Consider the following 113563-nt stretch of genomic DNA (forward strand, 5'->3'; position numbering starts at 1 on the left):
AGTTCTTCCGCGAGGAGTTCGAGGCCGGCATGCACACCCCGGCGCACGAGCTGTTCCCGCCGGAGCACTCGGTGCTCTTCCCCGTCGCCCCGGCCGGCAGCGCCCCGGCAGCCAACCAGTCCAAGGAGTCCAGCGGGATGGTGTCCGCATGACGACGACCGCCTCCACCCCCACGGAGACCAAGCCCGACCAGGTGAGCCTGACGATCGACGGCGTGCCCGTCAGCGTCCCCAAGGGCACGCTCGTCATCCGGGCCGCAGAGCAGGTCGGCATCGAGATCCCGCGGTTCTGCGACCACCCGCTGCTCGACCCGGTCGGCGCCTGCCGCCAGTGCCTCGTCGACGTCGCGATGCCCGACCGCGAGGGCAACGTCCGACCGATGCCGAAGCCGCAGGCCTCGTGCACGATGACGGTGTCCGAGGGCATGGTCGTCAACACGCAGAACACCTCGCCGGTCGCCGACAAGGCGCAGCAGGGTGTCATGGAGCTGCTGCTCATCAACCACCCGCTCGACTGCCCGGTCTGCGACAAGGGCGGCGAGTGCCCCCTTCAGAACCAAGCGATGAGCGCCGGCCGCCCGGTCTCGCGCTTCGAGGACGTCAAGCGCACCTACCCCAAGCCGGTCAACATCTCCTCGCAGGTGCTGCTCGACCGTGAGCGCTGCGTGCTGTGCGCCCGCTGCACCCGCTTCTCCGACCAGGTCGCCGGTGACCCGTTCATCGCCCTCGTCGAGCGCGGTGCGCTCCAGCAGATCGGCATCTACGAGGAGCAGCCCTTCGAGAGCTACTTCTCCGGCAACACCGTCCAGATCTGCCCGGTCGGTGCCCTGACCGGCGCGGCCTACCGCTTCCGCAGCCGCCCGTTCGACCTCGTGTCGACGCCGTCGGTCTGCGAGCACTGCGCGAGCGGCTGCGCCACGCGCACCGACCACCGCCGCGGGGTCGTGCTGCGCCGCATGGCCGCCGAGGACCAGGCGGTCAACGAGGAGTGGAACTGCGACAAGGGTCGCTGGGCCTTCACGTACGCCACGCTGCCCGACCGCATCGAGCTGCCGATGGTGCGCGACGCCGACGGTGAGCTCCGGGTCGTCAGCTGGCCCGAGGCCCTCGCCGCCGCGGCGGCCGGTCTCGCCGGCAAGAAGGCAGGCGTGCTCGTCGGAGGTCGCGTGAGCACCGAGGACGCCTACGCGTACGGCAAGTTCGCCCGCGTCGTGCTCGACACGAACGACATCGACTTCCGCTCGCGGCCGCACTCGGCCGAGGAGGTCGCCTTCCTCGCAGAGCACGTCGCCGCGACCGGCCCGGAGGGTGGGGCGGTGACCTACGCCGACCTCGAGGCCGCCGGGGCCGTCCTGCTCGTGGGCTTCGAGCCCGAGGACGAGAGCCCGATCGTCTTCCTGCGCCTGCGCAAGGCGTTCCGCAAGCACCGGACCCAGGTGTATGCCGTCGCGTCGCACGCGACGCGCGGGCTCACCAAGGTCGGCGGCAGCCTGATCCCGACCGTGCCCGGCCAGGAGGCCGCCGTCCTCGGCGACCTCGGCTCGACCGACACCGGCGCGAAGGCGCGTGAGGCTCTCGGCGCCGGTGGGGTCGTGCTCGTCGGTGAGCGCCTCGCCACCTCACCCGGTGCGCTGCGCGCCGCAGCCGACCTCGCGGCCGCCACCGGTGCCCGCCTGGCGTGGGTGCCGCGTCGTGCGGGGGAGCGAGGTGCGCTCGAGTCCGGTGCGCTCGGTGCGCTGCTGCCCGGTGGACGTCCGGTGTCCGACGCCTCGGCCGTGGCCGAGGTTGCCCGGGTCTGGGACGTCGACCACCTGCCGCAGGCATCCGCCCGCGACACGGCCGGCATCCTCGCCTCGGCCGCCGCCGGTGACCTGCAGGCACTCGTGGTCGGTGGTGTCGATCCCGCCGACATCGGCGAGCCCGCCGCTGCCGCGGCCCTCGAGAAGGCCTTCGTCGTCTCCCTCGAGCTGCGCGAGTCGGCCGTCACCGCCGTCGCCGACGTCGTGCTGCCCGTCGCCGCCCAGGCCGAGAAGTCGGGCAGCTACGTCAACTGGGAGGGCCGCGTCCGCGCGTTCGAGGAGGCCCTGACGAGCAACGCCGTCAGCGACCACCGCGCGCTCGACATGCTCGCCAGCGAGATGGGCTTCTTCCTCGAGACCCGCACCCAGCGCGAGATCCGCGACCAGTTCGTGGCGCTCGGCCCGTGGACGGGTGCTCGCACCACGAGCGCACCCGCCGGCCAGCGCGCCGCCGGGGCGCCCTGGTCCGAGGGCAGCTTCGTGCTGTCCACGTGGGCCACGCTCCTCGACGCCGGACGCATGCAGGACGGCGAGCCGTTCCTGGCCGGCACCGCTCCGCTCGCGGTCGCCCGCCTGTCCGAGGGCTCCGCCGCGGGTCTCGGCGTCGTCGATGGCGACGCGGTCACGGTCACCGGCCCCGGGGGCAGCGTCACGCTGCCCGCGGTCGTCACCGCCGGCATGGTCGACGGTGTCGTGTGGCTGCCGACCAACTCGCGTGGCGCCGACCAGACCTGTTCCGTCCGCGCGGGCCTCGGCACCGATGCCGGCGGCCGCGTCAACGTCACGAAGGGTGGTGCCGCATGAGCTTCGTGACGGCATACGGGGTGGCCGCTGCGCTGCCCATGACCGAGAACCCCTCGGCCGACTTCAGCGACACCCCCTGGTGGGTCGCGCTGATCAAGGCCGTCGGCATCTTCGTCTACCTGCTCCTGTCGACGCTGCTCGTCATCTGGTTCGAGCGCCGGGTCATCGGCCGCATGCAGCAGCGGCCCGGCCCGAACCGCAACGGCCCCTTCGGCCTGCTCCAGACGCTCGCCGACGGCATGAAGGCGATGCTCAAGGAAGACATCACGCCGGCCAACGCCGAGAAGCTCATCTACACGCTCGCGCCGCTCATCGCCGCGACGATGGCCTTCGTGTCGTTCGCGATCATCCCGCTCGGCGGCACGGTGTCGATGTTCGGCCACCACACGCCGCTGCAGGTCACCGACGTGCCCATCGCCGTGCTGCTCGTGCTCGCCGTCGCCTCGGTCGGCGTCTACGGCATCATCCTCGCGGGGTGGAGCTCCGGCTCGACCTACCCGCTCCTGGGTGGCCTGCGCTCGACCGCCCAGGTCATCAGCTACGAGATCGCCATGGGCCTCTCGCTCGTCGCGATCTTCCTCTACAGCGGCTCGATGTCGACCTCGTCGATCGTCTCGGCGCAGAGCTCGCTCTGGTACATCCTGCCGGCCTTCTTCAGCTTCGCCGTCTACCTCGTGACGATGGTCGGCGAGACGAACCGTCTGCCCTTCGACCTCGCCGAGGGTGAGGGCGAGCTCACCGGTGGCTTCCACACCGAGTACTCCTCGATGCGCTTCGCGATGTTCTTCCTCGGCGAGTACGTCAACATGTTCACCGTCTCGGCCCTGGCCACCACGCTGTTCCTCGGTGGCTGGCAGGCCCCGCCGATCATCTCGGCGATCAACGACAACATGTTCGGCGGCGGCTGGTGGGGCCTGCTGTGGTTCACCCTCAAGCTGTGGACGTTCATGTTCATCTTCGTCTGGCTGCGAGGCTCGCTGCCGCGCGTGCGCTACGACCAGTTCATGCGCTTCGGCTGGAAGTTCCTCATCCCGATCACGCTCGCCTGGGTCGTCGCCGTCGCGTTCATCCGCGGCGCGCAGCTCGGCTTCCTCGGTGACAGCAAGCTGACGTTCGCCGGCCGGGAGCTCTCCGTGGCGACGGTCGTCATCGTCAGCATCGTCGCCGTGATCGCGCTCGCCGCGGCCTGGATCTGGGACGACAAGCGCGCCGCCAAGGCCGCCGCCGAGGACGAGGCGCCGCCGGAGGAGATCGACCCGTTCGAGGGTGGCTACCCGGTGCCGCCCCTGCCGGGTCAGCGCCTCGCCGAACCCGGACCTCGCATCAGCGCCGCACGCGAGCCGGTCCTCTCGACCGCCAGCTCGACCTCCGCCAGCTCGACTTCCGCCACCTCGACCTTCACCAAGGAGGAGGACCATGGCTGACGACACCGTCGGCAACGACGTCACCCCCACCGGACCCGCCCGCTCCAAGGGCTCCGAGGTCGGCGCGCCGCGTTCGCAGCGCTCCGGCAGCGACGACCGCCAGAAGGGCTTCCTCTCCGAGCTCTTCGCACCGGTCGCCGGCTTCGGCGTGTCCTTCGGCACGATGTTCCGCAAGGTCGCCACCGAGGAGTACCCCGAGAAGCCGCGTCCCACGGCGCCGCGCTTCCACGGCCGCCACCAGCTCAACCGCTACCCCGACGGCCTCGAGAAGTGCATCGGCTGCGAGCTGTGCGCGTGGGCCTGCCCGGCCGACGCGATCCTCGTCGAGGGCGCCGACAACGACGACACCCCTGGTGGCACCGGTCGGTTCAGCCCCGGTGAGCGCTATGGGCGCGTCTACCAGATCAACTACCTGCGCTGCATCTTCTGCGGCCTGTGCATCGAGGCCTGCCCGACGCGCGCCCTGACGATGACGAACTTCTACGAGCTCGCCGACAACGACCGCGGCAAGCTGATCTTCACCAAGGACCAGCTGCTCGCGCCGCTCCAGGGCGGCATGCTCACGACGCCGTTCCCCATGTCGGACGGGCTCGAGGAGCGCGACTACTACCAGGGCAAGGTCAGCGGTCCGAGCGACGGGCAGAAGGCGTACGTCGCCGAGCGTGACGCGCGCGACGACACGGACACCGGCGACGAGCCCGGTCTGCCGACCGCGCCGGGCAACGTCGGGGCCTCGGTTCCCGGTGCCCACGACCTGGTGCACTCGTCCAACCCGACCGCGCCGCAGACCCGGGAAGGGGCCAACCCGTGACCTCCACCGCCGAAGCCGTCGGCTTCTGGCTGCTCGCCCCGATCGCGGTCCTCGCCGCGTTGGGCCTGCTCTTCGCCAAGAAGGCCGTCCACGCCGCCCTCGGCATGGCCCTCGTCATGTGCATCCTGGGCATCTTCTACATCATGCAGAAGGCCGACTTCCTCGGGGTCGTGCAGGTGTTCGTCTACACCGGCGCCGTGATGATGCTCTTCCTCTTCGTGCTCATGCTCGTCGGTGTCGACTCGTCCGACTCCGTCGTCGAGACGATCAAGGGCCACCGCTGGGCGTCGTTCCTGCTCGTCGTGGGCCTCGCCGGAGTCCTCTTCTTCGCCATCGGCGCCGCCGTCATCGACCAGGCCACCGTGCAGACCGGCATGGACAAGCTCGTCGCGAGCAACACCGAGACCGGCAACGTCACCGGCCTGGCCGAGCTGATCTTCGGCCAGTACGTCTGGATCTTCGAGGTCACGTCCGCGCTGCTCATCACCGCCGCCCTCGGCGCGATGGTGCTCGCCCACCGCGAGCGGCTCAGCCCGCGCATCACGCAGGCCGAGTGGGCCGCCAAGCGTGTGCGCGACAACGCCCACGTCGCGGGGCTGCCCGTGCCCGGTGTCTACGCCCGTCACAACGCGGTCGACACCCCGGCCCTGCTGCCCGACGGCACGCCGAGCGACCTGTCCGTCTCGCGCGTGCTCGTGGCGCGTGACCAGGTCGCCACCACCGACGGCATCAGGGACGTCGAGCGCCACATGCAGCGCGAGATCGAGGAGGGTGGTTCCAAGTGAGCCCCATGCACTACGTCTACCTCGCGGTGCTGCTGTTCGCGATCGGTGCGGCCGCCGTGCTGCTGCGACGCAACGCGATCATCGTCTTCATGGGCGTCGAGCTCATGCTCAACGCGACGAACCTCGCGCTCGTCACCTTCTCCCGGATGCACGGCGCCCTCGACGGGCAGGTCATGGCCCTGTTCGTCATGGTCGTCGCCGCCGCGGAGGTCGTCGTGGGCCTCGCCATCATCATGGCGATCTTCCGCGCCCGCCGGTCGGCCTCGGTCGACGACGCCAACCTGCTGAAGCTGTAAGGAGCGCCGTCCAGAATGGGAACTCTCGTCCAGACGCTCGCGAGCTCGCCGAGCACGCTGAGCACGTATGCCGCGGGGCTCGCCGCGCACGAAGGTGAGGCGCACGCCGCGACCGGGGTGACGGCATACGCGTGGCTGCTCGTCGCGCTGCCGCTGCTCGGCGCCGCGATCCTCCTCCTCGGCGGCCGCCGCACCGACCGGTTCGGGCCCGTGCTCGCGACCTGCCTCTCCTGGGGTGCCTTCGTCGTCGGCGCGGTCGTCTTCCTCTCGATGCTCGGCCGTGGTGCCGAGGACCGCGCCGTCGGCATCGACATGTTCGACTGGGTCGCTGCCGGCGCGTTCAAGGTGAGCGCGGGGCTGCTCGTCGACCAGCTGTCGATGACCTTCGTGCTGCTCATCACCTTCGTCGGCTCGCTGATCCACGTGTACTCCCTCGGGTACATGGAGCACGACCCCGACAAGCGGCGCTTCTTCGCCTACCTCAACCTCTTCGTCGCGGCGATGCTCCTGCTCGTCCTGGCCAACTCCTACCTGCTGCTCTACGTCGGCTGGGAGGGCGTCGGTCTCGCGTCGTACCTGCTCATCGGCTTCTGGAACTGGAACCCGGCCTACGCGACCGCCGCCAACAAGGCCTTCGTCGCCAACCGGGTCGGTGACTTCGGCCTGTCGATCGCGATCATGGTGATGTTCTTCCACTTCGGCGCGGTCGACTTCGCCACCGTGCTCGGTGCGGCCGGCAGCAACGCCAACCAGGGTTTCATGACGGCCATCGGGCTGATGCTGCTGCTCGGTGCGTGCGGCAAGTCCGCCCAGTTCCCGCTGCAGAGCTGGCTCGGTGACGCCATGGCCGGCCCGACGCCGGTGTCGGCGCTGATCCACGCCGCAACCATGGTCACCGCGGGCGTCTACCTCGTCGTGCGTTCCGCGCCGATCTTCGAGTCCGCCCCGACCGCCCAGCTCGTCGTCGTCATCGTCGGCGCCATCACGCTGCTCTTCGGGGCGGTCGTCGGCTGCGCCAAGGACGACATCAAGAAGGCCCTCGCCGCCTCGACGATGAGCCAGATCGGCTACATGATGCTGGCCGCCGGTCTCGGCCCGGTCGGCTACGTGTTCGCGATCTTCCACCTGCTCACGCACGGCTTCTTCAAGGCCGGGATGTTCCTCGGGGCCGGCTCGGTCATGCACGGCATGAACGACCAGGTCGACATGCGCCGCTTCGGTGGCCTGTCGGGCGCCATGAAGATCACGTGGGCGACCTTCGCCCTCGGCTGGCTCGCCATCCTCGGCGTGCCCCCGTTCTCCGGCTTCTGGTCCAAGGACAAGATCATCGAGGCCGCGTTCATCGGCGAGGGCTGGCGGCCGTGGGTCTTCGGCCTCGCGACGCTCATCGGCGCCGGCATCACCGCGTTCTACATGTCGCGCCTGTTCTTCATGACCTTCCACGGCAAGAAGCGCTGGACCGACGACGTCCACCCGCACGAGTCGGGCAAGCTCATGACCGTCCCGATGATGGTGCTCGCCGTCGGCTCGGCCTTCCTCGGCCTCATCATCGGCCCGACGGGCCTGTTCACCTCCTGGCTCGAGCCGGTCACCGGCGCCGAGCCCGAGGGTGCCCACCCGGTCATCGCGGTGCCGGTGCTGATGGCACTGACGCTCATCCTCGTCGCCGGCGGTGTCGCGTTCGCGTGGCTGCGCTACTGGCGCGACGAGGTGGCGGTGACGGTCCCCGCCGGCAACCTGCTGACGCAGGCGGCGCGCCGCGACCTCTACCAGGACCAGGTCAACGAGGCCCTCCTCATGCGACCCGGCATCCACCTCACGCGCTCGCTCGTCTTCGCCGACAGCAAGGGCGTCGACGGTGCGGCCGGTGGGCTCGCCGCCCTCGTGGGCGGCACGAGCTCACGCCTGCGCAAGCTGCAGAACGGCTTCGCGCGTTCCTATGCCCTGACGATGCTCGCCGGTGTCGTCGCCATCCTCGGTGCACTGTGGGTGATCTCCTGATGACGACCATGTCCAGCGTCCCGTGGCTGACGATCGTGGGGCTGATCCCGCTCGTCGGCGCGCTCCTCGTCGCCTTCGTGCCGGGCAGCGCCGAGAACGCCAAGCGGATGGCGCTCGGGTTCTCCCTCGTCACGCTCGTCGTGGGCATCGTCGCCGCGACGCAGTTCGACCGCGGCGCGAAGACCCAGTTCCAGCTCGGTGAGCAGCACTCGTGGATCCCGCAGTTCGGCGTCAGCTACTCGCTCGGCGTCGACGGCATCGCGCTCGTGCTCATCCTGATGGCGCTCGTCCTCACGCCGATCTGCCTGCTGGCGGCCTGGCGCGACGTGCCCGAGGAGGCCGGTCCGCGCGGCGCCCAGCGAACCAAGACCTACTTCGCGCTGCTGCTCGTGCTCGAGACGTTCATGGTCGGGGTCTTCGCAGCCACCGACGTGTTCCTCTTCTACGTCTTCTTCGAGGCCATGCTCATCCCGGTCTACTTCCTCATCGGCCGCTTCGGCGGTGCGCGGAGGCAGTACGCCGCGATGAAGTTCCTGCTCTTCTCGCTGGCCGGCGGCCTGATCATGCTCGTCGCCGTCATCGCCCTCTACCTGCAGGGCCCGGGCGGCAGCGACGGCTTCCTCATCGAGCGCCTCACCGGTCTCTCGCTCGACCCGACCACCGAGCGGCTGCTCTTCGTCGGCTTCTTCTTCGCCTTCGCGGTGAAGGCGCCGATGGTGCCGTTCCACACGTGGCTGCCCGACGCCGCCACCGAGTCGTCGCCGGCCACGGCGACCCTGCTCGTCGGCGTGCTCGACAAGGTCGGCACGTTCGGGATGATCCGGTTCTGCCTCCAGCTCTTCCCCGAGGCGAGCCAGTGGGCGACCCCCGTCGTGGTCGTGCTCGCGGTCGTGTCAGTCATCTACGGCGCGCTGCTCGCGATCGGCCAGACCGACATGATGCGCCTGGTCTCCTACACGTCGGTGAGCCACTTCGGCTTCATCGTCCTGGGCATCTTCGCGTTCACCAACGTGGGCCACGCGGGCTCGACGCTCTACATGGTCAACCACGGCTTCTCGACGGCGGCCCTGTTCCTCTTCGCGGCGATGCTCGTACGCCGTCGGGGCAGCAAGCGCATCCCGGACTTCGGCGGCTGGCAGCGCATCACCCCGGCACTCGCGGGCATCTTCCTCGTCGCGGGCCTCTCGGGCCTGGGGCTGCCGGGTCTGGCGAGCTTCGTCTCCGAGTTCACGGTGCTCGTGGGCAGCTTCCCGACCCAGCCGGTGGCCGCCGTCATCTCGACGGCCGGCATCATCCTCGCGGCGCTCTACATCCTGCTCATGGTCAAGAAGGTCATGACCGGCCCGAAGCCCGAGGGTCTCGTGGGCACCCGCGAGCACGACCGTCTCGACGAGCCGGCCCGCCGCGGCCTCACCGCCGTGCGTGACCTGACGACGCGCGAGAAGGTCGTCGCCGCGCCCCTGATCGCCGCGTTCCTGGTGCTCGGCTTCCTGCCGAACATCGCGCTCAACGTGATCAACCCGGCGGTCAACCAGACCCTGTCGCACGTCCAGAAAGCCATTCCGAACCTCAACCCGGCCGGCACCCTGGCCGAAGGGAGCTCGAAGTGACTGCCGTCGCTCCGCTGGCGCTGCCCGCAGCGTTCCAGCCGTCGAACGTCGACTACCTCGCGATCCTGCCGCTGCTCATCGTCTTCGGCGTCGCGTTGGTGGGCGTGCTCGTCGAGGCGTTCGCGCCGCGCGAGCGGCGTCACACGATCCAGGTCGGGCTCGCCGTCGTCGGACTGCTCGCGGCCGCCGCGTCGATCATCCCCGCGTCCGGGCACCAGGGCGTCACCATGGGCCTGGGCGACGGCGCCACCAGCCGCCAGATGTTCGCCTTGGCCGTCGACGGCCCGGCCCTGTTCATGCAGGGCACGATCCTGCTCATGGGTGTGCTGGGTGTCCTGACGATGGCCGAGCGCTTCGGTGGCACCGGTCCCGACGCCTTCACACCGAGCGGCGCGTCGACGCCGGGCTCGGCCAACGAGACGGCCGCGGCTCGCGCCGGCGCGCTGACCTCCGAGGTCTTCCCGCTGACCATGTTCGCGATCTTCGGCATGATGCTCTTCCCGACGACGAACGACCTCATCGGCATGTTCGTCGCGCTCGAGGTGCTCTCGCTGCCGCTCTACATCCTCTCGGGCCTCGCCCGTCGGCGCCGGCTCCTCTCGCAGGAGGCCTCGCTCAAGTACTTCCTCCTCGGCGCGTTCAGCTCGGCCTTCTTCCTCTTCGGCACCGCCCTGCTCTACGGCTACGCCGGCTCGGTCTACTTCGGTGACCTGTCCAAGGCCATCGCGAGCGGTCCGCTGGCGATGAACGGCCTGCTCGTGCCCGGCGCCTTCCTCGTCTTCGTCGGCCTGCTCTTCAAGGTCGGTGCGGTGCCGTTCCACGCGTGGACGCCCGACGTCTACCAGGGTGCGCCCACCCCGGTCACCGGCTTCATGGCCGCGTGCACCAAGGCGGCGGCGTTCGGCGCGATCCTGCGCCTCGCGTACGTCGGCCTCGACACCGGCCGCTGGGAGTGGACCAACGCCCTCGTGCTCGTCGCCCTGCTGACGATGGTCGTCGGCGCCGTCCTGTCGGTCACCCAGACCGACATGAAGCGCCTGCTCGCGTACTCCTCGATCGCCCACGCGGGCTTCATCCTCGTCGGCGTGCTCGCCTTCGACCGCAAGGCCGTCGGTGCCGTGCTCTTCTACCTCGTCGCCTACGGCTTCTCCACGATCGCGGCCTTCGCCATCGTCTCCCTCGTGCGCCAGAACGGCGCCGAGGCGACGCACCTGTCGCAGTGGGCGGGGCTCGGCAAGCGCTACCCGGTCGTGGCCGGCGCGTTCGCGTTCCTCATGCTCGCGTTCGCCGGCATCCCGCTGACCTCGGGCTTCGTCTCGAAGTTCGCGGTGTTCTCGGCCGCGATCGGCACGGGCGGCGCCACCGGCACCGTCCTGGCCGTCGTCGGCGTCGTCTGCAGCGCGATCACGGTCTTCGTCTACGCGCGCGTCATCGTGCTGATGTTCTTCAGCGACGCGCCCGACGACGCCGTCGAGGTCGTGACGCCGTCGGTGTCGACGACCTTCTCGATCGCCATCGGCACGCTCGTCACGCTCGCGCTCGGCATCCTGCCGTCGGCGCTGCTCGACCTGGCCGACCGGGCCTCGCAGTTCGTCCGATGACGGCCGCTACGCCCGTGCGTGCCCTCGAGGTGCGATGACGACGCACGCCACCCCGCCCGTCCTCGGGATCCCCGGGGCCACCGACGAGCTGTCGGCCCGCCTGCGTGACGGACTCGCTCGCGTCGACGCGCTGCTGACGCAGGTCGTCGACCACGACGACCCCTTCATCGCCGGCGCCTCCGGGCACCTGGTCGAGGCGGGCGGCAAGAGGTTCCGGCCGCTGCTGACGCTGCTCGCCGCCGAGCTCGGCGACGGCATCAACGACGACGTCGTCGCGGCCGCTGCGGGTGTCGAGCTCACGCACCTCGCGTCGCTCTACCACGACGACGTCATGGACGAGGCTGCCGTGCGCCGAGGGGTCGCCTCGGTCAACGCGGCCTACGACAACTCGACGGCGATCCTCGTCGGCGACCTGCTCTTCGGCAAGGCGTCCGAGCTCGTCGCCGGACTCGGCGCCGAGGCGGTCCTCATCCAGGCCCAGACGTTCGTGCGGCTGTGCTCGGGGCAGATCCGCGACGACCGGGCCTGTCCTGAGGGCGTCGACCCGGTCGACTACTACCTCGGCGTGCTGGCCGACAAGACCGGCGTGCTCATCGCCACCGCGGGCCGCTACGGAGTGATGTTCAGCGGCGGCTCGCCTGAGTCGGTCGAGACCATGCGGGCCTACGGCGAGAAGGTCGGCGTCGCCTTCCAGCTCGCCGACGACCTGATCGACATCGCGTCCGACTCCGACGCGAGCGGCAAGGTGCCGGGCACCGACCTGCGCGAAGGCGTCGACACACTGGCCGTGCTTCGCTTCCGCGCCATGGCCGACCCGTCCGACACGACCGACGCCCGGCTGCTCGCACTGCTCGACAGCGACCTGTCGGCCGACGAGGCCGCCGTGGCCCAGGCCCTGGACCTGCTGCGCGCGCACCCCGCGCTCGAGCGGGCCCGCGAGGAGACGTACGCCGTCGCTCGCGAGGCGCAGGCACTCCTCGACCCGCTGCCCGACAGCGACGCCAAGGCGGCCCTGCAGGCCCTGGCCCTCAGCGTCGTCGACCGCGTCGGCTGACCAACGCACCCCGCGGTGTGAGCTCTGCATCGAGTGCCCACTTCCCGACGCGTGACATCGTCGGAAGCTGGGCACTCGACCAGACCTGGGCGTCGAGTGCTTAGTTTCCTACGTGTGTCGTCGTCGGAAGATGGGCACTCGACCAGACCTTGGCGTCGAGTGCTCACTTCCCCACGCAGGTGCGTTCGTGAGACGGGGGCGCCCGAGCGGCTGTACGGGAGGTGACGCTCGGTAGGGTGCGGGGATGCCCCGTCGCACCCCTCCGACGCGGACGGCAGCCAGTCTGTCCGCGGCGACCGCAGACCTGCCCGCTCCGCTCGCCGTCGTCGACCTCGACGCGTTCGACGCCAACGCGACGACCCTCGTGTCGCTGGCGGGCGGACTACCGATCCGCATCGCCACCAAGTCGTTGCGCTCCCGGACGCTCATCGAGCGCGCCCTCGGGCACGACGGCTTTGCAGGCCTGATGTGCTACGCCGTGCGTGAGGCCCTGTGGTGGGCCCGCGACGGGCACGACGACCTGCTCGTGGCCTACCCGAGCGTCGACGTTCCGGCGCTCACCGATCTCGCCTCCGACCCCGCACTCAAGCGCGCCGTGGTCCTGATGATCGACAGCGTCGAGCACGTCGACTTCTTGGCCCGCGAGGTGGCGGGTCACGAGGGCCTGCGCGTGGCTGTCGACGTCGACGCGTCGCTGCGGGTCGGGCCGGCACACATGGGGGTGCGCCGCTCGCCGACCCGCACCCCGGACGACGTCGAGACCGTCATCCGCCGAGCCCAGGAGCGCGGACTCGTCGTCGCCGGCCTGATGTTCTACGACGCCCAGATTGCCGGGTTGCCGGACTCATCGCCTGCAGTGCGCCGGATGAAGAAGGTCTCGGCCAACGAGCTCCTCTCGCGCCGCAGCGACGTCGTCGCTGCGGCCAAGGCTCTCGCCGACCTCGAGGTCGTCAACGGCGGAGGCACCGGCAGCCTGCACGTCACGCACCTCGACCCCGCCCTCACCGAGCTCGCTGCAGGCTCCGGCCTCTACGCCCCGACCCTCTTCGACGGCTACGACGACCTCGCCCTGCGCCCCGCGGCGTACTTCGCGGCGCCGGTGGTGCGTCGGCCCTCCGACGGGATCGTGACGGCATACGGCGGCGGTTACATCGCCTCGGGCCAACCCGGCTGGTCGCGGGTGCCGAGCCCTCTGCCCGACCAGGGCCTGTCGCTCGTGCGCCGCGAGGGCGCCGGCGAGGTGCAGACCCCGCTGACCGGACCGGGGGCCGACCGGCTTTCACTGGGAGATCGGATATGGTTCCGGCACGCCAAGGCAGGGGAGCTGGCCGAGCGGTTCATGGAGTTCGCGCTCGTCAGCAGCGACGGAGGCGACCGTGTCGTCGGACGAGCGGCGACCTACCGTGGTGAAGGACAGTGTTTTGGCTGAGAGCGTGAGCGTGGCGAAGGGCGGCGTCGTCGGCAGCATCGAGTGGACCAACTGGTCGGGCACCGAGACCTCGAGGCTGGCGAGGGTGGCGACGCCGCGCAGTGAGGCCGAGGTCGTCGACGAGTTGTCCCGGGCACGCGTGAACGGCTTGCGAGTCAAGGCGATCGGGGCCGGGCACTCCTTCACCGGTGTGGGCGTCACCGACGGTGTGCAGCTTCGACTCGGCGCGCTCACCGGGGTCACGTCGATCGACTCGACCCGCGGCGAGGCCACCGTCCGGGCCGGCACCCCGCTGCACGTCCTCAACGACGAGCTGGCTGCCTTCGGCTACGCGTTGCCCAACCTCGGCGACATCGACCGACAGAGCCTCGCCGGCGCGATCGCCACCGGCACGCACGGCACGGGCCTGCGCCTCACCGGGCTCTCGGCCGGCATCCGTGCGCTGCGACTCGTCCTCGCCGACGGGTCCGTCGTCGAGTGCTCACCGTCGCACGAGCCGGAGCTCTTCCAGGCGGCCAGGCTCGGGCTCGGCGCCCTGGGCATCGTCACCGAGATCACCGTGGCCGTCGTGCCGGCGTTCCTGCTCCACGCCGTCGAGCGCCCTGAGTCGCTTCTCGACGTGCTCGAGCACGCGGACGTCTCGGCCGAGGCCAACGACCACTTCGAGTTCTACTGGTTCCCGCACACCGACCGCACGCTGACCAAGCGCAACAACCGCGTGCCCGAGGGCACGGCCAGGCGACCGCTCCCGGCTTGGCGCGAGAGGCTCGACGACGACCTGCTCAGCAACCGGTTCTTCGAGCTGACCAACCGCGTGGCGACCCGGCTGCCCCGATCGACGCGCGGCATCAACGCGATCGCGTCGCGAGCCCTCAGCGAGCGTCAGTTCACCGACAGCTCGCACAAGGTCTTCGTGACGGCGCGCGAGGTCCGCTTCATGGAGTCCGAGTGGGCCTTCCCGCGGGCCGCCCTGCGCGACGTGCTGCTCGAGCTGCGCGCCTGGGTCGACTCCCACGACGAGCAGATCTCGTTCCCGGTGGAGTGCCGCGTCGCCGCCGCCGACGACGTGTGGCTCTCGACCGCGTACGAGCGCCACAGCTGCTACATCGCGATCCACAAGTACCACCGGCAGGGCAGGGGCGCCTACTTCGACGCCTTCGAGGCGATCGCCACCGAGCACGGTGGGCGTCCGCACTGGGGCAAGCTGCACACCCGCGACGCCGACTACCTGCGCTCTGTCTACCCCCGCTTCGACGACTTCGTCGCCGTGCGCGACCGCGTCGATCCCGACCGGCTCTTCGGCAACCCCTACCTCGAGCGCGCGCTCGGCGCCTGAGTCACGCGCTGACTCAGGCGCGGGCCGCGCGCTGTCCCTGCCACGCCCGGTGCAGGGCGTCGCGGACGGCGTCGGCGTCGCCCGAGAGGTCGGCCTGCACCTTGGCGTGCGCCTCCCAGCCGGGCGGGACGCCGAAGGTGCCGGGGTATGCCGTCACGAGACGCTCGCGCTCGGCCCCGCCGAGTCGGACCAGCAGGGTTCCCGGCGCGTCCGCTCGCGCGACGAGAAGGCCGTCGACGTACCACGCACGGCGCCCGTCGACCGTGCGCGCCCGGCACCCCTCGAGGGTGTCGAGGTACGCGTCCACGTCGTCCAGCGTCATCGTGCGAGCGTAGCCCGGGCCGGTGTCGGCGGGGCTGCCTCTACGGTGGACAGGGAGCGAGCTCGGCTACGCGCGGCCTGCGCGGCCTCTCGACGTCAGACGCTGCTGTCGGGGCGGGTCATCGAGAGCACGTCGAGCGCCTCATCGAGCTGTTGTTCAGTGAGCTTGCCCTCCGCGACGTGGCCCTGGTCGATGACGACCTCGCGGATCGTGCGGCGCTCCTTGACCGCCCGCTTGACGACTGCGGCTGCCGCTTCGTAGCCGATGTAGCGGTTGAGGGGGGTGACGATCGAGGGGGAGCCCTCTGCGAGCGCACGGGCGTGCTCGACCTCGGCCGTGATGCCGTCGACGCACCGGTCGGCGAGCAGACGTGACGTCGCTGCGAGCAGGCCGATCGACTCGAGCGCGTTCTTGGCCATGACCGGCAGCATGACGTTGAGCTCGAAGTTGCCGGCGGCCCCGGCCGTCGTGATGGCGACGTCGTTGCCGATGACCTGCGCGCACACCATGAGGGTCGCTTCGGGGACGACCGGGTTGACCTTGCCGGGCATGATGCTCGACCCCGGCTGCAGGTCGGGCAGGTGGATCTCGCCGAGGCCGGTGCGCGGGCCGGAGCTCATCCACCGCAGGTCGTTGCAGATCTTCGTCAGGCTGACCGCGACGACCTTGAGCGCCCCCGACAGCTCGACGACCGCGTCCTGTGCGGACTGGGCCTCGAAGTGGTCGACGGCCTCGCGGAACGGGATCCCGGTGACCGCCGCGACACGCTCGATGACCTTGCGGGCGAAGCCCGGGGCCGCGTTGAGCCCGGTCCCCGCAGCCGTGCCGCCGAGCGGGAGCTCGCTCGTCGCGTCGGCCGCGGTGCGCACGCGGCTGGCGCCGAGCTCGACCTGCCGCACGTAGCCGCCGAACTCCTGGCCGAGGGTGACCGGCACGGCGTCCATGAGGTGGGTGCGACCTGCCTTGACGACGTCGGCGAACTCGGCACTCTTGCGGCCCAGCGCCGTTGCGAGGTGCTCGAGTGCAGGCACGAGGTCCGAGACGGCGGCCGTCGTGGCGGCGATGCGCAGGGCGCTCGGGAAGGTGTCGTTGCTCGACTGGCCCGCGTTGACGTGGTCGTTCGGGTGGATGTCGAGGCCGCTGGACAGGTGCGCGATGCGCGCGACGACCTCGTTGACGTTCATGTTCGTCGAGGTGCCCGAACCGGTCTGGAAGACGTCGACCGGGAACTCGTCGTCGTGGTCGCCGGCCGCGACCTCGCCAGCGGCAGCGGCGATGGCGGCAGCACGTTCGCCGTCGAGCACACCAAGGTCGGCATTGACCTCAGCCGCGGCGGCCTTGAGCTGGGCGAGTGCATGGACCACCCCGGCCGGCACCGGCTGACCGCTGATCGGGAAGTTCTCGACGGCCCGCGCCGTCTGGGCGCCCCAGAGGGCGTCGACGGGCACCTGGACCTCGCCCATCGAGTCGTGCTCGGTCCGGAAGCCTGTCGCTGCGACGTCGCTCATGCCCCCATCATGCGCGCCCGGCGGCGGGTGTTGTCGCTCGGCGCCCGAGGGTGAGGTCGGGAGAGGGCACACCACGCTGGCGAGCACCACGTCAGTGTTGCGCGGGGTGCAACAGTGACGAAGGCGCGGTGTGTGGTCACCTGGCGTGCGGTGCTTCCCGGCGGCTACGTCAGTGGTGCGTGGGGTGGAACAGTGACGTAGGCGGGGCGTCTGGTCACCCGGCGGGCGGTGCTTCCCGGCGGCTACGTCAGTGTTGCGTGGGGTGCAACAGTGACGCGGCGGTCGTCGACAAGCTGGGTGGAGGCGCGGGTCGCGTTGCCACGGTTGCCGTGTACGGGACTCAGGGTCGGTGGGTCGAGGCGAGGTCGTCGTGGCGATGGCTCGTTCCCGGGCAGCCTTCCGACCCGGCGCACGACCAGCCCGACTGCACCGGTCGCGTATGCCGTCCGGCGGGCCCCGCGACCTGCGCCCCCGCGGGTCCCTCCTGGGCAGGGGCCGGCCGGCGGGCGGGCTCGGCCGGCGCGGCCACCGGATTGCGGATGAGCAGCCACGAGACGATTCCGCCGGCAACGAGCAGCACCGCGCAGAGCAGCATCGCCGCGCGGTAGGCCGACGAGAACGCCCGCGGGTCGGCGTAGTCGGTGCCGCTCAGCCCGACCGCGGCCGGCAGGGCAGCGACGGCGAGGAGGCTCCCGGCGCGTGCCACCGCGTTGTTGACGCCACTGGCGACGCCGGCATACCGGTCGGGAGCGGCGGCGAGGACAGTGGCGGTGAGAGGCGCGACGAGCAGCACGAGGCCGAGCCCGAAGACGGTGATGCCCGGCAGCACGCCCAGCCAGTAGCTCGACCCCGACCCGACCCCGGCCAGGAGCACCGTGCCGACGCCGCACACGACCGGGCCGAGCGTCATCGGCAGCCTCGGGCCGATGCGAGACGCGAGCTCGCCCCCACGCGAGGCGAGGAAGAGCATGAGGATCGTGACGGGCAGTGACGCCATCCCGGCGAGCATCGGCCCGTAGCCGAGCACCGTCTGCAGCTGGAGGGTCAGGAAGAAGAAGACAGCGCCCAGGGCGGCATACACGAGCAGGGTCATCGCGTTCGCGGCGCTGAACTGGCGTGAGGCGAAGAGGGACGGCTGCACCATCGGGTGCGGTCGCCGCTGCTCCACCACGACGAAGGCCGCCCCGACGGCGAGCCCGAGCGCCAGGACGCCGATCGTGGCCGCTACCCCGAGCGCCTCGTGCTGGATGAGGGCGAAGGTCGTGACGCCGAGGGCGAGCGTGGCGAGAACGGCGCCGAGCACGTCGAAGTGGTGGTCGGCGCGCTCGTCGCGGGTCTCCGGAACGTGCAGCTGGGCGATCCACACGGTCGCGATGCCGAGCGGGACGTTGACGAGGAAGGCCCACCGCCAGCTGGCGTACTGGACCAGCCACCCACCGACGAAGGGTCCAGCGGCAGAGGCGATCCCGCCGAGACCCGACCACGCTCCGATCGCCTTGCCGCGGTCGCCGGGCCGGAACGACGACTGGATCATGGCGAGGCTGCCGGGGGTCAGCAGTGCACCGCCCACACCTTGGAGAACGCGCGCGACGACGAGCTGGCCCGGAGAATGGGCGACCCCGCACGCCGCCGAGGCGAGGGTGAACCACGTGACGCCGATGACGAACACCCGGCGCCGGCCGAAGCGGTCGCCGAGCGAGCCGCCGAGCAGGATGAGTGAGGCGAGGGCGAGCAGGTAGCCGTTGGTGATCCACTGCAGGTCGCTCATGCCGGCGCCGAGCTCCTCGCCGATGCGCACGAGCGCCACGTTGACGACGGTGCCGTCGAGCAGGGCCATTCCTGACCCGAGCACGGCGGCTGCGATGACGAACCGTCCGGTGCGGGAGCCGAGGGCGAGGTCGCTCACGTCAGCAGTCTGTCACCGCCGGCGCCCGCATGAGCCCGGAGGACAGCCTCAACGCGGGCAGTCGTCCACCGGCAGGTCGCGCCGCGCGGCCCGTGCACCCCGGAGGCTCACGAGGGAGTCGACGGTGAGTACCGCGAGCGCGAGCCAGACGATGCCGAAGCCGATCCACCGCTCGCGCGGCAGGTGCTCGCCGAGCAGCAGCACCGCGCACAGCAGCTGCATCACGGGCGTGAAGAACTGGATGAGGCCGATCGTGACCAGGGGGATGCGTCGCGCGGCCGCCGCGAAGCACAGCAGCGGCACGGCGGTGACGACACCGGAGAGCACGAGCAGGGAGGTGTGCACACCGCCGTGGCGGCCGAACTCCAGACCGCCCTGCGCCGACACGACGAGCAGCAGCACGACGGCGACGGGGGCGAGCACCACCGTCTCGACGGTCAGGCCGTGCAGGGCGTCGAGGCTGACGCCGACCTTCTTCTTGGTGAGGCTGTACAGCGCGAACGAGCACGCGAGCGTGAGCGCGACCCACGGCACGCGCCCACCGACGATGCCGAGGAAGGCCGCCGCGACGAAACCGATGCCAACTGCGACCCACTGCATCCAGCGAAGCCGTTCGCCGAGGACGACCACCCCGAGCGCGACGGTGACGAGCGGGTTGAGGAAGTAGCCGAGCGCGGCCTCGGAGGTGTTGCCCGACGTCACGGCCCCGACGTAGACCACCCAGTTGACGGCGATGAGCACGGCCGCGACCGCCGTGCCGGCGAGCAGGCGTGGCCGCCGCAGGAGCGGCCGCACCCAGTCGACGTCGCGCCCGACGAGCAGCAGCACGACGCAGAAGAGCAGGGTCCAGAGGATGCGGTGGGCGAGGATCTCCCACGCCCCCGCGGGCTTGAGGGCGTCGAAGTAGAGCGGGAAGACCCCCCAGATGCCGTATGCCGCGAAGCCGAGCAGGGTGCCGCGTCTGACCTCGCCGTGGGGCGTGCGCCCGGGCGAGCCAGGTGCTGCAGATCGGGTGGAGAACTGGTCGGTGGAGGTCACGAACCCGCCGGGATGCCGACGGTCCACGTGTCGCGCCCCGCGAGCAGGGCGTCGATGTCGGCGTCGGTGATCTCGTTGGTGCGGGCCGAGGCGATCTGCTCGCGCAGTGCGTCGTCGTAGGTGGGGCGCTGCACGTTGCGGAAGATGCCCATCGGCACGTGCCCGAGGTCGGGGCTGTCGAGACGCGAGAGGGCGAACGCGGCGGAGGGGTCCTGCGCGGACACGTCGTGACGCACGATGCGGGCAGGGTCGGCGTCGGCGCGGGCCACGACGGCGAGCGCGCCGCGGTCGTCACGGACCACGACGTTGTCGCCGGCCGCGACCTCCTCGCCGTCGGCGAGGTGCAGGATGCGCGCGGCGGCCTCAGTGCGGTCCTTGAGCACGTCGAAGACGCCGTCGTTGAAGATCGGGCAGTTCTGGTAGATCTCGACGAGGGCAGCGCCGCGGTGCTCGGCGGCGGCACGGAGCACGCCGGTGAGGTGCTGGCGGTCGGAGTCCATGGTGCGCGCGACGAAGCTGGCCTCGGCGCCGAGCGCGAGGGACACGGGGTTGAAGGGCGTGTCGAGCGAGCCCAGCGGCGTCGACTTCGTGACCTGCCCGACGTGCGACGTGGGGGAGTACTGCCCCTTGGTCAGGCCGTAGATCTCGTTGTTGAAGAGCAGGATCTTGAGGTTGACGTTGCGCCGCAGCGCGTGGATGAGGTGGTTGCCGCCGATCGACAGGGCGTCGCCGTCACCGGTCACGACCCAGACCGAGAGGTCCTCGCGCGTCGCTGCCAGGCCGGTCGCGATGGCCGGGGCGCGCCCGTGGATCGAGTGCATGCCGTAGGTGTCGAGGTAGTACGGGAAGCGCGAGCTGCACCCGATGCCCGAGACGAAGACGATGTTCTCGCGCTTGAGCCCGAGCTCGGGCAGGAAGCCCTGGACGGCGGCGAGGATCGCGTAGTCGCCGCACCCGGGGCACCAGCGCACCTCCTGGTCGGAGGTGAAGTCCTTCTTCGTCAGGGCGGTGCCGTCCGCGAGGCGCGGCACGCCGGCGGTGCCGTTGACGCCCGGGGCAGCAAGGGCACCCGCAGCACCCGACGAGCTGAGCGGCATACCGAGTTCGACGGGCAGGTCGGTGGTCACTGGGCGGTCTCCTTCAGGTGCGCGTCGCTGAGGGAGGCGACGGCGGCCGAGATGACGCCGGCGAGCTCGCCCGCCTGGAAGGGCAGGCCCCTGACGGACGTGTGCGACTCGACGTCGACGAGGTACTTGGCGCGGAGCAGCAGCGCGAGCTGGCCGAGGTTCATCTCGGGCACGATGACGCGCTCGTAGCGGCGCAGCACCTCGCCGGTGTTGGCGGGGAACGGGTTGAGGTGGCGCAGGTGCGCCTGCGCGACGCGGGCGCCGGCGTCGCGGGCGAGGCGCACCGCGGCGGCGATCGGGCCGAACGTCGAGCCCCAGCCGAGCACGAGCACGTCGGCGTCGCCGGTGGGGTCGTCGGCCTCGAGCGGGGCGATCGTGTCGGCGACGCCGTCGATCTTCGCCTGGCGCAGCCGCGTCATGTGGTCGTGGTTGTCGGGGTCGTAGGAGATGTTGCCCGTGACGTCGGCCTTCTCGATGCCGCCGACGCGGTGCTCGAGGCCGGGCGTGCCGGGGATCGCCCACGGCCGCGCGAGCGTCTCCGGGTCGCGCAGGTACGGGTGGAAGACGGGCTGGCCCTTCTCGTCGGTCGCGTTGGGCTCGGTCGCGAACTCCACTGCGATGTCGGGCAGCTCGCCCGTGCGCGGCAGCCGCCACGGCTCGGAACCGTTGGCGAGGTAGCCGTCGGACAGGACGATGACGGGTGTGCGGTAGGTCGTCGCGATGCGGACGGCCTCGACCGCGATGTCGAAGCAGTCGGCGGGCGTCGACGGTGCGACGACCGCGACCGGAGACTCGCCGTTGCGGCCGAAGAGGGCCTGGAGCAGGTCGGCCTGCTCGGTCTTGGTGGGCAGCCCGGTGGACGGGCCACCGCGCTGGATGTCGCAGACGATGAGCGGCAGCTCGAGCGACACGGCCAGGCCGATCGTCTCGGCCTTGAGCGCGAGGCCGGGGCCCGAGGTCGTGGTGACGCCGAGCGCGCCGCCGAAGCTGGCACCGAGCGCCGCGCCCACGCCGGCGATCTCGTCCTCGGCCTGCATCGTCGCGACGCCGTAGCGCTTCAGCCCGGCCAGCGTGTGCAGGATGTCGGAGGCCGGCGTGATCGGGTAGCTGCCGAGGAAGAGCGGCAGGTGCGCCCGGTGGGCCGCCGCGACGAGCCCGAGCGACAGCGCGACGTTGCCCGTGACGTTGCGGTAGGTGCCGGCGGGCATCGTGGCCGGGGCGACCTCGTAGGCGACAGCGAAGTCCTCGGTGGTCTCGCCGTAGTTGAACCCGGCGCGCAGCGCGGCGAGGTTGGCCTCGAGGATCTCCGGCTTGTCGGCGAACTTGGCCTTGAGGAACGCCTCGGTGCCGTCCATGGGTCGCGTGTAGAGCCACGACAGGAGGCCGAGCGCGAACATGTTCTTGGCGCGCTCCTTCTCCTTGCGGGTCAGGTCGGTGAACGCCGCGAGCGCCTCGACCGCGATCGAGGTGAGCGCCACCGGGTGCACGTGGTAGCTCTCGAGCGAGCCGTCGTCGACCGGGCTCTCGGCGTAGCCGACCTTGGACAGGTTTCGCTTGGTGAACTCGTCGGTGTTGACGATGATCGTCGCGCCGCGGGGCAGGTCACGCAGGTTGGCCTTGAGCGCCGCCGGGTTCATCGCGACGAGCACGTCGGGGGCATCGCCCGGCGTGAGCACGTTGTGGTCGGCGAAGTGCAGCTGGAAGCTCGACACGCCCGGCAGGGTGCCTTGGGGTGCGCGGATCTCGGCGGGGAAGTTCGGCAGCGTCGACAGGTCGTTGCCCAGCAGGGCGGTCTGTGACGTGAAGCGGTCACCGGTCAGCTGCATGCCGTCACCGGAGTCGCCGGCGAATCGGATGACCACGCGATCGAGCTTCTGGACCAGTTTGGTGCTCATGCTCTGAGTCGTCCTCGAACTTCCCTACGGATTGCCTGCCCGGAGCCCTTTGCGGCGGGCAATTTCCATGCTAGTTCGTGCCTTGTTCAACTTTGCGCACTTGTCATCACGTGGACATCACGGAGTCTCGACACCCGCCCGCCTCGTCACGGCCCGTGGACCGCGCCGCGACCACACGGCATACGGGGACCGGGCATGGATAGGCTGGCCGACATGTCCGGGTACCTCGCCGTCGCAGCGGTGCTGGGGGCAGGCGTCCTGCTCGTCACGGCCGCGATGGTCGCCCGGCGCCTGCTGGCTCCGCGCGCCCCGCACGCGGCCAAGCTGACCACGTACGAGTCGGGCGTCGACCCCGTCGGCGAGGGCTGGGCGCAGACGAAGGTTCGCTACTTCGTCTTCTCCTTCCTCTACGTCGTCTTCGCGGTCGACGCCGTCTACCTCTTCCCGTGGGCGACGGTGATCCGCGACGCCGACCTCGGCCGGGCCAGCCTCGTCGAGATGGCCGTCTTCATCGGCGTCATCGTGCTGGGCCTGGCCCACGCCGCCCGCCGCGGACTGCTGAGGTGGGTGTGATGGCGAGCGACCCCAGCAGCGCCGGCCACCCCAGCAGTGCCGGCCACCCCAGCCGGCCCGTCGACCTCCCGATGCCGACCGTCGGTCCGGCGTCGATGGGCGTGCTCGGCGCTCACGCACCCAAGCCGGTCAAGGTCGTGCTCAACTGGGGGCGGCGCTACTCCCTGTGGGTCTTCAACTTCGGGCTCGCCTGCTGCGCCATCGAGTTCATCGCCGCGTCGATGGGCCGCCACGACTTCATCCGGCTCGGCGTCATCCCGTTCGCGCCCGGCCCGCGCCAGGCCGACCTCATGGTCGTGTCGGGCACCGTCACCGACAAGATGGCGCCGGCCATCCGCCGCCTCTACGACCAGATGCCCGAGCCGAAGTACGTCATCTCCTTCGGCGCCTGCTCCAACTCCGGCGGTCCCTACTGGGACTCCTACTCGGTGACCAAGGGCGTCGACCAGATCGTGCCCGTCGACGTCTACGTGCCCGGCTGCCCGCCGCGCCCCGAGGCCCTGCTGCACGGCATCATCCGCCTCCAGGAGCAGATCGCGAGCGAGCGCCTGTCCACGCAGAAGCTCAAGGGCAGGTATGCCGGCACGCGGGTCGGGAGCGCCGGCGACGTCCGTCGTCCGTTGCTGCAGCGTGGTGCCGTGGCCGGGAGCGGTGACCGGTGAAGGTCACCGGCGTGCGTGACGTCCCGTTCGGTGAGTGGTCGAGCACCGTGCTCGCGCTCCGCGAGGAGGGCTACCGCTACTTCGACTGGCTGACCGCCGTCGACGAGACCGACCGCGGCAGCGAGGGCGGCGGGGGTGGCGACTCGGCCGACGAGCGCGACACGCCCGGCTTCGACGTCGTGTGCCACCTCGTCGACACCCGCGAGCGGGGCCGGCTGCCGTCGGTGATCGTGCGCACCCGTGCCCCCGAGGGCCTGCCGGTGCCGTCGCTGACCGCGATCTTCCGGGGTGCGGCCTGGCACGAGCGCGAGACGCACGAGATGTTCGGCATCGACTTCGACGGCTTCGACGACGGCACCGGTCTGGGGCTGCGACCGCTCCTGCTGCCCGAGGGCTTCGAGGGCACTCCGCTGCGCAAGTCGTTCGTGCTCGCCGCTCGCGCCTCGAAGGCCTGGCCGGGGGCCAAGGAGCCCGGCGAGGGGCACGACTCCGCGCGGGCCCCCGGCCGGCGCCGGGTCCAGGCGCCCGGGGTGCCTGGGCCCGAGTGGGGCCCGAGATGAACCTTGTGCTCGCACCGTGGCTCGAGGTCGTGCTGCGCGCCGCGGCAGTGCTCGTGGCCTTCCTCGTGCTGCCGCTCCTCGTGGGCCAGACCGAGCACAAGGTGATGGCCCACATGCAGGGACGCCTCGGGCCGATGTATGCCGGTGGCTTCCACGGCTGGGCGCAGCTCGTGGCCGACGGGGTGAAGTTCGTCCAGAAGGAGGACATCACGCCCGCCCGGGCCGACCGCCGGGTCTTCCGGCTCGCGCCCTTCGTGGCGCTCATCCCGTACCTCGTGGCGCTCGCGGTCATCCCGCTCTCGCCGAGGGTCGTCGGGGCATCGGTCGAGGCCAGCGTCGTGCTCGTCCTCGCCGTGATCGGCGTCGGCATCATCGGCACGCTCATGGCGGGGTGGGCCTCGGCCAACAAGTACTCCCTCCTCGGCGCGATGCGAGCCGCCGCCCAGCTGGTGTCCTACGAGCTGCCGATGGTCCTCGCCGTCGCGTCGGTGGCGCTCGCGGCAGGCACCCTCTCGCTCGTCGGCATCGGCAACGCCTGGAACCCGTGGTGGCTGCTGTGGCAGCTGCCCGGTGCCGTTGTCTTCCTCGTGGCTGCCCTCGCCGAGCTGCAACGGCCGCCGTTCGACATGCCACTCGCCGACTCCGAGATCGTCTTCGGGGCCTTCACCGAGTACACCGGGCTGCGCTTCGCCTTCTTCCTGCTGGCCGAGTACGCCGGCATCGTCGTCATGTCGCTGCTCTTCGCGGTGCTCTACCTCGGTGGCTGGCACGGCCCCTTCGAGCAGTGGGTCGGCTGGGTGTGGACCCTGCTCAAGGGCTTCCTCGTCGCCGTCGTCGTGATCTGGCTCCGCGTCTCGTGGCCGCGCATGCGCGAGGACCAGCTGCAGCGACTCGCCTGGGTCTGGCTGGTCCCGCTGGCGCTCTTCCAGCTCGCCCTCACCGCCGTCGGCGTGGTGGTGTTCCCCCGATGAGCACGAGGACGGTGAACGCACGTGGGTGACGGCATCCTGCCCGGGCTGGTCAAGGGCCTGGCCACGACGGCGAGGTCGCTGACGCGGCACACGCACACGGCCGAGTACCCCGACGTCGCGCCGGCCCTGCCGCCGCGCTCGCGCGGGGTCATCGCGCTGACGGAGGAGAACTGCACCTCCTGCATGCTGTGCGCGCGTGAATGCCCCGACTGGTGCATCTACATCGACTCCCACAAGGAGGAGCTGCCGCCGACGACGCCCGGTGGCCGCGCGCGACAGCGCAACGTGCTCGACCGGTTCGCCATCGACTTCTCACTGTGCATGTACTGCGGCATCTGCATCGAGGTCTGCCCGTTCGACGCCCTGCACTGGAGCCCCGAGTTCGAGTACGCCGAGGTCGACATCCGCGACCTGCTCCACGAGAAGGGCCGGCTCGGCGCCTGGATGGCCACCGTGCCCCCGCCCCCGGCCCTCGACCCCGGCAGCGTCGACCCGGCCGAGGTGACGGCCGCGGCCAAGCCCCCACGCGGCGCGGCCGGTGCAGCTGCAGGTGCACCCAGCACACCCGCCCGTACGCGTGCCGAGCGCCCCGCGACCCGGCCCGCACGCGTACGCCCCGAGGAGACTGGCGAGTGACGACCCGCGACATCGTCTTCGTCGCCGTCGGCGCCGTGACCGCCCTCTCTGCCCTGCTCTCGGTGACCACGAAGCACGTCGTGCACGCCGCCCTGTGGCTGCTCGTGTCGCTCGGCTCGCTGGCCGGCGCCTACCTCGTGCTCGGCCAGGAGCTCGTCGGTCTCGTGCAGCTGCTCGTCTACGTCGGCGCGATCGTCGTGCTCGTGCTCTTCGCCCTGATGCTCACCCGCGCCCCCATCGGCCCGCACGCCGAGATCGACACGCCTCGGTGGCAGCGTGCGGCCGGCGCGCTGCTCGGGGCGGCGACCACCGTCCTGCTCGCGTCCCTCCTGCTCCCACTCCTCTCTGGCGCGACCGCCGACCTCGACGCCCCGTCGGCCACGACGCCACGCATCGCCCAAGCGGTCTTCGGCACCTGGGTCTGGCCCTTCGAGCTGCTCTCGGTGCTGCTCCTCGTCGCGCTCGTCGGCGCGTTCGCCGTGTCCCGGCTCGTGCTGGACCGCGAGGACCCGGCCGCCGCCTCCCGCCGAGGCGAAGGCGCCCGCCGGTGATCCACCTCGCGCTCCCGGGCGCCCTCGTGGCCCTGCTCGCCGGCATCGGCGTCTACGGCGTGCTCGCGCGTCGCAACGCGGTGCTCGTGCTGATCGGCGTCGAGCTGATCCTCAACGCCGCGAACCTGCTTCTCGTCACGGCCGGCTCGCGTCCCGGCGCGCCCTTCTCGGCCGGTGCGGTGCTCACCCTCTTCGTCATCACCATCGCGGCCGCCGAGATCACCGTGGCCCTCGCCATCATCCTGGTGCTGTTCCGTCGGGCCGGGCACATCGACCTCACGGCCGTGCCCGACCTCACCGAAGACCCCGGCGAGCCCCACGACCCCGACTACGGCAGCGACATCGACGACGCCACGACGGCCGACGAGCCGGAGCACGACAACGAAGACGCACCCGCCGACGCCCCCGAGGGCGAGGACGAGCGGGCCGGCGCAACGCCCCAACCGGCCCGGTCGGGGGAGGGGGCCTCGTGAGCTGGATCGTGCGGATGATCGTCGTGCTCCCCGCCCTGGCCGGCCTGGTGGGGCTGCTGGCCCACCGCCGGCGTGCGGTGTCCGCGGCGGTCGCGGTCTCGGTGTCGGCGTACGTCATGGTGCTCGGCCTCATCCAGTGGGTCGCTCCGGCGCGCACCGCCGACATCGAAACGCTCGGCAGCCTCCCGCTCGGCGGCGGCCTGGCCGTGCCGCTGCACCTGCTGTCCGACCGCGTCTCGGGCCTCGTCTCCTTCGTCGTGGCCCTCGTCGTGCTCGCGATCCAGGTCTTCACCGTCTGGTACCTCCGCGACGATCCGCGCTACGGCCGCTTCGCCGCCACCGTGTCGCTCTTCGCCGCCGGCATGCTGCTGCTCGTCCAGGCGGGCGACCTCGTGCTCATGCTCGTCGGCTGGGAGATCATGGGCTGGTGCTCGTGGCTGCTCATCGGCCACGACAGCGAGCGACCCGCAGCCCGTCGCGCCGCCTACAAGGCGTTCCTCGTCACGCGCGTCGCCGACATCGGCATGGTGGTCGGTCTCGTGGCTCTCTCCGTGCGCGCCGGCAGCACCCACCTGATGGCCGTGCTCACGGCGTCGGGGCACGACACGGCCCTGACCATCGGGCTCGTCGGCGTCGCCGTCGGCGTGGCGGGCAAGTCTGGCCTCGTCCCCTTCCACGACTGGCTTCCCGACGCCATGGAGGGCCCCACCCCGGCCTCGGCCCTGATCCACGCGGCCACCATGGTCGCGGCCGGCACCTACCTCGTCGCCAGGCTCTTCACGCTGTACGCCCAGCACGACGGCGCCCGGTTGCTGCTGGCGGTGCTCGCCGCCGTGACGATGGTGTATGCAGCCCTGCTCGCCCTCGTGCAGACCGATCTCAAGCGGATGCTGGCGTACTCCACGCTGAGCCAGATCGCGATCATGCTGTCGGCTCTGGCCGCCGCGCCTGCCGAGCTCGGACCGGGTGCCGGCATCTCGCACCTCCTCGGCCATGCCTTCTTCAAGGCGCTGCTCTTCCTCGCTGCGGGCTGGCTGTCGGTCCTCGGAGGGGCCACGGCCCTGGCCGCGCTGCGCGGTCGGCTGCGTCCCACCGGGGCCCTGCGCTGGGCGACCGGGATCGGCCTGGCAGCACTGGCCGGGGTGCCTCCGCTGGTTGGCTTCTTCACCAAGGACACCGTCATCGACGCTGCACTCGAGGGCAGCGGCGCGGGGGCACTCGTCGTGACCATCGCGCTCTTCGTCACGGTGGCCCTCACCGCCGCCTACTGCGCCCGCGCCTGGCTGCTGCTCGACACGCCCCTGGCCGTCGACCCGCCGGACGTCCCGGACGCCCCGGTCATCGCCGAGGAGCAGGTCGCCGTCGTCACCGTCGCCGACAGCGCCGACGACGCCGAGGTCGAGCGCGTCCACGCGCACGGCCACTCACCGATCACCTTCCCGGCGGCCCTCGTCGTCGTGGTGCTGGCAGCCCTCACCGTGGTCGCCACCCTGTTCCTGGCGAGCCTGCGCGGCGGGGTGCACGTGGGTCTGCTCAGCGCCCTGCTCTCCCTGCTTCTCGTCGTGGGCGCTGCGGCCGCCGTCTGGGTCGCGAGCGACCGCGGCCGGTCCGACGTCGCCGACCGCGTTCCCGGGCTGCTGCGCGACCGGGCGGTGCGGGGCTTCGGTGCCGACACGGCATACGTCGGCGTCGGACGCGCCGTCACGGCGCTGGCCCGTCTGGTCGTGGCGCTCGACCGCGACGTCGTCGACGCCTACCCCCGCGCCACCGCAGCGGTCGCCCGCGCGGCCGGGCGCGCAGGGGAGCGCAGCCACCGCGCCGTGCCGTCCCTGTCGCTGCTCGGGCTGCTCGGCGGCGTCGTCGTCATCGCGATCCTGGGGGTGACCGCATGGCGCTGACGCTCATGCTCCTGCTGCCGCTGCTCGGGGCCGTCGCCCTCATCGCGATCCCCGGCGAGACGCGCGTCGAGCGCGGCATCGCCCTCGGCGCCACGGTCGTCACCGCGGTGCTCGCCGTCGTCGTCGTGTGGGGGCGCCACGAGATCGACGTCCCGTGGATCCGGGCGCTGGGCGTGCGCTGGCACTTCGGGGTCGACGGCATCTCGGCCGCGCTGGTGCTGATGACCGCCCTGCTCACCGTGGCCGTCGTCGCGCACGCGCTCTCTGGCCCCATCCCCAAGGGCGGCAGCGGCTCGACGTTCCTCGGCTGCATCCTGCTCGTCGAGACCGGCGCGCTCGCGACGTTCCTCGCCCGCGACGCGATCCTATTCTTCATCGCCTTCGAGGTCGTCCTCGTGCCGATGTGGGTGCTCGTGCGGCGCTTCGGCGACGACCACGTGCCCGACGAGGCGCGAGCGGACGCGGCCGGTCGCTTCGTGCTCTTCACCGTGCTCGGCTCGACCCTGATGCTCGTCGGCATCCTGCTGCTCGTGCACCACCAGGGCACGAGCGACCTCGCCGTCCTCGCCGCCCGACACGGCACCGGCCTGTCGCGGTCGTTGCAGGTGGTCATCGCGGCCGTGCTGCTGCTCGGTCTCGGGATCAAGGTGCCGCTGTGGCCGCTGCACACCTGGCTGCCGTCCGCGCACACCATCGCGCCGACCGCGGGCTCGGTGCTGCTCGCCGCGGTGCTGCTCAAGATGGGCACCTACGGCATCGTGCGGCTCGCCGTCGCGACGGTTCCCAGAGGGGTCGCCGAGCTGAGCCCGCTGCTCGCGCTGCTGGGCGTCGTCGGCATCCTGTGGGGAGGCCTCGCGTGCCTCGTGGAACGCGACCTCAAGCGCCTCATCGCCTACAGCTCGGTCGCGCACATGGGCTTCGTGGCGCTCGCCATCGCGTCGGGAAGCGAGACCGGGCTGCAGGCAGCCCTCTTCGGCAACATCGCCCACGGCGTCGTCGCGGCACTGCTCTTCTTCGTCGTCGGTGACCTCAAGGAGCAGTGGGGCTCGACCGACCTCCGGGTCGCCCGAGCGGCTCTGCGCGACAAGGCTCCCCGCTTCGGGCTGGCGCTCGTCGTCGGCCTCGCGGCCGCCTTGGGCCTGCCCGGCCTGGTCAGCTTCTGGGGTGAGTTCCTCGCCCTGTATGCCACCTGGTCGCCCGCGCCGGGTCGTCCTGTAGCGCTGCTGCGGGTCTGCGTCGTGCTCGGCGCCGTGGGGCTGGCGCTCGCGGCCGCGTACGCGCTCAGGGTCGCCCGCATCGTCTGGGCCGGCGAGGGCAGCGAGCACGCCGAGGGCGCCGCCGCTGAACCGGTCGGCGACGCACGGGGGGCCCGGTGGGCGGTCGTGATGACCCTCGTCGTGGTCGTCGTCGCTCTCGGCGTGCTGCCCCACCTGCTGCTCGGCCTCTCCGACAGTGCCACGACGGGGCTGCTCGCCGGGCTGGGGGTGGCGCCGTGAAGGGTCTCTCGATCGACTACGCCGTCCTGCTGCCGGCCCTGCTGCCTGTCGTCGGCCTGGTGCTCGTCCTGGTCGCCGACCTCTTCGCTCCGCGTGGCCGCCGGCTGCCGTGGGGCATCGCGGGCCTTGCCGCGATCGGTTCGGCGGTCGCGACGCTTCCGGGCCTGGCCCTCGGTGGGGGCTCGACCCGCGAGACGTTCTGCATCATCCCGACGGCTCTGCCTGCGGGCGGCGGGAGCCTGCCCAGTGTCGAGGGACTGCCCCAGGTCTGCTTGTGGCAGGCCGACGCCCTGGGCTCCACCCTGCAGCTCGCAGCGGCGGTCTCGGCCCTCGTCTGCATCGCCCTCGCGTGGCCGCGGGCCCGACGCCGACGTCCCGAGCACAGCACGCGCGAGCCGGTCGAGGCGGTGCTGCTCCTTGCCGCCCTCACCGGCACGGTGGTCGTCGCAGCCAGCCGCGACGTCGGCACCTGGCTCGTCGCGCTCGAGCTGGCGACGCTGCCCGTCATCGCGCTCGTCGCCCTCTCCGGGCGACGCTCTTCCGCGGCCGGCGCGACCCAGCTGCTCGTGACCTCGCTCGTCTCCTTCGCCCTGCTCGTGCTAGGCATGGCCCTCTGGTTCGCCGCCACGGGCAGCCCGTTCCTGACCCCCGACGCCGCGCTGTCGTCGGCGGGGGCGTTCGCGGTGACCGGCGGGCCGTCAAGCGTCGTGCTGCCGTCGGTGTCCTCCGGCCTGGTGTCGCTGGCCGCCGTGCTCGTCCTGGCCGGGGTCGGTTTCAAGCTCTCGCTCGTGCCGTTCCACGCGTGGACGCCCACGGCGTACTCCGGTTCCTCGGTGCCTGTCGCGACGTTCCTCGCGACGGTCTCGAAGATCGCGGCTCTCGCGGCGCTGCTCGTCGTGCTGCGCGCGGTGGCCGTCCTCGGCACCCCTGCGCTGGTGGCGATCGCCGTGCTCGCCTCCCTCAGCATGACTCTCGGCAACGTGATGGCGCTGCGGCAGGACGACGTCGTGCGCCTGCTCGCCTGGTCCACCGTCGCCCAGGCCGGCTGGGTCGTGCTGCCGCTCGTCAGCATCTCGGCGCTCGGGGTCGGCGCGAGCGCCACCTACCTGATGACCTATGTCGTCGCCACTCTCGTCGCCTTCGCCGTCGTCGCCGTGACCCTGCGCGACCAGCGCGCGGGTGGCCGCACCCTCGCGGCCTACGAGGGGCTGTGGCGGCGCAGCCCGTGGCGGGCCGGTGCACTCGTGCTCGCCCTGACCTCGCTGGCGGGCCTGCCGCCCGGCATCATCGGCCTCGTCGGCAAGGTCACCGCGCTGCGCCCGGTCGTCGCCGAGGGCTGGGTGTGGCTCGCCGTCATCGCCGCCGTCAACGCCGTCATCGGCGTCGCCGTCTACCTTCGCTGGCTGCGTGCGGTCATCACCGAGCCCGACTCCACGCAGGTCGAGGGCACCGGCCCGGGGGCCAACGCCCAGGTGGCTGCTCACCGACCGGTCGTCGTGGCCGGGCTCGCACTCGCTGCAGCCGTGCTCGTCGTCGTCAGCGTGCAGCCCGACCTGCTCCTGCGCCTGCTCGGCTGAGGGTCGGGCGGTCGTTCGCGGCCGCATCGGCTCGCCGGCCTGCTCGCGCGTCGTCGCCCCCCCGCCGGGTTGCCGACCCCATCGTGCGGACGCCACGTCACTGTTGCGCCCGGCGCAACAGTGACTCACGAGGGCAGACCCCATCCGTGGTGGGCCGGGCTCGCCCAGAGCCTGCGGGGCGTTGCCGGGCAGGGGAAGGGCAGAGGCAGGGGCCCGGGCATGGCGAAGGGGCCGTCCGCACCTGGACGGCCCCTTCGTTCTCCCCCAGGAGACTCAGACGGTCGCGGGAGCCCGCTGGGCCACGGCCGGGAAGCCGGCCGCCGTCTTCGCGTGCCGCAGGCCGAGCAGGCCGAGCACCAGGAAGATCGCTGCCCCGATGAAGGCGCCGATGCCGGCGTAGAGGGCGATGACCCCCATGGTGCCGAAGGCGTAGGCGTTGAGGAGCAGGCCGCGCAGGGTGTTGCCCATGAAGAGGCTCTGGCGCAGGTCACCGAGCGCCTTGACCTGGGCCTGGTCGGCGTTGGGGTCCTTGGAGAGCTTGAGGAACTCGCCCGAGACCTCGGAGTAGGTCTTGTTGTTCGACTGGGTGTTCATGTGCACGAGGATGTAGTGGTCGGCGAAGGCCTTGGCCTGGGCGCCGTTCTCCATCTTCTGGCCGGCGAACGGGAGCAGCGCGTCCTTCTGCTCCTGGGTCTGCAGCGCCGCGGCGACGGGCATCGTGATGTTCTGCTGGCTCAGCTGTTCCTTGACGTTGTCGGCGACGAAGCTGCTGGCATACGTGAGGAGGCCACCGGCCACGACGAGCACGGCCGCGAGAATGAGGCCGGTCCAGGAGATCAGCTTGTCGAGGGTCTTACGCATCGGTCTCTTCTTTCATCGGTGGGAGGGTGTCGGTTCCTTCCCGTTGCTCCAAAACTACTACTACACGTAGTAGTTGAAAAACGCATTGAACGAGATCCGCGTCACAGCGGGTTCCCAGGCTCCGCACGGCCGCCTCCTGGCTGGGCGCTCGCTGGGAACGGTTGCCTCGGACCGGTCGTTCAACGGGCATGCACAACCACTTCAACGGGCTCAAGACCGCCGCGCTCTTCGGCGGCATCTGGGCCCTGCTGCTCGGCATCGGCGCGCTCGTCGGTGGCGGACGGTTCATCTGGCTCTTCGCGCTCATCGGTGTCGCGACGACCTTCTACGGCTACTGGAACAGCGACAAGCTCGCCATCCGCGCCATGCACGCGTACCCCGTGAGCGAGGCGCAGGCGCCGGGGATGTATCGCATCGTGCGCGAGCTCTCCACTGCCGCAGGCAAGCCCATGCCGCGGCTCTACATCAGCCCCACTCAGGCCCCGAACGCCTTCGCGACCGGCCGCAACCCCCAGAACGCTGCCGTGTGCTGCACCGAAGGCATCCTCGGCCTGCTCGACGAGCGCGAGCTGCGTGGGGTGCTGGGGCACGAGCTCATGCACGTCTACAACCGCGACATCCTCACCAGCTCGGTCGCGGCCGCGATCGCCGGCGTGATCACCTCCATCGGCCAGATGCTCATGTTCACCAGCATGTTCGGCGGCGGCAGCTCCGACGACGACCGCCCCAACCCGATCGCGCTTCTCGCGATGAGCCTGCTCGCTCCGATGGCCGCGATGATGATCCAGATGGCGATCAGCCGCACCCGCGAGTACGACGCCGACGAGGACGGCGCCAAGCTCACCGGCGACCCGCTCGCCCTCGCGTCGGCGTTGCGCAAGCTCGAGTCGGGCGTGGCGCGGGCACCACTCGCCCCGCAGCAGGACATCGTCAACGCGAGCCACATGATGATCGCCAGCCCCTTCCGAGCGCAGGACGTGACGCGTTTCCTGTCGACGCACCCGCCGATGGAGCAGCGGATCGCGCGCCTCGAGAACATGGCGGGTGGGCCCGTCCAGCGCTGAGCCGGTGTTGGCACGCGCGTCCTGAGCGGCGGCGCGCAACCTGTGCGACGAAGAGCTCGCTGATCTGGCAGGCTCGCCCCTATGCGCAGTCTCACCCTGGCCGAAGCCCGCGAGCGATCCTCGCTGATCACCGTCACGTCGTATGCCGTCGAGCTCGACCTCGACCAAGGGGCCGAGGTCTTCGGCTCGCACACGACGGTGCGGTTCGCGTGCAGCCGACCGGGCGCCGACTCGTGGGTCGACCTCAAGGCGCACTCGGTCGAGACGATCTCGCTCAACGGTGAGCCGATCGACCCCGCCGAGGTGTCCGACGGCCGCCTGCCGCTGAAGGGCCTCGCCGCCGACAACGAGCTCGTCGTCGCCGCGACGATGGCCTACAGCCACGACGGGCAGGGCCTGCACCGGGCCACCGACCCGGCCGACGACCTCGACTACGTCTACGGCCACCTGTTCCTCGACGCCGCGCCGAGTGTCTACGTCTGCTTCGACCAGCCCGACCTCAAGGCGCCCTACGACGTCACGGTGCGCGCCCCCCTCGAGTGGACCGTGCTCGGCAACGGCGCGGCGACGCGCACGGCCACCGGCACGTGGACCCTCGCGACGACGAAGCCCCTCGCCACGTACTTCGTGACGGTCTGCGCGGGCCCCTACGTCTCGGTGCGCGACGAGCACGACGGCATCCCGCTGGGCATCCACGCCCGGACGTCGCTGCGTGAGCCGCTCGAGCGGCACGCGGCCGAGCTCTTCGACGTGACGAAGCGGTCGTTCGACTACTTCCACGGGCTCTTCGGCATCCGCTACCCGTTCGGGGAGTACCACCAGGTCTTCGTCCCCGAGTTCAACGCCGGCGCGATGGAGAACCCGGGCTGCGTCACCTTCCGCGACCAGTACCTCTACCGCGGCGCGGCGACTCGCGACGAGCTGCTGACGCGCGCCAACACGGTGAGCCACGAGATGTCGCACATGTGGTTCGGCGACATCGTCACGATGCAGTGGTGGGACGACCTCTGGCTCAACGAGTCGTTCGCCGAGTACATGTCGCACCGCGCGCTGGTCGACGCGACCGAGTACTCCGACGCGTGGGTCGACTCGTCGATCGTGCGCAAGGTCTGGGGCTACGGCGCAGAGCGCTCGCCGTCGACGCACCCGGTCGCAGGCGTCGAGGCGCTCGACGCGCAGAGCGCGCTGCAGAACTTCGACGGCATCTCGTACGCCAAGGGCGCGGCCACGCTCCGCCAGCTCATCGCGTACGTCGGCGACGACGAGTTCATCGCGGGCGTCCGCGCCTACCTGACTGACAAGTCGTACGGCAACGGCACCCTGGCCGACTTCCTCGGCGCGATCGAGACGGCGAGCGGCAAGGACCTCGAGGCCTGGTCGCGGGCCTGGCTGCTCACTGCCGACCGCGACACGATCTCGGTCGAAATCGACGAGCAGGGCGGGGTCGTCGAGTCGGCGGTCGTGCGCCGCGAGTCACCCGCCGACCGCCCCGCCGACCGGCCGCACGCCTTCCACGTCGCGGGCTGGACGGACGGGCGCGAGCTCGCCCGCGCCTCGGTGACGGTGACGGGCCCGGTGACCACGCTCGCCGACCTGGAAGGCACGCCGGAGCCGGCCATCCTGGTGCCCAACGCGTCCGACCTGACGTGGGCACGCGTGCGCCTCTCCGACTCGACGGTGGCCGCGCTGCCGTCGCAGCTGGCCCAGGTTCCCGACGCGCAGGCCCGCGCCGTCGTGTGGTCGTCGCTCATCGACGGCGTGCACGGCGCCGCGGTCTCTCCGGACGCGTTCCTGGACGTCTTCGACGCCGCGTGGCCGCACGAGTCCAACTCGTCGATCCTGACGCGTGTCGCGGCCTACGCCGAGCACCGCGTCGTGCCGTACTTCGTCCCGCGCGACCAGCAGGACGCTGCCGTGGCCCGCCTCAACCGTGCCGGAGTGGGACTGCTCGAGCGCGCGACCGCAGGCACGACGGAGTCGCTCGCGGCGGCCCGCCTCGTCGCCGGCACGAGCGACGACGCGACCTTGCTGCGCGCCTGGGCCGACGGCAAGGGCCTGCCCGCCGGCCTCGAGGACGACGGCGACTTCCGCTGGATCGTCGTGCGCAACCTCGCGGCGCGTGGCCTCGTCGGTGTCGCCGACGTGGACGACTTCCGGTCCAAGGACGACACCCTGCAGGGCGGCCTCAACGCACTCATGTGCCGTGCCAGCCTGCCTGAGGCCGACGCCAAGGCGTGGGCCTGGGAGCAGCTGACGACGCGCCAGGGACGCTCCAACTACGAGATGGTCCACCTGGCCCGCGGCTTCTGGGTGGCGCCCGACGACGCGCTCGTCGAGGACTACGTGCCGCGCTACTTCACCGACGTGCCGGCCATGTCGGGCTGGGTCGGCGAGGACGCCCTCTCGCGCGTCGTGCTCGTCGCCTTCCCGCGGGTCTTCACCGACGAGACGGCGCGGCTCAGCGCCGAGGCGATCGCCCGTGACGACCTGACGCCCGCCGTCCACCGCTCCCTCGTGGACGCCGACGCCGAGCTGCGAGAGGCCCTTGCCTCGAGGGCGACCTTCGGCGCGGCGGTCTGACCGACGTGGCGGTGCCCACACGCACCGAGCTGCCAGACGCCGGGCTCTCGGTGACCGACGCCCACGCCGAGCTGCTCGATGCGCGGCTGCCGGGGCTGCTGGAGGGGCTCTACCTCCACGGCTCCATCGGGTTCGGCGGCGAGTTCCACCGCGGCAGCGACGTCGACTTCGTCGCGGTGACCAGCCGGCGCCCCAGCGACCCCGACTGCGAGGTGCTCCGAAAGGTCCACGCCGACATCGACAAGCAGTGGCCCCAGCCCGCGTACGACGGGTTCTACGTCGTCGCCGACGACCTCGCCGGCAGCCCCGACGAGGTTCCCGACGGCCCGGGGGTGTTGCACGGCTGGTTCGACGTCGGCACCCACGCCGACGTCAGCCACATCACGTGGCGCGAGCTGCGTGACCACGGAGTCACGTTGCGCGGCAAGGACCTTCGCGACATGAAGGTCTGGAGCGACGACGAGGCCCTGCTCCGCGCGACACGTGACAACCTCGACACCTACTGGCGGGCGCAGCTCGAGGCGATGGAGCACCACCCGCGCGAGGCGTCCCTCCCGCAGGCCGCCGAGTGGGGCGCGCTCGGCGTTCCACGTCTCGTGCACCTGCTCGTCACGGGCGCCCCGACGTCGAAGTCCGGCGCGGCCCGCTGGGCCCTCGACACCTACCCGGCCCACCGCCAGATCGTCGAGGAGGCGTTGCGGGTGCGGGAGCGTCCCGACGACCCGTCGGAATATGCCGCCGACCCCGACCGCCGGCGCCGTGACCTCGTCGCGCTGATGGGTGAGCTCATCGCCGACGGCGTCGGCCGGAGCGTCCTGCCTCCGGGCAGTGCCCCCTCCGCGACATGACGGGTGCCGCAGCCGGCCCCTGGGTGATCGAGCTGGCGGACGTCGGGACCGTCGCGTGCGAGGCGATGCTGCGCGACTACTACGTCGAGGTGAGCGACCGGTGGCACCGGCTGAGGCACGGCCGCGACTCCACGCCGGAGGAGATCGAGACCGGTCTTCCACGGATGCGCAGCGACGACCTCGCGCCGCCGACCGGTGCGTTCGTCGTGGCCCGGAGCGCCGTCGACGCGTCCGTGCTCGCCGGCTGCGTGGGGCTCCGACGGCTGCGGGACGACGAGGGCCGTCGTGTCGCCGAGCTGCGCCGGCTGTACGTACGGCCCGAGAACCGCGGCGCCGGGCTGGGGTCGGCCCTGCTGCTGTGCGCCGAGGAGATCGCCCGGGTCTGGGGTGTGTCGGCGCTCCGGCTCGACACCCGCCTCGACCTCGTGGAGGCCCGGGCCCTCTACCGGCGCCACGGCTACGTCGAGGTCCCGGCGTTCACCGACGGTCCCTACGCCGAGGTCTGGTACGCCAAGGTTCTCCGCGCGGACGACATCCGTTGACGGCTCGTCGCGGTCAGCGGTCGTAGGCCGTGGTGTGGTGGGGCTCGTAGAGCTGGATGTCGTCTGCCCCCGGGACGGCCATCATCACGACGAGGCCGTACCTGTGGTCGGCCGGCTCCGTGGTGAAGACCGCGCCCCGCGACGCGAGGTCGGCCATGGTCGCGGCGAGGTCGTCGCACATGAGCGAGATCGCGTGGTGCCGCGGTGCGCTCCAGCCGGAGCCCTCGGGTCCACGAGTGGGGTGCACCCCGACCTCGCTGGGGCCCGTGCCGAAGATGAGCCAGGCATCGGCCCCGGTGGCGTCGGGGCTGGTGGCGTCGTCGCTGACGAACGGCCACCGCAGCACGTCGCGGATGAACGCCCTGGTGGCTGCGGCGTCGTCGGAGTAGACGAGGTTGTGAACGGCGGTGATCATGACCCGGACGTTACGCCGCTCGCCGAGATGGGTCTGCGGGCGCCGGGCCGCTTTTTGACCCGACGCCCTGCTGAGCCTGTACCCAGAGGGTGCGACTTCGTCCCGGGACCGCGGACGGAATGTCTGCGCCGCTCCGACTGCCGCGGCCGTGGGACGGTAATAATCTGGCCGCATGGATGACCCTCACCCGGACCGAGGATCCGAGGCGCAGCGGCTCGACGAGTTGACCGCGCGAGTCGCCGCGGACCCAAGAGACCTGGACGTCCTGCGGGTACGCGTCGAGCAGGCCACCCAGCGGGTCGACGAGGGTGAGGCACGCGCAGACCGCAGCGAGGCCCGAGCCGACGAGAGTGAGGGGAGGGCCAGCCACGACCGGGTCAGGCTCGACAGGCTCGAGGCCCGCTCGGACATCGACGCACGGATGATCGCCGAGCTGCAGGCCGACGGCACCCTGAGCCGGCAGCACGCAGCGCACCTCGAGGTCGCCCTGCGGTCCTCGCGCCGCATCGGGGCGGCGATCGGCATCGTCATGACGGTTCGGGGCCTGGACGAGGACGACGCCTTCGAGGTGCTGAAGAGGGCCAGCAACGACGCCAACCGCAAGATCCGCGACATCGCCGACGAGATCGTGCACACCGGCGACGTGAGTGAGCTCCCGGAGCTCTAGCCGCCATGGCCATGGCCGCGGCCCTGGCCTTGGATCAGCGCGACACGTTGCCAGCCTCAGCCAGGGTGCCGCGACCTCACCAGGGGCTGGGCTCGTAGTCCTTGACGAAGCAGCCGAAGAGGTCCTCGCCGGCCTCCCCGCGCACGATCGGGTCGTAGACACGGGCCGCGCCGTCGACGAGGTCCAGGGGCGCGTGCCAGCCCTCGGCCGCGATCCGCAGCTTCTCGTCGTGCGGGCGCTCGTCGGTGATCCAGCCCGTGTCGACCGCGGTCATGAGGATGCGGTCGGTCTCGAACATCTCGCCCGCGCTCGTGCGGGTCAGCATGTTGAGCGCGGCCTTGGCCATGTTGGTGTGTGGGTGCCCGGCCCCCTTGTAGCGGCGGGAGAACTGGCCCTCCATGGCCGACACGTTGACGACGTACGCGCGCCGGGCCCCGGCGGCGATCGCGGCGCGCATCGCCGGGCGCAGCCGCGACACGAGGATGAACGGCGCGGTCGAGTTGCACAGCTGCACCTCGAGCAGCTCGAGGGGGTCGACCTCCTCGACCTTCTGGGTCCACGAGTTGTTGCGCTGGAGGTCGGGCAGCAGGCCGCCGGCGTCGACAGCGGTGCCGGCCCGGTGGGCCTCGAGGCTCGCGTGGCCGGCCGACAGCGCCAGAGCCGTCATCGAGGCGGCCGTCTGGGCGGCGACCGCGTGCTCGACCGACTCGCCGTCGTGGTGCGCGACGGCGTGCGTGCCGAGCGCGCCGGCGATCGAGGCCGGGTGCGCCTCGCTGATCCGGTCGAAGGTCACCATCTCGGGCAGTGCGATGCCGTCGGGCAACGGCGCGGACTCGAGCTCGACGAGGTTGCTGTAGGCGCCGGGGGAGCGGCGCACCGTCTGGGCGGCGTTGTTGACGAGGATGTCGAGCGGGCCGGCGGCCGACACCTCGTCGGCGAGGGCGACGACCTGGGTGGGGTCGCGCAGGTCGATGCCGACGACCTTGAGGCGGTGGATCCAGTCGGCCGAGTCGCCCATCGAGGCGAACCGGCGCATCGCGTCCTTCGGGAAGCGCGTCGTGATCGTCGTGTGGGCTCCATCGCGCAGCAGCCGCAGCGCGATGTACATGCCGATCTTCGCGCGGCCGCCGGTGAGCAGCGCGCGCTTGCCCGTGAGGTCGGTGCGCTGGTCGCGCTTGGCGTGGCTGCGGGCCGCGCACTCGGGACACAGCCAGTGGTAGAACGCGTCGACGAGCGTGTAGTCCTTCTTGCAGATGTAGCACCCACGAGGGTTGATCAGCTCGCCCGCGAATGCGCCAGAAGCATTGGACACCAAGGGGATTCCCTTGGTCTCGTCGTCGATGCGCATCGGCGAGCCGGTGGCGGTCGACTCGATGACCTGGCGGTCGGCCTTGCGCTCGGCCCACGTCTTGGCGTTGCGCCGGTCCTTCTTGAGCCGCTTGTACATCAGCGACGCAGCCCGCCTGAGCGTCTCGAAGTCGGGGTCGTCGATCTCGAGCGAGGGGGCCAGGGCGAGCACCCGCACGGCGGTCGCGACGTCCTCGGGGTCGAGGTGCACGACGGCAGCAGGGTCCAGCTCGTTCTCGGTCTCACTCACCGCGCAAGGGTACGCGTGGGGCCGGGTGCTCCCCGAATCGCCGGGGCGCAGCCGGCCACCGCGCCCGTATGCCGCCGCGCCGGGCAGCGTCGTCGCCAGCCACCGGGAGCGTGGTGACTGGCGACGGAGGCGACCCGACGGCATACGTGCTCGGGGGCGTCGGGTGGTTGGCCTCGCCCGGGGTCACGCGGGGGCGGTGCACACCCTCTCGCGTCCCCGGCGCGGGGATCGTGGTCCGGTCAGCTGGAGCTGGCCGGCTTGACGGCGAGGGTCACCTCGACGTCCTGGCGGGAACCGCCGCGGATGATCGTCAGCTTCGTCTTGTCGCCGGCCGTCATCTCGCGGATCTGGGCGACGAGGGCCGTCGCCGAGTCGACCCGCTGGCCGTCGACGGCGATGATGACGTCGCCGGTCTTGATGCCGGCGTTGGCGGCGGGTGTGCCGCTGTTCACCGCTGCCACCTGGGCGCCGGCGCGCTTGGCGGAGCCGTCGGTGACGACCGTGTCGCGCGTGCTCACCCCGAGGAAGGCGTGCTCGGCCTTGCCGCTCTTGATCAGCTGATCGGCGATCGACTTGGCCTCCTTGACGGGGATCGCGAAGCCGATGCCGATGTTGCCGCTCTGACTGCCCTGGCTCTGGCCGAGCGAGGCGATCGAGGAGTTGATGCCGATCAGCTCGCCCTTGGCGTTGACGAGGGCGCCACCGGAGTTGCCGGGGTTGATCGCGGCGGACGTCTGGATCGCGTTGGTCACGACGGCGTCGGACTGCTGCTGCTGGCCGAAGGGCGAGTCGCTCGCGGTGCCCGTGCTGACGGGCCGGTTGAGCGCCGAGATGATGCCAGTGGTCACGGTGCCCGACAGGCCGAGGGGGTTGCCCACCGCCATGGTCGGGTCGCCGACCTTGATCGCCTCGGAGTCGCCGAGGGTGATCGGGGTCAGGTCGCTCGGGCCGTTCGTCAGCTTGATGACGGCCAGGTCGGTCGACGGGTCGGTGCCGACCACCGTCGCGGCGTACGTGCGGCCGTCGCTCAGCGTGACCGTGATCGAACCGTTGCCGCTCGCGCCCTCGACGACGTGGTTGTTGGTCAGGATGTGCCCGTTGTTGTCGAAGACGACACCCGAACCGGCCCCTGAGCTCTGCTGCGTCGTCACGTCGATGCTGACGACGCTGGGCGCGACGGCGGCGGCCACGGCACCCCAGTCGGGGGCGGTCGCGTTGCCCTGCACGACGGTCGGCGACGAGTTCTGGTTCGTGTTCGTCGTCGCGGTCGCGGAGGGCGTCGAGCCGGTGGCCGTGCCCTGGCCGTCGAGCTGGGTGACGGCGTACGTGCCGCCGCTCGCGAGCACGGCGGCGAGGAGGGCGACGCCGACCGTCTGGCCGAAGCGTCGGTCACGCCTGGGCGCGGGGCGGCTGCCCTCGCCGAGCGGCGGCGTGGGCGGGGAGGGCGGTGCCGGCGGTGAGGCGGGTGCGGACTGGCTGTAGTAGTCGGCCTGCGGGATCTGCTGCGTGCGGTCCTCGGGTGCCAGGGTCATGGCTCCTCCTCGATCTGGGCTGTTGTCCCCATGACATCCACCCAGCTTTGGACCGCGTTGTGCCGTTCCTAAGAATCCGCTGTGCCTTGGCGCCTTGCGCCGGATCCGACGGCCTGTCCTTCCGGGGTGACCCGGCGCGGCAGCTCCACGACGACGGTCGCCCCTCCACCCGCGGTCTCCTGGATGCGGACGCGACCCCCGTGCGCCGCGACGATGGCCTGCACGATGGCGAGACCCAGGCCGTTGCCGCCACCCTTGCCGCGGCTGCGCGACCAGTCCGAGCGGTAGAAGCGCTCGAAGACGTTCTGGCGGTCCTGCTCGGGGATGCCGGCCCCGTGGTCACGCACGTGCAGCGCGACGTGGCCCACGTCGACCCGGCCGACGAGGATCTCTATGGAGGTGCCGTCGGGCGTGTGCACGCGGGCGTTGGTGACGAGGTTCGTCACCACCTGGCGCAGCTGCTGCTCGTCGGCGCGCAGCTCGGTCGGCTCGATGGGGCCGTTGATGCCGGTCGCCACGATGTGCCGCCCCGGCGCGATGGTGCGGGCGTCCTGCGCCGCGTCGGCCGCGAGCACGGCGAGGTCGACGGGCTGGAGCTCGAGGGGCCGCTCGCCGTCGAGTCGGGCGAGCGTGAGCAGGTCCTCGACGAGCCCGCTCATGCGGGTGGCCTCGGACTCGATGCGGCCCATCGCGCCGGTGACGGCGTCGGCGGTCGGCAGTGCGCCCTGGCGGTAGAGCTCGGCGTAGCCGCCGACGGCCGCGAGCGGTGTGCGCAGCTCGTGCGAGGCGTCTGCGATGAAGCGACGCATCTTCTCCTCGTTGGCCTCGCGCACCGCGAAGCTCTGCTCGATGCGGGCGAGCATCGCGTTGAGCGAGCGCGACAGGGAGGCGACCTCGTCGTCGCTGTCGGGCACGTCGATGCGCTGCGTGAGGTCACCGACGGCGATCTTGGCGGCGGTGTCCTCGATGCGGGTGAGGGGCCGGAACGTGCGACGGACGAGGTACCAGCCGAGCAGGGCGGTGAGGAGCAGCGCGATCGCGCCGATGCCGGCGGCATACAGGAGGAACTGGGTGACCGTGGCGTCGAGCGGCTTCACCGGCAGGGCGACGGCGACGATGGCGGTGTGGTCGTCGTTGAGCTTCGCGAGCACGACCCACTGGCCCGCACCGGTCTCGGAGCCGACCTGGAACGTGGTCCCGTTGATGACGGTCGGGTCGGTGACGTGAAGCGTGGGGATGTCGGGCTTGGCCGCCTCCAGGAGCGACGCCTCGCCGAGCGACACGACCCTGCCGTTGGAGAGGTCGACGACGCGCGCGGTGAAGTTGGTCGGTAGCCGGGAGCCGGTGACGCGGTCGAGCTCGGCCAGCTCGACCGAGGTCAGACTCGTCGAGTAGACCTTGAGCTCCTGCTCCGTCTGGCTGAACAGGTAGGCACGCAGCAGAGCGCCGACGACGACGGAGGTGACGGCGAGCGCCACGGCGATGAGCCCGAGGGTGACGCCGAGCAGTCGCCACCGCAGGGGCACCGCCCCCAAGCGCCCCGACAGAGACCGCCGGGCGGTCGCGGGCGAAGGGGCCGTCCGTGACGTCACGTCGGGGCCGCGTCAGGAGGTGGTCAGCTCGGGGGGCACTCGCAGAACGTAACCCACGCCCCGCTTGGTGTGGATGAGTGAGGGCCCGTCGGCGTCGATCTTGCGGCGCAGGTAGGAGATGTAGGACTCGACGATGCCGGACTCGCCGCGGAAGTCGTAGTCCCAGACGTGGTCGAGGATCTGCAGCTTCGACAGGACCCGGTTTGGGTTGAGCAGCAGGTAGCGCAGCAGCTTGAACTCGGTGGGGGACAGGTCGATGACCCGGCTACCGCGACGCACCTCGTGGGAGTCCTCGTTGAGCTCGAGGTCGTGGAACTTCAGGGTCGCACCGTCGTCGACCTGGCCGCGTGTGCGGCGCAGCACCGCGCGGATGCGGGCGATGACCTCCTCGAGGCTGAACGGCTTGGTCACGTAGTCGTCACCGCCGACCGTGAGGCCCTGGATCTTGTCGCCCGTCGCGTCGCGCGCGGTGACGAAGACGATCGGCTGCTGACGGCCACGGTCGCGCAGGCGTCGCGTCACCTCGAAGCCGTCGACGTCGGGGAGCATGACGTCGAGCACGACGAGGTCGGGCTCGGACTCCGCGGCCATCGCGAGGGCGGTCGTGCCGTCGCCGGCCGTCTCGACCTCGAAGCCGGCGAAGCGCAACGACGTCGCGAGCAGCTCACGGATGTTCGGCTCGTCCTCGACGACGAGCAGGCGCGCCTCGGGCGCGGGCGCAGTCTGGGTGTCCACGGACCCAGTGTCAGGGTGTTTGCTGGGAGTTCGCTGGGAGACGATGACGATTTCGGCTGGACATATGAGACATACCGAGCAGGGAGGGAGGGTCAGGAAGTTCTCGTACTCAACACGAGGAGATGACCCCCGTGAAGACCAACAACCTGGTGCGGACCGACTCGATCTCGCAGCGGGTCGCCGCCAGCGAGCGGCTGTCGGCCGAGGCGAAGGCACGCATCGCCGAGCGGCTCGCCGCACGCAAGGCCGCCCTCGCCACGCTGCGCGACCAGGTCCAGGCCCCGACCACCGAGCAGGGCGTTCGCGAGGTCGTCCGCACGGCTCGCCGCGACGGCGTGCTCCTGCGACGGGGCGACGGTCGTGACGGCGACCGCCGCGACGGCGACCGCACCCGGCGGGACGGCCGCGACGGAAAGCACGACGGACGGCACGACGGCGCCTGGCGTGACGGCGACCGCCGCGAAGGTCAGCGTGACGGCGAGCGCCGCGACGGGCGGCATGACGGCGGCAGCCGCTTCGGCGACGGGCGCTGACCACTCCCGCCCACCACGCCCGCCGACCATCCGCCGGCCCCGCCGCTGTCCCGGTGAGGCCGGCGGATGGTCTCCGCGACGGTGCCCTAGCGTGGGCGCCGATGACCGTCCTGCTGCTGGCGCCCCTGCTCGGCCTGATCGTCGGCCTCGTCATGGGTGCCCTCGGGGGTGGTGGCGCCGTCGTGTCGGTGCCGGTGCTCATCTACCTGCTGCACCAGCCCGTGCGCGAGCCACGACCATCTCGCTCGTGGTCGTCCTGTTCGGTGCCGTGGTCGGGCTCGTCGGCCTGCGGGGCAGCGGTCGGGTCGACTGGCGCACGGGCCTCGTCTTCGGCGGCCTCGGCCTCGGCGGTTCGGTGCTCGGATCGAGGGGGTCGGTGCTCGTCGCCCCGGCCCTGCTCCTGGCCGGTTTCGCCGTGCTGCTCGCCGTCGTCGGCGTGCTCACCTGGCTGCACGCCCGCCGACCCGAGGCGTCGGGTGGTTCCGCCGGTGAGGTGTCGCTCACCCAGCTCGTGCCGACCGCCTTCGGGGTGGGCGCCCTGACCGGGTTCTTCGGGGTGGGCGGCGGCTTCGTCACCGTGCCCGCGCTCACCGTGGTGATGCGGCTCCCCGCGGTCGTCGCCACGTCGGCGAGCCTCGTCGTCATCGCGGTCAACGGGGCGGCCTCCCTCGCGACCCGCGCGCTCGGCGGCGGCATCGGCCACCTCCCGTGGGACCTCGTCGTCACCTTCGGGCTCGGCACCGGTCTGGGCACCCGGCTCGGCAGCCGGGTCTCGGGGCGCACGGGCGGCCCGGTTCTGCTGCGGGCGTTCGCGATCCTCCTGACCGTGCTCGCGGTCGTCGTCGGCGCGGAGGCCCTCCGGGCCTGACGGCCCTGACGGCCCTGACGGCCCTGACGGCCCTGACGGCCCGACAGGCTCACCGAGGATCGATGCCGGCCGGCTCAGAGGTCGTCGGCGTCGACGATCCGGTACGCGTACCCCTGCTCGGCGAGGAAGCGCTGCCGGTGCGCGGCGAAGTCCGCGTCGACGGTGTCGCGCGACACGATCGTGTAGAAGTGCGCCGTGCGGCCATCGCCCTTGGGGCGCAGCACCCGGCCGAGGCGCTGTGCCTCTTCCTGCCGCGACCCGAACGTGCCGCTGATCTGGATCGCGACGCTCGCCTCCGGCAGGTCGATGGAGAAGTTCGCGACCTTGCTGACGACGAGGGTGCTGATCTCTCCGGTGCGGAACGCGTCGTAGAGCCGCTGACGCTCCTTGACGGTCGTCTCGCCGGTGATGACGTCGGCGCCGAGCCGGTCGGCGACCTCGTGCAGCTGGTCGAGGTACTGACCGATGACCAACGTCGGCTCGCCGACGTGCTGTGCCGCGAGCTTCTCGATGACGCCGAGCTTGGCGTCGGTGCAGGACGCGAGGCGGTAGCGGTCCTCGGGCTCGCTGACGGCATACGCCATGCGCTGGCCGTCGGGCAGCGTGACCCGCACCTCGACGCAGTCCGCGGGAGCGATGTAGCCCTGCGCCTCGATGTCCTTCCACGGCGCGTCGAAGCGCTTGGGGCCGATGAGGCTGAAGACGTCGGCCTCGCGGCCGTCCTCGCGCACGAGGGTCGCGGTCAGCCCGAGGCGCCGGCGGGCCTGCAGGTCGGCGGTCATGCGGAAGATCGGCGCGGGCAGCAGGTGCACCTCGTCGTAGACGACGAGGCCCCAGTCGCGGGCGTCGAGCAGGTCGAGGTGCGCGTAGGCGCCCTTCCGCTTCGTGGTGAGCACCTGGTAGGTCGCGATGGTGACGGGGCGGATCTCCTTGCGGGCGCCCGAGTACTCGCCGATCTCGTCCTCGGTCAGCGTCGTGCGCTTGAGCAGCTCGTCCTTCCACTGCCGCGCGCTGACCGTGTTGGTCACGAGGATGAGCGTCGTCGCCTTGGCGGCCGCCATCGCGCCCGCGCCCACGAGGGTCTTGCCCGCGCCGCAGGGGAGCACGACGACACCGGAGCCGCCGTGCCAGAAGCCGTCGACGGCGTGCTGCTGGTAGGGCCTCAGGTGCCAGCCGTCCTGCTGGAGCTCGATGGGGTGCGCCTCGCCGTCGACGTAGCCGGCGAGGTCCTCGGCCGGCCAGCCCACCTTGAGCAGCTCCTGCTTCAGGGTGCCGCGCTCGCTCGGGTGCACGACGACGGCCAGGTCGTCGAGGCGCTCGCCGGTCAGCGGCTTGATCTTCTTGTGCCGCAGGACCTCCTCGAGGACCGGCCGGTCCGTCGTGCGCAGCACGAGGCGCGTGCCCTCGGGGGAGTCGGCGACACCCTCCTTCTCGAGGGTGAGGCGGCCGTAGCGGTCCATCGTGTCGGCCACGTCGACGAGCAGGGCGTTGGGGACGGCATACCTGCTGAACGTCATCAGGGCGTCGACGACCTGCTCGGCGTCGTGCCCGGCGGCGCGGGCGTTCCACAGGCCGAGCGGGGTGATGCGGTAGGTGTGCACGTGCTCGGGGGCGCGCTCGAGCTCGGCGAACGGCGCGATGGCGCGGCGCGCCTCCTCGGCACGCGGGTGCTCGACCTCGAGCAGGAGGGTCTTGTCGCTCTGCACGATCAGGGGTCCGTCATTCATCGACTCGTCCAACCGTTCGTGGCGTGCGGGTGTTCCCGGGGCGCGAGGTCACGCCTGACAGTATGGGTGCATGCGATCCCCACAGGTCGAGGCGGCGACGGGGCTGCCCGCGAAGGTGACGATCTACGAGGTCGGCCCGCGCGACGGACTCCAGAACGAGAAGACCGTCGTGCCGGCCGCGACGAAGGTCGAGTTCATCCGGCGGCTCGAGGCGGCAGGGCTCGGCACCATCGAGACGACGTCGTTCGTGCCGGCGAAGTGGGTGCCGCAGATGGGCGACGCGGAAGAGGTGCTCGGCGCGCTCGGCGCCGACGGGCTGGGGCGGCGGCGACCCGCCCTCGTGCCCAACGAGCGCGGCCTCGACCGTGCCGAGGAGCTCGGGCTCACGGCGATCGCCATCTTCGGCTCGGCCACCGAGACCTTCGCGCAGAAGAACCTCAACCGGTCGGTCACCGAGCAGTACGCCATGTTCGCGCCGGTCGTGAAGCGCGCGCTGGCCGACGAGATGTGGGTGCGTGCCTACGTCTCGATGTGCTTCGGCGACCCGTGGGAGGGGCCGGTCCCGGTCGAGCAGGTCGTCGACACGGCCGAGCGGCTGATGGACCTCGGCTGCCACGAGCTGAGCCTCGGCGACACCATCGGCGTCGGCACGACGGGTCACGTGCACCGGCTCCTCGAGGCGCTCGATGCGCGCGGCATCGGCGCAGACCGGGTCGCCGTGCACTTTCACGACACCTACGGCCAGGCGCTCGCCAACACGATGGCGGCGCTTCGTGACGGGGTGACGGTCGTCGACGCGGCCGCCGGTGGCCTCGGCGGCTGCCCGTACGCGAAGTCGGCCACCGGCAACCTCGCCACCGAGGACCTCGTCTGGGCGCTGCACGGGGCCGGCGTGGCGACGGGCGTCGACCTCGACGCGCTCGTCGAGACCTCCGTGTGGATGGCCGGTCAGCTCGGCAGGCCCAGCCCGTCGAACGTCGTGCGGGCCCTCGCCGGCGGCTGACGGGCTCAGCCTGCCGGCTGGTCCTTGGTCAGGTGCAGCAGCCAGTCGCGGTCGGTGCGGATCAGCGCGAACCGGCGTGGGCCGCTGCCCCCGTGGAGCACGAAGACGATCCGGTGGCCGTCGCGCGACTCCTCCTCCCACCAGCCGGTCTCGGCCACCGACTTGTGCTCGTCGGTGTAGGTGAGGTGGTCGAGCGCGTGGTCGTCCACCGCGACGGCGAGCCGGTCGTGGCGGCTGCTCGTCGGGAGCCCCTTCGGAACTGCCCACGAACGCAGCACGCCGTCCTCCTCCAGCCTCAGGTCGAAGTGCGGCCGCGGCTTCCGGTGGTCGTGGAGCACGTATGCCGGCCGGTGGCCGTCGCGAGCATCCTTGCGTGACAAGGCTGCTCAGCCCTCGAGCGTGGCACCGACGATGCGGTGCACCGAGAACGACTGCTCGTGGCCGGACTCGTCGGTGGCGCGCACCCGACCGCCCTCGACGCGCTGCGGGTGGATCAGGTGCCGGCTGGTCGCCCCGTGGCCGTCGGAGTAGCCGATCCAGACGCCGTGCCGGTCGGCGACCGCATCGCGCAGCAGCGACAGCGTGACGACGGGATCCATCGTCTGGATGCGCGGGCCCGGCCGCGACTCGTCCTCGGCCCGCCGCTGGTCTGCCGTCGCCTCGGCCGCCCGCAGCCCGTCGACGAGGGTCTGGGTGTAGTTGCGGTCGACCGGCGACACCGACGGTCCGGGACCGCGACGGCGCGTTCCGGCGCGGCGGCGAGGCGCCTCGGCGTGCACGACCGCGCCGTCCTGGCCCTCGTGCACCGGGGCGAAACCGTTGTCGCGCAACAGGTCGACGAGCACGCGGGGGTCGGCCGACGACACCAGCACGGTCGGCGCGAGGCGCCGCAGCCGAAGGGGAGCGAGCTCGCGTGAGGCGAGCATGGTGTCGAGCACCGACTCGTCGTCGGAGCGGACGTAGGCCGCCGCGCCGCCGATGCGGGTCTGCCCGTGCCTGCGCGCGACGTCCGACACGAGGTACTCGAGGGGCTGGGGGAGCGGCGTGCGGCTCGACCGGCGCACCGTCTCGGTGAAGTCGGCGGCGGTCCAGCCCGCGTCGAGGGCGCGACGGACCGACTCGGGGGTGAAGCGGTAGACGGTGGCGCCGCCGCGGGACTCGACGTCGGCGGCGAGGCGCATGAACGACCCGAGTCCACCGACGAGGGGCCCGGGCGCGACGGCGGTGAGGTCGGCCTGGACGAGGATGTGGTCGACGGGAGAGGGCAGGTGCGCCGACATCGCAGCCGCGGCGCGGTCGAGCAGCGGCGTCGAGGCCGAGGCGTCCGGCTCGGTCTCTGGGGTGGACGTCGCCTGCGGGGTGGTCACGACGAGGGCCCGGCCCGCGTCCGACAGCGCTCCGCGCCCCGTGACACCGAGCCACTCGGCCTCGCGCAGCACCGCGTCGACGGCCTCGTCGAGCACGCCAGCCGACCGGTTCGGGCGTCGCCACGCCAGCCGCTCGCGCAGCGACTCAGGCGCCGGGGCGCTGCCGGGCTCGAGGGACGCGAGCTCACGCAGCACCTCCCGGCGGATGCCGCGGATGGCCGGCCACTGCACGTCGGGGCCGAGCGCGTTGGCCGGACCCGTGCCCGTGCTGCGGCGTCCGACGAGGTGCGGTGCGCGAGTCGATGCGAGCCAGGCCAGTGCGAGGGTGGCCCAGCGGTGCCCCGCCTCGCTCGAGGTCCAGTCGTCGATCTCCGACGTGGGAGCCCACACCGGCACGACCTCGCCGTCGTCGGCGACGAGCCCGGCGGCATACGCGAGCTCGACGACGAAGGCTGCGTGCTCGGGCTCGACGTCGAGCACCATCTGGGTCACGCGGAGGTCGCGGACCGACAGGCCTCCGGCACGCAGGACACGCGGAGGGTCGGCGCCCCACGCCGCCGCGAGCTCGTCGAGGTGGGTGAGGCACTCGCTCGCGGCACCGCCCGCGGCGGCGTCGACGAGCGACACCGATCGAGCCTCGACGGCGGGCGGGGTCAGCTCGGGGGCACGGTGCAGGCGTCCGCCGCGCAGCGCGAGCCCGACCTCGCGGGGCAGCGCGACCCGGTCGGCCGAGACGGGGACGAGCAGGTGGTGCTCGAGCAGCCAGCGGGCGGTGGTGCGTCCCGGTGTCGCTGTCGGCAGCACCCCGAACGGGGGACCCCACGTCATCCGCTCGAGCATCGCGCGCGAGTCCTCGGGGGCCTCGGCGATCGCAGCGGCGACCTGCTCAGGAGCGAACTGCTCGGCTTGCGCCGACGGACGCAGCTCCCGCATGGGCGCCCCGAGCCCCGCGATGGACGAGCCGAGCACCTCGGGGACCGTGCGCACGACGTGGTGCCCGTCGGCGCCGCGCCACACGAGCGCGGCCCGCCACAGGTCCTGCACGAGCGTCTCGACCGTGGCGGCTTCGTCGGTGCCGAGCAGCTGCAACAGGTCGGCCCGGTCGACGGCGTCGCCTGAGACGACGACCGCCTCCAGCACCTGCAGATGCCCGCGGTCCAGGGCCTCGACGGCCCGCTGCACGCTGGCGCGCGTGCCGGCCCGGGCAGCGAGGGAGGTCAGGTCGGCTGGTGCGGGTCGCGCGAGGTCGGGACGAGCCAGCACGAGGTCGATGAGCTCGGCGTCGCTGCGACCGCGGATGTCGTCAGCGAGGCTGCGGCTCGGGGTGGCCATCCTCCCAACCTAGTGCCCGTTTCGTCGGGCCTCCGCTCACCCGGGAGTGCCGCCCGCTAGCGTTGCCCCCATGAGCGCGCTCTCGCCCGCGTCCGCCGCCGGTGCCGCCTCGGCCCAGCCCACCGGGCAGCAGTGGACCATCGGGCACGGTCCGTTCGAGGCGACGGTCGTCGAGGTCGGGGGAGGCCTGCGCACGCTGTCCCGAGACGGCGTCGACGTCGTCGCCGGGTATGCCGCCGACGAGGCGTGCGCGTCGGGCCGAGGCCAGCAGCTGATGCCGTGGCCCAACCGGGTCCGCGACGGCCGCTACACCTTCGCCGGCACCGAGCACCAGCTGTCCATCACCGAGGTGCCGCGCGGCAACGCGAGCCACGGCCTCGTGCGGTGGTCGCTGTGGGAGCTCGTCGAGATCGAGGACGAGATGGTCACCGTCGGCTACCGCCTGCACCCGCAGCCGGGCTGGGACCACTTCCTCGACCTGCGCACCACCTACCTGCTCGACGACTCCGGTCTCGTCGTCACGGCCGCGGCTCGCAACGTGGGGCCGTCGGCCGCCCCGTTCGGCTACGGCGCCCACCCCTACCTGGCGATCGGCGACACGCTGCTGCCCGACGTCGGCCTGACCGTTCCCGCGAACAGCTGGGTGGAGGTCGACGACCGGCTGCTGCCGAGCGCGACCCGACCGGTGGACGGCGAGCCGCTCGACTTCCGCGAACCCCACTGGGTCGGTGACGTCCGCCTCGACACCGCCTACACCGACGTGGTGCGCGACGACGACGGCATGTGGCGGTGCACGGTGACCGCCGCCGACCGCTCCGCCACGCTCTGGGCCGACGCCGCCTTCCCGTGGCTGCAGGTCTTCACCGCGATCGCCGAGGACCGCAAGGGCGAGGTCGGCGTCGCGGTCGAGCCGATGAGCTGCCCCGCCGACGCGTTCAACTCCGGCGAGGGTCTGGTCGTGCTCGATCCCGGCGAGGAGTGGACCGGCACCTGGGGCATCGCGCCGGCCTGAGCGCTGACGGAAATCCTGCTTGCCCCGAGCCGTTAGGCTTGCTCCGAGCGCAAGGAGCGCCATCGCGTCGTGCCGTCACATGCGCGACCCGACGACATGCAACGAGGTGGACTGTGCCGACTGGCAAGGTCAGGTTCTACAACGCCGACAAGGGCTTCGGGTTCATCACCGACGAGTCCGGTGCCGACGTCTTCCTGCACGCGAACGCCCTACCGGCCGGCGTCACCGTCAAGCCCGGGGCGCGCGTCGAGTTCGGCGTCGTCGACGGCCGAAAGGGCCCGCAGGCGCTCTCAGTGAAGGTGCTCGACCCGGTCCAGTCCGTCGTCGCCAACAAGTCCGCCCGCGAGCGCAAGAGCCCCGAGGAGCTCGTCATCATCATCGAGGACGTCGTGCAGCTGCTCGACGGCGCGAGCAACGTCTACCGGGCCGGCCGCCGACCCGAGCGCAAGCTGGGCTCGAACCTCGCGCGCGCCCTGCACGGCCTCGCCGACGAGCTGGAGAAGTGACCTGATGACCGTCATCGCCACCCCCTCGACGAAGAAGGACCCCGTGCTGCTCGCGGCGGCCGACCTCGCCCGGACCGCCCTCGACGAGGTCTCCGAGCCCGGCACCGTCGGTGCCCACCTCGGCATGGACGTGCTCGAGGACCGGCTCGGCATGCACTGGTTCGAGTGCACGTCACCCGGCTACCGCGGCTGGCGGTGGGGCGTCAGCGTCGCGCGCGTGCCCCGCGCCAAGGTTGCGACCGTCTGCGAGACGAACCTGCTGCCCGGTCCCGAGGCCGTGCTCGCGCCCGAGTGGCTCCCGTATGCCGACCGGCTGGCTCCCGGTGACCTCGGCGCGGGCGACGTGCTCCCGTTCCGGCCGGACGACCCGAACCTCGAGGCCGGCTTCGAGGCGACCGGCGACGAGGACGTCGACCAGATGGCGTTCTTCGAGCTCGGCCTCGGCCGCCCGCGGGTGCTGTCCGCCGAGGGCCGCGAGACGGCAGCCTCGCGCTGGTACGCCGGTGACAACGGTCCCACGTCCGAGGTCGCGGCCAAGGCCACCGAGCGGTGCACGACGTGCGGCTACTTCCTGCCGATGGCCGGGGCGCTCCGCGGCACGTTCGGGGTGTGCGCCAACGAGTGGAGCCCCTCCGACGGGCGGGTCGTCTCGCTCGACCACGGCTGCGGTGCCCACTCCGAGACCGACGTCGATCACCCCGAGCCGGCCTCGGTCGGTGACCCGATCGTCGACGAGTTCGCCGTCGACCTCGAGCCGTCCGAGACGAGATCCGGCGACGAGGTCTCCGACGAGGCCACCACGCACGACGACGCCGTCGACGACAAGACCGCCGGGCCGACCGACGAGGCGCCTGCCGAGTCCTCCGACGCCGCGCAGCAGGTCGACGAGCCGGGGCAGCACGGCTCCGACGACCCCGTCACCGACTGACCGAACGCGCTCTGCCCCGCGCTCAGGCGGCGTCGCGAGCGTTGCCGCGCCCACGGCGTACGTACGCCCACCCGATGCCGCCGAGCACGAAGCCGGCGACGCACGTCCACGGCCACCAGCCGCGGTCGCCCTCGTGCAGTGAGGGCACCACGAGCGTCACGACCAGGGCGACGACCCACGCGGCCAGCCCGACCTCGATGATGCGCAGCATCGGCACGTGCAGCGGCTCGATCTGCTCCGGCGTGGCCGGTGGGGCGGGGGACGGGTCGGTCACGCCCGCCAGCCTACGGTCTCGGAACGCAGCCGAAACACGGCACCACTAAGGTGTGCGGCATGTCAGCCGATACCACCACACGCCCGGACACGGCATCCGGGCTCGACCGCTACTTCAAGATCACCGAGCGCGGCTCCACCGTGGCGCGCGAGGTGCGAGGTGGCGTCGTCACCTTCTTCACGATGGTCTACATCGTCGTGCTCAACCCGATCATCCTCTCGGGGGTCATCGACGGCTCCGGGAACATGATCGGCGGCACCACGAACCTCGTCGAGAGCAAGCTGCTCGTCGCCGTGGGCACCGCGGTGATCGCCGGCGTCATGTCGATCGCCATGGGGCTCTTCGCCAACTTCCCGATCGCCCTCGCCGCGGGCCTCGGCATCAACGGCCTCATCACCGGCATGGTGATCACGCACTCGTCCGCCAAGATCACCTATGCCGATCTGATGGGCCTCGTCGTCATCGAGGGCGTCATCATCCTGGTGCTCGTGCTCACCGGGTTCCGCAAGGCCGTCTTCAGGGCCATCCCGGCACCGCTCAAGGTCGCCATCTCCGTCGGTATCGGCCTGTTCATCGCCTTCATCGGCGTCATCGACGCCGGCTTCGCGCGCCGGCCCAGCACGCCCGGGTCGGTTCCGAGCGAGCTCGGCATCGGCGGCAGCCTCAGCGGCTGGCCGACCCTCGTCTTCGTCGTCGGCGTCTTCCTCATCGCGGTCCTGCTCATCCGCAAGGTCAAGGGCGCGATCCTCATCGGCATCGTCGCGGCGACCGTGCTGGCCATGGTCATCGAGGCGATCTTCAAGCTCGGCCCGCGCGTCTACGACGCCAAGGGCACGCTCACCAACCCCGACACGTGGGTGCTGACGGTCCCGGCCCTGCCGAGCTCCGTCACCAACACCCCCGACCTCGGCATCCTCGGTCAGTTCAGCCTGCTCGGCTCGTTCGAGAAGCTCGGCATCATCACCGCGTCGCTCTTCGTCTTCTCGCTGCTGCTCGCCGACTTCTTCGACACGATGGGCACGGTCGTCGCGATCGGCACCGAGGCCGAGCTGCTCGACGACGAGGGCAACCCGCCCAGCACCGACCGCATCCTCGTGGTCGACTCGGTCGCGGCGATCGCCGGTGGCGTCGGTGGCGTCAGCAGCAACACGTCGTACATCGAGTCGGCGTCCGGTGTCGAGGAGGGCGCTCGCACCGGTCTCGCGTCGATCGTGACCGGCATCCTCTTCCTGCTCGCGACCTTCCTGGCGCCGCTCTTCGCGGTCGTCCCGTCCGAGGCCGCGGCACCGGCACTCGTCATCGTCGGCTTCCTGATGATGACGCAGGTGACCAACATCGACTGGCACGACATGGAGGTGGCCCTCCCGGCGTTCCTCACGATCGTGCTGATGCCGTTCACCTACAACATCACCGTCGGCATCGGCGCCGGCTTCATCGCGTGGGTGCTGGTCAAGATCGCCAAGGGCCACGCCCGCCGCATCCACCCGCTGCTGTGGGTGGTCTCGGGCCTGTTCGTGCTCTACTTCGCGAAGACCCCGCTCGAGGCGCTCTTCACCTGAGTCGTCCTGCCGCACAGAGCGGCTGCTCCACCGCGCACGTATGCCGTGAGGCCCCTTCCCGCTCGGGAGGGGGCCTTCGTGCGTCTCCGGCCTGCCCACACCCTGGACACCGAGGAATGGTTAGCAGAGGTAATGAGTTAGGCTAAGAACCACCGAAGACAGCACTTCCGAGGATCCGCCCCTTGCGTACCAAGACGTCGACCACCCGCCTCTCCAGAGCCGAGCTCGTCTCGCTCTCCAACGACATCCGACTGGCCTGCATGCGCATCTCGCGCCGGGTCCGGTTCGAGTCCGACCGCGAGCTGCCGCCGCACCAGTTCTCGGTGCTCGCGCGCCTCGAGGGCGCCCACCGCACCAACAGCGAGCTCGCCGAGATCGAGCAGGTGTCGGCGCCGAGCATGAAGCGCACGACGAGCGCGCTCGTCGAGGCGGGCTACGTCGCGCGCGCCGACGACCCCACCGACGGCCGGCAGGTGATCCTGTCGCTCACCTCGGAGGGGCGCAAGGTGCTGCGCCGCATCCGCCGCCACCGTGACGAGTGGCTGCTCGCGCGCTTCGAGACCCTCAGCGACGAGGAGCGCGAGCTGCTCCAGCAAGCCGCCGCCGTGCTGGCGAAGGTGGCGACGAAGTGAGCCCGACCTTCCACTCCCTGTCCGTCCCGAACTACCGGGTGTACGCGTCCGGTGCGATCGTCTCCAACGTCGGCACGTGGATGGGGCGAGTCGCCCAGGACTGGCTCGTGCTCACCGTCCTCACCGACCACTCGGCCACCGCGCTCGGCCTGGTCACCGGCCTGCAGTTCCTGCCGTTCCTCATCCTCGCGCCCTTCGCCGGCATGATCGTCGACCGGTTCCCGAAGCGCCGCATCCTCTTCATGACCCAGACCGCGCTGCTCGTCACCGCCCTGCTGCTCGCCGTGCTGACGGCCACCGGCGTGGTCGAGCTCTGGCACGTCTACGCCCTGGCGTTCCTGCAGGGTGTCGCGACCGCGGTCGACAACCCGGCTCGCCAGACGTTCGTCTCCGAGATGGTCGACACCGAGCACCTGCCGAACGCCGTCGCCCTCAACAGCGCCTCGTTCAACCTCGGCCGGCTGATCGGCCCGGCCGTGGCAGGTCTGGTCATCGCGGGGTTCGGCATCGCGCCGGCGCTCTACGCCAACGCCGCCACCTTCGTGTTCGTGCTCGTCGCGCTGCTGCGCCTCGACGCCAAGCTGCTCACCCCGTCACCCCGGGCGCGTGGCAAGGGTCAGATCCGCGCCGGCCTGCGCTACGTCAAGGGCCGCCCCGACCTCGTGCTGATCATGGCGCTGGTCTTCGTGCTGGGCACCTTCGGCATGAACTTCCAGGTCACCATGGCCCTGATGGCCACGAAGGTCTTCGACAAGGGCCCGGGGGAGTACGGCCTGCTCGGCTCGATCATGGCCATCGGGTCGCTGGCTGCGGCCCTGCTCTCGGCTCGCCGCGCACGCCCGCGCCTGCGCATCCTGCTCGCCGCGCTCGTCGGCTTCACCATCTCGACCGCGCTGCTCTCGATGGCCCCGAACTACGTCCTGTTCGCGATCTTCCTCGTGCCGACCGGTCTGTCCGCACTCACCGCCCTCACCACGGCCAACGCGATGGTGCAGGTGAGCGTCGACCCGGTGATGCGCGGTCGCGTCATGGCCCTCTACATGGCGATCTTCATGGGCGGCACGCCGTTCGGTGCCCCGATGATCGGCTGGATCGGTGACGCGTGGGGTCCGCGTTGGACCATCGCCATGGGCACGATCGCCGTCGGTCTCAGCCTCGTGGCGGTGGCCCTGTGGTTCGCGCGTCGGCAGAATGTCGCGGTGACCATCCAGACCCAGCGCCACCCCCGGCTGCGCATCCAGCTCGCCTCGTCGGTCCCGGCGACGGTGCCCACGACGCCCGAGGTGACGAAGTGAACTTCAAGTTCCGTCACCGCGCCACCCTTGCGGCGCTCGTGCTCTTCATCGCGATCGCGGTCATCGCCGCCTTCGTCAAGCGCTGACTGGCGCTGACCGTCAGGCGAGAGGCCACGAGGCCCCGGGGCGCCGAGGTCGTGAACAACACAGGAGCGGTCGCCCGTGACGGGCGGCCGCTCCTGCGTCGTGGCTCGAGCTCGGCCGGGGGTGGGGGAGTCAGCCGAGCAGGCCACCGGAGGGGCAGGTGACGACCTTGCTGTCGAGCAGGCAGACGACCGTGCCCGTGCTGCCCTTGGTGGAGTGGAGCGGGTCGAGCACGCGGACCAGGTTCTTCGGGTCACCGGGCAGCAGGGGCAGGTGCGGCAGGGCGAGCAGGCGCACGCTCTCGGCGGGAAGCGTCGGGGTGGGCAGCTTCACCGGCGGCTTGGGCACCGTCACGGAGGGCAGCGGGACACCCGGCAGCTTCGGCAGGGGAAGCGGCAGGCCGGGCGCGGGCCGGCTCGGGACCGGGGCCGGCTTCGGCGCGGGCTTCGGTGCCGGCTTCGGAGCGGGCTGCTGCGAGGGGCTCGGCTTGCCGGCGGGTGCCGGTGACGGCTTCGCCGAGGCGCCCGGTGTGGGGCGGGCGCTCGACGAAGCCGTCGAACGGGGAGCCGGCGAACCGGCATACGCGAAGCCCGAGCCCTCGGGAGTGGCAGACCCGGTGCCGGAGGCGGGACGGGCGGCGGGGAGCGCGTTCATGGGCAGGACGGTGATGCCGTGGCGGTACGCGTCGGCGATCGACAGCACGGTGCGGACGTACGAGTCGGAGTGGTTGTAGCGCATGACCGCCTGGTAGGCGGCTCCGGGCGCGCGCAGGTCGGCGCCGCCGGAACACAGGAGCACGCCGGCGCCGGTGACGGCGTCGGTCAGGCTCTGCGGGTTCGCCACGCCGTCGCCGTCACCGTCGCGGCCGGCGACCGCCCACGAGGTGGGGATGAACTGCATGGGGCCGACGGCGCGGTCGAACGTCGTGTCGCGGTCGAGGGCGCCGCCGTCGGTGTCGGTGATGCGGGTCGTGCCGCGCGAGCCGTCGAGCGGGATGCCGATGATGCCGGGTCGGGCGATGCCGCTGGCGTCGAGCACGTTGCCGCCGAAGCGCGCGTGGTTGCTCTCGACCCTGCCGATCGCACCGAGCAGCGCCCAGTCGATGCCGCACCCGGGCTTGATGCTGCCGAGCACGCCGGCGGCGCGCTGGTAGGCAGCGACGGCCACCGACGGTATGCCGTTCGCGTCCAGCCGGACGGGGGCGAACGAGCCGATGGCCGAGATCGCGGCGCGGGCCTCGGCCGGCACGCCGACGCGGGCGTAGTCCTTGGTGAAGGTGTCGTAGATCGGGGGCAGCTGCATGGGGGCCGGGGCGGGTCCGGCCTGCGGGTAGGTCGGGCTGCCCTGGGCGATCGCCGTGTCGGGAACGGTGATCGACGTCGGCGCGACGGCGCCCTGGTCGGCGCCCCTGGTGGCGGCGAACGCGATGCCGGCCGTGGCCAGGGCGATGACCGGCACGGCGGCAGCGACCCTGCGCGCGGTGGTGCCGGCGCGGACGATGCGGACCATTGGTGACTCCTCGGTGACGGCCGCCCCCATTGGCGGTCTGTGCTGGTCAACGAGGCATACCCGCAAAGGTCACGCGACGGTGAGGACGTCCCTTTGGTCCGATCGAGAGAGCGATCCCTGCGCTTCCTGATCAGTCGAAAGAGCGATTCGTCCCGTGTCTGCGAAGGGTGTCCATCGCTGGAACGGGGACGAATCGCTCTTTCGATTGCCGTCCGGTCAACCGAGCTGCGTGACCACGTGGTCGATGGCCTTCGTCAGCGTGGTGACGTCCTCGGGGTCGACGGCCGGGAACATCGCGACGCGCAGCTGGTTGCGGCCGAGCTTGCGGTAGGGCTCGACGTCGACGATGCCGTTCGCACGCAGGGTCGCGGCCACCGCAGCGGCGTCGATCGCGTCGTCGAGGTCGATCGTGCCGATCACCTGCGACCGGGCGGCCGGGTCGGCGACGTACGGGGTGGTGTAGTCGGTCTGCTCGGCCCACGTGTAGAGGCGGGTCGAGGAGTCCTTCGTGCGGCCGGTCGTGAACTCGAGCCCACCGTTGCCGTTCATCCAGTCGAGCTGGCTCTTCATCAGGGCGAGCGTCGAGAGGGCGGGCGTGTTGTAGGTCTGGTTCTTGAGCGAGTTGTCGATCGCGGTCGGCAGGCTGAAGAAGTCCGGCACCCATCGGCCGCTGGCGGCGATCTCGTCGACGCGGGCGAGTGCGGCTGGTGAGAACGCGGCGAGCCACAGCCCGCCGTCGGCGGCGAAGCACTTCTGCGGGGCGAAGTAGTAGACGTCGGACTCGGTGATGTCGACCGGGAGTCCGCCCGCGCCGGAGGTGGCGTCGATGAGCACGAGCGCGTCGGCGTCGGCCCCCCCGACGCGCTTGACCGGCGCCATGACCCCGGTCGAGGTCTCGTTGTGGGGCCAGGCGTACGCGTCGACGCCCGCCTCGGCGTGGGGCGCGGCAAGCGTGCCCGGGTCGGCCTTGACGATCGTGGGCTCACCGAGGAACGGCGCGGCCTGGGTGACGTTGCCGAACTTGCTCGAGAACTCGCCGAAGGCGAGGTGCTGCGCGCGGTCACGCACGAGACCGAAGGCGGCGATGTCCCAGAACGCCGTGGAGCCGCCGTTGCCGAGGATGATCTCGTAGCCGTCGGGCAGCGAGAAGAGGTCGCGCAGGCCCTGGCGGACCTCGCCCACGAGGTTCTTGACCGGTGCCTGGCGGTGCGAGGTCCCGAGGATCGTGCGTCCGAGGGAGCTGAGGTACTCGACCTGCTCGGGGCGGACCTTGCTGGGCCCGGAGCCGAACCGTCCGTCGGCCGGCAGCAGCTCGGCCGGGATGGTGATGGGCTGGGTCACGGCTGGTGCTTCGGTCACGGGACCATATTCAACCCCACCTTCCCACCCCTTGGACACCGCCGCTCGATGCGTGGACGACCGTGTCGTGCGCGCCTGGTCCGTCTGTACGCGTCCGGTGCGCCGGAGGGTGGCGTACCGCTCACCGACGGCCCGGACGGTCACGAACGAGCCGAGCGCGTGCGGTGGCCTCAGCGGACCACGCCGCCCAGGGACCGGTTGACGTAGCCGCCGGGCCTGCCGTCGTAGTAGCAGAGGGTCCCATTGCTGCATCGGCCGAACATCACGAAGGTGCCGTTCGGCCGGCTGACCACGTCGGTGGCCGAGGTGTACATGGCGGTGACCCCGATCTGCAGGGCGTTGCGCTGGACCACCGCCTGCCGGTCGGGCCCGGTGGTGACCGCGATCCGCGCCTGCCCACCGGTCGTGTCGGCCATGGCGCGCGACGACCAGGCGGACATCCCGTCGCCGCGGGGGACCCAGCCGCTCGTGCTCGCGCCGGTGGTGGTGAAGGTGCGTTCATAGGTGACGGGGAGCTGGCCGCGCCCGGAGACCGTGGTGACCTTGGTCGTCAGGTTGGCCGAGGCATAGAGGCCCGAGGTGAAGATGCCGCCGACCTGCCTCCACCCGGACCAGCGCGCACCGTCGTGGTGGTTGCGCCAGCCCGTACCGTTCGGCGCGACGCCCCAGACGTCGAGCGTGCCGCCACCCACCGAGCTGCCGTGCTGGGCGATGACGCCACCAGGGAGCACCGCCGAGCCCCGGCGTACGCCCCCGGTGAACCACGTGTGCACGACCTGGTGGGAGGCGTTGCGGGTGAACAGGTCGATGCGTCCGAGCGACGACGAGGCGGCCGACGGCGGGTCGGTGCTCGTGATGCCGGCAGACGCCCAGGCCGACCAGGTCGCGCCGTCGTCGCGGCTGCGGCGGTACTGCACGACGTCGCCCGAGCCACGGACGAAAGCCCAGATCTCGCTACCCGTGCGCACCGCGGCGACGCCTGTGGTCGACACCAGCGATCGCGCACGCACGGTCGGTGGGGTTGCGGTGGGTGTGACGCGGACGATCCTGTCGTTGGTGCCGTTGGACGTCGTGAACCACAGCGCCCCGTCCGGCCCGAGCTGAACGGTGCGGATGCGGCCGAAGCCCTGTGCGCCGGGCAGCCGGACCACTCGGGCGACGCGGCTCGTGCCCGGGGTGGGGTCGAAGCGCATCAGGTAGATGCCCTGGCCCTTGAGCAGACCGACGGCGAGGGCGCCCTGCCACTCACCCCAGGCTGCACCCTGAAGGAAGGTCGCCCCGCTCGTGGCGACGGTCGGGAAGCCGGAGCTCCACATGGCCCGGCGCGCGTTCGGGAACTTCGCCGTGTCGGTCATCGGGGTGGCCTCGTTGTAGCCGGGCACGGGGTCCCAGCCGTAGTTGCCGCCGCGCACCGACAGGTTCATCTCGTCGTCACGGTCGGAGCCGTGCTCGGCCGACCACAGCTCGGTCGTGCCGGGGCGCAGCGCGAGACCCTGCACGTTGCGGTGCCCGTAGTTCCAGACGTACCGGGCGTTGCCCCCGCGTGCGTAGAAGGGGTTGTCGGCCGGGATGCTGCCGTTCCAGTTGACCCGCAGCACCTTGCCGCCGAGCGAGCCGAGGTTCTGCGGGTTGGTGCCGACTGCGGCGTCGCCGGTGCCGACGTAGAGGCGGCGGTCGCTGCCGAAGCGCAACCGGCAGCCCGAGTGCCGACCGCTCGAGAGCGGGATGCCCGTCACCACGGGGGCGCCGTCGGAGACCGCTGTGGTGTCGCTCGTCAGCCGCCAGCGCAGCACGCGGACGTCGAGCGGGTTGCCGGCGGACGTGCGCACGGACTGGCAGGTGTAGAAGCGCTTGTTGGTCGAGGCTGCCGGGTCGGCGACGATGCCGAGGAGCCCGCCCTCGCTCTGGGCGAAGATCGACGGGAAGCCCGAGATGCTCACTCTCCGTGGGGCATTGGCTCCGCGCTTGCTCCACACCTGCCCAGCGCGCAGGTCGTAGAGCATGAGCCCTCCGACCCACGTCAGGTCCCACGGGTTGCTGAGGCCCGACACCATCGTCGTGACCCGCACCGTGGGTGCCGCTTCGGCGGCGGGCTGCTCCACGGCCAGCGCGGCGCCGGCCAGCAGTGCGCCCACCAGGGCGATGGATCCTCGGACGCGCAGACGCTGCACCATGGTGGCTCCCGACTCGGTGTCCCGCTTGCTCCCACGTGGGAGGCTACGCGCGCCGGCGCGAGCGCGCGCGCCGAGATCGAGCGTCACCGAGCTCGTATGCCGCCGAGCACGTATGCCATCGAGCACGTATGCCGCCGGGCCCGGTCACGCGACCGGGCCCGACGGCATACGTGCTCGGGTCGTTCACCGACCCGGGGAGGTCAGTGGCCGATGTCTGCCGTCCACCCGGCGACGTCCTGGGGCTTGCGCGGACCCTCGCCGATGTAGCGCGACGACGGCCGGATCAGGCGCCCGGTCAGCTTCTGCTCGAGGATGTGCGCCGACCAGCCGGCCGTGCGCGCACACGTGAACATCGGGGTGAACATCGACGCCGGCACCTCGGCGAAGTCGAGGATCACCGCGGCCCAGAACTCGACGTTCGTGGCGAGCACGCGGTCAGGGCGGCGGGCGTGCAGCTCGTCGAGAGCGGCCTTCTCGAGCGCGGCCGCGGCCTCGTAGCGCGGGGCTCCGAGGCGCTCGCAGGCAGAGCGGAGCACGCGGGCGCGGGGGTCCTCGGCGCGGTAGACGCGGTGGCCGAAACCCATCAGCCGCTCACCCTTGTCGAGGACGCCCTTGACGTAGGCCGTCGCGTCGCCCTGCTGCTCGACGCCGTCGAGCATGTGGAGCACGCGGGACGGGGCCCCGCCGTGGAGCGGCCCGGACATCGCACCCACAGCACCCGACAGCGCGGCAGCGACGTCGGCGCCGGTCGAGGTGATGACGCGCGCAGTGAAGGTGGAGGCGTTCATGCCGTGCTCGGCCGCGGACACCCAGTAGGAGTCGACGGCCTCGACGTGCTTGGGATCTGGCTCTCCGCGCCAGCGGATCATGAAGCGCTCGGTGATGGTGGAGGCCTTGTCGACCTCGCGCTGCGGCACCATCGGCTTGTCGAGGCCGCGGGCCGACTGACCGACGAAGGAGAGCGCCATGACGGCGGCCCTGGCGAGGTTGTCGCGCACCTCCTCGGCATCGATGTCGAGGGTCGGCCTGAAGCCCCACACCGGCGCGAGCATCGCCAGCGCCGACTGGACGTCGACGCGCACGTCGCCCGTGTGGAGGGGCAGGGGGTAGGGCTCGGCGGGAGGGAGGCCCGGGTCGAACTCGTTGTCGACGAGCAGGCCCCACACGTGGCCGAAGTCGACGTGGCCGACGAGGTCGTTGATGTCCACCCCGCGATAGCGCAGGGCCCCGCCCTCCTTGTCCGGCTCGGCGATCGTCGACTCGAAGGCGATGACGCCCTCGAGTCCTGGCTTGAAGTCGGGATCGGGCGTGCTGTCTGCCATGTGCGTCCTTGCTGTGCAGGCGGTACCACCGCGGTGTGGAGGCCAGCAGCCGTCGACCGTGGGGGAGTCGGCCGTGGCTGCCAGACTTCACCGTATGCCGTCAGCCGCCGACCAGACCGTGTTTCGTGACGCCGTGTTCGCCACGCGAGACCTCCACCAGGACGCCGTCCGGTTCGAGGGCACCGACTTCAGCGGCGCCCACGCCGAAGGCGCGTCGTTCCTCGAGTGCACGCTCGTCGGGGCCACCCTCGACGAGGCCCATCTCTCGGGCTCCCGCTGGTCGGAGTGCGAGTGGCAGCGCGTCCACGGCGTCGGGTTGAGCCTCGTCGAGGCCAGCGTGGTCGAGACCACCATCGACGGCTGCCGTCTCGCCGCGGTGTCCGCCTGGGGCTCGACCTGGCGCGACGTCACCGTGGTGGGCGGCAAGGTCGACTTCCTCAACCTGCGCGGCGCCAGGCTCAAGGACGTCGCCTTCGTCGACTGCGTCGTCGTCGAGCTGGACCTCCAGGAGGCGGTCGTCGACGGGCTGACGTTCGAGGGCTGCACGCTGCAGCAGCCGTCCTTCGGACGCGGCACGTATGCCCGTCTCGACCTCTCCGGCGCCACGCTGCGGTCGCCGGTCGGGCTGGCCGGTCTCAAGGGGGCGACCCTGAGCCGCCCGCAGGTCATCGACCTCGCCGACGCCTTCGCGGCCGAGCTCGGCATCGTCGTCACCGACTGAGGGCCCGCGCACCCGCGTTCGCTCCCGCGTTCACCCCCCGTTCGATGTAGCTGCTGTTCACCAGGGACCGGTGACACCGAACGCGGGGACGCGTCAGTTGATCTGGTTGGGCTTGCCGCGGCGCAGGGCTGCCGCGGCGGCGTCCTTGGCGCGTTCCGTCGCCTTGACCTTGTCCTGCGGACGAATCCGCTTCGTGAGGTCGGCGCGCTCGACGAGCGTGGTGAGCAGCATGTCGGTCGTCGGGTGCACTGCGATGGGCTCGTCGCCGCTGAAGACGACCCAGTGCGCCGCGTCGCCCTTGTAGACCTTGAGGATGCTGCCGTCGGCGAGCGACCTCGCGTGGTCCATCGCCTGGCGCCTGGCCCGCTCGCTCGAGATCGCCTTGTTGGCCGCCTCCTTGGCGGGCTCGCGCAGCGCCTGGCTGGCCACCCAGATCTGCGGGCCGTACTTGATCCCGAGCTTGACGGTCTGCGTGACGAGCTTTCCCTTGCCTGCCATCGTCCGACTCCTCACCGGCCCCGGGCGGCCGGGGCTCTCGCTGGGTCCGCACGCGCCGTGGCCTGACGCTCCTGCGGGCCTTCCTGTCGCCAACCCTAGTCTGGGCTCATGGACAACAACCCGGTGACGTCGGCCGACGAGACGGCGCGCAAGCCCACGCGGACGGCTCACGAGGTACGCCGCCTCGACTACTCCGGAGACGGTCTCGTCGAGGCCGACGTCGCCGAGTCGCCCTACCTCCAGGCACGCGCCTGGGTGGACGCGGCCCAGGCGGCCGCCGGTGAGCGAGCCGACGTCCCGGAGCCGTCGGCGCTGTCCGTGGCCACGGTCGACGAGTCCGGCTCGCCCGACGTGCGCACCGTCCTGATGCGGTTCTTCGACGAGCGCGGGCCGGGCTTCGTGACCAACCTCGGCTCGGCGAAGAGCAAGCAGCTGCAAGGCAACCCGAGGGTGGCGGCCAGCCTGACCTGGCCCTCGATCTACCGTGCGATCCGGTTCAGGGGCAGCGCCGTGCCTCTCGACCGTGACGAGGTCGAGGGCTACTTCGCGTCGCGTCCCTACGGTTCGCGGTTGTCGGCCTGGGCCTCCGACCAGTCACGGCCCGCGGCCGACCGGGCCGAGCTGGAGCGCCGGTGGCAGCAGGTGTTGGAGCGCTTTCCCGACACCGGTCGCGACGACGACGTGCCGGTGCCCGACTTCTGGGGCGGCTGGCGCATCGTGTGCGACGAGGTGGAGTTCTGGGCGGGCCGGAGCAACCGGCTGCACGACCGCATCGTCTTCCGCCGCAGCGGGCCGGGGGACCTCGCAGACCCAGGAGCCTGGACGAGGTCGCGCCTGCAGCCCTGAGCAGACCTGGACCCTGACCTGGACCCTGACGGGGCGGGACGGGACGGGACGGGACCGGACATGGCACAGGGCAGCCCGACGTGTCGGACTGCCCTGCCTCATCCATGGTGTGGATGGGGACGCGGCTATCGCGTGGCCACCTCACACGTTCCGGAAGAAATCACTTCTCGGATCACCTCCCTTCGGTTCGACTCCTCGAACCTACGTCGGGATGAATGGGGCGGCAAGACCTTTTACACAGGGTCGGTGGGCAGCTCGTCATCGGTGGACGTCGCCGGGCCGGCAGAGCCCGTGCCAGAGCCGGCCCCGGTGCCCGTGCCGGCGCCGGCGCCGCCGGTACCCTCACCCGCCGCCGTCGTCTCGTCGTCGGCGGCCCGGCGTCGGGTGATCCGGCCGAATCCGAAGATCATGGCCAGGGCCGCGACGACGACGAGGGCGACGACCAGCATCGGCCCCCACGTGTCCTCGGGCGGTGCGGCGGCGTCGAACGGCGCGAGCAGGGTCACGTGCCGACCTCGGGCTCGGGCGCCACTGCCACCGCCGCGGCGTCGGGCGAGGGCCCGATCGTTCCGCCGCCGCCGCCGGCCGGCATCCGGGAGACCGTCGGCACGTTCGGAACGGTCGCCGCCATCAGCTCGCTCGGCACGCGCTCGTCCGCTGCCGCGACGGGCGGCGACAGCAGGCTGGGCGCCCCCACGAGCATGGCCAGCAGCACCGGCATCTCGAGGTACGCGTGGTAGCTGGCGAGGGCGGCATACAGCGCCTTGCCCTGGACGAAGTCGACGCCGAAGAGCACGGCGAACACCGCGGCGACGAGGAAACCGACGGCCCAGAGCCGCGGACCGGTCACCCACGGCACGCGGGCCTCGAACGCAGCCGAGGCGTCGGGCGCGACGCGTGGCATGAGGGCGACCCACACGACGTAGTGCATCGTCTGCATGAACGCGAAGACGGCGAGGAACCGGCTCCCGAGCAGGGTCGCCGCGGCTCCCGGCGGCGCACTGGTGGACAGGACCGTCTGACCGTCACCGACGACGCTGCGCACGATGCCGGGGTCGGTCGTGAGCGAGCCGTCGAGGAGCCCGAGCAGGATCACCGCCGGGATGGCGACGACCCAGAGCAGCTGCACGGCACGGAAGGCCTGCCGGCCGCGGCGGGAGGTGATGCGGCGCGACCACTCCCAGAGGAAGAAGAGCGGGACGACGTTGTGCAGGTGGGTGAGCACGACGAAGTGGTAGGCCGGGAAGGCCAGGGAGACCGCGGCGGCCGCGGTCACGACGCCCCAGACCACCTGGCGGCGCCGGCCCTCGAGGCCGAAGCGGGCGGCGAGCGCGATGACGCCGTAGCCGAGGAGGATCTCGGCCAGCTGGGCCGGGCGGCCGACGACGCCGGACAGCAGTCGGCAGACGACGATCGCCGTCACGAGAGCGACGAGCAGGTCGAGGAAGGGCCGGCCGAGCACCCCCGAGAAACGGCCGGCGACGTAGCGGATCTCGAGCAGGTTGTGCAGGATGCCGAAGAGGATCAGGCCGATCACGGCCGTCGCGATGGGCGCCCCCAGCGCCAGGGCGAGCGATGCGCCGACGGCCCCGAGCACGAGGAGCGTCACGGTGCGCCAGCGCTGCGTCCCGGTAGGCACGCCGGTCATGCCGTGACCGTCCGCGCGTGGGAGGCGCTCGCCGTGACCATCGCCGTCGAGATGCCGGTGCTGGTGGGGTTCGCGCGCCTCGCCGGGTGGGCGTCGTGGGGGCGCGGGGTGGCGTCGGCCGTGGGAGTCAACGTGCTCACGCAGCCGGTGCTGTATGCCGTCTCGACGCGGTTCTCGTCGCCGACGCAGCTCCTGGCTGCCGAGGTCGTCGTGGTCGTGGTGGAGACCGCGCTGCTCGCATGGTGGTGGCGGGTGAGGGGACGGGAGGGGAGGTCGACACTGGCGCTCGCGGTCGTCGCCGCCAACGCCTTGTCCACCGTTGCGGGACTGCTCGTCCCCTGACTCCCGGCCATCCGCCAATCGTTCCGTCGCCCGGACGAGCGGGCCAGCCGAGTAACCCGATCGTTAGGGTCCTGTGGCGTGACCGAGATTCGCGGCCAGGGGGACAACGGGGGCGAGCGCGGCGGCAGCCTGCGTGCGATCGCGCTGTCGGCGTACGGCCCCACGCTCCTGGGGTCGACCGGTGCCGGGGCCGTCTCGCCCATCGTGGCCGTGTCGGCACGCGAGCTCGGCGCCTCGGTCGGGGTGGCGGCCCTGCTCGTCGCCATGATGGGCGTCGGCCAGCTGCTCGGCGACCTTCCGTCCGGGGCTCTCGCCGCCCGCATCGGGGAGCGCCGGGCGCTGCTGGTCGCGGCCGTGGTCGAGGCCGTCGGGATGGTCGTCTCGGCGCTCGCGGGCGGCCTCGTCATGCTCTTCGTCGGCGTCCTCGTCATCGGGCTGGCCGGCTCGCTCTTCGGGCTGGCCCGGCAGGCCTACCTCACCGAGGCCGTCCCGGTCGCCATGCGCGCCCGGGCGCTCTCGACCCTCGGGGGCGTCCACCGCATCGGCTACTTCGTCGGACCGTTCATCGGCTCCCTCGTCATCACGCGCTGGGGCATCGAGTCCGCGTACGCCGTCGGTGGCGTCGCGAGCCTCGCCGCCTTCGTGCTCGTGCTGGTCGCACCGGACATCACCGGCTCGGCGCACCGCGTCGCGACGGCGGCCGTCCCGAGGAGCGTCGCCTCGGTGCTGGTGCAGCACCGGCACGTGCTGCTGACGCTGGGCACCGGGGCGATGTGCGTGGCGGGCGCGCGGGCCATCCGCGAGGCGCTCGTGCCGCTGTGGGCCGAGTCGGTCGGGTTCACGCCGGCGCAGACCTCGCTCGTCTTCGGCGTCGCCGGCGCCATCGACATGGCCCTCTTCTACCCGTCGGGCTGGCTGATGGACCGCTACGGACGGGTCGCGGCGGCCGTGCCGAGCATGCTCGTGCTGGGCCTCGGGATGGCGCTGCTCCCGCTCGCGACGAGCCTCGTCGCCGTGACGGCCGCCGCGACGGTGCTGGGCGTGGGCAACGGGCTCGGGGCCGGTTTGATCATGACGCTGGGCGCTGACGCGTCACCCGTCGACGGCCGCGCCCAGTTCCTCGGTGGCTGGCGGCTCTGCGCCGACCTGGGAAGGGCCGCGGGCCCCCTGGCGTTGTCAGCTCTGAGCGCAGTCATGTCCCTCGGTGCCTCAGCCGTCGTGCTCGGCGCCGGCGCCGTGGTCGGGGCGGGATGGCTGCGCGTCTGGGTGCCTCGGCACGACCCGACTCGGGCACCGACCAGGGCATCGAACAGGGGCTGAGGACGGGCACCTCCACCGGCAGCGCGACGGGCGGTCACTGACCGTCCGAGGATTCTGAGAAGGTATGACCGTGACGGACCTGATCGACACCACCGAGATGTACCTGCGGACGATCTACGAGCTCGAGGAAGAGGGCATCGTGCCCCTGCGGGCCCGCATCGCCGAGCGTCTCGGCCACTCGGGCCCGACGGTCTCGCAGACCGTGGCCCGGATGGAGCGCGACGGCCTCGTCGCGGTCTCCGGCGACCGTCACCTCGAGCTGTCCGACCACGGACGCCTGCTCGCGACCCGCGTCATGCGCAAGCACCGCCTCGCCGAGCGCCTCCTCGTCGACGTCATCGGCCTCGAGTGGGAGTACGCCCACGACGAGGCGTGCCGTTGGGAGCACGTGATGTCCGAGAAGGTGGAGCGCAAGATCCTCGGCCTCATCGGCGACGGTCTCGAGTCGCCCTACGGCAACCCGATCCCCGGTCTCGACGAGCTGGGCATGCACCAGGACGAGGACTTCCTCACCGGGCTGATCCCGCTCACCACCGCCGTGCGCGACAGCGCCTCGCGCGTGACCATCCGGCGCATCGGCGAGCCGGTCCAGGTCGACCCCGAGGCGCTCGGACTCCTGACGAGCGCGGGCGTCGTGCCCGGGGCCCACGTCGACGTGGCGCGCGACGGCGCCTGGGTCGTGGTCGTCCGCGACGGCGTCGAGTCCGGCGCCGGCGTCTCGCTGCCCGAAGAGGTCGCGGTCCACGTCTACTGCCAGACCGCCTGACGACCTCCGCGCCCAAGGCGTACGTCAAGGTGTGCCCCCTCTGGTGGGGGTGTCTTGGCATGCCTTGCCACATTTGTCCTGGCGGCCGGAAGTTCTCCAAGTTCTGCGGACCTGGAGGTGACAACCTGCGGCCGGTTGGGTAGCGTGGCCGCACTTGCTCTCCCCGTCGAGCGAGTGCCCCGGGTCGGACCGCCTAGTCCTGCCATCGACCTGTGGCCAGTGACGAACCGCAATGGCAGGAGCGGGGGAACCACTTTCTCCGGACGTCGAGAGACGTCCTCGGGGTGAAGCCTTCCGTTGGACCGCAATGGTCCGAGCGAAGGCCGGGCACGTACCTCCAGCCCGAACCCGACAGCTCACTTCGTAGGCGTCGAGAGGTCAAACGTGGCTCAGAACGTTCCCGGGCGCCACCGCGCCCCCGGTCGATTCAACGCGATCTCGGAGCTCAAGACGATCGCCAGGGAGTCGGCCCAGCCGGCCGTCAAGGGTGCCGCCATCGTCGCCGCCTCGGGCGGCCTGGTCGCCTCGTTCGCCGGCACGGCGAACGCCGCAGACGGTGTGAACAGCGCCGCCGCGGGTCCCGCGGTCGTGGGTCCCCAGGTGGGCACCCTCAAGGCGTCGAACGCCCTGTCGGCCATCGGCTACGGCAAGCCGGCCCTCAAGTCCACGCCGCTCGTCATCGAGGACATCAAGGTCAAGCGCGAGCGCGCCGAGGCCGCGGCCGCGGCCGCGGCCGACAAGGCTGCCGCCTCGCGCGCCGCCGACCGTGCAGCTGCCGCCGACCGTGCCTCGCGCTCGACGGCCCGTGTCGCCCTCGACAACGCGAAGATCCCGAGCGCCTCCGGCATCGTCGGCATCGCGCAGTCCTTCTTCGGCGTGCCCTACGTCTACGGCGGCTCGTCGCCGTCGGGCTTCGACTGCTCGGGCTTCACCTCCTACGTCTACCGCCAGGCGGGCATCTCGATCCCGCGCACGGCCTCGGCCCAGCAGGCCGCGGCGACGCGCGTCAGCGACCCCCAGCCGGGCGACCTCGTCTTCTTCGGCTCGCCGGCGTACCACGTGGGCATCTACGTCAGCCCCGGCCGCATGATCGACGCCCAGCGTCCCGGTACCGTCATCGGCAACCACTCGATCTGGACGGCGCCCTCGGGCTACGGCCGCTTCTGAGCATCGCTCGACCTCTCTGTTCGTTGTGCCCTCGCCGACTCCGGCGGGGGCACAACGCTTTTCGGGGCCGTGGTTGACTGAGTCGATGACCGACCAGCCTGCCGCCGAGTCCACGACCCACATCGAGCTCGACTTCTGGAGCGACGTGGTCTGCCCCTGGTCCTGGGTGGCCAAGCGACGCGTCGAGGCTGCCGTCGCCGCCTTCGAGCGGCCGCACGACGTCACCGTGCGCCTGCGTTCCTTCGAGCTCGAACCGGACGTCCCGCGCGGCGGGGGCGTGCCCGTCGTCGAGCACGTGGCGGCGCGCCACGGCGGCGACGGTGAGGCGGGGCGGCTCATGAACGCCCGAGCGAGCGAGGTGGCCGAGGCCGACGACCTCTACTTCGACTGGGACCGCGCCGTGCGGGCCAACAGCTTCGACGCTCACCGTCTGTGTGCGCTGGCCGGCGAGATGGGCGGGCCTGCCCTGCGCTCGGCTGCCGTGGAGCGCTTCCAGTCGGCGCACTTCAGCGAGGGGCTGGCGATCGACGACCACGAGGTGCTCCAACGGCTGTCCGCCGAGTGTGGTCTCGACGAGCGGCGGGTCTCGGCCGTCCTCGCGTCCGACGAGTACGCCGACCAGGTGCGGGCTGATGAGCAGCAGGCCCGCTCGATGGGCGTCAGCTCGACGCCGTTCGTCGTGGCCAACGCGTATGCCGCCGTGTCGGGTGCGCGCCCCGTCGACGACTACCTCGCGCTGCTGCGCGGCGTCGCCACCCAGACCATCTGAGCGACTGCGTCAAAAACCGCAAAACGCCCATAGCGCAGGGAGATTCGTCCACCTGCTGGCATGTCGCGCCCGCCTTGGCGACACGGCACCCGATCGGGGTGCAGGATGCAGCCAGTGCGGTGCTGGCGCGATGGTTCTTCCGCCTCGCGCGGTTGCGCACTCGGGGGGTTCGATTGGCACACTGCAGCCGGGCACGCCCGGTGGACCTCGGGACGGGAGATGGTGGACCAGGCGCGCGACGGTCTCGGAGGCGAGCCTCGGCACGTCGTCGACGACCAGACGGGTGAGGCGGTTCTCGCTGCCTGGAGGTCGCTGCCGAGCGCCTCGCGCGCGCTCCTCTGGCGGCTCGTCATACACGACGAGGATTCGCCCCGGATCGCCCCGGACCCTGCACCGGCGTCGCACAGCACGGCCGACCCGGTCGACCGAGCCCGAGACCGGCTGCGGCTCGGACTGCTCTCCGAGCTCGTCGCGCGGGCAGAGGGGGCCGACTGCGCCGCCGCCCGCCGGGCCCTCGGTGCACACCTGCGTGGCACGCCCCCGGGACGTGACCGGACTGAGGTCGACGACCACCTCGCCTGGTGCGCACCCTGCCGAGCGGCCGCAGCCGTCCTCGATGACGTCGACGGCGCGATCCGCCACCGGGTGGCCCCGGCTCTGCTGCCGGGAGCGTTCGCGGCGGACGCAGACGTCGTCGACGTGGTCGCCGGCGACACCCTGAAGACGCACGACGCGTTGGCTCTGCCCGCTCACGGCGCGGTCACGGCCGACGCCGACCTGCTGGACCCGCTGGACCTGCTCGACCGCGCCGCGGTCCGGGCCGCCGGCGCCACCGACCCGGCAGCGCCCCTGGCGGCACGGGTGCTGTCGGTCCCGGGACGCGGGGTCCTGCTCGTGACGGCTGCCGCGGCGCTGGCGCTGGCGCTGACGCTCTTCGTGCTCGAACCCGGCCCCGGTGGCCCGGTCGCTGCCGAGGCACCGGCGCCGCGAGGTCAGCCCGTGACGAGTGCCTCCCGCGTTGCGACGTCACGCGCGGACGGGTCGGGCAGAGCGGCATCCGGGCGACGGCCGGTCATCGGCGTGGCGGTCGCCGAGGCCATCTCAGGCGACCGCGCGGCAGGTCCTGTCCCGACCGGCCGCTTGCGACGCGAGACCACAGTGGACGTGCGAGCCGTGACCGGTCCGGCTCGGACGCCGAGAGCGTCTGCGGCGCCCTCCACAGGGCGTACGTCGTCGGCGCTCGGAAGCGCACCGACCCCCGCCCGACCGTCGGCTCCTGCCGGCCACTCGGCTCCGCCCCCTGCAACCGTCGCGCCCACGCCCGCGACACCACCCACGCAGCCGGTCGTGCCACCGAGCGGCGCTGGGATCGTGACGACGCTGACCTTCGTGCCCGCCGGCCGCGGGACGTTCGTCGCACGGTTGTCGGTGAGCTCGGGATGGCTCGTGACCTCGCTGGTCGATGAGGTCGGCCATCGCGCCGTCGAGCACGTCACGACGCCGTCGGCCCTGCTCGAGGAGCGGATGCACGCGGGTCGGGTCGCGGTCGAGGTGACAAGGGTGACGGACGGCGCGCGGGCGGGTTCTCTGGCGGTCACGTTCGTGGGTCGGGCGGACTCGGTGCTTCCGGGGTCGGGCACCTACGCCTTGCGCTGACGTGAGTCGTCCGGGCCATCGGGACCCGGGTCCGGTGCGTCGAGCGAACCATCGCTCCCGTCCAGCTCGTCCGGCCCGCTCCCGGCGGAGGGCGCCGCCTCGGGCACGGCGGCATACGGCAGCGGGGGCACGACGGACACCGGGGGACCGGTGGGGGCGACCTCGTCGACGGGGATCACCTGGCTGAGCCGCGTGAGCTCGACGACCGCGCGGATGGGTGAGGTCCTCGGGACGACGAGACGCAGGTCCTGGCGGCGATCGCGCAGGCGCTCGGAGAGCCGGAAGAGGGTGGCGATCGCAGCGCTGTCGACGTACGTCGTGTCGGTGAGGTCGAGGACGATGCGGGTGACGTCCTCGGGGACGGCGTGGCCGACGGCATCGATGACGTCACGCGCGTTGGAGAGGTCGACCTCGCCGGTGATGCGGACGATCTGGGTGGACCCCTCGCGGTGCGTGCGCACCCGGGCGAGCTCGCTCATGGGCGGGCTCCCAGGCGTACGCGGCGGGTGAGCCGCACCTCGGTGCCTGCTGCCGCGTGCTCGACCTCGACCTCGTCCATGAGGGCGTGCATGAGCTGCAGCCCCCACCCGCCGCCCCGGTCGGCGGCCGCGCGCCAATGGCCGTGGTCGCGCACGCGCACCTCGAGGTCGTCGCCGCTGAGACGGGCGAGGAGCTCCAGGACGCCGGCGACGTCAGCACCGCTGTACGCGTGCTGGACGACGTTGGCACACGCCTCGCCGCTCGCGACGAGCACCTCGTTGGCCTCGCTCTCGGGCACGCCGGACTCGTGCAGCCACCGGCGGAGGGCGCCGCGCAGCTTGACGAGGTTGCGAGCCTCCGCGGGGAGGCGCAGGGAGAGCTCGCCCTCGACCGAGACGGCTGGACGCATCGCCAGCAGGGCGACGTCGTCGGGGATGTGGTCCTCGTCGAGGAAAGTGACGAGGAGCCGGTCGCACAGGAGCTCGAGGTCCTCGTCGGGTGAGCTGGTGAGCGTGGACGTCAACGAGGCGGTGAGGGCGTCGAGGGGTCGGTCGTCGAGTCCGTCGCTGGGTCGGTCGGCGCGGGAGTGGGTCGGCGTCGCCGTGGCCTCGCGGCTCAGCCGGTCCAGGCCGACGGTCAGGGACACCCCGCGGCGCTCGACGAGGCCGTCGGTGTAGAGCAGCAGCGTCGCACCGGCCTCGAGCACGTGGGTCCCCTCGACGAAGGAGCCGTCGAGCGTGACCCCGACCGGCGGGCCGAGCGCCCCGGTCAGGTAGGTGCCGTGTCCGTCGGCGACGACGAGGGCAGGCGGGTGGCCGGCGTTGGTCCAGCGAAGCTCACGCGTCGCGGGGTCGAAGACGAGGTAGATGAGGGTGACCATCTCGGGGACGGGGAGCTGCGCGACGAGCTGGTGGACGCCGTGCATCACGGCCGGTGGCGAGGGGTCCTGGAGGGCGTACGCGCGCAGAGCCATCCGCACCTGCACCATCGTCGCGGCCGCCTGCAGGCCGTGGCCGGCCACGTCTCCGATCGCGAGCCCGATGAGGCCCTGGGGCAGCTGGACGACGTCGTACCAGTCGCCGCCCACCTGCACGTCCGCGGTCGCGGGGACGTAGCGGGCCGCGAGCGCCACGCCGGGCACGTCCGGCAGCCGGTCGGGCAGGAGGCTGCGCTGCAGCGTCTCGGCGATCTGGTGCTCCCGCTGGGCCCTCGCCTCCTCGTGGCTGAGCAGCTCCTGGGCCTCGGAGCGCTCGTGGATCTCCTGCACGAGCCGCACGTTGGCGGCGGACAGCTGCGCGGTGCGTGTCTCGACGCGCTGTTCGAGCTCGGTCGCAGCGACGGCGAGGTCGGCCGCGGCCTTGCTCCGCTCGCTGACGAGCGCGGCGAGGAAGAAGGTGGTCAGGGCGACCGACGCGTTGAAGGCCTGCAGCGTGACCATCTGCTCGAGGCGGCTGGTTCCGGCGAAGGGGCCGCGCTCGTTGGCGGCTGCCCACGTCGCGGCCAGGGTCGCGATGAGGGCAGCCGGAGCGGCGCCGCGCAGCTGCAGGCGCCAGGCGGCCCAGCCGAGGAAGGGAAGTGCGACGAAGAGGACGCGCATCTGGAAGACCGTCCAGGCGAGGGTCAGCGCGACGGCGACGAGGATGACCGCGCCCTCCAGCCACTGCCGCAGGGGCCATCGTCGCTGTTCCCAGAAGAGGGGCAGGCACAGCAGGAACGGGGTGAAGGCCAGCACGCCCATCGCGTCGCCCGTCCACCACACGGCGAACGCGGTCGGCAGCTGGGCGGCCTGGATCGAGCCGGACGCGAGCAGGACCAGCGATCCGATCGTCGCGCTGACGAGCATGCTCCCGAGGGCTCCGATGAACACGATCGCGATCGCGTCACGCTGGCGGTCGAGCTCCCGGCGGAAGCCGACCCGGTGCAGCAGGGTCACGGCGACGACCGGTGCAAGGGTGTTGCCGACGGCAGTGGCCAGCGCGGTGACGACGGTGGCACTGATCGGGAGGTTGACTGCGAGCGCGGCCACGGCGACAGCCGGCCAGTACGAGCGTCCGAAGACGAGCAGGGCTGCCACGGCGATGCCGGTGGGGGGCCACAAGGGGGTCACGTCGTTGCCGACGAGGGAGAGCTGGAGCCCCAGTCGCCCGCCGTAGTAGTAGGCGACGCCGATGGTCGCGAGCACCACGAGCCGGCGGATCGCCGCCCTCTCCGTGAGCGCGCCGACGGTGCCCGAGGACTCAGCAGCCCCCACGCGCACCGTCATTGTCGGACGCCGCCCACGCGCCCGCCCGTCCCCATGGCAGCGAGCCTAGGGAAATGCGGCTCCCCTGACGAGAGTTTCGCGCACACTGTCCCGGTCCGGTCGGTTGCTGCCCTCGTGCGACAGCCGGCCACGAGTGCGATCGGTCACGTCGGTCGTCGTTGCGCGTCGGCACGCCCGAAACCTCTACTACCTTGAGTAGGAGAGGAGGGGCCATGGCCGGGCACGACACGTTGGGGACGGCGCGCAACCTGTCCGTGGCCACGGCAGCGGTGGGGGCCGCTGCCGGCGGCTGGACCTTCGCCGACCCTGGCCTGCTCCATGGCCCGGAGGCGATGCAGGGGTCCGCGAGGGGCACCGCGTTGGTGTTGCTGGTCGTCGCCCTGCCGGTGTTGCTCGGGTCGTGGTGGAGGGCTGCGCGCGGATCCGGGGCCGCCGTGCTCGCCGCGCTCGGCGCCCTGCTCTACGTCGTGTACAACGGCGTGCTCTTCCTGTTCCTCACCCCGTTCAACGCGGCCTTCCTCCTGTATGTGGCCATGCTGGGCCTCGCGTTGTGGGCCGTTGGGCACCTGTGCGTCTCGTACGAGGTCTGGGCGGTCGGGCAGGGCGTGGTGGAGCGGGCGCCGGTGCGCGGCGTGGCGGCATACGTCTGGGTGGTGACGGGCCTCAACGTGGTCGCGTGGCTGGCGCGCATCGTCCCGTCGCTGGGTGTCTACCCGACGCCCATGCTGGAGGGGACCGGGGTGCAGACCAACGCCATCTATGTCCAGGACCTCGCCGTCTGGCTGCCGCTCGCGGCCGTGGCCGCGCTCTGGCTGTGGCGGCGAGAGGCACGCGGAGGTGTCGTGGTCGCGGCGCTGCTCGGCATGTGGGTCATCGAGGGCGTCAGCATCGCTGTCGACCAGTGGTTGGGGGCGCTGGCAGACCCGGCATCAACCGTGGTGTCCACCGCGTTGGTGGCGCCCTTCATCGCGCTAGCGGCGGTGGGACTCGTGCCGTGGTGGCTGCTCGTGCGGCGCGCCCCGGCGTTCATGGCCCGCTCGGGCGGCCCGGTCTGACGCAGGGGGTCGGGCCGTCCGGGTGACGTCTGGCAGCGATCGGCGCGGCCGGCGCGGGAATCGCGTCGACGAGTTTTCCCAAGTGGTCCGCACGCGCGTCACACCGCGCTTAGCGTTGGCTCGTGTCGTCGCCGCACCCACACCCGGAGTTCCAGCCACGGTTGGTGGCTGGCGCGGGCGCGGGAGAACGCGGGGCCGGGGAGCTCGACTTCGGGGCGCTCTTCCACGCGGTGCCGAGCCCCTGCGTCGTGCTCGACATCGGCCTGATCATCCAGGACTGCAACGACGCCTACGTGAAGGCCGTGAGCCGGAGCCGGACCGAGCTGGTGGGCTCGAGTCTCGCCGACGTCCTGCCGAGCCAGCCGGCTGGGCCCGAGACGGTGCCCGGTGCGGAGCCGGTGGTCGACACTGTCCGGCGCGCCGTGCGGTCGGCTCTGGACACCGGCCGATCCGTGGTGGTTGGTCTGCAGCGCTACGATAGCGACACCGGTCGACCTGCGGCGGAAGCAGAGTCGGGTGGCGGGCACTACTGGATCGGCACCGCTGTGCCAGTGCCGAACTCGTCCGGCGTGCCGCGGCACGTGCTCTACAACGTCCACGACGTGACAGCCCTCGTGCCGCACCTCGCCACTGCCTTGAGCCAGCCCTTGGAGCCCGCAGGGCGACAGGCTCGCGCGGCTGTCGTCGCCGCGACCGCCGTTGCCGAGCAGAGCCAGCTGTTCGACCTCGCGCTCGAGACCCAGCGACAGCTCGGCATCGCCGTCCAGGAGGTCATGCTCCCCGCCGAGGTGCCGCTGAGCGTGCGGGAGTCCGTCCAGATCGCGGTCCGCTACCAGCCGGCCTCGGACGCCCTGCGCGTCGGCGGGGACTGGTACGACGTGGCCGACCTCGGCCAAGGACGACTCGCGGTCGCGGTCGGTGACGTGGTCGGTCACGGTCTGCGTGCGGCAGCGGTCATGGGACAGCTGCGCAGCGCCCTCAGCGCCCTCACCGTCGCTGACGTCGGCCCGGCCGCGGCCATGACGGCTCTCGACCGGGTGGCCCGCCACAGCCCCGATGCGACCGCCTCGACGGCGGTGAAGGTCGTCATCGACCCGGCCCTTGATCTCGCCATCTACAGCAGCGCCGGCCACCTGCCGCCGCTCATCCTCCGGGTCGACGGCACCATCCACACGATGAACCAGGCTCTCGGGCCGCCCCTCGCCGTGACCCAGAAGGTGATGAGCCGGCCGCTGGGCACCGCGATGCTGCGCGCCGGTGACACGCTCGTGCTCTACACCGACGGGCTCGTCGAGCGACGTGGCGAGCCCCTCGACCTCGGGATCGGCCGGCTCTCGGATGCGCTGGTGCGCCTGCGCGACCTGGACGTCGACTCGCTCGCCGACCGGCTGCTGTCGGAGCTGCCGCCGCGCTCGTCGCTGCGTGACGACATCGCCCTCATCGTGCTGCGCATGTGAGGCGCCCGCGTACGCCTTGGGCTCGTTGGGTGCGTCCCGTCAGACCGCGCCTCCCTCATGAGTGCGCCGTTCCGCTGGTGATGCGCGATGCAACGCCCACCCCTGGGGGAACGCCACACCCCTGCGGGCTCAGCGAGGACGGCCGAAGCCACGGTGGCCAAGCCGATCCCCAGCCCGGTCAACCGCCGGCGCGAGGGATAGGGCGTTGTGTCGTCGGGCCAGGCGACCTGTGCTTCCCAGATCACGACGAAGCCGATGGCCACCATGGGAATCGTCGGCCGGGCCCACCACGCGCCGGCGAGGGATTTGACGGAGCTGCCGACGATGAAGCCGAGGAACCCCAGCACGACGAGCGCGGCCGTGGTCACCCCAGTGAGTCGGCGCATGAAAGAGGGAGTGCCAGCCGGACGCTGCCCGTGCGGATGCTTCGCGAGGACCGGTCATCCGCCACGCAGCGGGTGCTGAAGAGCAACGCGTCCGGAGGGCCGGAGCCAGTCGAGGGCTTGGGCTGTGGCCGGTGGGTCGCACGAAGTCATACAGACGTGTGGTGCCCCCGGCAGGATTCGAACCTGCGACACCCGCTTTAGGAGTCCGACCGAGCTAAGTCGGATCTTCGGAAGCGCTTGTGTCGCAGTGGTTTTGGCGCTGCACCATGTCGGCTGTCTTCTACCGGTCTTGCGACTGCGGGCACCTGTGGGGCACCGGAGGTCGCGTTTTCGGTTGTGTCTCGTGTCCCAAGGTGGTGCGTGCGGGCACGCCGTCCGGGGCCGTCTCCGAGGGCGCATGATGGAGGCGTGGATGTGCGGCTGCTGTACTTCGACGGGTGCCCGAACTGGCTGGTGGCTGAGGAGCGGCTTCGCTCTGCTTTGGCCAGTGTTGGCCGGAATCACGAGCCGATCGAACGGGTCCTGGTGGAGACGTCGGAGGACGCGGAGCGCCTCGGCTTCATCGGGTCGCCGACCATCCTCGTCAACGGTAGGGACCCGTTTGCGTCGGGTGAGGAGCCGGTGGCGCTGGCCTGTCGGGTCTTCACGACCCCGGACGGCCGAGCGGGGTCGCCGACCGTGGAGCAGCTCGTTGAGGCCCTGTCCTGAGGCGCGGCCTCGGATTGGCTGTGACGGCCTATGTTGCAGCTGCAATGGTGGGCTTGGTACGGGAGCGCGGCGGTCTCGTCATCTGAGGGTGCCCGGAAGCTTGCTTCTGCCATCGACCAGGGCTACGTCTGGTTCGCTGGGTCTTTCCTCAAGGTCGCAAGAGCGCATGGACCGGCGGCCGGAAGCCGAGCATCGATTGCTGAGTCGACGGGGCTGTCGGCTTGTTCGAGAGCTCGCTTCTGAGCACACGCCGATGCCCTCGATTGCGATGCCGATGCCCTCGGTTGCGGGCCCTCAACCACCTTTGGCGATCCAGTGTGCCCCCAGTGCGCCCCAGCGCGGTGGCCGTCATGGCGGCCTCATGCGCCGTGTTGGTCTGCGCAGTGATGCCAAGGTGGCTCCGCTGGGAGGCCACGCGCAGAAGGCGCACGCGGAGGCCCGGCATGCGGGTGGTGGGGCCGGCCACGTCCCTTTGGTGGGCAGTGGTCCTCCGTGGGTCTGTGCCGGGAGGCGACGGCGGGGGCTGCCCTCGTCATGGCGCCTGATGGCGAGGCGGAACTCGCGGTCGTCGGTCCAGTTGAGGGCGGCAGGGCGGTCGCCCCCTGGATGTGGTCGAAAGCGTGGGGGCGGTGGGGTGCGCGAGGACGGCGCGCCAGCGCCGCCCGCAGCGCGGGGTCCCTGCCGCGGGTCCCCGCGCTTTTCTGCGCCGCAGGCGCAGCTTGAGCCAGTACAGAAAGTCCTCACCGACTCGGATCCCGACTCCGTGTCCTGTCTCGGGTGATGCTTGACGGTGCCGTCTGGCCTGATGCTTGACAGTCAATGCGCCGGACAGGCTCAGCATTGGGAAAGGCTCGGTGGCCGTTGTCGTTAAGCGGAGGGATGCCGGGGTGGTTGTCGACCGTTGGATGGATGCCCGCTCGGAGCGGTGGGGTCGACGAAATAGCTTGTGCCGAGGGCTTGACACAAAGCCACGCATCGATTCATTCTCCTCTTGTCACAACTACGTGACACAAACGCGCGGGGGTTTCGATGTCGCTCATCGTTCTGTTCGTTCTCGTCGGCACGCCGCTTCTGCTGACGTTGATCGCTCTGTCGCTGGCCCGACGACGCATCGTGACGGGCGACGAGTGGAAGAGGGTCCGGCTGATGTTGGCTGCCGCCGTTGTCACTGGCGGCGTTGTCGCGTGGCTGCTTCAGGGCACCTTGGACCTCGGGCGTGGGGCCATGCTGGCCCCCGCCATCCTGGGCGTCTCCCTCGTTGCTGGTGTCGGACTCGGTGAAACGGTGGTCCGACCGCGGCGACCGGCCGGTCCCCGGACCGCTTCACTGGAGACGCGACAGGTGACCGAGTACCTGCCGCGGGGCGTGACCACCGTGGTCGTGGCGACTGCAGCGCTGCACCTCGCCGCCCTGACCCTCACCACGGCGACCGCCTCCGCGGACGACATGGGACGCGCCGGCCGGCAGGTGGCCGCGCAGTGCGGTGGCACCGGTAGCGTCGCCTCTCCCTATCCGGGCAGCTTCTACTCCGGGCCCTTGACTGCGCTGCTTGTCGTCATGGGCCTCGCGACCCTGGCTGCGTTGATGGCGGTGGTACGCCGGCCGCGCGGTTTCGCGCCCGACGAGGTGGGCGACGACGTGCTCCGCCGGGCGTCCACGACACGGGTTCTGGCGGCAGCAGGTGCCGCTCTGGCGGCTAGCCACGCCGGCATTGCCTTCTTCGCAGGGACCGCCCTGCTGAGGATGGACTGCCAACGCCCTTGGATGGCGCCAGTCGGTTGGGCGCTGCTCGCGAGCGTGCCGGTGGCCCTGCTGGTGCTCGGCTGGCTCCTGGGCCTGATAGTCACCCCAGGGGCACTGCCTGCTGAGAGAGCCCAACAGCCCGTGGAGACTCGGTGACGCTGGTCCTCACACTGCAGCCAGACGACCCGACGCCGCCATACCAGCAGGTTCGGCGCCAGCTCGCCGACCTGATCACGGCAGGGCTTCTCGGCCCGGGCGACCGACTCCCGCCACTGCGCCAACTGGCCGGCGATCTCGGCGTGGCTGTCGGGACGGTCGGGCGCGCCTATCGGGAGCTCGAGCAAGAGGGACTACTCACCTCCCGCCGCGGCGGCGGCACCCGGGTCGCCGCGCACGCGCGAGCACCTGAAGGAGGTCGACGACAGTTGCTCGAAGGCATGGCTGCAGAGTTCGTGGCGCGTGCGAGGACTCTCGGCTTCACCGATGAGGAGATCATCGTCGCCCTAGGTCGCCAGCTGCCGTCATGAGCTGATGCGGAACGGGCCACCCGCACCGCAGCCGGCGCAAAATCGCACATGCCCCTCGCGCGTTCACCTGGATCTGTGCCAAGCACCGGCTGACACAGACTTGTCAAGCGTCACCGGCGTCCTTGTCAAGCGTCACCTCTGTCAAGACACGACTGCTGACCTCTGTCGTCGGTCGGGTGATGCGCGACAGTCGTCCGCCACCTGCTTCGCGACAGGCGCCCGGTTCGTCACCGCGGGGCTGGTCGTCACCGTGGGACGTCCGGACTCGAGGAGGCCGGGATTGGCACTGGTTGTCTTGGCTGTCATCGAGCAGAGGGGGATGCGGTCCGTGCGGTGTTGGCAGCCGCGGATTTCACTGCGGTCGACGTGCTCGCGCAGGGTGCGCCGGGCGAGGTTGCACTGGGGGGTCGGTCGGTATCTGACTGATCAGTTGATTGTGGTTGGCGGACCGGTCCCATCGACCGGCGTCGTGCCCGGATTAGGCGTCCTCCGTTGTGGAGGTCGCTGTGACCGAGGTGCGTCGCAAGCATCCGCGGTGGGGGATCGCGCCGGACCCGGATGGAGCTGAGCGCAAATCCGGGCACGGGGTGAAGCTCCCAGCGGAGCGCACGATCGACCGGCTCCTGATCCGGCAGGGCCCGCTGCGGCTGCGCCTGCGGAAGGAGCCACGCAGCGCATACGTGTGGTGCGAGCGGCCGGGTCGATGCAGCTATGGGGGGAGTGATCACCGGCGACTACAGGAGGCAGCCACCCACCGGTTGGTAGAGGCGGGGAGGGGGTGTGCGACAAGACCTGCGCCTGGAATCACAGCCTGGGCCGCCATGGGCGCGCCTGCTGGTGCGAGCATGGACGTCGCCGCTGCTGAACGTTCACTGACTCCTGCCGTGTTGGGAGTGCGGGGTGGGACCTGTCGGGTGTACATCTGCACCATGGCACGCCATGTCGGCGGCCACTGACAACGCAGGAGTGATCATGGGCGACATCGCCAGCAAGGTCGACAAGGCGTTCGAGGCTTCATCCCTGAGTGAGCTGGCGGATGCGCCGGTGGATGCGCTGCAGGGCGTCAGCGCCGGCGACGCGGAGCACCTCAAGGCCGCCTTCAACATCAAGACGGTGCGTGACCTCGGCACGAACAAGTACTTCCTGTGGGCGCAGGCCATCGCCAAGCTCGCCGAGTAGCCACATTCTTCGGCTGATGTACCAGGGGACCCATCGGCCGTCCGGCCCACTCTCACGGTGGAGCCGGCGGTCGGACATCTCGGGCGGGAAGCACCCCGACCCGAGGACCCCGTCCAAACCCTCGACACCCTCGACACCGTCGAGCTCTGACAAAGGAGAACCGATGCTCAAAGGTTTCAAGGACTTCATCATGCGAGGCAACGTCGTTGACCTCGCGGTCGCCGTCATCATCGCCGGCGCCTTCGGCAAGGTCATCGAGGCGTTCGTCACCGTGATCATGGACGTGGTCGGCAAGCTCGGCGGTACCCCGAACTTCTCCGCTTGGGCGCCCGGCGGTGTGCACCTCGGCACGTTCATCACGGTGACGATCAGCTTCCTCATCGTGGCTGCGGCCGTGTACTTCATGGTCGTCGCGCCGATGAACCACCTCGCCGCCCGGCGGGCGGCCGGGGTCGAGCCGGAGCCCGAGGCGCCGTCGGAAGAGGTCCTGCTGCTCACCGAGATCCGCGACGCCCTGCGGTCGCGCTGACCTGGCTCTCAGCCAGCGGCGGGCGACGCGATACCAGTGACCGCCTCCCGTGCGGGAGCCCTGTGGAGGGGGCCGACGCGCGGGAGGCTCACACCGCACACCGACACGCTTATTTAGGGGTGCCCCTCATCCGCGGCGGTCTCTTTGACGTGAGCAACGACCGGGGCGCTCTCCGGCCGAACTGCCGGTTGGTCGTCGGAGTCGGCTCACGAGGCCTGGGCGCAGCACGTGACTGGTCCCGCGATTGGGTTGTCTGTGATCAATTGGTGCGCGCCTTCCAGGCACGGCGAAAGTGTTGGGTCCCCGCTTGGCCGCCACGGCCCCCTTGGGTTTCGGCGCGGTCATCGGTCAGGCGGCCGGGGTCAGGCGCCGCTGGTGTTTGTGGTCTCCGTGATTGGGAGTCCGGCGGTTCTCGCCTGCTGCTCGATGGTGGTCACGGCCTGTTGGGCGTCGCCGATGAAGCCGAGGTTGCCGGCGAGGGCTTGGCTCTTGAAGCCGGCGAGCTTGCCTTCGAGCTGGGTCATCGGCTGGACCAGGACCTTGCAGAGGGTGGGGTTGGCCTTGATGTTCTCGGTGGCGTTGAGCAGCAGCTTCGCGTCGAGCGCGGCGGCCCCGGCAGCCTTGACGATGGCCAGGGTGCGCCCGTTGGCTCCCTTGTTGAATGAGCCGGCTTGCCACGGCTTGTAGAGGTAGCGGTGGAAGGTTCCTGCAACGATGCCGAGATCGGCGACGAGTCGGGTCTTGGCGAAGGCCCGCGTGTTGGAGGTCGGGCAGCCTGAGGCGGTGTCCGTTCCGGTGGCCGGCGCGGACCCCGACGTGCTCGAGCCCGGGGGCGCTGCCGATGCCGGCGCGGACGAGGCGCCGACGGCAGGCGACGCGGGGGTCGTGGTCGCCTTCGGTCCACAACCGGCGAGAGTGACCGACGCGGCAACGAGGGGCAGGCAAAGCGCGAGGACGCTGTGGCGGCGCGTAGTGGTGGTCATCGTGCTCCTTCTCGGCCCCGCGCTCAGAAGCGAGCCGCGGCCCCGTCCTGGGGCATCGACCATCGCAGCGCCTGCTGGGAGTTTCGTGCATGGCATCTGTCAGGTTGCGGCGCGCTGGGTCCGTCATGGCCGGCCCTGTCGTCCAGCGTGCACTGGGACGGTCCGATCCCGACGGCCCGAGCTGGGCGGGACGAGCGGGACGGCCAACCGCCGATTGGGGCCTCTGGTGGAGCGTCGTCGTCGCGAGTAGGTTCCTGACCACTGCACCAAGCAGTACGGTGCCCCGGCAGAAGGGTCCCTCATGGACTTCAACGAGATCGTGGACCAGGCGAAGAAGCTCGCAGGCGAACATCCCGAGCAGGCGAAGGCGGCGCTGGAGAAGGCTGAGGGCATCCTCGACGAGCGCACCGGCGGCAAGTTCACCGACCAGATCACCAAGGGCGGCGACGCTATCGAGGGACAGCTCGGCCTCCAGCCCGACAACCCGACGGGCCAATGAGCTGCTGCTGACCAATCCGGCAGCCCACTGTGATTCACAGTCATGCTGCCCGCTAAGGAGCGGCACTCGGGCTGACAGGTGACGACGTCGGGCGGCGGCGACGGGTGTCGCCGTGCTCCGCGTGCGGACGGTCGCACGCAGCACCTCCGTCAGCGTGTCGTCCAAGGTGCGCGCCCTAAACGACAGTTGTGGGTCACACGCATGCGCTCGAAGGCGGAGCTCCCGCGTCCCGTGTTGCTCTGCGGCCCTCGCCTCCTTGGATTTTGCAGGAAGGCGAGGGCCGTGGGCCGGGACGATCTCCTCGACATATCAGGTCTGGGGTCAGACGCCCCCTGTTTCTCAGTCGACGAGCGCGTCGTCCTGATCCGTTCGCCTAGCCAGGACCGTCTCGGGGGCGGGCTCGGCCACGGGCGTCTGGTCGCGTCGGGTCACGCTCAGATAGGTCACGATGGCGAGGATGGTGGCCAGGAAGAGCAGGCTGGTCCAGGCGGTGCCGAGGCCAAGTCCGCCGTCGGCGGGGTCGGAGCCGAGGAAGTCGCCGAGGTTGGCGCCCAATGGCCGGGTCAGGATGTAGGCGACCCAGAAGCACAGGGTGGCGCCCGCGCCGACGCGCCAGACCAGTGCGGTGACGGCGATGAGCCCGGCGGGCAGCAGCACCGACGCGCCCGGGGTCCACCCGGTCAGGTCGAGCGTCCAGTCGCCGGCTGCGGTGCCCAGCGCGAAGGTCACCAGGACCGTGAGCCAGTAGAACGCCTCCCGGGGGCGGGTGATGATGGAGTGGATCGACAGTGTCCGCTCCCGGGAGTACCAGATCCCGAAGACGGCCGCGAGTACCACCGTGAAGACGCCGGTGGTCAGCGACAGCGGGACGTTGAGGTTGTCGGTGAGGTTGTCGGTGAGCAGGGTGCCGACGACGCTGATGAGGACGACGACGGTCCAGTAGGCGGCCGGCACGTAGCGCCGGAGCCGGAACTGCACGATCAGGGCGGCCGCCAGGGCGAGGCTGAAGATGACGGTGGTTGTGGACAGTCCGAGCCCGATGGTGGTGTTGAGGTAGTCGGCGAGGCTCTCGCCGACGGTGGTGCACAGGATCTTGATGATCCAGAAGTAGATCGTGACCTCGGGCACCTTGTTGAGCATCTGGCTCAGGGCCCGGGGAGGTGAGGGGGGTTTGGGTGTCGCGGACATGGGGCGGTCTCCTTGAAACGGGTCGGTGCCACGGGAAAGGGCAAACGCGACAAACCAACCGAGCCGCCTTGACCGAAACCTGAGGAGCCTCTGCGTTTTCATGGGGACCACCCCGCGGAGCCACGGTTTCGGGGTCGATCACGCACGATCCCGCCGATCGTGAACACTTGGTGAACTGTCCACAGGTGGCGTCCATGGGTCGCCGGTTACGGTTGGCCCCGTGATGACCGCACTTGCACCGGCGATCGCACCGGCGATGGCACCGACTCTTGGACCGAGCTGGCTGGACCCCAACTACCTCTTCGCGACCTACGGCGCAGCGTTCTTCGTCGTCTCGCTCGTCTTCGTCTTCATCGAGTGCGGGCTGCTCTTCCCGTTCCTGCCCGGGGACTCGCTGCTCTTCGCGATCGGCCTGTTCATCGCGGCGGGCAAGCCGCACCTGCCGTCGTTGCTCGTGGCCCTTCCCGCCCTGATCGTGGCCGCGTTCCTCGGCAACGTCGTCGGCTACGGCCTGGGCCGCGTGATCGGCGTGCCCCTGCACCAACGGGACGGGCGCATCGTCAAACGCCGGTACCTCGATGAGTCCCGCGCGTTCTTCGACCGGCACGGCAGCAAGGCACTGGTGATCGGCCGGTTCGTGCCGCTGGTGCGGACCTTCATCACCCTCGTCGCCGGGGCGAGCCGGATGCCGCGCCGGCACTTCGTCCTCTGGAGCGGCGTCGGTGCCGTGCTCTGGGTGCCGGTCATCACCCTGCTCGGCTACTCCCTGGGCTCCGCCTTCCCGGCGGTCGGCAAGAACCTGGACGTCGCCATCGTCGTCATCGTCGTCCTCTCCCTCGTGCCCGTCGCCCTCCAGTGGTGGCGCCACCGACGCGCCGTGGACGAGGCCATCTGAGCCGACCCGACACGCACGAGCCCGCCATCCACCGGGAGGGCTCGAGCGCCTGAGCTCCTGCTCGCGGCTCGAAAGAGTCAGCCTTGGCTCTCGGGCTCTCGGGCTCTCGGTTGTCGGCTGCGAGTTCCTATCGCTGCGGATCGTCGCTGGCTGGTGCCGGGTCCGGTTCAGCGGGAAAGAGAGGAACCATAAGAGTGAAACGGGTCGGCTGCTGCCGAGTCAGGGCCAGCCGGCCGCCATAGGCCTCGGCGATCGATCGCCCGAGGGCCAACCCGATACCCAGTCCGTCGCTGCCGGACTGGCCTCGCCGGAAGAGCTCCTCGCTACGGGCCTGGACCGAACCCTCGTCGGCGACGTCGATCGCGACGAACGAGCCGAGGTCACGGAAGACGACCGTGACGCGTCCGGCACCATGGTGCATGGCATTGTCGAGGAGGATCTTCAGAATCTCCGTGACGACGAACTGCGGAAGGAACAGCGCAAGGTCGGTCTGGGCGGTGACGACCAACGGGCGCCCCGCCTCGGACAGCGGGCCGTGCCATCGCCGCTCGATCTCGGTGCCGAAGTCTTCGACGCTGCGGACCGGGGCCGCGCCCAACACCCCCGCCTCCGGGCGGGCGAGCTGGATGACGTTGTCGATGGTTCGCTCGAGATCCCGCACCTGCCCGAGCGCATCGACCAGTGCGGCGTGAGAGTCCGCGGCCGCTGCGTTGCCATCGGAGCTCAGTGCGTTCTGCAGTCCCAGGGCCAAGCCGGTGACGGGGGTCCGTAGCTGGTGAGAGATGTCAGCGGTGAGTCGGCGTTCACGGGCGATGAGGTCGCAGAGCCGGTCGAGCATCTCGTTCTGCGTCCGTGCCAGTCGGACGAGCTCGGGTGTCCCGACAGGTTCGGTTCGTCTCTGGAGGTCTCCGCTGGCGACGCGCTCGGCGGCCGACGCCAGTGCCTCGAGCGGGGTGCTGAGGTATCGCGCCTGGCGTCGCGCCACGAGGACCGCGACGCCCAGAGCGAGCGCGGCGGACAGCGCCAACGCTGCCCAGGCCAGAAGGATCCCCGCAAAGGTCTGGCTCGTGGGGGCTGAGGCTCGAACGACCGCGATGACTCTCTCACCTACGGTGACCGGAACGGCGACCACGAACTCAGCGCCGACCACGCCCTCAGACTCAACTCCGCGGGCAGCTGCGCGGGTGACGGAGTCGGCAGTTGCGGGTCCTCCCGCGGTCGGGGACCTGCGGGTCAGCGAGGCGTCGTAGACGGCGACCTTCTTGTCGCTTTCCACGGGAGGGAGCTCTACGGGGTCACCCGCCAGGAAGTCCGGCCCGACCTGCCGGGAAGCGAGCAGTGCTGTGCGTTCGAGCTCGCTTCGTTCCTCGTTGAGGATCGTGGCCCTGGCGGCCAACGCCAACGGAATGCCGAAGAGGACCAGGGCGACCGAAACCGCCACGACGGCCACGCGGATGATTCGTCGACGCATGCCTGTCATCCTCGCGCGCCCCGGGTCCAGTCTCGAGTGCCTGGCAGTCCCTGGCGTGATGGGTCGGGAAGTTTTGCCCTCCTCTAACCCAGAGTCGCATCACGCTTAACCACCGCATTTCTAGCGTGGTGTCCGAGGTCGATTCGGGCGCAACCAGGGAGAGGCATCACATGACTGTCACCAGGATCCGGCTTGCAGCGGCGATGGGGACGGGAGCCATCCTGCTCTCCGGCTGCAGCAGCACCCCCTCCTCGCCCGCGCCTGCCCCCACATCTGCGCGGGTCACAGCGACTTCGACCAGCGGTCCGGGGTCGCAGCCCGCCGCGTCATCGCCAGGCTCCGCGTCCCCGGCCGCCACCGAGAGCAACCCGCCCGGGGACATCCCCGACACGCAGGTGTACGTGCCCTTCACGCCCAGCGGCGCAAACGTCAGTGTCAAAGTCCCCGAGGGATGGGCCCGCACCACGACGGGAGCGTCCACGGTCTTCAGCGACAAACTGAACCGCATCGAGGTCCACATCACCAAGGCCACGACCGCGCCCACGACCTCAACGGTCATGAACGTCGACGTGCCTCAGCTGCAAGGCAGCGTGCCGAAGTTCGCCTCACCCAAGGTGGGGACGGCGAGGCGAGCAGGACAACCGGTTGTGCTGCTGACCTACCAAGGTGACTCGGCGGTGGATCCCGTGACGGGCAAGGTGGTCCGGGACGCGTTCGAGCGGTACTCGTACTCTCACGCCGGGATTCGAGTGGACCTCACCCTCTCGGGTCCTGTGAACGCGGACAACGTCGACCCGTGGCGCACCGTGTCTGACTCCCTGCGGTGGACACCGTGACCTCCCTGAGCGGGTCGAACGCCGCGTCGTCGGTCTCGTCCGGCCCCGTGACCGGGAACGGGAGACCCACAAGCTCGGAGCCAACGGCCGCCCTCACCGCTGATCGCCTCTACCGGTTCTTCCGCACCGGCGAGGAGGAGACCCTCGCCTTACGTGGAGTCTCGTTGACCGTCGCTCCCGGAGAGACCGTGGCGGTGGTCGGCCCATCCGGGTGCGGCAAGTCCACCCTGCTGGGATGCCTCGCCGGACTCGACGAGCCCGACGGCGGAACCGTGCGTGTCGGCGGGCAGCGGCTCAGCCACCGCCCCGAGGCTGACCGCGCGCGACTGCGCGCCCGGCGCATCGGCGTCCTGCTGCAGAGCCGCAACCTGCTGCCACATCTCAACATCCGCGCCAACATCGAGCTCGCCCGCACGGCCTGCCACGGACGCACGCAGCGGCGGGGGACGACCGAACGCCCGGGCGCACCCGTCGCGGTGATGGACCTGCTCGAGCGGGTCGGTCTGGCACGGCGCGCTGAGGCATACGCCTCGGAGCTCTCCGGTGGCGAGCTCGCCCGTGCGGGCCTGGCGGTCGCGCTGGCCAACGACCCAGACATCGTCCTGGCCGACGAACCCACCGGCGAGCTCGACGGAGACACCGAGCAACACGTGCTCGAGCTCCTGCGCGACCGAGCGGGGGCGGGCGCCGCCCTGCTGGTTGTCACCCACAGCCCACGCGTCGTCGCCATCGCCGACCGCGTCATCCACCTTCACGACGGGATGGTCACCTCATGAGCTCGCCTGGTCCGACGCCTCGACCCGCCCTCGCAGTGAGCTGCGAGGGAGTGGCTCGCACCTTCGGCCGCGGCGAACGAGCCGTCGTGGCCGTGCACGGCAGCAGCTGCGAGGTGCCCTTCGGGGCGCGCATCGCGATCGTCGGGCCCTCCGGCTCAGGCAAGTCGACGATGTTGCACATCATGGCCGGCCTGGAGACGCCCACCGCAGGACGCGTGTCCTGGCCCGGTCTCCCAGCCACGGAGACCGAACGGCGCGCACAGATCGGCGTCGTCTTCCAGAGCCCGAGCCTCGTGCCGGCCCTCACGGTGGCCGAGAACGTCGCGCTACCTCTCGTGCTGGCCGGCGTGCCCGACGCGGAGGCTGAGGAACGCGTCACCGAGGCGCTGGAGCTGGTACAGGTGAGCGAGCTCGCTACCCAACTCCCCGAGGAGCTGTCCGGGGGACAGGCCCAACGGGTGGCCGTCGCACGTGTCCTGGCGAGCAGACCGTCGCTGATCCTGGCCGACGAACCCACGGGACAGCTGGACCGGGCGAACGGCCAACACCTGGTTGACGTGTTGCTCGCCACGGCCGAGGAGCTCGATGCGGCCCTGGTGGTCTCTACCCATGACATCGAGGTGGCCGACAGGCTGAAGGACCGGTGGCTGATGCACGAGGGTCGACTGAACACGGACGAGGCGTGGCTGAACCATTCGCGCGCGCCGCGTGGCCCACAAGCAAGCGCGACCACAGTCGGTGACCGACGATGACCGGCACCTGGCTGATGGGTCTGCTGCGCCGGCGCGGGGGGCGCCTGCTGGCGGTCAGCGTCGGTATCGCCGTCGCCGTCTCCCTCATTGCCTCCCTCGGGACATTCCTGACGGTCTCGCAGCAGACCATGACTGCGCGAGCCCTGCGATCGGTGGCCGTCGACTGGCAGGTCGAGGTCCAGCCGGGGGCTGACCCCGCCGCAGTTCGGGCCACCGTTGCCGGGTCCAACGGGGTCCGCGCAGCGTTGCCCGTCACGTTCGCGCGCAGCACCGGGCTGCAGGCCACCGCTGGAGGGACCACGCAGACGACCGGTGCCGCGATGGTGCTCGGGCTACCGGACGGCTACCGGGCGCAGTTCCCCGGGGAGATTCGCCAGCTCAGCGGCGCCCCGAGCGGCGTGCTCGTGGCTCAGCAGACCGCCTCGAACCTGCACATCCGCCCGGGCAGCCAAGTGGCCATCAGCTTCGGCGGGTCACGATCAGCCACAGTCACCGTCGCCGGCGTCGTCGACTTACCCCAGGCCGACTCGCTGTTCCAGAAGGTCGGGGCCCCCGTTGGTGCCCAGCCGTCGGCGCCGCCGGACAACGTGATCCTGCTGCCCGCGGCCACGTTCACCAAGGTCGTCGGTGACCAGCCTGCGGCGACGCCCGCCCACGGGGTCCGGACGCCCGCTTCCCCGGCTTCCCCGGTGGTCCCGGTGACGACCCAGATCCACGTCGCCCGGTCCGCGCCGCTTCCCAGCGACCCGGCCGGTGCCTACGCGGCAGTCCTGGGAGCCGCGCACAACCTCGAGGCGACCTTGGCCGGTACCGGGGTGGTCGGCAACAACGTGGGCGCAGCCTTGGACGCTGCCCGCTCGGACGCCGCCTACGCCCAGATGCTCTTCCTCTTCCTGGGGCTGCCCGGCGCCCTGTTGGCCGCCATGCTCACGGCGGCCCTCGTCGGCGCTGGGGCACAGCGTCGCCGCGACGAACAGGCACTGCTCCGCACCCGCGGACTCCCTCCGCGGGCGATCGGACGACTCGCTGCCATCGAGGCGGCACTCGTCGCGGGCGGGGGAGCCGTTCTCGGGCTGGTCGCGGGCGCGATCGCCTCTCGGTGGGCTTTCGGGTCGAGCAACGCAACCGCCTCAGACGGGCCGCTCGGCGTGCTCGGGCTCTCCCCGGCGTGGGCGGTCTTCGCGGTCCTGTTCGGCGCCGTCATCGCCGGAGCGACGGTGCTGGCGCCCGCCCTGCGGGACCTGCGCCACCTCACCGTCTCCCACGCCCGGCACGCCGTAGGCCGGGCCCGGTCCCCCTGGTGGATGCGGTTCGGCGTGGACATCGCCATCCTCGCAGTCGCCCTGGTCGTCTTCTGGGTCTCCAGCAGTGACAACTACACGCTCGTCCTGGCACCCGAAGGTGTCCCGTCCATCTCGGTGTCTTACTGGGCCTTCCTCGGACCGACCCTGCTGTGGCTGGGAGGCGCCATGTTTCTGTGGCGCCTGGCCACCATGAGCCTCACATACGGCCGCGGCCCGTTGGCCCGCTTCATCGCGCCGCTGACCGGTCGACTGGCCAAGCCGGCAGCGGCCACCATGTCACGGCAACGGCGTCCCCTGACCCGGTCCGTCGTCCTGCTCGCCCTGGCGATCTCGTTCGCGGCCTCGACCGCGACCTTCAACGCCACCTACCAGCAGCAAGCCGAAGCCGACGCGCAGCTCACGAATGGCGCGGACGTCGCGGTCACCCCGGCCCCGGGCGCGCCCCTGTCCGCGGCGGCGACCACAGCGATCGCCCGAACGCCTGGCGTGACCCATGTCGAGCCCCTGCAGCACCGCTTCGCCTACGTGGGCGCCGACCTGCAGGACCTGTACGGAGTGCATCCGAACAGCATCGCCTCGGTGACCGCGCTACAGGACGCGTACTTCCAAGGCGGCACCGCGCGCCAGCTGATGGCGACCCTCGCTGCCAAGCCTGACTCGGTCCTCGTCAGCGACGAGACCGTCAAGGACTTCCAGCTGCACCCCGGTGACCTGCTCAACCTGCGCCTGGAGAACCAGAGCACCCACCACCTGACCACCGTCCCCTTCCATTACGCCGGAATCGCCAAAGAGTTCCCGACGGCCCCCAAGGACAGCTTCTTCGTCGCCAACGCCGACTACGTGGCCAAGATGACAGGGTCCAACGCGGTCGGGACCTACCTGGTCGACACTTCCGGCACGAACCAGCCGGCCGTCGCTGCCGCTCTGCGCAACACCCTCGGCACCAGCGCCACCGTCACGGACATCACCCACACCCGGGCCGCCGTCGGATCGAGCCTGACCTCGGTCAACCTCGCCGGGCTCACCCGCCTCGAGCTCGCGTTCGCCGTCATCCTGGCGGCAGGGTCCGGAGGGCTGGTGCTGGCCATCGGCCTGGCCGAACGACGCAGGACCATGGCGATCATCTCCGTCCTGGGCGCTCGACGTCGGCAACTGCGAGGCCTCGTCATGGCAGAAGGGGCTGTCGTGGCAGTAGGCGGACTGCTCGGCGGCGCCCTCATCTCCTGGGCCCTGACGCAGATGCTCGTCAGGGTGCTGACCGGGGTCTTCGACCCGCCACCGTCCAGGATCGCACTCCCCACGGTGTACCTGACCGTGACGGTGGTGACCGTGGTGGCCGCTCTGGCAGCAGCCGCGGCGTTCAGCGCCCGGTCATCGACCCGACCGGCAGTCGAGGAGCTGCGTGATGCCTGACCGCTGGGCTGTCGCGGTGAGGGACCGGTCACAGCCGTCCGAGACCTTCGGGCCCTAGCATCGAGGCCATGTCACCGACGTGGGGATCCTCCGGCGTGCCGGTCGTCATCGTCGAAGACGACGCCGTCATCGGCCGCCACCTCCAACAGGCCCTCGAGAGCCACGGCTACCACGCCAGCTGGTTCCGCACCGGCCAAAGAGCCCTCGAGCACCTCCGCACCTGCCCCTGCGAGGTGATGCTCCTGGACCTCGGGCTACCGGACTCGGACGGCGTCGACATCGCCCGGCAGGTCCGCGCCGAGTTCTCGGACCTGTTGATCATCATGTTGACCGCCCGCACCGCGGAGATCGACGTCATCGCCGGACTCGACGCCGGCGCCGATGACTACCTCACCAAGCCCTTCACCGCAACGGTTCTTCTCGCTCGCCTCCGAGCCCACCTACGCCGCCACACGACGAACGACAACGCCCAGCCTGCCAGCACCGTGCTCGGCGCACTCACCCTCGAGCGGTCCTCCCGACGAGTCTTCGTCGACGGCCACGAACTACGACTGCGCGCCAAGGAGTTCGACCTCCTCGCGGCCCTGGCCGACCAGCCCGACACCGCAGTGAGCCGCGAGAAGCTCATGGCCCAGGTGTGGGACGAGAACTGGTACGGCTCCACCAAGACCCTCGACGTCCACATCGCACATCTGCGATCGGTCCTGTTCGCCGCCGCGGCCAACGCCGGGGAACGGATGCCGACCATCACCACACTTCGCGGGCACGGCTACCGCCTGGACGCCCCACCGCGCACCGGAAGTGGAGACCACCAGGGGCGGCAACCGGAACCGCAGTGAGCCGTCACCGAAAGTGGGCGTTCGTTGCATCACCGTTCAACGCCCGTGAACCGTGCTGCGCCGGAGCCTTCCGCGGTGCGGCGCGCTCTCGTCTCAGCCCCCCGCCAACCGGTCAGGAGACGCGCGATGCGCTCTGCCGGGCCACCCAGGTACGCATTGCCACACGAGCCAGCGTTACCCCAGCTGCGGCCGCCATGAGCCCGATCCCGAGCCCGCCGATGATGTCGGGCACGTGGTGCACGTGAGCAGCCACGCGGGACATGCCCACGACCACGGCGAGCAGCACCAGCAGGATGCCGATGCGTCGTCGGTACGCCAGCACGAGGCCCGCGACGGCAGCCGCTGCGGCCGTGTGGTCGGACGGGAAGCCGTTGTCGGCAGCATGCGCGATCGCCGGCGCCACCCCGTCGACCAGGAAGGGACGAGGATCAGTCCAGATGGCGCTCGTGACTACGATCAGGACCCCGACAACCGCGAGGGCCAGCACCCCTGCGACGACGAGTTCCACCTTGCGGGGCCGGTCCAGCGTGAGCCATACACCCGCTGCAATGAGCAGGACGAGAAAGAGGGTGTAGGTCGCCAAAAGGGTCACGAGGGTCACCGACCCATGATGCCTGTCCTTTTCTGTGTGCCGGCTGCGAGGGCGACTGTCGACGACCTGTTTGCAGTCTCCCTTTCGGGGTGCGTCAAGGTGGGGCGATTACCGTGCTGGGGGCGCTCCGGCGACCGCCGGGGCCCGCGACCGCGTCCGACCTCTGCCACCGGGAGCCCTTGCCTGTGAAGCTGTCCCTTCTCACCGCCACCGCCACCGCACTACGGGCGCGCGCCGACCTGCGCCGGGCCGGCGCCGCCGCAGCATTCTCGTTCGTCGTGCTCGTGGTCGTCGCCACGTTCGGCGTGCCGCAGTCGCCACAGCTGACGCCGCGCCTGGTCACCTTCCTCGGCGCGGTCGTCTTCGCCGTGAGCGCTGCCATCGCCGTGCGCTACACGGCGAACGAGCTCGCCGGGGTCGTCGGGGCCCGAGCCAGCGCCGGCACGGCGTCGAACCTGCGGCTCTGGGTGACGATGATCGGCTACGTCCTCGTCGGGGTCCTGGCGCTCACCGTGCTGCACGTGCCGATCGAGAAACTGCTCCTCTCCGGGGCGATCACCGGTGTCGTCATCGGCATCGCCGCCCAGCAGGCACTGGCCAACCTCTTCGCCGGCCTCGTCCTGCTGACCTCGCGCCCCTTCGAGATCGGGTCCTGGATCCTGCTCAAGTCCGGCGCTCTCGGGGGCGAGTACCACGGTCGGGTGGTCGGCATCGGCCTGACCTACACCGAGATCATCACTGAGGACGGCCCGTTCTCCCTGCCCAACGCTGGCGTTTTGGCTTCTGCCACCGGCCGACGCGGCCCAGAAGAGACCTCCACGACGGCCGCCTGACGTCGTGGTGACCAAGTCCGACGTTCGACGTCACGGGCGAGTAGCCCTGAGGGTGACGCGGGCGACGGGTGGGGTGACGGGGGCGTACGGGAGAGCGCGTTCCTGCGTCCCGTTCTGGCCTTCTTTCGCTAAGTCGACCGCCCCCTTGAGCGCCCGGGTGATGATCACGCCGCCCTTAGGCGGCCTCTCAGTCCGGCCAGCAAGCTTCTGTCAGCACGGTCCGAGAGGCACCACGGTCAGCGGTACGCACCGACCCCATGGCCCGCGGGTGGTCCCGGGATCATGCGTACCAACGCCTGGACCACCGATCAACGCTTGCGCGTGAAGATCCCACGCCTGATGGGCCACGAGACGGCGCCAACCAAGGGGATCGCCTAAAGCAACAGCGGTGGCGTCGCATCATCGAGCCAGTAGGCCATCCAAACCAAGGCTCCGATGAAGATCAGGCTCGCGGGCCAGTCACGAACCGTGCCGCGGACCTCCCGCGATGGACGCTCATCCATGCAAGAACGCTAACCCGCCCGTCGCCGAAGGTCTATTCCCGCGCGTCACCCAAGAGCTATTCCCGCGCACTCATCCGCGGTCTCTCGGCGTGTTTCTTCGTCCCGGACCCCCCGGGGTGTGGATGGTGGGAGTGCGGACATACCTACACAAATATTCTGAACTGACGAAACTGCGGGCTTGATGCCCTGGGGGTCGGCTCCCCACCCCGGCCAGAGGCCATCCCAAGCGAATTGCCGTCACACACCACACTCACTCTTTCTGGTCCGCCATCTTCTTCGTGACCTTTTGACGTGGTCGGCGTGTGAGCAACCCCCGCGGCGCCGGCATCTCCTTCATCGTTTCGGGGCCGCCCTTCGGACCGGGTGTGTCGTGCAGCGCGGGGTTGCATCAGCTGCACGGCACACCCACCCGGACCAGGGAAGGGGGTGGCCGAAGATGACCCGGGCAACACGAGACCGCATCTGGGACGCCGTCCCCCTACACCCCGCCCAGCACGCCGACGAGCGTCTGGGATCCGCTCCCACGGGTGAGGACCACCCACTGGACCTGGGCCACCTCGACGCCGCCACCAAGGCCCAGGTCATCGCCCGGCTACTGTCACGGGACTTCGACGCCTGGTCCGAAACCGCCTCCCGAGTCGGGCACTGCGCCAAGCCGATCCGCCTACACGGGTCCTCGCAGACCGTCGACACCCGAACCGGCGAGGTCCTCTCGAGCTTCTCCTCGACGGATGCCCCGCTCGGGGTGCTGCACGTGCGGTGCGGGAACCGGCGCGCGGCCGACTGCCAGTCCTGCTCGAGGGTGTATGCCGCGGACACGTTCCACCTGATCCGGGCCGGCGTCACCGGCGGCAAAGGGGTGCCCGAGGAGGTCGCGGAGAACCCGCTGGTCTTCGCGACGCTGACCGCGCCGTCGTTCGGGCTCGTCCACGGCACCCGGGGCGGCCGCCCCTGCCGCCCTTTCACCATCAAGGGCCAGGACCGGGTCTGTGAGCACGGCCGCCCGACGGTCTGCCACACCCGGCATGGGGATGGGGACGAGCAGGTCGGGCAGCCCCTGTGTCGGGACTGCTACGACTACGAGAGCCACCTCGTCTGGCAATGGTGGGCACCCGAGCTGTGGCGCCGGTTCACCATCGACCTGCGTCGCGCCCTCGCGAAGCACCTCGGCGTCCCCGAGTCGAGGCTAGGACAGCTGGTGACGGTGCAGTACGCGAAGGTCGCCGAGTACCAGCAACGCGGCATCGTCCACTTCCACGCCCTCATCCGCCTCGACGGACCCAAGACAGTGGGCGGGTTCGCCCCAGCCCCGGCCGGCCTGAGCGCGGCGCTGCTGGCCCGGCTCGTCGAGCAGGCCGCCGCCGGCGTGGTCTTCGACGCCCCGCCGCTGCACGAGGGCGACGTGACGCGGCGGCTGCGGTTCGGCGCCCAGCTCGACGCCCGACCCGCCACCACCGCCCGCCGGACCGATGACCCCGACCGGGCCCTGGCCCCGGAGCAGGTCGCCGGCTACCTCGCGAAGTACGCGACGAAGTCGGCCACCGACAGCGTGAACACCGACAGCCCGCACGCGCGGCGGCTGCGCGCCACGATCGCCGCCGTCACGGACCGGATCCACACCGACGCGCGCGTTGAGGACAACCCGGTGGGCGACCACCCGTACGGGCTGCTGTTCAAGTGGCGGCACATGCTCGGCTTCCGGGGCCACTTCTCTACCAAGTCCCGCCGTTACTCCGTGACGCTCGGACAGCTCCGCCGTCGACGGGTCCGCTACCAGCGCGCCCTGGCCGCCGCGCACCGAGAGGGCCGGACCATCGACGTCCGCGACCTCGATGACCTCCTGCAGGACGACACCGAAGAGACGACCCTCGTCATCGGCCACTGGACCTACGCCGGGACCGGCTGGGACACCGACGGCGACACGGAGCTCGCCAAGGCCGCCGCCGCCCGCGCCCGCGAATACGCGCAAGAACGAGCAGCACAGCGAATGAATTTTGGATCACGTAAGACAATCTGAGTGAGGAGAAGACAATGAGCGAGACGAAGAATGAGATCCAACCTCCGCAGCTTCTGAACGCCAACGAGGCTGCCGCATGGTGCCGCATCACGGTGGGCACCCTCAACCACCTCCGCATTCATGGCCGATTCGCGCCTGCCGTCCGGGTCGGTAAGCGGTGTTTCTGGATGCCGCAGGACCTACTCGCCTGGCTGGAGTCACAGAAGGAGCCGGCGTGATCCTCAAGAGGCCCAACGGGAAATGGAGAGTCCAGGTCAAGCACCGGGGGTCTGTCGTGGCCGATCGGACCTTCGGACGCCGGGGCGATGCTGCCCGTTGGGAGATGGAGCAGAAGCGGCTGCTTCTGTCGGGCGAGTTCGTGTCGCCCGCGGCGGGGCGCATCACCGTGGCCGAGCTGGCGGAGGAGTACCGCGACTCTCGGAATGGTCAGGTCTCGGTGCGGGCTTGGGAGTCGGACGAAAGCGCCCTGCGCGTTCACATCGTGCCTGCCTTCGCGAAGTTGCCGATCTCCTCGATCACGGTCGTCCATATTGAGCGTTTCCTCACGGACCTCGCAGTGTCGCGCTCCGTCCGAACGGCGGCCCGCGTCCGCACGACCCTTCGAGGACTCTTTCGCTACGCCGTTCGGACCAGGCGCATCGCGAAGTCGCCTGCCGAGGACCTGCCGCTCCCTCGTCCGGACTCGCGGACCGGCAAGGTGGTGGAGGTCGCCCCGTTCACCATCGCGCTGCTGCTCCAGGTGGTGGACTCGCAACGCGTGCACACGAAGCGCTACGCCGATATCACTCTCGTGCTGGCCTTGACCGGGCTTCGATTTGGTGAACTACGCGGGCTCCGGGTGCGGGACCTTGTCGTCGTGCCGTACCCCGGCCTCGTCGTGAAGCGGTCCATTCCGCAGTCGGGGCGCACTGGTGCGGTGATCGAGCGGGCCACGACAAAGAGCGGTCGTTCACGCCTCGTCCCGCTGACGGATCTCGTCCGCCCGGTCGTCGAGTCCTGGGCAGAAGGTCGCGAGCCGGACGACTTGCTCTTCCCGGCTCCTGAGGGCGGGTACCTCTCGGCACAGAACTGGAGAAGGGCCGTCCGTTGGACGACAACGGGGCTCGGCAGGCGCCCCCACGACCTGCGCCACACTGCCGCAAGCCTCTGGATCGCGGCCGGCGTCGACATCAAGACGGTGTCGTCGTGGCTCGGCCACTCGACCGCGAAACTGACGCTCGACACGTACGGGCACCTGATGGGTACCGATGCCGACCGGGCGGCGCTGGACCGCGTCAACAAGGCCCTCGGGAACCCCACGGGAACCCAGCGGGGGAGCGTGCCGATTCGGAGCGTCGAGGAAGAGGCTGAAAATGGCTCTTGACCTGCGGAAATGTAGTCGTGCCCCCGGCAAGATTCGAACTTGCGACACCCGCTTTAGGAGAGCGGTGCTCTATCCCCTGAGCTACGAGGGCGGGGCATGGCTGAAACCCTCGCTGGAAACCTCGCTGCAAGGGTCGCTGTAACCCTCGCTGTAACGAGGCCCTGCCGGGCTGGCCAACGGGGACAGGCTACTGGACCGCAGCGAGCCTTCCGCACTTGGCTGCCGACGGACCGGCGGGGCGCACCATCAGCGGCATAGATAGGCGTTCTGCGGGGCAGGGTCTGGCGTGGCGAAGCAACGGCGGCCCGCTGGGCGGTTGGGAGGTAGGCGGCGCGCTCCGGGTCGATCCCGGCACCATCGCCAACATCGTCGCCCGTCGCGCCGCCCCGGGGGACACGGTGCCGCCCGGCAGCCTCGCGGTAGTCACAGTGAGCGTGTCTGCCACCCGCCCTGACCGATGCGGGTTCGGGGCCGCCCGCAGCGCGGCAAGAGAAGCCCTGTGTCAAGCGGCGGCCTTCTGGAGGGCTTGGTAGGCGCGGTGGCGTGCAGGGTCGTAGGCCTCGTGGTTTTGCCAGCATCGCCAAATGACCATGAGCCATGCTCTGGCGAGGATGCGGGTGGCGTGGGAGTGGTCCTTGCAGGGCTTGGACGGTGGGGAATCGGCTTCGGCAGTCACCGATCTCGGCGAGGAGTCGGGCTGCCCGCACGACTCCGGCTTTGGGGAGGCTGGTGAAGATGTGCGCGTCGGGGTGCGCGGTCAGCTGGGCTTCGAGGGCGTCCTCGAGGGCGGCGATCTGCATCCGCAGCGACTGTAGTGCGCTGACGTAGGCCGCCGTGATCTGTGCGCGGGCCTCGGCGTCCGGTCCGGTGGTGCCACGGGCTGCCGCGGTCAGGTGCGCGTGCAGCTGCTCGGCTCGGCGGGGGTTGGGGTACCGCTGCCCCTGCAGCCAGGACTGCAGGCGTGCAGGACTGAGCCAGTCGACCTTGGCTTGGGTCGGGAAGCGCTTGAGGAACGCCAGCGCGATCGGCGAGTCGATGTCGCGGAACAGTCCGATGGCGCCGGGGAGGACGGTCGCGAGGTGTGCCCGGAGCTGGTTGGCCATCGCGACCCGTGCTGCTACGAGGTCTCGGCGGGCACGGACACTCATCCGCATCGTGACGGTCGCGGGCGTGTCCGGTACCAGCGGGGCCAGCCGGTGTCGGTCGGTTCGGACGGTGTCGGCCAGCACGTATGCATCGAAGTGGTCGTCCTTGTTCCCGGCTGAGCCGTAGCGGCGGCGCAGGTTGCGCACTTGGTTCGGCGGGATGACGAACACGACGAAGTCGGCGGCTAGGACCGCGTCGACCATCGGCCCGTCGCCGCGCTCGATCCCAATCTCTCGGACGCCGGCGCGGCGCAACAACGTGACGAGCTGCCGCAGGCCGACCGTGGTGTGGGGGACCACCGCGCGCTGTAGTTGGACGCCGTGTTCGTCGACGACCGCGACAGCGTGCTCGCTGCTGGCCCAGTCGATGCCGGCCGTTGATGAGCCCTCTGGACGTGTGGAGCTGATTGTGCTGACACTCATGGTGTTCCTTCCATGCTGATGCTGCAGCAGGTAGGCACCCAGTGGTCTCGGGACGCGAAGCCGGTCGCTCACTGATCGGCGCTCAATCGGCGCGCAGCCCTGTCGCCAGTCACTCGCGTCCTGGGACCACCGGACCCAGCGAATCTTTTGCTGGACCTTCTACCCCGAAGGGCAGCAGTCAGCGGACGTTGGGCTGTGATCCGGTGGGACCAGGTGCACCAGCGGGCGCTCCCGCTGGACCGTGATCACGCTGCCGCAGGAACGACGCCGGCAGGAAGAGTCTGCGCAGTGAGCGTTGCTCAGGACGAGCCGTGTGGCGATGTCGGTGTTGGACCGACCGGCGGCGATGAGGGCAAGCACTTCGGCCTCGCGCGGAGACAGGCCGTCGGGCAAACCCGCGGATGGGGCCTTCGCTCGGGCAGTTCGGTTCGAGTCCAGGGTGGCGTTCGCGAGACGCTGCTGGACCTGCGCGGCGAGGTGGGTCTCGCCGCGCCCCAGGGCACCCGTCCGGGCTGAGTCGGATTGGCCAGCCGGACGGAGGATTGCCTTCGTCGTCCAACGTCCCAGAGAGCTGCCCTGCCGCGTCAGCCCCAGTGCTGGGACTACAGGCCCAGCAGAAGGGGAGTGTCCGGGATGTCGCCGACGATCAGCGCCGCGAGCGGTGTGGCGATGTCGCGCGGCGAGAACAGGTCGGTGCCGGCGTACGCGGTGATGTCGGCGTGAGGCCACCATCGCATCGCGCTGATGTGCTCGGCGGCCAGCTCGTCGTCGGAGAACGCGCCGCGAGGGTCGAAGGGCGCGGTGCGGACGAGGAAGTAGTCATTGACCAGCCCGTCGAAGCCGTCCGGGCGCCCGGGAGTCGCGACCTCCTGATGCCAGACGTGAGGCGGGTCGGCATCAAGGACCAGGCCTGTTTCCTCGTGCAGCTCACGACGCAGTGCCGCCAGCGGCAGCTCACCGGGCTCGACGCCTCCACCGGGGGCCGCCCACACGACCGTTGCGCCCAATGGCACCGCTGGATGCGGAAAGCTGAAGCGGCACAACAGGATTCGGTTATCATCGGTCAGGATGACCGCCCGGACGGCACGTCTCACGCGGGCCACGGCGGGTGGCGGCGACGGGTTCACGCGCCGGTCCTGCCGTCGACGCCCTCGCGGAGCAGGTCGAGGTGCCCGCAGTGCTGCGCATACTCCGTCACCATCCGCAGCACCAGCCAACGCAGGTCGACGTCCTCGTGCCAGTCGAGCGGCCGCGCCGTGTCGTCGAGGCCGTGGGCGGCGACGATGTCGCGGGACACCGCACACTCCGCGCGCCACGTCGCCAGGTCCTCGGTGAAGTCGGCGTCGGCGGGCGGGTTGAAATCGAGGTCGGGCTGGTCCTCGGTGAAGAACAGGAACGGCACGTCGCGGCGTTCGAAGTTCTGCTGGAACCACCACCGTTCGACGCCGGCGAGGTGCCGGACCAGGCCGTGCACCGACATCGTCGACGGCGGCATGGAGCGGGACCGCGCCTGCTGCGCGGTGAGACCTCGACACTTCATGTCCACCGTGGCGCGGTAGTAGTCGAGGTATGCCGTCAGGGCCTCGCGTTCGCCGGCGACACGGGGGATGCGCGGGCGGTCGTCCTCGGACCAGACCGGCGCGAAGTCGTCATCGGTCAGACCGGACTCCGACCGGACCTGCGCACCTGCGGAGTCGTCCACCATGCGCGCCACTCTGTCACCGCCCACCCACAACCTCCCGGCGAGCGGTTCTGGCAAGATCCCGCGGACCACATGACGCCCGCCAGAGAAGGGAGAAGCGACGTGCGAGAGGTCGTGACGCGCAACGAGGTCTTCGACCGGCTCTACGCCGAGGGGCGGGCGGCAGTGCTGGCCCGTCGCCACGGGCAGGACGTGCCGCCCGAGGACGGCGGTCGCTGGCCGGTGACTGTCGTCTGCATCCCGCATCCGTCGACGCGTACGACCCTGGAGCGGTGGATGGAAGAGGTCTGCGAGCTCGCCGGCCCGGGGCACTTCCTCACGGGGCGGAGCGACGCGAGCCACGTCACCATCCGGGCCCTCGAGACCTACCGCGACGCAGCGCACCCCGAGCAGGCGGCATCTCGCGCCTGGGCGTCAGCGATGCGGACCGCAGCCGACGGCACGGCACCTCTGCTGGTGCGGCTGACGGGCGTCACGCTCACGTCGGGCTCGGTGATGGCGCAGCTGGAACCCGTGGGCGACGCTCCGTGGGTCTTCATGGAGCGACTGCGTGAGGCGCTCGGCGAGCACGCCTGGTTCGAGGACCAGTGGGACGGTCGCGACATCTGGTACGTCAACATCCTGCACTTCGCCGCACCGATCGCCGACCCGGAGGGCCTGGTGGCCTGGGTCGGCGCCCGCCGTCAGGTCGACGCCGAGGAAGTCCGTCTGGACTCGGCCAGCCTCGTGCGCTACCGCTACGAGAGCTCAGCGGCCGGCAGGCTGATGGCGATGGAGCCGTGGTGCTCGGCCCCGTTCCGATCCCGCGGCGCAGCGACGACATAGCACGCATGCTGCGCAAAAGCAAGTTCGGCTCTTGACGCGTGCTCCGACGGGCCTCGACTCTGGATGTTCCACGCGGCCCGACCGGGCCGCGACGAGGAGGTCGCAATGGACGAACAGGTAGTGAACCGTCGGCGAGTTCTGGTGGGAGCTGGTGCAGCGGGCGCCGTGGCGGTCGGCAGCGTGGCGGGCGCGTCGTCGGCGTCGGCGAGTGAAGGCAACGGGTCCGCCCTGAGCGGCAGCTGGGTGATCACCCGCAAGGACGACCCGCCGGGCGACCCGACCAAGGTGACGACGGTGATCAGCTTCGCGGGTGGCCGTGTCTTCCTCTCCCATGACATCGCACCGGCCGGCCCACCCGGCACGGGGACGTGGGCGTCACTGGAGGGCGGCGCCTTCAAGGCGACGTTCTGGTTCGGCCAACCCGGGCCGGGCGGGCCCGGGAGTCCTGGCGTCAGCGTCCGCGTACGCGCTCGGGGGAGGGCTCGCAGGTACTCGATCTCCGGGACCTACCGCTTCTCGGTCTTCGACGCGTCCGGGGCCGTCGTCGACAGCGGCACCGGGTCCTTCAGCGGTCACCCCATCGAGGCCTGACCGCTCCCTCGCCTCGGAACGCGCGCTCGGCGGAGCCCGAGTGCCCGGTGCCGGGGGCGTATGCCGCCTTGTGGGCGGGCGATTCCGCCGTGCGGGTCTGTCGATGGCGGGCCCGCACGGCTTCGTTGGTTAGCCTGCTGGAATGACGGACGCCCCCAGGACCGACCCTGCCCTCCAGGCCGAGTCGTCGGGCGATCCCCGCGCCGACCGCGTCACGGCGGCGGTGCGCACGTGGCAGCGGACGCTCGTCGACCTCGGCGGGCGCAACACCCTGCTCTGGTATCGCGACCTGCCCTCCGGCACGCTCGACCTCACGACTGCCCACCCGGGCGGCGTCTCGATGCTGCTCGCCGGGCGGCGCACCCGACTGTCCGACCTCGTGCGCGAGCCGGTCGCCTTCGACGAGGCACGGCGTCGGGTCCGTGCGATCCGGTCCAAGGCCCTCGAGCTGCGCGAGGAGCGCGGCATCGCGGCGGGCTTCGTCGCCATCGGGATGGCGACGTGGTCTGTGCCGCGCGCGGCTCGCCCACCGGCCGCGCCCGTGCTCCTGCGCTCGTGCGTGCTGCGCCCGACGGGCGCGGCACAGGAGGACTTCGAGATCGACCTCGGCCCGGAGGCCGAGCTCAACCCGGTGCTGCGGGAGTACCTCCGTTCCGAGCAGGGGATCGAGATCGACGGCGACTCGCTGGCCGACCTCGCCACGGCCGGCAACGGCTTCGACCCCTACCCCGTGTATGCCGCTCTGGGCCATGAGTGCGCCGCCGTGCCCGACTTCTCGATCGCGCCGCGGCTCGTGCTCGGCACCTTCTCCTACGCCAAGCTGCCCATGGTGGCCGACCTCGGTCTGCAGGGCGACACCCTCGCGAACCACGACGTCGTGGCCGCCCTCGCCGGCGACGAGTCGGCACTCGGCGCCGTGCGGCTGCGCGTGCCCGAGAGCGAGCCTGACCCGGACCCCGAGCACGAGCACCTCGTCCTCGACGCCGACTCCTCACAGCACGCGGCCATCGACGCCGTCCGCGCCGGAGCCCACCTCGTCATCAAGGGGCCGCCCGGCACCGGCAAGTCCCAGACCATCGTCAACCTGATCGCCTCCCTGGCGGCCGAGGGCAAGTCGACGCTCTTCGTCGCCGAGAAACGCGCCGCCATCGACGCCGTCCTCAGCAGGCTCGACCGGCTCGGCCTCGGGGACCTCGTCCTCGACGCGTACGACGGCCCCACGAACAAGCGCGCCACGGCGCAGCAGTTCGCGAAGAGCCTCGATGCCGCGGTCGAGAACGACTCTCCCGTGAACGACCGCACCACCGCGACACTGCGCGAACGTCGCGGTCGTCTGCAGGCGCACGTGCAGGCCCTGCACGCGGTCCGCGACCCGTGGGGCGTCTCCGCGCACGAGGCCCAGGAGGCCCTCGTCGAGCTGGGCACGCGCACCCCGGCGCCGACGAGCCACGTACGCCTGGGTGGCCGTGAGCTCGCCGGCCTGAGCCGCAACCGCGCCGTCGAGCTCGGTCGTCGCCTGCGCGACGTCGCGGGCCTCGGCGCATGGACCCGTGACGGCGACGACCCCTGGTATGCCGCTCGCATCCTCACCGCCGACGACGCCTCGCGCGCCCTCGACATCACGAGCCGACACAGCACGAGCGGGCTCGACGACGCTGCCCGGCAGCTCAACGCGATCCTTTCGGAATCTCATGTGCCAGAGGCGAACTCGCTCGAGGACTGGAAGGCCGCGTTCGCGACCATGGCCAACGTCCGCGAGACGCTCGAGGTGTTCCGTCCGGAGGTCTTCGACATCCCGCTCAAGGAGCACATCGCCGCAACGGCGACCCGCGACTGGCGCGACAACCGCGAGATCGAGATGGGCTGGATCGAGCGGTGGCGCATCCGCCAGCAGACCAAGCGGCTGCTGAGACCCGGGCGTCCGCCGGCCAACCTCCATGAGGAGCTCGTGTCGGCGAGCGAGCAGCGGGAGCACTGGTTCGAGCTCGTCGGCGGTGGCGGCCGGCCCGAGATCTCACCGCGGCTCGACGAGGGGCTGGCGCTCCTCGGCGACCTCACTGCAGACCTCGAATGGCTCGACGACAGGTTGCGGCCCGGGCCCGACGGGCAGACCCTGACGGCGCTGCCGTTGGCCCGGCTCCGCGAGCGGCTGGCGGCGCTCGCAGCGCGCCCCGACCGCATCGCCGTGCTGCCGCAGGTGACCACCGTCCTCGACGAGATGCGCGCCAGCGGTCTGGGTCCGCTGGTCGACGACCTCGCGCGCCGTGGCATGGCGACCGACCAGGTCACCGCCGAGGTCGAGCACGTCTGGTGGGCGTCGCTGGCGCAGGAGATCACGGTGCGCGACCCGGCATACGGCGCCCACGACGGCGCGGGACTGCGCCGCGACGTGGCGGAGTTCGGCGAGGCCGACCGTGACCACCAGGCAGCGACCGTCGCCCGGGTGCGCTCCGCCGTGGCCCGCAACGTGCGCGAGGTGCTCGCCGACAACCCGTCGCACGAGGCTCTCGTGCGGGCCGAGGCCGGCAAGGCCCGCCGCCACAAGCCGTTGCGCGACCTCATGCCGCAGGCCGCCACCACCCTCACGGCGATCAAGCCCTGCTGGGCCATGAGCCCGCTCGTCGTGGCCTCGACCCTGCCGCCGGGCCGCTGGTTCGACGTCGTCATCTTCGACGAGGCCTCGCAGGTGCAGCCGGCCCAGGCGATCTCGGCGATCTCGCGGGCGCGTCAGGTCGTCGTCGCGGGCGACGAGCGCCAGCTGCCCCCGACGAACTTCTTCACGGTGGTCTCCGACGACGAGTCCGACGCCGGCGCGGCGGGAGACGACGCCCTGACCGAGGGCTTCGAGTCGGTGCTCGACGTGCTCGCCGCGGCGCTCCCGACGCGCAACCTCACCTGGCACTACCGCAGCCGCGACGAGCGCCTCATCGCCTTCGCCAACCAGACGATGTACGACGGCCGGCTCACGACGTTCCCGGGCACGTCCATCGACTCGGCGGTCACCTTCGAGCCGGTCGACGGCCAGGCCGAGGTCCAGCCGGGTGTCGATGCCATCGAGACCACCGACAGCGAGGTCGCGCGCGTCGTCGAGCTCGTGCTCGAGCACGCCCGCCGCCGGCCCGCCGAGTCCCTCGGTGTCATCGCCCTCGGCATCAAGCACGCCGACCGGCTCGAGGACGCCATCACCGCAGCCCTGCGCGGCGCGCCCGACGTCGCGCCGTTCTTCGACGAGGCGCGCGAAGAGCGGTTCTTCGTCAAGAACCTCGAGCGGGTCCAGGGCGACGAGCGCGATGCCATCATCCTGTCGATCGGCTACGGCAAGACACCGCACGGCCGGGTGCTGCACCGTTTCGGGCCGCTCAACAACGAGGGCGGCGAGAGACGCCTCAACGTCGCGATCACCCGGGCCCGTGCACGCATGACCGTCGTCTCGGCCCTGCGCGCGGGCGACCTCGACCCGAGCCGGCTCAAGGCCCGCGGGGCGACGATGCTGCGAGACTTCCTGGCCTACGCCGAGAGTCGCGGCGTCGCTGCCGAGGAGGGCACGCTCTTCTCGGCAGCCACCGCGACGAGCGACCCGCTGCGCACCGACCTGGCCAACCGCCTGCGGCGCGAGGGGCTCACCGTGCACGAGGACTTCGGCACGGCGAGCCACCGCATCGACATCGCGATCGAGGACCCCTACCACCGAGGTCGGGCACTCGTCGCCGTCGAGACCGACGGCGACCGGTATGCCGCCCTGCGCAGCACGCGCGACCGTGACCGCCTGCGGCCCGAGCAGCTGGCCCGTCTGGGCTGGGTGCACGAGCAGGTCTGGAGCACCGACATCTTCCGCGACCCGGCTCGTGAGATCGCACGACTGCTCAACGTCGCCCGTACGGCATCCCCGCCGCCGCCGCCGGAGGCGCCGGCCGCCCGTGGACCGCGGGCCTACGACGCCGAGGTCGCCGAGGTCGCCGGATCCGGCGACGGGAGCGCGTCGGGCGCGGAAGCAGCCGGGGCGAGGCCGAGTGTCGCCGCGGATGCCGACGGGTCGCGCGGCGTGGCCCCAGCCGATGACGGCAAGCCCGATGACACCACGGCCCCCGGACGTTCCGCGAAGCGCAAGCGCCGCCGGGTCTTCCGCAAGGGCACGGCAGAGGGCGCCGACGGCACGGCTGCGAACGCCCAGGGTGACGGCAGCGAGCCGGGGGCAGCGCTCCGTGCCAGCAGCGACGAGCTGGACCTCGGTTGGGGCGAGCGCCCCGCTGGCTCAGGCGTCGGCGACCGATGGCTCGAGGAGCAGCGTCCGCCGCACTACGAGTGAACCTCCGCCCTGAGGGCCGACCGCGCGGCTCGACAAGGTAGTGGAATGTTCAATGGGACGGTGGCGTTGTGGGTCGCATGAACACGACGACTCCTTTCACGCTGCGACTCTCGTGGGCCGAGGGTCTGTTCGAACGCGGTGACTTCCTCGCCGCCGCCACGGCGCTCGCCGCGCTCGTCGACGAGGTCGACTCCGCCGAGCAGGCCTCCTCCGACGGCTTCCTGCACTCGGTGACCGAGCTGCGGCTGCTGCTCGCGCGGGCCTACTTCGGGTCGGCGCAGCTCGGGCGCGCGGAGGCGACGTTGGTCCGCGTCATCGAGGACGCCCCGACGGACGCGTACGCCCATTTGCTCCTGGGCCGCACCCTCCAGCGGGCCGGCCGCCACGCCGACGCAGCGCGTCCGCTGGCCCTGGCCGAGATCTTCGGCGGCTACGAACGGCCCCAGGCCTACGGTGCGAACGACCTGGCCGCTGCCGAGGCCGCGAGCCCCACGACGACCTGACCGCCCCCAGGCCTGACCGCCAGCACGAGCTGAGCCCGCACCCAACACCACGGCCGGACCGGCCCCACGAGTTGACCGCACACAACCAGAGATCGCGGCACACCCCACCTCAATATCGAGTGCCCACTTCCCGACGTGTCGGGAAGTGGGCACTCGATGTTTGCTGGCAGGTCTGTCCTGGCAGGGGAGCCGGCTGAGTCGGCTGAGTTTGGCTGAGGCCCTGGGGTCCGCTGATTTTGGCTGAGGCCCTGGGGTCCGCTTGAGCAGGTCAGCGCACGCGGAGGGCGTCGCGGATCTCCTGGAGCAGGATGACCTCCTCCGAGGGAGCCTCGGGCTCCGGCTCGACGCCGGCCTTGCGACGCTCCGCGAGCTTGTTCATCGGCACGACGACCATGAAGTACACGGCCGCGGCAACGATGATGAAGCTGATGAGGACCGTGATGAAGGTGCCGATGTGGACGCCTCCCGGGGCATAGGAGGAGAAGTTCGGAGTCGTGAAGATCTTGCCGATGAGATCCATGATCACCGTGACAAACGCCTCGATGACCTTGCCGAAAGCCCCCGCGATGATGACGGCGACCGCGAGGTCGACGACGTTGCCTCGCATGAGGAAGTCCTTGAAACCCTTGATCATTCGTTTGTCCTGTCTGTCATGACCCCGAAGAACAAGCAGGTCGCCCATGAAGGAGGCGAGTGCCCGGCCGTCGCGGGGCCGTCACCTGCGCCCTCACCGAATTGTGTGGCGGTGCCAGCGTTCCGGTCTGGTCGGTGGAGGATGCACGTGAGTCGCATGTGACTCACGTGGTCGTGCCTGACGCCTCGACCCTACTGGGCAGTGGGGCTGGAGTGGCGGACGGCGAGCACGAGACTCTGGCCGACCTCGAGGGTGCCGAGCCCTCTGGCGACGTCGGAAGCCTGCCGCGGGCCGAGCGCCAGAGTGAGCCGGGGCGGCGCTGCGACCCCGAGTCCCGTCGTCTGCCCGGAGTCATGGACGGCCAGGACGACGACATCGGACGCCACCTGCGCGCCGCTGCCGGTGGCATACAGGTCGACGTGGTTGCCGGGCCGGACGCCGACCGAGCCGGCGTCGACGACGGGGACGCTCAGCGCCACGTGGTCGGACGGCTGGCCCGCGAGCAGATCGCCTCCGACGAGCCGCCCGGGGGTGAGCGCCTCCTGCGCGGCGAGCGGGCCGGAGGCCGTGCGCCCCACGACCTCCGCGGCCGTCGTCAACGCCGTCGCCGGCCGTTGACCACGCGCTCGCGCGACGAGCTCGACGTCGTCGGCCGAGACCACCTGACCGGCCGCCACGTCACGCACCATCACGAGCGTCGGAACCCCGACCCCGCCCGCAGGCACGGGGCGCAGGGCACCGACCGTGACGAGCACCGCGGCCGCGGCCAGGACGGCCGCCGCCCAGCGCCGCCACCGCGACCGTCGGGCGCTGCGGCGACGCGGGCCGTCGGGCCACTGCGAGCGTGACCTCGTGCGAGGTCGGTGCAGCCCGAACATCAGGGCAGCGTGAGCGGCAGCTCCAGCCCGTCGAGGCTGCGGCGGCACGGACACGTGGCTGAATCGTCGGGCTCGTAGGCGGGCATCTGCCCGATGGCGTCGCGCAGGATCGCGCTGAGCCGCTCGACGTTGGTGGCGAACACGCGCAGCACCTCCTCGTGGGTGACGGCGTCGCCACCCTCGACGCCGGCGTCGTGGTCGGTGACCATCGCGATGGTGGTGAAGCACATCGCGAGCTCGCGGGCCAGGGCCGCCTCGGGCATCGCCGTCATGCCGACGATGCCGAAGCCGGCCTGCTGGTGCATGACCGACTCGGCGCGCGAGGAGAAGCGGGGACCGTTGACGACCACCAGGGTGCCTTCAGGCACGACCTCGAGGTCGGAGAGCCTCGAGGCGTCGATCGCGACCTGGCGCCCGTTGGGGCAGTACGGGTCGGCGAACCCGACGTGGACGACCGGGCCCTCCTGCTCGTAGATCGTGTGCGCCCGCCCCCACGTGCGGTCGACGACCTGGTCGGGCACGACGATGGTGCCCGGGCCGTGCTCGGGGCGAAGCGAACCGACCGCGCACGGGGAGAGGATCTGGCGCACGCCGACCGCCCGGAGGGCCCAGAGGTTGGCGCGGTAGTTCACCTTGTGGGGTGCGAACCGGTGGCCCTTGCCGTGTCGGGCCACGAAGGCAACGGTGCGACCCTCGACCTCGCCGACGACGAGAGGGTCGCTCGGGCGCCCGAACGGGGTGTCGACGTCGACGGTGTCGTAGTCGTCGAGGAACTCGTAGAGACCTGAGCCGCCGATGACACCGATCTCGGCGCGCTGGCCGGCGGGGTCGGGCATCGTCGGGAGGGGCACCTGGTCAGTCATCATGCGGCGAGCCTAGGACGGCCACCGAGCGGTGGGCGCGACCCCACGCCACGGGTGGGGACAACGCCCCTGTGCGTCAGGAGGCTGTGGACGACGAGGACGACGCGCCCGAGCCGGACCCCGCCGAGGAGCTCGAGGAGCTCGAGGAGCTGGAGGAACCGGACGAGCTGGAGGAACCGGACGAGCTGGAGGAGCGGGACGAGCCGGGGGAGGAGGTCGACGCGCCACCGGACGACTCCGAGGAACCGGAAGACGTCGAGCCCGAGGAGTTCGAGCCGGCGGAGTCCTTCTTGTCCGAGCCGGCGCCGTCGGCGGGGGTCGAGACGCCCTTGCCCTTGGTCGAGGCCCGCGAGTCGGTCTTGTAGAAGCCGGACCCCTTGAACGCGATGCCGACCGGGTGGATCACCTTGCGCAGCCGGGGCTCGCCGCAGTTGGGGCACACCGTCAGCGAGTCGTCGGTGAACGACTGGCGGATGTCGAAGGCGTGGCCGCACTCTTGGCAGGCGTAGGAGTAGGTGGGCACAGGTGAACCTCGGACGTCGAAGGGGGATGAGCCGCAGGCCAGTCTACGGCCAGCCGGCGAGGCGTCCGCCGCGGCTGATCTCGCGGATGCGGCGCTCGGTGCGCTGCTTGACCTTGGAGGTGGTCACGACGAGCAGGCGGTCGCCGTGCCGGATCGTCGTGTGCGGCTCGGGCACGAATCCCTCGCCGCCCCGCACGACGAGGGTGACGTTGGCCCCCTTGGGCAGGCGCAGCTCGAAGACGGCGACCCCGTGCAGCCGCGACTCGGCACCGACCGTCACCTGGATGACGTCGGCGCTGATCTCCATGAGCGAGGTCGACTCGAGGTCGACGTCGACCGAGTGCACCTGCTCGGTGAGACCGAGCCGTTTGGCGACCCACGGCAGGGTGGGTCCCTGCACCACCGTGAAGACCACGACGAGCATGAAGACGAGGTCGAAGATCCATTCTGTGTCGGGTGTCCCCGTCACGCCGGGAACGGTCGCGAGCACGACGGGCACGGCGCCCCTGAGCCCGGCCCACGACAGGAACGCCTGCTCACGCCAGGGCACGCGGAACCACGACACGGACACGATGACCGAGAGCGGCCGAGCCACGAGGAGGAGCACGAGCCCGATCACCAGCGCCTTGACGAACATCTCGTCGAGCCGCGTGGGGTCGGCGAGCAGGCCGAGCAGCACGAAGAGGCCGATCTGCGCGATCCAGCCCATCGCGTTGCCGAAGCTCTGGAAGGCCACTCGGTTGGGCAGGCCCATGTTGCCGAGCACGAGCGCGGCGATGTACGTCGC

Annotated in this window: 105 protein-coding genes, 1 tRNA gene, 2 pseudogenes and 1 riboswitch (2 of these 109 running past the window's edge); of the genes and pseudogenes, 67 read left to right on the forward strand and 41 right to left on the reverse strand. The window is 71.1% G+C overall.

The annotated features are described in order from the left end of the window. The 12 genes from nuoF to AB4091_RS15695 form a co-directional block, all read left to right on the forward strand. Positions 1-152 carry the end of an NADH-quinone oxidoreductase subunit NuoF gene (gene nuoF, locus AB4091_RS15640; protein WP_442292679.1) on the forward strand. It extends 1210 nt beyond the left edge of the window, so only the last 152 of its 1362 coding nucleotides appear in the window; its start codon lies beyond the left edge, outside the window; it ends in the stop codon at positions 150-152. Next, complete coding sequence (locus AB4091_RS15645) at positions 149-2602, forward strand: NADH-quinone oxidoreductase subunit G (protein WP_442292680.1); 2454 nt, start codon at positions 149-151, stop codon at positions 2600-2602. Before nuoF ends, AB4091_RS15645 begins: the two co-directional genes overlap by 4 nt. Further along, positions 2599-4026 carry an NADH-quinone oxidoreductase subunit NuoH gene (gene nuoH / locus AB4091_RS15650; RefSeq protein WP_442292681.1) on the forward strand — a complete coding sequence of 476 codons (1428 nt, stop codon included), beginning with the start codon at positions 2599-2601 and terminating at the stop codon, positions 4024-4026. The genes AB4091_RS15645 and nuoH (AB4091_RS15650) overlap by 4 nt, the downstream gene beginning before the upstream one ends. Beyond that, entirely contained in the window at positions 4019-4837 is an 819-nt protein-coding gene (gene nuoI, locus AB4091_RS15655; RefSeq protein ID WP_442292682.1) for an NADH-quinone oxidoreductase subunit NuoI, read from the forward strand. The genes nuoH (AB4091_RS15650) and nuoI overlap by 8 nt, the downstream gene beginning before the upstream one ends. Next, positions 4834-5622, forward strand: a complete 789-nt coding sequence (locus AB4091_RS15660; RefSeq protein WP_442292683.1) for an NADH-quinone oxidoreductase subunit J — start codon at positions 4834-4836, stop codon at positions 5620-5622. The genes nuoI and AB4091_RS15660 overlap by 4 nt, the downstream gene beginning before the upstream one ends. Before the next feature lie 5 nt (positions 5623-5627). Then, positions 5628-5918: an NADH-quinone oxidoreductase subunit NuoK gene (gene nuoK / locus AB4091_RS15665; RefSeq protein WP_425582847.1), complete on the forward strand. Its 291-nt coding sequence runs from the start codon at positions 5628-5630 to the stop codon at positions 5916-5918. A gap of 15 nt (positions 5919-5933) precedes the next feature. After that, a complete protein-coding gene (gene nuoL / locus AB4091_RS15670) occupies positions 5934-7919 on the forward strand; it encodes an NADH-quinone oxidoreductase subunit L (protein ID WP_442292684.1) in 1986 nt (661 codons plus the stop codon). An 8-nt stretch (positions 7920-7927) separates the two neighbouring features. Then, a complete protein-coding gene (locus AB4091_RS15675) occupies positions 7928-9529 on the forward strand; it encodes an NADH-quinone oxidoreductase subunit M (protein ID WP_442293116.1) in 1602 nt (533 codons plus the stop codon). After that, positions 9526-11130: an NADH-quinone oxidoreductase subunit NuoN gene (nuoN, locus tag AB4091_RS15680; RefSeq protein ID WP_442292685.1), complete on the forward strand. Its 1605-nt coding sequence runs from the start codon at positions 9526-9528 to the stop codon at positions 11128-11130. Before AB4091_RS15675 ends, nuoN begins: the two co-directional genes overlap by 4 nt. Positions 11131-11164: 34 nt before the next feature. Beyond that, positions 11165-12184, forward strand: a complete 1020-nt coding sequence (locus AB4091_RS15685) for a polyprenyl synthetase family protein (RefSeq protein WP_442292686.1) — start codon at positions 11165-11167, stop codon at positions 12182-12184. A 244-nt stretch (positions 12185-12428) separates the two neighbouring features. Further along, positions 12429-13613, forward strand: coding sequence for an alanine racemase (locus tag AB4091_RS15690; protein ID WP_442292687.1), 1185 nt, complete (start codon positions 12429-12431; stop codon positions 13611-13613). Positions 13614-13617: 4 nt separating this feature from the next. Further along, positions 13618-14949: a D-arabinono-1,4-lactone oxidase gene (locus tag AB4091_RS15695; RefSeq protein ID WP_442292688.1), complete on the forward strand. Its 1332-nt coding sequence runs from the start codon at positions 13618-13620 to the stop codon at positions 14947-14949. Positions 14950-14962: 13 nt separating this feature from the next. On the opposite strand, the gene AB4091_RS15700 is transcribed toward AB4091_RS15695, so the two are convergent. The 6 genes from AB4091_RS15700 to AB4091_RS15725 all read right to left on the reverse strand — a co-directional run bounded on the left by AB4091_RS15700 (position 14963) and on the right by AB4091_RS15725 (position 22745). Next, positions 14963-15271, reverse strand: a complete 309-nt coding sequence (locus AB4091_RS15700) for a hypothetical protein (protein ID WP_442292689.1) — start codon at positions 15269-15271, stop codon at positions 14963-14965. 95 nt (positions 15272-15366) lie between these two features. Next, positions 15367-16779 (reverse strand): class II fumarate hydratase, encoded by a 1413-nt coding sequence (locus AB4091_RS15705; RefSeq protein WP_442292690.1) that lies wholly within the window; start codon positions 16777-16779, stop codon positions 15367-15369. 340 nt (positions 16780-17119) lie between these two features. After that, the gene (locus AB4091_RS15710; protein WP_442292691.1) at positions 17120-18685 is read right to left on the reverse strand and encodes an MFS transporter; all 1566 of its coding nucleotides are present in this window, start codon (positions 18683-18685) and stop codon (positions 17120-17122) included. A gap of 48 nt (positions 18686-18733) precedes the next feature. Further along, the gene (rarD, locus tag AB4091_RS15715; protein ID WP_442292692.1) at positions 18734-19723 is read right to left on the reverse strand and encodes an EamA family transporter RarD; all 990 of its coding nucleotides are present in this window, start codon (positions 19721-19723) and stop codon (positions 18734-18736) included. Continuing rightward, positions 19720-20820 (reverse strand): 2-oxoacid:ferredoxin oxidoreductase subunit beta, encoded by a 1101-nt coding sequence (locus AB4091_RS15720; protein ID WP_442293118.1) that lies wholly within the window; start codon positions 20818-20820, stop codon positions 19720-19722. Before AB4091_RS15720 ends, rarD begins: the two co-directional genes overlap by 4 nt. Positions 20821-20846: 26 nt before the next feature. Continuing rightward, positions 20847-22745, reverse strand: coding sequence for a 2-oxoacid:acceptor oxidoreductase subunit alpha (locus tag AB4091_RS15725; RefSeq protein ID WP_442292693.1), 1899 nt, complete (start codon positions 22743-22745; stop codon positions 20847-20849). Positions 22746-22958: 213 nt separating this feature from the next. On the opposite strand from AB4091_RS15725, the gene AB4091_RS15730 reads away from it, so the two are divergent. Genes AB4091_RS15730 through AB4091_RS15775 form a run of 10 tightly spaced genes read left to right on the forward strand, consistent with a single transcriptional unit; the run spans position 22959 to position 32142 of the window. Next, positions 22959-23318 carry an NADH-quinone oxidoreductase subunit A gene (locus AB4091_RS15730; protein ID WP_386051183.1) on the forward strand — a complete coding sequence of 120 codons (360 nt, stop codon included), beginning with the start codon at positions 22959-22961 and terminating at the stop codon, positions 23316-23318. Then, on the forward strand, positions 23318-23980 hold the full coding sequence (locus tag AB4091_RS15735) for an NADH-quinone oxidoreductase subunit B (protein ID WP_442292694.1): 663 nt from the start codon (positions 23318-23320) through the stop codon (positions 23978-23980). The genes AB4091_RS15730 and AB4091_RS15735 overlap by 1 nt, the downstream gene beginning before the upstream one ends. Beyond that, complete coding sequence (locus tag AB4091_RS15740) at positions 23977-24540, forward strand: NADH-quinone oxidoreductase subunit C (protein WP_442292695.1); 564 nt, start codon at positions 23977-23979, stop codon at positions 24538-24540. Before AB4091_RS15735 ends, AB4091_RS15740 begins: the two co-directional genes overlap by 4 nt. A gap of 5 nt (positions 24541-24545) precedes the next feature. Further along, on the forward strand, positions 24546-25511 hold the full coding sequence (gene nuoH, locus AB4091_RS15745; RefSeq protein WP_442292696.1) for an NADH-quinone oxidoreductase subunit NuoH: 966 nt from the start codon (positions 24546-24548) through the stop codon (positions 25509-25511). A gap of 21 nt (positions 25512-25532) precedes the next feature. Next, positions 25533-26147 (forward strand): NuoI/complex I 23 kDa subunit family protein, encoded by a 615-nt coding sequence (locus AB4091_RS15750; RefSeq protein ID WP_442292697.1) that lies wholly within the window; start codon positions 25533-25535, stop codon positions 26145-26147. Continuing rightward, entirely contained in the window at positions 26144-26698 is a 555-nt protein-coding gene (locus AB4091_RS15755; RefSeq protein ID WP_442292698.1) for an NADH-quinone oxidoreductase subunit J family protein, read from the forward strand. Before AB4091_RS15750 ends, AB4091_RS15755 begins: the two co-directional genes overlap by 4 nt. Beyond that, on the forward strand, positions 26695-27171 hold the full coding sequence (gene nuoK, locus AB4091_RS15760; RefSeq protein ID WP_442292699.1) for an NADH-quinone oxidoreductase subunit NuoK: 477 nt from the start codon (positions 26695-26697) through the stop codon (positions 27169-27171). The genes AB4091_RS15755 and nuoK (AB4091_RS15760) overlap by 4 nt, the downstream gene beginning before the upstream one ends. Next, positions 27168-29069 (forward strand): NADH-quinone oxidoreductase subunit 5 family protein, encoded by a 1902-nt coding sequence (locus tag AB4091_RS15765; protein WP_442292700.1) that lies wholly within the window; start codon positions 27168-27170, stop codon positions 29067-29069. The genes nuoK (AB4091_RS15760) and AB4091_RS15765 overlap by 4 nt, the downstream gene beginning before the upstream one ends. After that, the gene (locus tag AB4091_RS15770; protein WP_442292701.1) at positions 29060-30565 is read left to right on the forward strand and encodes a complex I subunit 4 family protein; all 1506 of its coding nucleotides are present in this window, start codon (positions 29060-29062) and stop codon (positions 30563-30565) included. The genes AB4091_RS15765 and AB4091_RS15770 overlap by 10 nt, the downstream gene beginning before the upstream one ends. Continuing rightward, on the forward strand, positions 30562-32142 hold the full coding sequence (locus AB4091_RS15775; protein WP_442292702.1) for an NADH-quinone oxidoreductase subunit N: 1581 nt from the start codon (positions 30562-30564) through the stop codon (positions 32140-32142). Before AB4091_RS15770 ends, AB4091_RS15775 begins: the two co-directional genes overlap by 4 nt. 273 nt (positions 32143-32415) lie before the next feature. Here AB4091_RS15775 and AB4091_RS15780 read toward each other — a convergent pair whose 3' ends face one another. Further along, positions 32416-33003: a hypothetical protein gene (locus AB4091_RS15780; protein ID WP_442292703.1), complete on the reverse strand. Its 588-nt coding sequence runs from the start codon at positions 33001-33003 to the stop codon at positions 32416-32418. A 188-nt stretch (positions 33004-33191) separates the two neighbouring features. Between AB4091_RS15780 and htpX the strand changes: the two genes are divergently transcribed. The 4 genes from htpX to AB4091_RS15800 all read left to right on the forward strand — a co-directional run bounded on the left by htpX (position 33192) and on the right by AB4091_RS15800 (position 38037). Further along, positions 33192-34067, forward strand: coding sequence for a zinc metalloprotease HtpX (gene htpX, locus AB4091_RS15785; protein WP_442292704.1), 876 nt, complete (start codon positions 33192-33194; stop codon positions 34065-34067). An 81-nt stretch (positions 34068-34148) separates the two neighbouring features. Next, positions 34149-36647 (forward strand): aminopeptidase N, encoded by a 2499-nt coding sequence (gene pepN / locus AB4091_RS15790; protein ID WP_442292705.1) that lies wholly within the window; start codon positions 34149-34151, stop codon positions 36645-36647. An 11-nt stretch (positions 36648-36658) separates the two neighbouring features. Beyond that, a complete protein-coding gene (locus AB4091_RS15795) occupies positions 36659-37495 on the forward strand; it encodes a hypothetical protein (protein ID WP_442292706.1) in 837 nt (278 codons plus the stop codon). Continuing rightward, the gene (locus AB4091_RS15800) at positions 37492-38037 is read left to right on the forward strand and encodes a GNAT family N-acetyltransferase (protein ID WP_442292707.1); all 546 of its coding nucleotides are present in this window, start codon (positions 37492-37494) and stop codon (positions 38035-38037) included. The genes AB4091_RS15795 and AB4091_RS15800 overlap by 4 nt, the downstream gene beginning before the upstream one ends. Positions 38038-38050: 13 nt before the next feature. On the opposite strand, the gene AB4091_RS15805 is transcribed toward AB4091_RS15800, so the two are convergent. Continuing rightward, complete coding sequence (locus AB4091_RS15805; RefSeq protein ID WP_442292708.1) at positions 38051-38452, reverse strand: VOC family protein; 402 nt, start codon at positions 38450-38452, stop codon at positions 38051-38053. 172 nt (positions 38453-38624) lie between these two features. On the opposite strand from AB4091_RS15805, the gene AB4091_RS15810 reads away from it, so the two are divergent. Continuing rightward, on the forward strand, positions 38625-39119 hold the full coding sequence (locus AB4091_RS15810; RefSeq protein ID WP_442292709.1) for an ANTAR domain-containing protein: 495 nt from the start codon (positions 38625-38627) through the stop codon (positions 39117-39119). Between the two features lie 76 nt (positions 39120-39195). Here AB4091_RS15810 and AB4091_RS15815 read toward each other — a convergent pair whose 3' ends face one another. The 4 genes from AB4091_RS15815 to AB4091_RS15830 form a co-directional block, all read right to left on the reverse strand. Further along, positions 39196-40716 carry an SDR family NAD(P)-dependent oxidoreductase gene (locus AB4091_RS15815; protein ID WP_442292710.1) on the reverse strand — a complete coding sequence of 507 codons (1521 nt, stop codon included), beginning with the start codon at positions 40714-40716 and terminating at the stop codon, positions 39196-39198. Between the two features lie 239 nt (positions 40717-40955). Continuing rightward, a complete protein-coding gene (locus tag AB4091_RS15820) occupies positions 40956-42248 on the reverse strand; it encodes a S1C family serine protease (protein ID WP_442292711.1) in 1293 nt (430 codons plus the stop codon). Positions 42249-42316: 68 nt separating this feature from the next. Next, a complete protein-coding gene (locus AB4091_RS15825; RefSeq protein ID WP_442292712.1) occupies positions 42317-43774 on the reverse strand; it encodes a sensor histidine kinase in 1458 nt (485 codons plus the stop codon). Positions 43775-43852: 78 nt separating this feature from the next. Continuing rightward, positions 43853-44575 (reverse strand): response regulator transcription factor, encoded by a 723-nt coding sequence (locus tag AB4091_RS15830; RefSeq protein ID WP_442292713.1) that lies wholly within the window; start codon positions 44573-44575, stop codon positions 43853-43855. 131 nt (positions 44576-44706) lie between these two features. Here AB4091_RS15830 and AB4091_RS15835 point away from each other — a divergent pair, with 131 nt between their 5' ends. Together AB4091_RS15835 and AB4091_RS15840 are read left to right on the forward strand one after the other, a co-directional pair. Next, a complete protein-coding gene (locus tag AB4091_RS15835; protein ID WP_442292714.1) occupies positions 44707-45108 on the forward strand; it encodes a hypothetical protein in 402 nt (133 codons plus the stop codon). Beyond that, positions 45074-45976: a sulfite exporter TauE/SafE family protein gene (locus tag AB4091_RS15840; RefSeq protein WP_442293120.1), complete on the forward strand. Its 903-nt coding sequence runs from the start codon at positions 45074-45076 to the stop codon at positions 45974-45976. The genes AB4091_RS15835 and AB4091_RS15840 overlap by 35 nt, the downstream gene beginning before the upstream one ends. A gap of 74 nt (positions 45977-46050) precedes the next feature. On the opposite strand, the gene AB4091_RS15845 is transcribed toward AB4091_RS15840, so the two are convergent. Further along, on the reverse strand, positions 46051-47703 hold the full coding sequence (locus tag AB4091_RS15845) for a DNA repair helicase XPB (protein WP_442292715.1): 1653 nt from the start codon (positions 47701-47703) through the stop codon (positions 46051-46053). Between the two features lie 70 nt (positions 47704-47773). Here AB4091_RS15845 and AB4091_RS15850 point away from each other — a divergent pair, with 70 nt between their 5' ends. Beyond that, a complete protein-coding gene (locus AB4091_RS15850) occupies positions 47774-48706 on the forward strand; it encodes a hydroxymethylglutaryl-CoA lyase (RefSeq protein ID WP_442292716.1) in 933 nt (310 codons plus the stop codon). A gap of 5 nt (positions 48707-48711) precedes the next feature. On the opposite strand, the gene AB4091_RS15855 is transcribed toward AB4091_RS15850, so the two are convergent. Both AB4091_RS15855 and AB4091_RS15860 read right to left on the reverse strand, forming a co-directional pair. Next, on the reverse strand, positions 48712-49086 hold the full coding sequence (locus AB4091_RS15855; RefSeq protein ID WP_442292717.1) for a DNA polymerase ligase N-terminal domain-containing protein: 375 nt from the start codon (positions 49084-49086) through the stop codon (positions 48712-48714). Positions 49087-49092: 6 nt separating this feature from the next. Further along, on the reverse strand, positions 49093-51405 hold the full coding sequence (locus AB4091_RS15860) for a helicase-associated domain-containing protein (RefSeq protein ID WP_442292718.1): 2313 nt from the start codon (positions 51403-51405) through the stop codon (positions 49093-49095). A 70-nt stretch (positions 51406-51475) separates the two neighbouring features. Here AB4091_RS15860 and AB4091_RS15865 point away from each other — a divergent pair, with 70 nt between their 5' ends. The 3 genes from AB4091_RS15865 (at position 51476) to AB4091_RS15875 (ending at position 53851) form a co-directional block, all read left to right on the forward strand. Beyond that, positions 51476-52417, forward strand: coding sequence for an aldose 1-epimerase family protein (locus tag AB4091_RS15865; RefSeq protein ID WP_442292719.1), 942 nt, complete (start codon positions 51476-51478; stop codon positions 52415-52417). A gap of 113 nt (positions 52418-52530) precedes the next feature. Continuing rightward, positions 52531-52923 (forward strand): cold-shock protein, encoded by a 393-nt coding sequence (locus AB4091_RS15870; RefSeq protein ID WP_442292720.1) that lies wholly within the window; start codon positions 52531-52533, stop codon positions 52921-52923. Positions 52924-52927: 4 nt separating this feature from the next. Next, positions 52928-53851: a DUF3027 domain-containing protein gene (locus tag AB4091_RS15875; protein WP_442292721.1), complete on the forward strand. Its 924-nt coding sequence runs from the start codon at positions 52928-52930 to the stop codon at positions 53849-53851. A gap of 22 nt (positions 53852-53873) precedes the next feature. Here the strand turns inward: AB4091_RS15875 and AB4091_RS15880 are convergent, their stop codons facing one another. Further along, positions 53874-54125: a DUF2530 domain-containing protein gene (locus AB4091_RS15880; RefSeq protein WP_442292722.1), complete on the reverse strand. Its 252-nt coding sequence runs from the start codon at positions 54123-54125 to the stop codon at positions 53874-53876. A 59-nt stretch (positions 54126-54184) separates the two neighbouring features. Between AB4091_RS15880 and AB4091_RS15885 the strand changes: the two genes are divergently transcribed. The 3 genes from AB4091_RS15885 to AB4091_RS15895 all read left to right on the forward strand — a co-directional run bounded on the left by AB4091_RS15885 (position 54185) and on the right by AB4091_RS15895 (position 57611). Then, positions 54185-55684 carry an NCS2 family permease gene (locus tag AB4091_RS15885; RefSeq protein WP_442292723.1) on the forward strand — a complete coding sequence of 500 codons (1500 nt, stop codon included), beginning with the start codon at positions 54185-54187 and terminating at the stop codon, positions 55682-55684. A 182-nt stretch (positions 55685-55866) separates the two neighbouring features. Continuing rightward, on the forward strand, positions 55867-56316 hold the full coding sequence (locus tag AB4091_RS15890; RefSeq protein ID WP_442292724.1) for a MarR family winged helix-turn-helix transcriptional regulator: 450 nt from the start codon (positions 55867-55869) through the stop codon (positions 56314-56316). Then, entirely contained in the window at positions 56313-57611 is a 1299-nt protein-coding gene (locus AB4091_RS15895) for an MFS transporter (protein WP_442292725.1), read from the forward strand. The genes AB4091_RS15890 and AB4091_RS15895 overlap by 4 nt, the downstream gene beginning before the upstream one ends. A 216-nt stretch (positions 57612-57827) precedes the next feature. Here AB4091_RS15895 and AB4091_RS15900 read toward each other — a convergent pair whose 3' ends face one another. From AB4091_RS15900 to AB4091_RS15915, 4 genes are all read right to left on the reverse strand, one after another. After that, positions 57828-59204, reverse strand: a complete 1377-nt coding sequence (locus AB4091_RS15900; protein ID WP_442292726.1) for a lytic transglycosylase domain-containing protein — start codon at positions 59202-59204, stop codon at positions 57828-57830. 216 nt (positions 59205-59420) lie between these two features. Continuing rightward, positions 59421-60545 carry a phosphoserine transaminase gene (gene serC / locus AB4091_RS15905; RefSeq protein ID WP_442292727.1) on the reverse strand — a complete coding sequence of 375 codons (1125 nt, stop codon included), beginning with the start codon at positions 60543-60545 and terminating at the stop codon, positions 59421-59423. A 188-nt stretch (positions 60546-60733) separates the two neighbouring features. Continuing rightward, the gene (locus AB4091_RS15910) at positions 60734-62737 is read right to left on the reverse strand and encodes a PQQ-dependent sugar dehydrogenase (protein ID WP_442292729.1); all 2004 of its coding nucleotides are present in this window, start codon (positions 62735-62737) and stop codon (positions 60734-60736) included. A 200-nt stretch (positions 62738-62937) separates the two neighbouring features. Continuing rightward, positions 62938-64059: a citrate synthase 2 gene (locus AB4091_RS15915; RefSeq protein ID WP_442292731.1), complete on the reverse strand. Its 1122-nt coding sequence runs from the start codon at positions 64057-64059 to the stop codon at positions 62938-62940. 94 nt (positions 64060-64153) lie between these two features. Between AB4091_RS15915 and AB4091_RS15920 the strand changes: the two genes are divergently transcribed. Beyond that, positions 64154-64780 (forward strand): pentapeptide repeat-containing protein, encoded by a 627-nt coding sequence (locus tag AB4091_RS15920; protein ID WP_442292733.1) that lies wholly within the window; start codon positions 64154-64156, stop codon positions 64778-64780. A 93-nt stretch (positions 64781-64873) separates the two neighbouring features. On the opposite strand, the gene AB4091_RS15925 is transcribed toward AB4091_RS15920, so the two are convergent. Next, a complete protein-coding gene (locus AB4091_RS15925) occupies positions 64874-65278 on the reverse strand; it encodes a hypothetical protein (RefSeq protein WP_442292735.1) in 405 nt (134 codons plus the stop codon). Between the two features lie 108 nt (positions 65279-65386). Between AB4091_RS15925 and pdxH the strand changes: the two genes are divergently transcribed. Further along, positions 65387-66124 (forward strand): pyridoxamine 5'-phosphate oxidase, encoded by a 738-nt coding sequence (gene pdxH, locus AB4091_RS15930; RefSeq protein WP_442292737.1) that lies wholly within the window; start codon positions 65387-65389, stop codon positions 66122-66124. Positions 66125-66357: 233 nt separating this feature from the next. Here pdxH and AB4091_RS15935 read toward each other — a convergent pair whose 3' ends face one another. Both AB4091_RS15935 and AB4091_RS15940 read right to left on the reverse strand, forming a co-directional pair. Then, a complete protein-coding gene (locus tag AB4091_RS15935; protein WP_442292739.1) occupies positions 66358-66630 on the reverse strand; it encodes a hypothetical protein in 273 nt (90 codons plus the stop codon). Then, complete coding sequence (locus AB4091_RS15940; protein WP_442292741.1) at positions 66627-67772, reverse strand: hypothetical protein; 1146 nt, start codon at positions 67770-67772, stop codon at positions 66627-66629. Before AB4091_RS15940 ends, AB4091_RS15935 begins: the two co-directional genes overlap by 4 nt. Positions 67773-67775: 3 nt before the next feature. Here AB4091_RS15940 and AB4091_RS15945 point away from each other — a divergent pair, with 3 nt between their 5' ends. From AB4091_RS15945 to AB4091_RS15970, 6 genes are all read left to right on the forward strand, one after another. Then, positions 67776-68114: a hypothetical protein gene (locus AB4091_RS15945; protein ID WP_442292743.1), complete on the forward strand. Its 339-nt coding sequence runs from the start codon at positions 67776-67778 to the stop codon at positions 68112-68114. 78 nt (positions 68115-68192) lie between these two features. Next, the gene (locus tag AB4091_RS15950; RefSeq protein ID WP_442292745.1) at positions 68193-69434 is read left to right on the forward strand and encodes an MFS transporter; all 1242 of its coding nucleotides are present in this window, start codon (positions 68193-68195) and stop codon (positions 69432-69434) included. Between the two features lie 70 nt (positions 69435-69504). Further along, positions 69505-70200 carry an iron dependent repressor, metal binding and dimerization domain protein gene (locus tag AB4091_RS15955; RefSeq protein ID WP_442292747.1) on the forward strand — a complete coding sequence of 232 codons (696 nt, stop codon included), beginning with the start codon at positions 69505-69507 and terminating at the stop codon, positions 70198-70200. A gap of 210 nt (positions 70201-70410) precedes the next feature. Continuing rightward, positions 70411-70582, forward strand: a riboswitch (cyclic di-AMP (ydaO/yuaA leader). 2 nt (positions 70583-70584) lie between these two features. Further along, the gene (locus AB4091_RS15960; RefSeq protein ID WP_442292749.1) at positions 70585-71367 is read left to right on the forward strand and encodes a C40 family peptidase; all 783 of its coding nucleotides are present in this window, start codon (positions 70585-70587) and stop codon (positions 71365-71367) included. 85 nt (positions 71368-71452) lie between these two features. Continuing rightward, the gene (locus tag AB4091_RS15965; RefSeq protein ID WP_442292751.1) at positions 71453-72136 is read left to right on the forward strand and encodes a DsbA family oxidoreductase; all 684 of its coding nucleotides are present in this window, start codon (positions 71453-71455) and stop codon (positions 72134-72136) included. A 219-nt stretch (positions 72137-72355) separates the two neighbouring features. Next, positions 72356-73792, forward strand: a complete 1437-nt coding sequence (locus AB4091_RS15970; RefSeq protein ID WP_442292753.1) for a zf-HC2 domain-containing protein — start codon at positions 72356-72358, stop codon at positions 73790-73792. Here AB4091_RS15970 and AB4091_RS15975 read toward each other — a convergent pair. Further along, positions 73777-74271, reverse strand: a complete 495-nt coding sequence (locus AB4091_RS15975) for an STAS domain-containing protein (RefSeq protein ID WP_442292755.1) — start codon at positions 74269-74271, stop codon at positions 73777-73779. The two genes, AB4091_RS15970 and AB4091_RS15975, sit on opposite strands and share 16 nt — an antisense overlap. Next, on the reverse strand, positions 74268-76523 hold the full coding sequence (locus AB4091_RS15980) for an MASE1 domain-containing protein (protein WP_442292757.1): 2256 nt from the start codon (positions 76521-76523) through the stop codon (positions 74268-74270). The genes AB4091_RS15975 and AB4091_RS15980 overlap by 4 nt, the downstream gene beginning before the upstream one ends. A 224-nt stretch (positions 76524-76747) precedes the next feature. Here AB4091_RS15980 and AB4091_RS15985 point away from each other — a divergent pair, with 224 nt between their 5' ends. The 7 genes from AB4091_RS15985 (at position 76748) to mscL (AB4091_RS16015) (ending at position 84119) form a co-directional block, all read left to right on the forward strand. Further along, positions 76748-77590 carry a hypothetical protein gene (locus AB4091_RS15985; protein WP_442292759.1) on the forward strand — a complete coding sequence of 281 codons (843 nt, stop codon included), beginning with the start codon at positions 76748-76750 and terminating at the stop codon, positions 77588-77590. 122 nt (positions 77591-77712) lie between these two features. Next, entirely contained in the window at positions 77713-79047 is a 1335-nt protein-coding gene (locus AB4091_RS15990; protein ID WP_442292761.1) for a SpoIIE family protein phosphatase, read from the forward strand. Between the two features lie 794 nt (positions 79048-79841). Then, complete coding sequence (locus tag AB4091_RS15995) at positions 79842-80141, forward strand: DF family (seleno)protein (protein WP_034722829.1); 300 nt, start codon at positions 79842-79844, stop codon at positions 80139-80141. A 1029-nt stretch (positions 80142-81170) separates the two neighbouring features. Then, positions 81171-82040: a hypothetical protein gene (locus tag AB4091_RS16000; RefSeq protein ID WP_051518746.1), complete on the forward strand. Its 870-nt coding sequence runs from the start codon at positions 81171-81173 to the stop codon at positions 82038-82040. Beyond that, complete coding sequence (locus AB4091_RS16005) at positions 82037-82411, forward strand: GntR family transcriptional regulator (RefSeq protein ID WP_034719885.1); 375 nt, start codon at positions 82037-82039, stop codon at positions 82409-82411. The genes AB4091_RS16000 and AB4091_RS16005 overlap by 4 nt, the downstream gene beginning before the upstream one ends. 972 nt (positions 82412-83383) lie before the next feature. Then, complete coding sequence (locus AB4091_RS16010; protein WP_034716147.1) at positions 83384-83590, forward strand: hypothetical protein; 207 nt, start codon at positions 83384-83386, stop codon at positions 83588-83590. Between the two features lie 163 nt (positions 83591-83753). After that, complete coding sequence (gene mscL / locus AB4091_RS16015) at positions 83754-84119, forward strand: large conductance mechanosensitive channel protein MscL (RefSeq protein ID WP_034716150.1); 366 nt, start codon at positions 83754-83756, stop codon at positions 84117-84119. A 362-nt stretch (positions 84120-84481) separates the two neighbouring features. Here mscL (AB4091_RS16015) and AB4091_RS16020 read toward each other — a convergent pair whose 3' ends face one another. Beyond that, positions 84482-85102, reverse strand: a complete 621-nt coding sequence (locus tag AB4091_RS16020) for a hypothetical protein (RefSeq protein ID WP_051518430.1) — start codon at positions 85100-85102, stop codon at positions 84482-84484. Between the two features lie 301 nt (positions 85103-85403). Here AB4091_RS16020 and AB4091_RS16025 point away from each other — a divergent pair, with 301 nt between their 5' ends. Continuing rightward, complete coding sequence (locus AB4091_RS16025; protein WP_034716152.1) at positions 85404-85601, forward strand: antitoxin; 198 nt, start codon at positions 85404-85406, stop codon at positions 85599-85601. Positions 85602-85940: 339 nt separating this feature from the next. On the opposite strand, the gene AB4091_RS16030 is transcribed toward AB4091_RS16025, so the two are convergent. Continuing rightward, positions 85941-86789: a COG4705 family protein gene (locus tag AB4091_RS16030; RefSeq protein WP_240474285.1), complete on the reverse strand. Its 849-nt coding sequence runs from the start codon at positions 86787-86789 to the stop codon at positions 85941-85943. 223 nt (positions 86790-87012) lie between these two features. Here AB4091_RS16030 and AB4091_RS16035 point away from each other — a divergent pair, with 223 nt between their 5' ends. Next, the gene (locus AB4091_RS16035; RefSeq protein WP_051518435.1) at positions 87013-87684 is read left to right on the forward strand and encodes a DedA family protein; all 672 of its coding nucleotides are present in this window, start codon (positions 87013-87015) and stop codon (positions 87682-87684) included. Positions 87685-87811: 127 nt separating this feature from the next. On the opposite strand, the gene AB4091_RS16040 is transcribed toward AB4091_RS16035, so the two are convergent. Both AB4091_RS16040 and AB4091_RS16045 read right to left on the reverse strand, forming a co-directional pair. Beyond that, complete coding sequence (locus AB4091_RS16040) at positions 87812-89134, reverse strand: HAMP domain-containing protein (RefSeq protein ID WP_442292766.1); 1323 nt, start codon at positions 89132-89134, stop codon at positions 87812-87814. A gap of 187 nt (positions 89135-89321) precedes the next feature. Beyond that, the gene (locus AB4091_RS16045) at positions 89322-89714 is read right to left on the reverse strand and encodes a hypothetical protein (RefSeq protein ID WP_205620911.1); all 393 of its coding nucleotides are present in this window, start codon (positions 89712-89714) and stop codon (positions 89322-89324) included. A 273-nt stretch (positions 89715-89987) separates the two neighbouring features. On the opposite strand from AB4091_RS16045, the gene AB4091_RS16050 reads away from it, so the two are divergent. The 4 genes from AB4091_RS16050 (at position 89988) to AB4091_RS16065 (ending at position 95075) form a co-directional block, all read left to right on the forward strand. After that, positions 89988-90767 (forward strand): ABC transporter ATP-binding protein, encoded by a 780-nt coding sequence (locus tag AB4091_RS16050; protein WP_205620913.1) that lies wholly within the window; start codon positions 89988-89990, stop codon positions 90765-90767. 86 nt (positions 90768-90853) lie between these two features. Next, positions 90854-91519, forward strand: a complete 666-nt coding sequence (locus AB4091_RS16055; RefSeq protein WP_442292769.1) for an ABC transporter ATP-binding protein — start codon at positions 90854-90856, stop codon at positions 91517-91519. Then, positions 91516-94236 carry an ABC transporter permease gene (locus AB4091_RS16060; protein ID WP_034716158.1) on the forward strand — a complete coding sequence of 907 codons (2721 nt, stop codon included), beginning with the start codon at positions 91516-91518 and terminating at the stop codon, positions 94234-94236. The genes AB4091_RS16055 and AB4091_RS16060 overlap by 4 nt, the downstream gene beginning before the upstream one ends. 68 nt (positions 94237-94304) lie before the next feature. Continuing rightward, a complete protein-coding gene (locus tag AB4091_RS16065) occupies positions 94305-95075 on the forward strand; it encodes a response regulator transcription factor (RefSeq protein ID WP_155892896.1) in 771 nt (256 codons plus the stop codon). Positions 95076-95187: 112 nt separating this feature from the next. Here the strand turns inward: AB4091_RS16065 and AB4091_RS16070 are convergent, their stop codons facing one another. Further along, positions 95188-95676 carry a phosphatase PAP2 family protein gene (locus AB4091_RS16070; protein WP_051518431.1) on the reverse strand — a complete coding sequence of 163 codons (489 nt, stop codon included), beginning with the start codon at positions 95674-95676 and terminating at the stop codon, positions 95188-95190. Positions 95677-95852: 176 nt separating this feature from the next. Between AB4091_RS16070 and AB4091_RS16075 the strand changes: the two genes are divergently transcribed. Beyond that, positions 95853-96500 (forward strand): mechanosensitive ion channel domain-containing protein, encoded by a 648-nt coding sequence (locus tag AB4091_RS16075; protein WP_442292772.1) that lies wholly within the window; start codon positions 95853-95855, stop codon positions 96498-96500. Positions 96501-96874: 374 nt separating this feature from the next. On the opposite strand, the gene AB4091_RS16080 is transcribed toward AB4091_RS16075, so the two are convergent. Next, positions 96875-97003, reverse strand: a complete 129-nt coding sequence (locus AB4091_RS16080) for a hypothetical protein (RefSeq protein ID WP_276203103.1) — start codon at positions 97001-97003, stop codon at positions 96875-96877. A 436-nt stretch (positions 97004-97439) separates the two neighbouring features. Between AB4091_RS16080 and AB4091_RS16085 the strand changes: the two genes are divergently transcribed. Genes AB4091_RS16085 through AB4091_RS16095 form a run of 3 tightly spaced genes read left to right on the forward strand, consistent with a single transcriptional unit; the run spans position 97440 to position 100383 of the window. Then, positions 97440-99020, forward strand: a complete 1581-nt coding sequence (locus AB4091_RS16085; RefSeq protein WP_051518433.1) for a replication initiator — start codon at positions 97440-97442, stop codon at positions 99018-99020. 14 nt (positions 99021-99034) lie between these two features. Continuing rightward, complete coding sequence (locus AB4091_RS16090) at positions 99035-99238, forward strand: helix-turn-helix transcriptional regulator (protein WP_034716160.1); 204 nt, start codon at positions 99035-99037, stop codon at positions 99236-99238. After that, positions 99235-100383, forward strand: a complete 1149-nt coding sequence (locus AB4091_RS16095; RefSeq protein WP_442292775.1) for a tyrosine-type recombinase/integrase — start codon at positions 99235-99237, stop codon at positions 100381-100383. The genes AB4091_RS16090 and AB4091_RS16095 overlap by 4 nt, the downstream gene beginning before the upstream one ends. Positions 100384-100401: 18 nt before the next feature. On the opposite strand, the gene AB4091_RS16100 is transcribed toward AB4091_RS16095, so the two are convergent. After that, a tRNA-Arg gene (locus AB4091_RS16100) sits at positions 100402-100474 on the reverse strand. A 493-nt stretch (positions 100475-100967) separates the two neighbouring features. On the opposite strand from AB4091_RS16100, the gene AB4091_RS16105 reads away from it, so the two are divergent. Further along, positions 100968-101198, forward strand: a complete 231-nt coding sequence (locus tag AB4091_RS16105) for a hypothetical protein (RefSeq protein WP_442292777.1) — start codon at positions 100968-100970, stop codon at positions 101196-101198. Between the two features lie 258 nt (positions 101199-101456). Here the strand turns inward: AB4091_RS16105 and AB4091_RS16110 are convergent. The 4 genes and pseudogenes from AB4091_RS16110 to AB4091_RS16125 form a co-directional block, all read right to left on the reverse strand. Next, a pseudogene (locus tag AB4091_RS16110) lies at positions 101457-101951 on the reverse strand (IS110 family transposase); the annotation flags it as partial. A gap of 159 nt (positions 101952-102110) precedes the next feature. After that, on the reverse strand, positions 102111-102344 hold the full coding sequence (locus AB4091_RS16115; RefSeq protein ID WP_442292779.1) for a helix-turn-helix domain-containing protein: 234 nt from the start codon (positions 102342-102344) through the stop codon (positions 102111-102113). Between the two features lie 209 nt (positions 102345-102553). Beyond that, positions 102554-103078 (reverse strand): NUDIX domain-containing protein, encoded by a 525-nt coding sequence (locus AB4091_RS16120; protein WP_442292781.1) that lies wholly within the window; start codon positions 103076-103078, stop codon positions 102554-102556. Next, positions 103075-103656, reverse strand: coding sequence for a DinB family protein (locus AB4091_RS16125; protein WP_442292783.1), 582 nt, complete (start codon positions 103654-103656; stop codon positions 103075-103077). Before AB4091_RS16125 ends, AB4091_RS16120 begins: the two co-directional genes overlap by 4 nt. A gap of 99 nt (positions 103657-103755) precedes the next feature. On the opposite strand from AB4091_RS16125, the gene AB4091_RS16130 reads away from it, so the two are divergent. The 4 genes from AB4091_RS16130 to AB4091_RS16145 all read left to right on the forward strand — a co-directional run bounded on the left by AB4091_RS16130 (position 103756) and on the right by AB4091_RS16145 (position 109878). Further along, complete coding sequence (locus tag AB4091_RS16130; protein WP_442292785.1) at positions 103756-104478, forward strand: hypothetical protein; 723 nt, start codon at positions 103756-103758, stop codon at positions 104476-104478. Between the two features lie 141 nt (positions 104479-104619). Next, a complete protein-coding gene (locus AB4091_RS16135; protein ID WP_442292787.1) occupies positions 104620-105069 on the forward strand; it encodes a hypothetical protein in 450 nt (149 codons plus the stop codon). A gap of 142 nt (positions 105070-105211) precedes the next feature. After that, on the forward strand, positions 105212-109375 hold the full coding sequence (locus tag AB4091_RS16140) for an AAA domain-containing protein (protein WP_442292789.1): 4164 nt from the start codon (positions 105212-105214) through the stop codon (positions 109373-109375). Between the two features lie 77 nt (positions 109376-109452). Further along, complete coding sequence (locus tag AB4091_RS16145) at positions 109453-109878, forward strand: tetratricopeptide repeat protein (protein ID WP_442292791.1); 426 nt, start codon at positions 109453-109455, stop codon at positions 109876-109878. 268 nt (positions 109879-110146) lie between these two features. Here the strand turns inward: AB4091_RS16145 and mscL (AB4091_RS16150) are convergent, their stop codons facing one another. The 3 genes from mscL (AB4091_RS16150) to AB4091_RS16160 all read right to left on the reverse strand — a co-directional run bounded on the left by mscL (AB4091_RS16150) (position 110147) and on the right by AB4091_RS16160 (position 112256). Beyond that, positions 110147-110512, reverse strand: a complete 366-nt coding sequence (mscL, locus tag AB4091_RS16150) for a large conductance mechanosensitive channel protein MscL (protein WP_442292793.1) — start codon at positions 110510-110512, stop codon at positions 110147-110149. Between the two features lie 191 nt (positions 110513-110703). Further along, on the reverse strand, positions 110704-111390 hold the full coding sequence (locus AB4091_RS16155; protein WP_442292795.1) for an SAF domain-containing protein: 687 nt from the start codon (positions 111388-111390) through the stop codon (positions 110704-110706). Beyond that, positions 111390-112256: an S-methyl-5'-thioadenosine phosphorylase gene (locus tag AB4091_RS16160; protein ID WP_442292797.1), complete on the reverse strand. Its 867-nt coding sequence runs from the start codon at positions 112254-112256 to the stop codon at positions 111390-111392. Before AB4091_RS16160 ends, AB4091_RS16155 begins: the two co-directional genes overlap by 1 nt. A gap of 83 nt (positions 112257-112339) precedes the next feature. Between AB4091_RS16160 and AB4091_RS16165 the strand changes: the two genes are divergently transcribed. Continuing rightward, positions 112340-112618 (forward strand): hypothetical protein, encoded by a 279-nt coding sequence (locus AB4091_RS16165; protein WP_442293134.1) that lies wholly within the window; start codon positions 112340-112342, stop codon positions 112616-112618. Positions 112619-112632: 14 nt separating this feature from the next. On the opposite strand, the pseudogene AB4091_RS16170 reads toward AB4091_RS16165, so the two are convergent. Both AB4091_RS16170 and AB4091_RS16175 read right to left on the reverse strand, forming a co-directional pair. Continuing rightward, positions 112633-112776: pseudogene (locus tag AB4091_RS16170) on the reverse strand (FmdB family zinc ribbon protein); the annotation flags it as partial. Between the two features lie 43 nt (positions 112777-112819). Then, positions 112820-113563, reverse strand: the 3' end of a protein-coding gene (locus tag AB4091_RS16175; RefSeq protein WP_442292799.1) for a potassium/proton antiporter. The gene runs 777 nt beyond the window's last position; only the last 744 of its 1521 coding nucleotides appear in the window; its start codon lies beyond the right edge, outside the window; its stop codon occupies positions 112820-112822.

Origin of the sequence: Terrabacter sp. 2RAF25 (genome assembly GCF_052115265.1) — a bacterium.
Taxonomy (GTDB): domain Bacteria; phylum Actinomycetota; class Actinomycetes; order Actinomycetales; family Dermatophilaceae; genus Terrabacter.

Excerpts from the sequence above, each read along its gene's own strand:
- AB4091_RS15645 (WP_442292680.1), top strand. The coding sequence starts at position 149 with ATGACGACGACCGCCTCCACCCCCACGGAGACCAAGCCCGACCAGGTG.
- nuoH (WP_442292681.1), top strand. The coding sequence starts at position 2,599 with ATGAGCTTCGTGACGGCATACGGGGTGGCCGCTGCGCTGCCCATGACC.
- nuoI (WP_442292682.1), top strand. The coding sequence starts at position 4,019 with ATGGCTGACGACACCGTCGGCAACGACGTCACCCCCACCGGACCCGCC.
- nuoK (WP_425582847.1), top strand. The coding sequence starts at position 5,628 with ATGCACTACGTCTACCTCGCGGTGCTGCTGTTCGCGATCGGTGCGGCC.
- nuoL (WP_442292684.1), top strand. The coding sequence starts at position 5,934 with ATGGGAACTCTCGTCCAGACGCTCGCGAGCTCGCCGAGCACGCTGAGC.
- AB4091_RS15675 (WP_442293116.1), top strand. The coding sequence starts at position 7,928 with ATGTCCAGCGTCCCGTGGCTGACGATCGTGGGGCTGATCCCGCTCGTC.
- AB4091_RS15685 (WP_442292686.1), top strand. The coding sequence starts at position 11,165 with ATGACGACGCACGCCACCCCGCCCGTCCTCGGGATCCCCGGGGCCACC.
- AB4091_RS15690 (WP_442292687.1), top strand. The coding sequence starts at position 12,429 with ATGCCCCGTCGCACCCCTCCGACGCGGACGGCAGCCAGTCTGTCCGCG.
- AB4091_RS15700 (WP_442292689.1), bottom strand. The coding sequence starts at position 15,271 with ATGACGCTGGACGACGTGGACGCGTACCTCGACACCCTCGAGGGGTGC.
- AB4091_RS15705 (WP_442292690.1), bottom strand. The coding sequence starts at position 16,779 with ATGAGCGACGTCGCAGCGACAGGCTTCCGGACCGAGCACGACTCGATG.
- AB4091_RS15720 (WP_442293118.1), bottom strand. The coding sequence starts at position 20,820 with ATGCCGCTCAGCTCGTCGGGTGCTGCGGGTGCCCTTGCTGCCCCGGGC.
- AB4091_RS15725 (WP_442292693.1), bottom strand. The coding sequence starts at position 22,745 with ATGAGCACCAAACTGGTCCAGAAGCTCGATCGCGTGGTCATCCGATTC.
- AB4091_RS15730 (WP_386051183.1), top strand. The coding sequence starts at position 22,959 with ATGTCCGGGTACCTCGCCGTCGCAGCGGTGCTGGGGGCAGGCGTCCTG.
- AB4091_RS15735 (WP_442292694.1), top strand. The coding sequence starts at position 23,318 with ATGGCGAGCGACCCCAGCAGCGCCGGCCACCCCAGCAGTGCCGGCCAC.
- AB4091_RS15770 (WP_442292701.1), top strand. The coding sequence starts at position 29,060 with ATGGCGCTGACGCTCATGCTCCTGCTGCCGCTGCTCGGGGCCGTCGCC.
- AB4091_RS15780 (WP_442292703.1), bottom strand. The coding sequence starts at position 33,003 with ATGCGTAAGACCCTCGACAAGCTGATCTCCTGGACCGGCCTCATTCTC.
- htpX (WP_442292704.1), top strand. The coding sequence starts at position 33,192 with ATGCACAACCACTTCAACGGGCTCAAGACCGCCGCGCTCTTCGGCGGC.
- pepN (WP_442292705.1), top strand. The coding sequence starts at position 34,149 with ATGCGCAGTCTCACCCTGGCCGAAGCCCGCGAGCGATCCTCGCTGATC.
- AB4091_RS15800 (WP_442292707.1), top strand. The coding sequence starts at position 37,492 with ATGACGGGTGCCGCAGCCGGCCCCTGGGTGATCGAGCTGGCGGACGTC.
- AB4091_RS15805 (WP_442292708.1), bottom strand. The coding sequence starts at position 38,452 with ATGATCACCGCCGTTCACAACCTCGTCTACTCCGACGACGCCGCAGCC.
- AB4091_RS15810 (WP_442292709.1), top strand. The coding sequence starts at position 38,625 with ATGGATGACCCTCACCCGGACCGAGGATCCGAGGCGCAGCGGCTCGAC.
- AB4091_RS15820 (WP_442292711.1), bottom strand. The coding sequence starts at position 42,248 with ATGACCCTGGCACCCGAGGACCGCACGCAGCAGATCCCGCAGGCCGAC.
- AB4091_RS15840 (WP_442293120.1), top strand. The coding sequence starts at position 45,074 with ATGACGGCGGCAGCCGCTTCGGCGACGGGCGCTGACCACTCCCGCCCA.
- AB4091_RS15845 (WP_442292715.1), bottom strand. The coding sequence starts at position 47,703 with ATGAATGACGGACCCCTGATCGTGCAGAGCGACAAGACCCTCCTGCTC.
- AB4091_RS15850 (WP_442292716.1), top strand. The coding sequence starts at position 47,774 with ATGCGATCCCCACAGGTCGAGGCGGCGACGGGGCTGCCCGCGAAGGTG.
- AB4091_RS15860 (WP_442292718.1), bottom strand. The coding sequence starts at position 51,405 with ATGGCCACCCCGAGCCGCAGCCTCGCTGACGACATCCGCGGTCGCAGC.
- AB4091_RS15865 (WP_442292719.1), top strand. The coding sequence starts at position 51,476 with ATGAGCGCGCTCTCGCCCGCGTCCGCCGCCGGTGCCGCCTCGGCCCAG.
- AB4091_RS15875 (WP_442292721.1), top strand. The coding sequence starts at position 52,928 with ATGACCGTCATCGCCACCCCCTCGACGAAGAAGGACCCCGTGCTGCTC.
- AB4091_RS15885 (WP_442292723.1), top strand. The coding sequence starts at position 54,185 with ATGTCAGCCGATACCACCACACGCCCGGACACGGCATCCGGGCTCGAC.
- AB4091_RS15900 (WP_442292726.1), bottom strand. The coding sequence starts at position 59,204 with ATGGTCCGCATCGTCCGCGCCGGCACCACCGCGCGCAGGGTCGCTGCC.
- AB4091_RS15910 (WP_442292729.1), bottom strand. The coding sequence starts at position 62,737 with ATGGTGCAGCGTCTGCGCGTCCGAGGATCCATCGCCCTGGTGGGCGCA.
- AB4091_RS15915 (WP_442292731.1), bottom strand. The coding sequence starts at position 64,059 with ATGGCAGACAGCACGCCCGATCCCGACTTCAAGCCAGGACTCGAGGGC.
- AB4091_RS15920 (WP_442292733.1), top strand. The coding sequence starts at position 64,154 with ATGCCGTCAGCCGCCGACCAGACCGTGTTTCGTGACGCCGTGTTCGCC.
- AB4091_RS15925 (WP_442292735.1), bottom strand. The coding sequence starts at position 65,278 with ATGGCAGGCAAGGGAAAGCTCGTCACGCAGACCGTCAAGCTCGGGATC.
- pdxH (WP_442292737.1), top strand. The coding sequence starts at position 65,387 with ATGGACAACAACCCGGTGACGTCGGCCGACGAGACGGCGCGCAAGCCC.
- AB4091_RS15940 (WP_442292741.1), bottom strand. The coding sequence starts at position 67,772 with ATGACCGGCGTGCCTACCGGGACGCAGCGCTGGCGCACCGTGACGCTC.
- AB4091_RS15965 (WP_442292751.1), top strand. The coding sequence starts at position 71,453 with ATGACCGACCAGCCTGCCGCCGAGTCCACGACCCACATCGAGCTCGAC.
- AB4091_RS15970 (WP_442292753.1), top strand. The coding sequence starts at position 72,356 with ATGGTGGACCAGGCGCGCGACGGTCTCGGAGGCGAGCCTCGGCACGTC.
- AB4091_RS15975 (WP_442292755.1), bottom strand. The coding sequence starts at position 74,271 with ATGAGCGAGCTCGCCCGGGTGCGCACGCACCGCGAGGGGTCCACCCAG.
- AB4091_RS15985 (WP_442292759.1), top strand. The coding sequence starts at position 76,748 with ATGGCCGGGCACGACACGTTGGGGACGGCGCGCAACCTGTCCGTGGCC.
- AB4091_RS16000 (WP_051518746.1), top strand. The coding sequence starts at position 81,171 with ATGTCGCTCATCGTTCTGTTCGTTCTCGTCGGCACGCCGCTTCTGCTG.
- AB4091_RS16010 (WP_034716147.1), top strand. The coding sequence starts at position 83,384 with ATGGGCGACATCGCCAGCAAGGTCGACAAGGCGTTCGAGGCTTCATCC.
- mscL (WP_034716150.1), top strand. The coding sequence starts at position 83,754 with ATGCTCAAAGGTTTCAAGGACTTCATCATGCGAGGCAACGTCGTTGAC.
- AB4091_RS16020 (WP_051518430.1), bottom strand. The coding sequence starts at position 85,102 with ATGACCACCACTACGCGCCGCCACAGCGTCCTCGCGCTTTGCCTGCCC.
- AB4091_RS16025 (WP_034716152.1), top strand. The coding sequence starts at position 85,404 with ATGGACTTCAACGAGATCGTGGACCAGGCGAAGAAGCTCGCAGGCGAA.
- AB4091_RS16030 (WP_240474285.1), bottom strand. The coding sequence starts at position 86,789 with ATGTCCGCGACACCCAAACCCCCCTCACCTCCCCGGGCCCTGAGCCAG.
- AB4091_RS16035 (WP_051518435.1), top strand. The coding sequence starts at position 87,013 with ATGACCGCACTTGCACCGGCGATCGCACCGGCGATGGCACCGACTCTT.
- AB4091_RS16045 (WP_205620911.1), bottom strand. The coding sequence starts at position 89,714 with ATGACCGTTGAGGTCGTGGGCGCGGTCGTGGCCTTGGTGATGTGGACC.
- AB4091_RS16060 (WP_034716158.1), top strand. The coding sequence starts at position 91,516 with ATGACCGGCACCTGGCTGATGGGTCTGCTGCGCCGGCGCGGGGGGCGC.
- AB4091_RS16065 (WP_155892896.1), top strand. The coding sequence starts at position 94,305 with ATGTCACCGACGTGGGGATCCTCCGGCGTGCCGGTCGTCATCGTCGAA.
- AB4091_RS16080 (WP_276203103.1), bottom strand. The coding sequence starts at position 97,003 with ATGGATGAGCGTCCATCGCGGGAGGTCCGCGGCACGGTTCGTGACTGG.
- AB4091_RS16085 (WP_051518433.1), top strand. The coding sequence starts at position 97,440 with ATGACCCGGGCAACACGAGACCGCATCTGGGACGCCGTCCCCCTACAC.
- AB4091_RS16090 (WP_034716160.1), top strand. The coding sequence starts at position 99,035 with ATGAGCGAGACGAAGAATGAGATCCAACCTCCGCAGCTTCTGAACGCC.
- AB4091_RS16105 (WP_442292777.1), top strand. The coding sequence starts at position 100,968 with ATGACCATGAGCCATGCTCTGGCGAGGATGCGGGTGGCGTGGGAGTGG.
- AB4091_RS16125 (WP_442292783.1), bottom strand. The coding sequence starts at position 103,656 with ATGGTGGACGACTCCGCAGGTGCGCAGGTCCGGTCGGAGTCCGGTCTG.
- AB4091_RS16140 (WP_442292789.1), top strand. The coding sequence starts at position 105,212 with ATGACGGACGCCCCCAGGACCGACCCTGCCCTCCAGGCCGAGTCGTCG.
- AB4091_RS16145 (WP_442292791.1), top strand. The coding sequence starts at position 109,453 with ATGAACACGACGACTCCTTTCACGCTGCGACTCTCGTGGGCCGAGGGT.
- mscL (WP_442292793.1), bottom strand. The coding sequence starts at position 110,512 with ATGATCAAGGGTTTCAAGGACTTCCTCATGCGAGGCAACGTCGTCGAC.
- AB4091_RS16155 (WP_442292795.1), bottom strand. The coding sequence starts at position 111,390 with ATGTTCGGGCTGCACCGACCTCGCACGAGGTCACGCTCGCAGTGGCCC.
- AB4091_RS16160 (WP_442292797.1), bottom strand. The coding sequence starts at position 112,256 with ATGATGACTGACCAGGTGCCCCTCCCGACGATGCCCGACCCCGCCGGC.